Source organism: Polaribacter atrinae, from assembly GCF_038023995.1.
GTDB lineage: Bacteria > Bacteroidota > Bacteroidia > Flavobacteriales > Flavobacteriaceae > Polaribacter > Polaribacter atrinae.
The window spans coordinates 122,501-237,843 of record NZ_CP150660.1; the positions used below are offsets into that span (position 1 = coordinate 122,501).

113 protein-coding genes and 3 rRNA genes (2 of these 116 running past the window's edge) are annotated in these 115,343 nt (G+C 29.9%); 57 read left to right on the top strand and 59 right to left on the bottom strand.

All coding sequences use genetic code 11. From position 1 onward, the window contains the following. The 7 genes from WG945_RS00450 to WG945_RS00480 all read left to right on the top strand — a co-directional run. Positions 1 to 2,067, top strand: a 23S ribosomal RNA gene (locus WG945_RS00450); it begins 818 nt to the left of the window's first position. A 107-nt stretch (positions 2,068 to 2,174) separates the two neighbouring features. Beyond that, positions 2,175 to 2,284, top strand: a 5S ribosomal RNA gene (gene rrf / locus WG945_RS00455). 148 nt (positions 2,285 to 2,432) lie between these two features. Continuing rightward, positions 2,433 to 2,542: ribosomal RNA gene (gene rrf / locus WG945_RS00460) — 5S ribosomal RNA — on the top strand. A gap of 769 nt (positions 2,543 to 3,311) precedes the next feature. Continuing rightward, complete coding sequence (gene rocD, locus WG945_RS00465; RefSeq protein ID WP_068449628.1) at positions 3,312 to 4,550, top strand: ornithine--oxo-acid transaminase; 1,239 nt, start codon at positions 3,312 to 3,314, stop codon at positions 4,548 to 4,550. A 142-nt stretch (positions 4,551 to 4,692) separates the two neighbouring features. After that, the gene (locus WG945_RS00470; protein ID WP_231874632.1) at positions 4,693 to 5,133 is read left to right on the top strand and encodes a DUF5362 family protein; all 441 of its coding nucleotides are present in this window, start codon (positions 4,693 to 4,695) and stop codon (positions 5,131 to 5,133) included. A gap of 479 nt (positions 5,134 to 5,612) precedes the next feature. Then, positions 5,613 to 6,935 (top strand): dihydrolipoamide acetyltransferase family protein, encoded by a 1,323-nt coding sequence (locus tag WG945_RS00475; RefSeq protein ID WP_068449629.1) that lies wholly within the window; start codon positions 5,613 to 5,615, stop codon positions 6,933 to 6,935. Positions 6,936 to 7,038: 103 nt separating this feature from the next. Next, positions 7,039 to 7,773 (top strand): DUF6263 family protein, encoded by a 735-nt coding sequence (locus WG945_RS00480; RefSeq protein ID WP_068449630.1) that lies wholly within the window; start codon positions 7,039 to 7,041, stop codon positions 7,771 to 7,773. A gap of 71 nt (positions 7,774 to 7,844) precedes the next feature. Here the strand turns inward: WG945_RS00480 and WG945_RS00485 are convergent, their stop codons facing one another. The 5 genes from WG945_RS00485 to htpG all read right to left on the bottom strand — a co-directional run bounded on the left by WG945_RS00485 (position 7,845) and on the right by htpG (position 12,577). After that, the gene (locus WG945_RS00485; RefSeq protein WP_068449631.1) at positions 7,845 to 8,360 is read right to left on the bottom strand and encodes a GNAT family N-acetyltransferase; all 516 of its coding nucleotides are present in this window, start codon (positions 8,358 to 8,360) and stop codon (positions 7,845 to 7,847) included. 20 nt (positions 8,361 to 8,380) lie between these two features. Beyond that, on the bottom strand, positions 8,381 to 9,271 hold the full coding sequence (gene ypfJ, locus WG945_RS00490) for a KPN_02809 family neutral zinc metallopeptidase (RefSeq protein ID WP_068449632.1): 891 nt from the start codon (positions 9,269 to 9,271) through the stop codon (positions 8,381 to 8,383). Positions 9,272 to 9,309: 38 nt separating this feature from the next. After that, the gene (locus WG945_RS00495; protein WP_068449633.1) at positions 9,310 to 9,819 is read right to left on the bottom strand and encodes a DUF3124 domain-containing protein; all 510 of its coding nucleotides are present in this window, start codon (positions 9,817 to 9,819) and stop codon (positions 9,310 to 9,312) included. Positions 9,820 to 9,925: 106 nt separating this feature from the next. Beyond that, positions 9,926 to 10,453 carry a hypothetical protein gene (locus WG945_RS00500; protein ID WP_068449634.1) on the bottom strand — a complete coding sequence of 176 codons (528 nt, stop codon included), beginning with the start codon at positions 10,451 to 10,453 and terminating at the stop codon, positions 9,926 to 9,928. A 219-nt stretch (positions 10,454 to 10,672) separates the two neighbouring features. Further along, positions 10,673 to 12,577: a molecular chaperone HtpG gene (gene htpG / locus WG945_RS00505; protein ID WP_068449635.1), complete on the bottom strand. Its 1,905-nt coding sequence runs from the start codon at positions 12,575 to 12,577 to the stop codon at positions 10,673 to 10,675. A 180-nt stretch (positions 12,578 to 12,757) separates the two neighbouring features. Between htpG and WG945_RS00510 the strand changes: the two genes are divergently transcribed. Further along, positions 12,758 to 13,765: a 3-oxoacyl-ACP synthase III family protein gene (locus tag WG945_RS00510; protein WP_068449636.1), complete on the top strand. Its 1,008-nt coding sequence runs from the start codon at positions 12,758 to 12,760 to the stop codon at positions 13,763 to 13,765. A gap of 302 nt (positions 13,766 to 14,067) precedes the next feature. After that, positions 14,068 to 14,430: a CoA-binding protein gene (locus WG945_RS00515; RefSeq protein WP_068449637.1), complete on the top strand. Its 363-nt coding sequence runs from the start codon at positions 14,068 to 14,070 to the stop codon at positions 14,428 to 14,430. Between the two features lie 233 nt (positions 14,431 to 14,663). On the opposite strand, the gene WG945_RS00520 is transcribed toward WG945_RS00515, so the two are convergent. From WG945_RS00520 to pyrR, 5 genes are read right to left on the bottom strand one after another with little or no spacing between them, the layout of a single operon-like run. Further along, entirely contained in the window at positions 14,664 to 15,578 is a 915-nt protein-coding gene (locus WG945_RS00520) for a ribonuclease Z (RefSeq protein ID WP_068449638.1), read from the bottom strand. Further along, the gene (locus tag WG945_RS00525) at positions 15,575 to 15,895 is read right to left on the bottom strand and encodes a T9SS type A sorting domain-containing protein (protein WP_068449639.1); all 321 of its coding nucleotides are present in this window, start codon (positions 15,893 to 15,895) and stop codon (positions 15,575 to 15,577) included. The genes WG945_RS00520 and WG945_RS00525 overlap by 4 nt, the downstream gene beginning before the upstream one ends. Before the next feature lie 11 nt (positions 15,896 to 15,906). Next, positions 15,907 to 16,239, bottom strand: a complete 333-nt coding sequence (locus WG945_RS00530) for a hypothetical protein (RefSeq protein WP_068449640.1) — start codon at positions 16,237 to 16,239, stop codon at positions 15,907 to 15,909. A gap of 44 nt (positions 16,240 to 16,283) precedes the next feature. Then, complete coding sequence (locus WG945_RS00535; protein WP_068449641.1) at positions 16,284 to 17,213, bottom strand: aspartate carbamoyltransferase catalytic subunit; 930 nt, start codon at positions 17,211 to 17,213, stop codon at positions 16,284 to 16,286. A gap of 2 nt (positions 17,214 to 17,215) precedes the next feature. Next, positions 17,216 to 17,755: a bifunctional pyr operon transcriptional regulator/uracil phosphoribosyltransferase PyrR gene (gene pyrR / locus WG945_RS00540; protein ID WP_068449642.1), complete on the bottom strand. Its 540-nt coding sequence runs from the start codon at positions 17,753 to 17,755 to the stop codon at positions 17,216 to 17,218. A gap of 193 nt (positions 17,756 to 17,948) precedes the next feature. Between pyrR and WG945_RS00545 the strand changes: the two genes are divergently transcribed. Further along, positions 17,949 to 19,319 carry a tetratricopeptide repeat protein gene (locus tag WG945_RS00545; protein ID WP_068449643.1) on the top strand — a complete coding sequence of 457 codons (1,371 nt, stop codon included), beginning with the start codon at positions 17,949 to 17,951 and terminating at the stop codon, positions 19,317 to 19,319. A 109-nt stretch (positions 19,320 to 19,428) separates the two neighbouring features. Here the strand turns inward: WG945_RS00545 and WG945_RS00550 are convergent, their stop codons facing one another. The 4 genes from WG945_RS00550 to WG945_RS00565 all read right to left on the bottom strand — a co-directional run bounded on the left by WG945_RS00550 (position 19,429) and on the right by WG945_RS00565 (position 23,117). After that, positions 19,429 to 20,460, bottom strand: coding sequence for a M28 family metallopeptidase (locus WG945_RS00550; protein ID WP_068449644.1), 1,032 nt, complete (start codon positions 20,458 to 20,460; stop codon positions 19,429 to 19,431). 51 nt (positions 20,461 to 20,511) lie between these two features. Then, a complete protein-coding gene (locus tag WG945_RS00555; RefSeq protein ID WP_068449645.1) occupies positions 20,512 to 21,309 on the bottom strand; it encodes an ABC transporter ATP-binding protein in 798 nt (265 codons plus the stop codon). 95 nt (positions 21,310 to 21,404) lie between these two features. Then, positions 21,405 to 22,433: a FecCD family ABC transporter permease gene (locus WG945_RS00560; RefSeq protein WP_068449646.1), complete on the bottom strand. Its 1,029-nt coding sequence runs from the start codon at positions 22,431 to 22,433 to the stop codon at positions 21,405 to 21,407. 102 nt (positions 22,434 to 22,535) lie between these two features. After that, entirely contained in the window at positions 22,536 to 23,117 is a 582-nt protein-coding gene (locus WG945_RS00565) for a non-canonical purine NTP diphosphatase (protein WP_068449647.1), read from the bottom strand. 1,024 nt (positions 23,118 to 24,141) lie between these two features. On the opposite strand from WG945_RS00565, the gene WG945_RS00570 reads away from it, so the two are divergent. Together WG945_RS00570 and WG945_RS00575 are read left to right on the top strand one after the other, a co-directional pair. After that, entirely contained in the window at positions 24,142 to 24,780 is a 639-nt protein-coding gene (locus WG945_RS00570) for an AraC family transcriptional regulator (RefSeq protein WP_340866771.1), read from the top strand. A gap of 275 nt (positions 24,781 to 25,055) precedes the next feature. After that, positions 25,056 to 25,880, top strand: coding sequence for a helix-turn-helix domain-containing protein (locus tag WG945_RS00575; RefSeq protein WP_068449648.1), 825 nt, complete (start codon positions 25,056 to 25,058; stop codon positions 25,878 to 25,880). On the opposite strand, the gene rlmH is transcribed toward WG945_RS00575, so the two are convergent. After that, the gene (gene rlmH / locus WG945_RS00580; RefSeq protein WP_068449649.1) at positions 25,852 to 26,325 is read right to left on the bottom strand and encodes a 23S rRNA (pseudouridine(1915)-N(3))-methyltransferase RlmH; all 474 of its coding nucleotides are present in this window, start codon (positions 26,323 to 26,325) and stop codon (positions 25,852 to 25,854) included. The genes WG945_RS00575 and rlmH overlap by 29 nt on opposite strands. Positions 26,326 to 26,491: 166 nt before the next feature. On the opposite strand from rlmH, the gene nadC reads away from it, so the two are divergent. The 7 genes from nadC (at position 26,492) to folE (ending at position 33,788) form a co-directional block, all read left to right on the top strand. Further along, positions 26,492 to 27,349: a carboxylating nicotinate-nucleotide diphosphorylase gene (nadC, locus tag WG945_RS00585; protein ID WP_068449650.1), complete on the top strand. Its 858-nt coding sequence runs from the start codon at positions 26,492 to 26,494 to the stop codon at positions 27,347 to 27,349. Positions 27,350 to 27,445: 96 nt separating this feature from the next. Next, complete coding sequence (locus WG945_RS00590) at positions 27,446 to 29,545, top strand: M3 family metallopeptidase (RefSeq protein WP_068449651.1); 2,100 nt, start codon at positions 27,446 to 27,448, stop codon at positions 29,543 to 29,545. 8 nt (positions 29,546 to 29,553) lie between these two features. Then, positions 29,554 to 29,922, top strand: coding sequence for a copper resistance protein NlpE (locus WG945_RS00595; protein ID WP_068449652.1), 369 nt, complete (start codon positions 29,554 to 29,556; stop codon positions 29,920 to 29,922). A gap of 6 nt (positions 29,923 to 29,928) precedes the next feature. Next, complete coding sequence (locus tag WG945_RS00600) at positions 29,929 to 30,501, top strand: pentapeptide repeat-containing protein (protein WP_068449653.1); 573 nt, start codon at positions 29,929 to 29,931, stop codon at positions 30,499 to 30,501. Between the two features lie 96 nt (positions 30,502 to 30,597). After that, positions 30,598 to 31,536: a YihY/virulence factor BrkB family protein gene (locus WG945_RS00605; RefSeq protein ID WP_068449654.1), complete on the top strand. Its 939-nt coding sequence runs from the start codon at positions 30,598 to 30,600 to the stop codon at positions 31,534 to 31,536. A gap of 112 nt (positions 31,537 to 31,648) precedes the next feature. Further along, positions 31,649 to 33,022 carry a histidine--tRNA ligase gene (gene hisS, locus WG945_RS00610; protein ID WP_068449655.1) on the top strand — a complete coding sequence of 458 codons (1,374 nt, stop codon included), beginning with the start codon at positions 31,649 to 31,651 and terminating at the stop codon, positions 33,020 to 33,022. Positions 33,023 to 33,119: 97 nt separating this feature from the next. Beyond that, complete coding sequence (gene folE / locus WG945_RS00615) at positions 33,120 to 33,788, top strand: GTP cyclohydrolase I FolE (RefSeq protein WP_231874634.1); 669 nt, start codon at positions 33,120 to 33,122, stop codon at positions 33,786 to 33,788. A gap of 404 nt (positions 33,789 to 34,192) precedes the next feature. Here the strand turns inward: folE and secA are convergent, their stop codons facing one another. The 4 genes from secA to WG945_RS00635 form a co-directional block, all read right to left on the bottom strand. Continuing rightward, complete coding sequence (secA, locus tag WG945_RS00620) at positions 34,193 to 37,534, bottom strand: preprotein translocase subunit SecA (RefSeq protein WP_068449657.1); 3,342 nt, start codon at positions 37,532 to 37,534, stop codon at positions 34,193 to 34,195. Between the two features lie 143 nt (positions 37,535 to 37,677). Then, positions 37,678 to 37,899 (bottom strand): DUF2795 domain-containing protein, encoded by a 222-nt coding sequence (locus WG945_RS00625; protein WP_065318236.1) that lies wholly within the window; start codon positions 37,897 to 37,899, stop codon positions 37,678 to 37,680. Between the two features lie 170 nt (positions 37,900 to 38,069). Further along, positions 38,070 to 38,642, bottom strand: a complete 573-nt coding sequence (locus WG945_RS00630) for a cob(I)yrinic acid a,c-diamide adenosyltransferase (protein WP_068449658.1) — start codon at positions 38,640 to 38,642, stop codon at positions 38,070 to 38,072. Positions 38,643 to 38,739: 97 nt separating this feature from the next. Next, positions 38,740 to 39,393, bottom strand: a complete 654-nt coding sequence (locus tag WG945_RS00635; RefSeq protein ID WP_317039182.1) for a class I SAM-dependent methyltransferase — start codon at positions 39,391 to 39,393, stop codon at positions 38,740 to 38,742. Positions 39,394 to 39,602: 209 nt separating this feature from the next. Here WG945_RS00635 and WG945_RS00640 point away from each other — a divergent pair, with 209 nt between their 5' ends. The 3 genes from WG945_RS00640 to WG945_RS00650 all read left to right on the top strand — a co-directional run bounded on the left by WG945_RS00640 (position 39,603) and on the right by WG945_RS00650 (position 43,424). Next, positions 39,603 to 40,385 (top strand): polysaccharide biosynthesis/export family protein, encoded by a 783-nt coding sequence (locus tag WG945_RS00640; RefSeq protein WP_068449660.1) that lies wholly within the window; start codon positions 39,603 to 39,605, stop codon positions 40,383 to 40,385. Positions 40,386 to 40,391: 6 nt separating this feature from the next. Continuing rightward, positions 40,392 to 42,839 carry a GumC family protein gene (locus WG945_RS00645; protein WP_068449661.1) on the top strand — a complete coding sequence of 816 codons (2,448 nt, stop codon included), beginning with the start codon at positions 40,392 to 40,394 and terminating at the stop codon, positions 42,837 to 42,839. Positions 42,840 to 43,028: 189 nt separating this feature from the next. Beyond that, complete coding sequence (locus WG945_RS00650; protein WP_231874635.1) at positions 43,029 to 43,424, top strand: DinB family protein; 396 nt, start codon at positions 43,029 to 43,031, stop codon at positions 43,422 to 43,424. Between the two features lie 40 nt (positions 43,425 to 43,464). Here the strand turns inward: WG945_RS00650 and WG945_RS00655 are convergent, their stop codons facing one another. Both WG945_RS00655 and fumC read right to left on the bottom strand, forming a co-directional pair. Beyond that, complete coding sequence (locus tag WG945_RS00655; protein ID WP_068449824.1) at positions 43,465 to 43,938, bottom strand: nucleoside deaminase; 474 nt, start codon at positions 43,936 to 43,938, stop codon at positions 43,465 to 43,467. A 91-nt stretch (positions 43,939 to 44,029) separates the two neighbouring features. Beyond that, positions 44,030 to 45,427: a class II fumarate hydratase gene (gene fumC / locus WG945_RS00660; protein WP_068449662.1), complete on the bottom strand. Its 1,398-nt coding sequence runs from the start codon at positions 45,425 to 45,427 to the stop codon at positions 44,030 to 44,032. A 159-nt stretch (positions 45,428 to 45,586) separates the two neighbouring features. On the opposite strand from fumC, the gene WG945_RS00665 reads away from it, so the two are divergent. After that, positions 45,587 to 45,760 (top strand): hypothetical protein, encoded by a 174-nt coding sequence (locus WG945_RS00665; RefSeq protein WP_165733463.1) that lies wholly within the window; start codon positions 45,587 to 45,589, stop codon positions 45,758 to 45,760. A gap of 261 nt (positions 45,761 to 46,021) precedes the next feature. Here the strand turns inward: WG945_RS00665 and WG945_RS00670 are convergent, their stop codons facing one another. From WG945_RS00670 to prfB, 3 genes are all read right to left on the bottom strand, one after another. Next, the gene (locus WG945_RS00670; RefSeq protein WP_068449663.1) at positions 46,022 to 48,484 is read right to left on the bottom strand and encodes a TonB-dependent receptor domain-containing protein; all 2,463 of its coding nucleotides are present in this window, start codon (positions 48,482 to 48,484) and stop codon (positions 46,022 to 46,024) included. Between the two features lie 99 nt (positions 48,485 to 48,583). Further along, positions 48,584 to 48,925: an arsenate reductase (glutaredoxin) gene (gene arsC / locus WG945_RS00675; protein WP_068449664.1), complete on the bottom strand. Its 342-nt coding sequence runs from the start codon at positions 48,923 to 48,925 to the stop codon at positions 48,584 to 48,586. A gap of 143 nt (positions 48,926 to 49,068) precedes the next feature. Next, positions 49,069 to 50,163 (bottom strand): peptide chain release factor 2, encoded by a 1,095-nt coding sequence (prfB, locus tag WG945_RS00680; protein ID WP_068449665.1) that lies wholly within the window; start codon positions 50,161 to 50,163, stop codon positions 49,069 to 49,071. Positions 50,164 to 50,273: 110 nt separating this feature from the next. Here prfB and WG945_RS00685 point away from each other — a divergent pair, with 110 nt between their 5' ends. After that, complete coding sequence (locus WG945_RS00685; RefSeq protein WP_068449666.1) at positions 50,274 to 52,670, top strand: zinc-dependent metalloprotease; 2,397 nt, start codon at positions 50,274 to 50,276, stop codon at positions 52,668 to 52,670. Between the two features lie 11 nt (positions 52,671 to 52,681). Further along, positions 52,682 to 53,701, top strand: coding sequence for a threonine aldolase family protein (locus WG945_RS00690; RefSeq protein ID WP_068449667.1), 1,020 nt, complete (start codon positions 52,682 to 52,684; stop codon positions 53,699 to 53,701). Here the strand turns inward: WG945_RS00690 and WG945_RS00695 are convergent. From WG945_RS00695 to WG945_RS00705, 3 genes are read right to left on the bottom strand one after another with little or no spacing between them, the layout of a single operon-like run. Then, positions 53,698 to 54,183, bottom strand: coding sequence for a hypothetical protein (locus WG945_RS00695; protein WP_068449668.1), 486 nt, complete (start codon positions 54,181 to 54,183; stop codon positions 53,698 to 53,700). The two genes, WG945_RS00690 and WG945_RS00695, sit on opposite strands and share 4 nt — an antisense overlap. An 8-nt stretch (positions 54,184 to 54,191) precedes the next feature. Beyond that, positions 54,192 to 54,806 carry a hypothetical protein gene (locus WG945_RS00700; RefSeq protein WP_068449669.1) on the bottom strand — a complete coding sequence of 205 codons (615 nt, stop codon included), beginning with the start codon at positions 54,804 to 54,806 and terminating at the stop codon, positions 54,192 to 54,194. 4 nt (positions 54,807 to 54,810) lie between these two features. Beyond that, positions 54,811 to 55,305 (bottom strand): RNA polymerase sigma factor, encoded by a 495-nt coding sequence (locus WG945_RS00705; protein ID WP_068449670.1) that lies wholly within the window; start codon positions 55,303 to 55,305, stop codon positions 54,811 to 54,813. Between the two features lie 121 nt (positions 55,306 to 55,426). On the opposite strand from WG945_RS00705, the gene WG945_RS00710 reads away from it, so the two are divergent. The 5 genes from WG945_RS00710 to WG945_RS00730 are packed head-to-tail and all read left to right on the top strand — an operon-like array spanning position 55,427 to position 60,319. Beyond that, positions 55,427 to 56,320: a MerR family transcriptional regulator gene (locus WG945_RS00710; RefSeq protein WP_068449671.1), complete on the top strand. Its 894-nt coding sequence runs from the start codon at positions 55,427 to 55,429 to the stop codon at positions 56,318 to 56,320. A 59-nt stretch (positions 56,321 to 56,379) separates the two neighbouring features. Next, positions 56,380 to 57,846 (top strand): phytoene desaturase family protein, encoded by a 1,467-nt coding sequence (locus WG945_RS00715; RefSeq protein WP_068449672.1) that lies wholly within the window; start codon positions 56,380 to 56,382, stop codon positions 57,844 to 57,846. 1 nt (position 57,847) lies between these two features. Continuing rightward, on the top strand, positions 57,848 to 58,690 hold the full coding sequence (locus tag WG945_RS00720) for a phytoene/squalene synthase family protein (protein WP_068449673.1): 843 nt from the start codon (positions 57,848 to 57,850) through the stop codon (positions 58,688 to 58,690). Further along, positions 58,690 to 59,139: a sterol desaturase family protein gene (locus WG945_RS00725; RefSeq protein ID WP_068449674.1), complete on the top strand. Its 450-nt coding sequence runs from the start codon at positions 58,690 to 58,692 to the stop codon at positions 59,137 to 59,139. Before WG945_RS00720 ends, WG945_RS00725 begins: the two co-directional genes overlap by 1 nt. A gap of 43 nt (positions 59,140 to 59,182) precedes the next feature. Then, complete coding sequence (locus WG945_RS00730; RefSeq protein ID WP_068449675.1) at positions 59,183 to 60,319, top strand: lycopene cyclase family protein; 1,137 nt, start codon at positions 59,183 to 59,185, stop codon at positions 60,317 to 60,319. Between the two features lie 8 nt (positions 60,320 to 60,327). Here the strand turns inward: WG945_RS00730 and mqo are convergent, their stop codons facing one another. The 4 genes from mqo to WG945_RS00750 form a co-directional block, all read right to left on the bottom strand. After that, positions 60,328 to 61,686 (bottom strand): malate dehydrogenase (quinone), encoded by a 1,359-nt coding sequence (gene mqo / locus WG945_RS00735; RefSeq protein ID WP_068449676.1) that lies wholly within the window; start codon positions 61,684 to 61,686, stop codon positions 60,328 to 60,330. Between the two features lie 203 nt (positions 61,687 to 61,889). Further along, positions 61,890 to 62,774, bottom strand: a complete 885-nt coding sequence (locus tag WG945_RS00740) for an alpha/beta hydrolase (RefSeq protein WP_068449677.1) — start codon at positions 62,772 to 62,774, stop codon at positions 61,890 to 61,892. A gap of 33 nt (positions 62,775 to 62,807) precedes the next feature. Beyond that, complete coding sequence (locus WG945_RS00745; RefSeq protein ID WP_231874636.1) at positions 62,808 to 63,554, bottom strand: esterase family protein; 747 nt, start codon at positions 63,552 to 63,554, stop codon at positions 62,808 to 62,810. Positions 63,555 to 63,566: 12 nt separating this feature from the next. After that, positions 63,567 to 64,187, bottom strand: coding sequence for a GDSL-type esterase/lipase family protein (locus WG945_RS00750; RefSeq protein WP_068449679.1), 621 nt, complete (start codon positions 64,185 to 64,187; stop codon positions 63,567 to 63,569). A gap of 372 nt (positions 64,188 to 64,559) precedes the next feature. Here WG945_RS00750 and WG945_RS00755 point away from each other — a divergent pair, with 372 nt between their 5' ends. After that, entirely contained in the window at positions 64,560 to 65,345 is a 786-nt protein-coding gene (locus WG945_RS00755) for a metallophosphoesterase family protein (protein WP_068449680.1), read from the top strand. A 5-nt stretch (positions 65,346 to 65,350) separates the two neighbouring features. Then, positions 65,351 to 65,947 (top strand): hypothetical protein, encoded by a 597-nt coding sequence (locus WG945_RS00760; RefSeq protein WP_068449681.1) that lies wholly within the window; start codon positions 65,351 to 65,353, stop codon positions 65,945 to 65,947. A gap of 67 nt (positions 65,948 to 66,014) precedes the next feature. On the opposite strand, the gene WG945_RS00765 is transcribed toward WG945_RS00760, so the two are convergent. From WG945_RS00765 to WG945_RS00820, 12 genes are all read right to left on the bottom strand, one after another. Beyond that, entirely contained in the window at positions 66,015 to 66,959 is a 945-nt protein-coding gene (locus tag WG945_RS00765) for an alpha/beta hydrolase (protein ID WP_068449682.1), read from the bottom strand. 6 nt (positions 66,960 to 66,965) lie between these two features. Further along, positions 66,966 to 68,243 carry an argininosuccinate lyase gene (argH, locus tag WG945_RS00770; protein WP_068449683.1) on the bottom strand — a complete coding sequence of 426 codons (1,278 nt, stop codon included), beginning with the start codon at positions 68,241 to 68,243 and terminating at the stop codon, positions 66,966 to 66,968. 105 nt (positions 68,244 to 68,348) lie between these two features. Continuing rightward, on the bottom strand, positions 68,349 to 69,416 hold the full coding sequence (locus WG945_RS00775) for a M20 family metallo-hydrolase (RefSeq protein ID WP_068449684.1): 1,068 nt from the start codon (positions 69,414 to 69,416) through the stop codon (positions 68,349 to 68,351). A gap of 1 nt (position 69,417) precedes the next feature. Next, on the bottom strand, positions 69,418 to 70,194 hold the full coding sequence (gene argB, locus WG945_RS00780) for an acetylglutamate kinase (protein ID WP_068449825.1): 777 nt from the start codon (positions 70,192 to 70,194) through the stop codon (positions 69,418 to 69,420). 81 nt (positions 70,195 to 70,275) lie between these two features. Then, on the bottom strand, positions 70,276 to 71,214 hold the full coding sequence (locus WG945_RS00785; protein WP_068449685.1) for an acetylornithine carbamoyltransferase: 939 nt from the start codon (positions 71,212 to 71,214) through the stop codon (positions 70,276 to 70,278). A gap of 51 nt (positions 71,215 to 71,265) precedes the next feature. After that, positions 71,266 to 72,030, bottom strand: a complete 765-nt coding sequence (gene proB / locus WG945_RS00790) for a glutamate 5-kinase (protein ID WP_068449686.1) — start codon at positions 72,028 to 72,030, stop codon at positions 71,266 to 71,268. 53 nt (positions 72,031 to 72,083) lie between these two features. Then, on the bottom strand, positions 72,084 to 73,280 hold the full coding sequence (locus WG945_RS00795; RefSeq protein ID WP_068449687.1) for a glutamate-5-semialdehyde dehydrogenase: 1,197 nt from the start codon (positions 73,278 to 73,280) through the stop codon (positions 72,084 to 72,086). An 85-nt stretch (positions 73,281 to 73,365) separates the two neighbouring features. Continuing rightward, positions 73,366 to 74,496 carry an aspartate aminotransferase family protein gene (locus tag WG945_RS00800; protein WP_068449688.1) on the bottom strand — a complete coding sequence of 377 codons (1,131 nt, stop codon included), beginning with the start codon at positions 74,494 to 74,496 and terminating at the stop codon, positions 73,366 to 73,368. Positions 74,497 to 74,500: 4 nt separating this feature from the next. Further along, positions 74,501 to 75,292, bottom strand: coding sequence for a pyrroline-5-carboxylate reductase (gene proC, locus WG945_RS00805; protein ID WP_068449689.1), 792 nt, complete (start codon positions 75,290 to 75,292; stop codon positions 74,501 to 74,503). Between the two features lie 108 nt (positions 75,293 to 75,400). Continuing rightward, positions 75,401 to 76,384 (bottom strand): N-acetyl-gamma-glutamyl-phosphate reductase, encoded by a 984-nt coding sequence (gene argC, locus WG945_RS00810; RefSeq protein ID WP_068449690.1) that lies wholly within the window; start codon positions 76,382 to 76,384, stop codon positions 75,401 to 75,403. A 98-nt stretch (positions 76,385 to 76,482) separates the two neighbouring features. Next, on the bottom strand, positions 76,483 to 77,658 hold the full coding sequence (locus tag WG945_RS00815) for an argininosuccinate synthase (protein WP_068449691.1): 1,176 nt from the start codon (positions 77,656 to 77,658) through the stop codon (positions 76,483 to 76,485). Positions 77,659 to 77,662: 4 nt separating this feature from the next. After that, positions 77,663 to 78,280 carry a GNAT family N-acetyltransferase gene (locus WG945_RS00820; RefSeq protein ID WP_068449692.1) on the bottom strand — a complete coding sequence of 206 codons (618 nt, stop codon included), beginning with the start codon at positions 78,278 to 78,280 and terminating at the stop codon, positions 77,663 to 77,665. A 616-nt stretch (positions 78,281 to 78,896) separates the two neighbouring features. Between WG945_RS00820 and WG945_RS00825 the strand changes: the two genes are divergently transcribed. From WG945_RS00825 to WG945_RS00895, 15 genes are all read left to right on the top strand, one after another. After that, on the top strand, positions 78,897 to 79,310 hold the full coding sequence (locus WG945_RS00825) for a DUF2141 domain-containing protein (protein ID WP_068449693.1): 414 nt from the start codon (positions 78,897 to 78,899) through the stop codon (positions 79,308 to 79,310). Positions 79,311 to 79,341: 31 nt separating this feature from the next. Beyond that, positions 79,342 to 80,703, top strand: coding sequence for a 2TM domain-containing protein (locus tag WG945_RS00830; RefSeq protein WP_068449694.1), 1,362 nt, complete (start codon positions 79,342 to 79,344; stop codon positions 80,701 to 80,703). After that, positions 80,703 to 81,026, top strand: a complete 324-nt coding sequence (locus tag WG945_RS00835) for a 2TM domain-containing protein (protein ID WP_068449695.1) — start codon at positions 80,703 to 80,705, stop codon at positions 81,024 to 81,026. Before WG945_RS00830 ends, WG945_RS00835 begins: the two co-directional genes overlap by 1 nt. Before the next feature lie 2 nt (positions 81,027 to 81,028). Further along, the gene (locus WG945_RS00840) at positions 81,029 to 81,316 is read left to right on the top strand and encodes a 2TM domain-containing protein (RefSeq protein ID WP_068449696.1); all 288 of its coding nucleotides are present in this window, start codon (positions 81,029 to 81,031) and stop codon (positions 81,314 to 81,316) included. Between the two features lie 4 nt (positions 81,317 to 81,320). Next, positions 81,321 to 81,656: a 2TM domain-containing protein gene (locus WG945_RS00845; RefSeq protein ID WP_068449697.1), complete on the top strand. Its 336-nt coding sequence runs from the start codon at positions 81,321 to 81,323 to the stop codon at positions 81,654 to 81,656. 3 nt (positions 81,657 to 81,659) lie between these two features. Beyond that, entirely contained in the window at positions 81,660 to 81,971 is a 312-nt protein-coding gene (locus WG945_RS00850) for a 2TM domain-containing protein (RefSeq protein ID WP_068449698.1), read from the top strand. A gap of 119 nt (positions 81,972 to 82,090) precedes the next feature. Continuing rightward, positions 82,091 to 82,846, top strand: a complete 756-nt coding sequence (locus WG945_RS00855; protein ID WP_068449699.1) for a LytR/AlgR family response regulator transcription factor — start codon at positions 82,091 to 82,093, stop codon at positions 82,844 to 82,846. Between the two features lie 154 nt (positions 82,847 to 83,000). After that, entirely contained in the window at positions 83,001 to 83,258 is a 258-nt protein-coding gene (locus WG945_RS00860) for a nuclear transport factor 2 family protein (protein WP_231874637.1), read from the top strand. 393 nt (positions 83,259 to 83,651) lie between these two features. Next, entirely contained in the window at positions 83,652 to 83,867 is a 216-nt protein-coding gene (locus WG945_RS00865) for a putative signal transducing protein (RefSeq protein ID WP_068449700.1), read from the top strand. Between the two features lie 351 nt (positions 83,868 to 84,218). Continuing rightward, positions 84,219 to 85,220 carry a DHH family phosphoesterase gene (locus tag WG945_RS00870; protein WP_068449701.1) on the top strand — a complete coding sequence of 334 codons (1,002 nt, stop codon included), beginning with the start codon at positions 84,219 to 84,221 and terminating at the stop codon, positions 85,218 to 85,220. A gap of 123 nt (positions 85,221 to 85,343) precedes the next feature. Continuing rightward, positions 85,344 to 87,389, top strand: a complete 2,046-nt coding sequence (locus WG945_RS00875) for a hypothetical protein (protein ID WP_068449702.1) — start codon at positions 85,344 to 85,346, stop codon at positions 87,387 to 87,389. Positions 87,390 to 87,459: 70 nt separating this feature from the next. Further along, positions 87,460 to 89,031, top strand: a complete 1,572-nt coding sequence (locus WG945_RS00880) for a helicase HerA-like domain-containing protein (protein ID WP_068449703.1) — start codon at positions 87,460 to 87,462, stop codon at positions 89,029 to 89,031. Positions 89,032 to 89,076: 45 nt separating this feature from the next. Then, positions 89,077 to 89,643, top strand: coding sequence for a hypothetical protein (locus WG945_RS00885; protein WP_068449704.1), 567 nt, complete (start codon positions 89,077 to 89,079; stop codon positions 89,641 to 89,643). 197 nt (positions 89,644 to 89,840) lie between these two features. Next, positions 89,841 to 90,206 carry a cupin domain-containing protein gene (locus WG945_RS00890; protein ID WP_068449705.1) on the top strand — a complete coding sequence of 122 codons (366 nt, stop codon included), beginning with the start codon at positions 89,841 to 89,843 and terminating at the stop codon, positions 90,204 to 90,206. Positions 90,207 to 90,286: 80 nt separating this feature from the next. Then, positions 90,287 to 91,306: an AI-2E family transporter gene (locus WG945_RS00895; protein WP_068449706.1), complete on the top strand. Its 1,020-nt coding sequence runs from the start codon at positions 90,287 to 90,289 to the stop codon at positions 91,304 to 91,306. Between the two features lie 65 nt (positions 91,307 to 91,371). On the opposite strand, the gene folD is transcribed toward WG945_RS00895, so the two are convergent. The 9 genes from folD to msrB form a co-directional block, all read right to left on the bottom strand. Further along, a complete protein-coding gene (folD, locus tag WG945_RS00900) occupies positions 91,372 to 92,247 on the bottom strand; it encodes a bifunctional methylenetetrahydrofolate dehydrogenase/methenyltetrahydrofolate cyclohydrolase FolD (RefSeq protein ID WP_068449707.1) in 876 nt (291 codons plus the stop codon). An 85-nt stretch (positions 92,248 to 92,332) separates the two neighbouring features. Further along, entirely contained in the window at positions 92,333 to 93,661 is a 1,329-nt protein-coding gene (gene ffh, locus WG945_RS00905) for a signal recognition particle protein (protein WP_068449708.1), read from the bottom strand. Positions 93,662 to 93,924: 263 nt separating this feature from the next. Continuing rightward, the gene (locus tag WG945_RS00910) at positions 93,925 to 94,467 is read right to left on the bottom strand and encodes a DinB family protein (protein ID WP_068449709.1); all 543 of its coding nucleotides are present in this window, start codon (positions 94,465 to 94,467) and stop codon (positions 93,925 to 93,927) included. Between the two features lie 174 nt (positions 94,468 to 94,641). After that, positions 94,642 to 96,027, bottom strand: coding sequence for a hypothetical protein (locus tag WG945_RS00915; protein WP_068449710.1), 1,386 nt, complete (start codon positions 96,025 to 96,027; stop codon positions 94,642 to 94,644). Between the two features lie 131 nt (positions 96,028 to 96,158). Further along, positions 96,159 to 96,857: a hypothetical protein gene (locus WG945_RS00920; RefSeq protein ID WP_157603603.1), complete on the bottom strand. Its 699-nt coding sequence runs from the start codon at positions 96,855 to 96,857 to the stop codon at positions 96,159 to 96,161. A gap of 84 nt (positions 96,858 to 96,941) precedes the next feature. After that, entirely contained in the window at positions 96,942 to 97,787 is an 846-nt protein-coding gene (locus tag WG945_RS00925) for a hypothetical protein (protein WP_068449712.1), read from the bottom strand. Between the two features lie 7 nt (positions 97,788 to 97,794). Next, the gene (locus WG945_RS00930; RefSeq protein WP_068449713.1) at positions 97,795 to 98,475 is read right to left on the bottom strand and encodes a hypothetical protein; all 681 of its coding nucleotides are present in this window, start codon (positions 98,473 to 98,475) and stop codon (positions 97,795 to 97,797) included. 3 nt (positions 98,476 to 98,478) lie between these two features. Beyond that, a complete protein-coding gene (locus WG945_RS00935) occupies positions 98,479 to 99,006 on the bottom strand; it encodes a T9SS type A sorting domain-containing protein (protein ID WP_068449714.1) in 528 nt (175 codons plus the stop codon). A gap of 100 nt (positions 99,007 to 99,106) precedes the next feature. Further along, positions 99,107 to 99,583 carry a peptide-methionine (R)-S-oxide reductase MsrB gene (gene msrB, locus WG945_RS00940; protein ID WP_068449715.1) on the bottom strand — a complete coding sequence of 159 codons (477 nt, stop codon included), beginning with the start codon at positions 99,581 to 99,583 and terminating at the stop codon, positions 99,107 to 99,109. A 187-nt stretch (positions 99,584 to 99,770) separates the two neighbouring features. Here msrB and WG945_RS00945 point away from each other — a divergent pair, with 187 nt between their 5' ends. Together WG945_RS00945 and WG945_RS00950 are read left to right on the top strand one after the other, a co-directional pair. Then, the gene (locus WG945_RS00945) at positions 99,771 to 100,574 is read left to right on the top strand and encodes a M48 family metallopeptidase (protein ID WP_068449716.1); all 804 of its coding nucleotides are present in this window, start codon (positions 99,771 to 99,773) and stop codon (positions 100,572 to 100,574) included. Positions 100,575 to 100,668: 94 nt separating this feature from the next. After that, a complete protein-coding gene (locus WG945_RS00950) occupies positions 100,669 to 101,976 on the top strand; it encodes an MFS transporter (RefSeq protein WP_068449717.1) in 1,308 nt (435 codons plus the stop codon). Positions 101,977 to 102,028: 52 nt separating this feature from the next. Here the strand turns inward: WG945_RS00950 and WG945_RS00955 are convergent, their stop codons facing one another. The 5 genes from WG945_RS00955 to WG945_RS00975 all read right to left on the bottom strand — a co-directional run bounded on the left by WG945_RS00955 (position 102,029) and on the right by WG945_RS00975 (position 107,192). Then, positions 102,029 to 104,299 carry a TonB-dependent receptor gene (locus tag WG945_RS00955; protein ID WP_068449718.1) on the bottom strand — a complete coding sequence of 757 codons (2,271 nt, stop codon included), beginning with the start codon at positions 104,297 to 104,299 and terminating at the stop codon, positions 102,029 to 102,031. Positions 104,300 to 104,429: 130 nt separating this feature from the next. Continuing rightward, on the bottom strand, positions 104,430 to 104,705 hold the full coding sequence (locus WG945_RS00960) for a hypothetical protein (protein WP_157603605.1): 276 nt from the start codon (positions 104,703 to 104,705) through the stop codon (positions 104,430 to 104,432). A 57-nt stretch (positions 104,706 to 104,762) separates the two neighbouring features. Continuing rightward, a complete protein-coding gene (locus WG945_RS00965) occupies positions 104,763 to 105,248 on the bottom strand; it encodes a hypothetical protein (RefSeq protein ID WP_068449720.1) in 486 nt (161 codons plus the stop codon). Between the two features lie 3 nt (positions 105,249 to 105,251). After that, positions 105,252 to 106,595, bottom strand: coding sequence for an adenylosuccinate lyase (gene purB, locus WG945_RS00970; RefSeq protein WP_068449721.1), 1,344 nt, complete (start codon positions 106,593 to 106,595; stop codon positions 105,252 to 105,254). Between the two features lie 45 nt (positions 106,596 to 106,640). Further along, positions 106,641 to 107,192, bottom strand: coding sequence for a hypothetical protein (locus WG945_RS00975; RefSeq protein ID WP_068449722.1), 552 nt, complete (start codon positions 107,190 to 107,192; stop codon positions 106,641 to 106,643). A 78-nt stretch (positions 107,193 to 107,270) separates the two neighbouring features. Between WG945_RS00975 and WG945_RS00980 the strand changes: the two genes are divergently transcribed. The 8 genes from WG945_RS00980 (at position 107,271) to WG945_RS01015 (ending at position 113,804) form a co-directional block, all read left to right on the top strand. Next, on the top strand, positions 107,271 to 107,984 hold the full coding sequence (locus tag WG945_RS00980; RefSeq protein WP_068449723.1) for a toxin-antitoxin system YwqK family antitoxin: 714 nt from the start codon (positions 107,271 to 107,273) through the stop codon (positions 107,982 to 107,984). Between the two features lie 204 nt (positions 107,985 to 108,188). Continuing rightward, entirely contained in the window at positions 108,189 to 109,376 is a 1,188-nt protein-coding gene (mnmA, locus tag WG945_RS00985; protein ID WP_068449724.1) for a tRNA 2-thiouridine(34) synthase MnmA, read from the top strand. 39 nt (positions 109,377 to 109,415) lie between these two features. After that, positions 109,416 to 111,077, top strand: a complete 1,662-nt coding sequence (locus WG945_RS00990; protein WP_068449725.1) for a S8 family serine peptidase — start codon at positions 109,416 to 109,418, stop codon at positions 111,075 to 111,077. 1 nt (position 111,078) lies between these two features. Then, positions 111,079 to 111,873 carry a hypothetical protein gene (locus tag WG945_RS00995; RefSeq protein ID WP_157603607.1) on the top strand — a complete coding sequence of 265 codons (795 nt, stop codon included), beginning with the start codon at positions 111,079 to 111,081 and terminating at the stop codon, positions 111,871 to 111,873. After that, on the top strand, positions 111,870 to 112,811 hold the full coding sequence (locus WG945_RS01000; protein WP_068449727.1) for an NAD(P)H-dependent flavin oxidoreductase: 942 nt from the start codon (positions 111,870 to 111,872) through the stop codon (positions 112,809 to 112,811). Before WG945_RS00995 ends, WG945_RS01000 begins: the two co-directional genes overlap by 4 nt. Positions 112,812 to 112,924: 113 nt before the next feature. Next, positions 112,925 to 113,116 (top strand): cold-shock protein, encoded by a 192-nt coding sequence (locus WG945_RS01005; RefSeq protein WP_018943662.1) that lies wholly within the window; start codon positions 112,925 to 112,927, stop codon positions 113,114 to 113,116. Positions 113,117 to 113,326: 210 nt separating this feature from the next. Then, complete coding sequence (locus WG945_RS01010) at positions 113,327 to 113,518, top strand: cold-shock protein (protein WP_018943662.1); 192 nt, start codon at positions 113,327 to 113,329, stop codon at positions 113,516 to 113,518. An 88-nt stretch (positions 113,519 to 113,606) separates the two neighbouring features. Then, positions 113,607 to 113,804 (top strand): YwbE family protein, encoded by a 198-nt coding sequence (locus tag WG945_RS01015; RefSeq protein WP_197482078.1) that lies wholly within the window; start codon positions 113,607 to 113,609, stop codon positions 113,802 to 113,804. Positions 113,805 to 113,811: 7 nt separating this feature from the next. Here WG945_RS01015 and WG945_RS01020 read toward each other — a convergent pair whose 3' ends face one another. After that, a complete protein-coding gene (locus WG945_RS01020; protein WP_068449728.1) occupies positions 113,812 to 114,714 on the bottom strand; it encodes a lytic transglycosylase domain-containing protein in 903 nt (300 codons plus the stop codon). A gap of 44 nt (positions 114,715 to 114,758) precedes the next feature. Continuing rightward, on the bottom strand, positions 114,759 to 115,343 hold the 3' portion of the coding sequence (locus WG945_RS01025) for a lipase family alpha/beta hydrolase (RefSeq protein ID WP_068449729.1). It continues 75 nt past the right edge of the window; 585 of the gene's 660 nt are visible here — the last part of the coding sequence; its start codon lies off the right edge, out of view — the gene reads right to left on this strand; it ends in the stop codon at positions 114,759 to 114,761.

Sequence of the window (115,343 nt, forward strand, 5' to 3'; positions counted from 1 at the left end):
TCAAACTCGGAAATAGCTCGTACTCCCCGAAATGCATTTAGGTGCAGCGTTGAGTAAAAGTTTTATAGAGGTAGAGCTACTGATTGGATGCGGGGGCTTCACCGCCTACCAATTCCTGACAAACTCCGAATGCTATAAAATGTTTCTCAGCAGTGAGGGCATGGGTGCTAAGGTCCATGTCCGAGAGGGAAAGAACCCAGACCATCAGCTAAGGTCCCCAAATATATGTTAAGTTGAAAAAACGAGGTGAAATTGCTTAGACAGCTAGGATGTTGGCTTGGAAGCAGCCATTCATTTAAAGAGTGCGTAACAGCTCACTAGTCGAGCGATTTTGCATGGATAATAATCGGGCATAAACATATTACCGAAGCTATGGATTAACTTTGAAATATAAGTTAGTGGTAGGGGAGCATTGTAATCAGCGTAGAAGGTGTACTGTGAGGTATGCTGGAGTGTTTACAAAAGAAAATGTAGGCATAAGTAACGATAATGGGGGCGAGAAACCCCCACACCGAAAGACTAAGGTTTCCTCAGCGATGCTAATCAGCTGAGGGTTAGTCGGGTCCTAAGGCGAATCCGAAGGGAGTAGTCGATGGATAACAGGTTAATATTCCTGTACTTCTTATAATTGCGATGGGGTGACGGAGTAATGAAAGCAGCGCGAACTGACGGAATAGTTCGTTGAAACATGTAGCTATTAGAACTGTAGGTAAATCCGCAGATTTAGGTGAAATGTGATAGTACCAAGCGTCTTCGGACAATTGGATAGTGTGCCTAAGGGCTTCCAAGAAAAACCTCTAAGCTTCAGATTATAAGAACCCGTACCGTAAACCGACACAGGTAGTTGGGATGAGAATTCTAAGGTGCTCGAGAGATTCATGGCTAAGGAACTAGGCAAAATAGACCCGTAACTTCGGGAGAAGGGTCGCCCATCTTCGGATGGGCCGCAGTGAAAAGGTCCAGGCGACTGTTTATCAAAAACACAGGGCTTTGCTAAATTGAAAGATGATGTATAAGGCCTGACACCTGCCCGGTGCTGGAAGGTTAAGTGGAGGGTTTAGCTTCGGCGAAGATCTGAAATGAAGCCCCAGTAAACGGCGGCCGTAACTATAACGGTCCTAAGGTAGCGAAATTCCTTGTCGGGTAAGTTCCGACCTGCACGAATGGTGCAACGATCTGGACACTGTCTCAGCCATGAGCTCGGTGAAATTGTAGTATCGGTGAAGATGCCGATTACCCGCAGCGGGACGAAAAGACCCCGTGAACCTTTACTATAGCTTAGTATTGGCTTTGGATAAGTAATGTGTAGGATAGGTGGGAGACATCGAAGCAGCGTCGCTAGGCGTTGTGGAGTCGTCCTTGAAATACCACCCTTTGCTTATCTAGAGTCTAACTCAGAGATGAGGACAGTGCTTGGTGGGTAGTTTGACTGGGGTGGTCGCCTCCAAAAGAGTAACGGAGGCTTCTAAAGGTACCCTCAGTACGCTTGGTAACCGTACGTAGAGTGCAATGGCATAAGGGTGCTTGACTGAGAGACATACAGGTCGATCAGGTTGGAAACAAGAGCATAGTGATCCGGTGGTTCCGCATGGAAGGGCCATCGCTCAAAGGATAAAAGGTACTCCGGGGATAACAGGCTGATCTCCCCCAAGAGCTCATATCGACGGGGGGGTTTGGCACCTCGATGTCGGCTCGTCACATCCTGGGGCTGGAGAAGGTCCCAAGGGTTGGGCTGTTCGCCCATTAAAGTGGCACGCGAGCTGGGTTCAGAACGTCGTGAGACAGTTCGGTCTCTATCTGCTGTGGGCGTTAGAAATTTGCGTGGATCTGACTCTAGTACGAGAGGACCGAGTTGGACTGACCTCTAGTGTACCTGTTGTTTCGCCAGAAGCATAGCAGGGTAGCTACGTCGGGAAGGGATAAGCGCTGAAAGCATATAAGCGCGAAACCCACCACAAGATGAGATTTCTTTAAAGGGTCGTTGGAGATTACAACGTTGATAGGTCATAGGTGTAAAGGCAGTAATGTCATAGCCAAGTGATACTAATAACCCATAGACTTATGTACGCTTCCCGCCGAAAGGCGGGAGCATAGACTCTTTATTTATTAGACGATTTAGATATTATTTTACCATATGTTAACTTATACAGTTAAATAAATTTAGCTGAAAATTTTAGGGTGGTTATAGCATTGGGGCTCACCTCTTCCCATCTCGAACAGAGAAGTTAAGCCCAATCGCGCCGATGGTACTGCATTTATGTGGGAGAGTAGGTCGCCGCCTTTCTTTAATCTTGAGAAATCAAGATCTTAAACCTCAATTCTTATGAATTGAGTTTTTTTTTTATATCTAACTACTTTTATTTTTTTAAAATTAGAAGATTTAGATAGTAATATTTGAACTTATACGGTTAAATTCATTTAACTGAAAACTTTAGGGTGGTTATAGCATTGGGGCTCACCTCTTCCCATCTCGAACAGAGAAGTTAAGCCCAATTGCGCCGATGGTACTGCATTTATGTGGGAGAGTAGGTCGCTGCCTTTCTTTAATAAGGACTAAAGTCCCTATCTATAAACCTCAGTTCTTTTGAATTGAGGTTTTTTTTGGTCTAAATTAAATGAGGTTATAACTTTTAGAGTGATTAGCTATTGTGAAACTAGAAATACATGTATTTTAATTGTCTTTATTATGATTGTTTAAATTCATTTTAGCTTTATGTTAGTTATTAAAGATACTTTAATTCAAATATTCAGAATAAATACAAATAGTTGTCAATTGTAAGAAGATATTTTATAAGATCTTAAACAAATTTGCTATTATAAGCGTATATAATCATTATTTCAGAGTCCCTTATATAATTAATTTTATCGTTCATTCATTCAGTCAATTTTTATGTCGTAATTTGGAAATAAAATTTATGTAATTACCATTTAGTAAAATTAGGGGGGTGAATTTTATATATTATAATTAATAAGTTATTTTGTTTTTTATACTCAAAATCTTAATGTAAGCTATCCTATTTTTTGCGTTAGTGATTGAAACGACATCCTTTTTTGAAGATTGATTCAATTAAATAGGAAATATAATAATTATCTTACTTTCGTTTTTTGACACAAGAATATACAAAAAAGATATAGTGTAAAGCACGACCTTTAGGTAACGCCCAAATAATTTTTATTTGAAGATATTAATTGATTACTTTTGCTAAACTTCGGGGATGATTTCTTTCCCACGCTGAATTTTCAGTTTTTACTGAATAGATAAAGGTAGAACAGGAATGGTTATTTTATTATAAACATTTAAAACGAAAAAAATGGCTGTTTTAGACAAATTAACTTCGAAAGAAGCTATTGAATTAGAGAACAAATATGGTGCACACAACTATCACCCACTTCCAGTGGTTTTAAGTAAGGGGGAAGGTGTTTATGTTTGGGATGCAGAAGGAAAAAAATATTATGATTTTTTATCGGCATATTCTGCAGTTAATCAGGGGCATTGTCACCCTAAAATTGTAGAAGCAATGGTAAATCAAGCACAAAAATTGACATTAACTTCTCGTGCATTTTACAATGATGTGTTAGGTAAATACGAGAAATTTGCTACAGAACTTTTTGGTTTTGATAAATTATTACCGATGAATACTGGTGCAGAAGCCGTAGAAACTGCTTTAAAAATAGCACGAAAATGGGCATATGAGGTAAAAGGAATTAAAGAAAATAAGGCAGACATAATTGTTTGTGAGAATAATTTTCATGGTAGAACAACTACGATTATTTCTTTTTCTAATGATCCTGTTGCAAGAAAGAATTTTGGTCCTTATACTAAAGGTTTTATCAAAATTGAATATGATAATTTACAAGAATTACAAGAGGTTTTAGAAAGTAGTAATAATATTGCCGCTTTTTTAGTAGAACCTATACAAGGTGAAGCTGGAGTTTATGTTCCTTCTGAGGGGTATTTGGCAGCAGCGAAAAAAATGTGTGCAGATTACAACGTACTTTTTATTGCGGATGAAGTGCAAACGGGAATTGCTAGAACAGGTAAAATGTTAGCAGTTGATCATGAAAATGTACAACCAGATATTTTAATTTTAGGAAAGGCATTAAGTGGTGGAGCATATCCTGTTTCTGCTGTTTTAGCAAACAATAGCATTATGGATGTTATTGGACCTGGTAATCATGGATCTACATTTGGAGGAAACCCTGTTGCTGCAGCTGTTGCAATTGCAGCATTAGAAGTTGTTGCAGATGAAAAATTAGCTGATAATGCAGAAGCTTTAGGTGTTATTTTTAGAGCTGAATTAACTGAATTTTGTAAGAACAATTATTTAGTAGAATCGGTTAGAGGTAAAGGTCTGTTAAATGCAATTTTAATTAATGATTCTGAAGATAGTTCTACTGCTTGGGATATTTGTATGAAATTAAAAGAAAATGGTTTATTAGCAAAACCTACTCATGGAAATATTATTCGTTTTGCACCACCGTTGGTAATGAATGAAGAGCAATTGATGGATTGTATTTCTATTATTAAAAAGACAATTTCTGAATTTTAATAACTTAAAATATTCTGAGATTCCTATAAAGGAATGATTATTTTGATATAATATTAGCCACGGATGCACAAATAGATCTTTGTGAATTCGTGGCTTCTTTTTTTTGTTTATTTTTGAAAAAAGAAACCATATAATTTATCCTATGATACATAATCCTATTACACAATTAGAGCAACTGACTATAACAAATACATCTAAGAATTTTTTAAAAGAAACGGCTAAATGGGCTAAATTTCTAGCTATTATTGGTTTTATTTTAATAGCTATTATGTTAGTTTTTGCTGTTTTTGCAACTACGATATTTGATTTAGCGGGTAAAATGCAACCTGGTATGCCAGAGAGTTTAGGCTTAACAATGACGGTAACTTATTTACTACTTTCTATTATTTATTTCTTTCCTGTGTATTATTTATTGCAGTTTTCTAATAAAATGAAAAATGCATTGTCTACAAAAAATGATGAAACTTTAGCAAATGCTTTTGAAATGTTAAAATCTCACTATAAGTTCATAGGTGTATTTACTATTATAACTTTATCGTTATATGCTTTGTTGATTATTGTGGCTGCTATGGGAGCTATATAGAATGATTTTATCGGAAATAATTTTTTGATTTATATATTAACCATGTAGTTGTACTTGTTTATATCGTGTTATTTTATATATAATCATTGTATTTTTTTTTTAATCTACTTTAGAAGAATATAAGGAATACCAAAAATCATTTATATAATAAGAGTTAATTTTAATTTCGTATTAATCCACTTTATAATCTATACTTAAAAATTAAGATTATTTTATTTATCCAAAGATTTAAAGTAGCTTGTTTAAGGTGATTACCTATTTTATTCTTAGAAATAAGAAAAGTTGTTTTAGTAAATATCATTGTGTTAAATATATTAAAATTAAAATTTTGTTAAATTAAATTCATTAAACTTAATTTTTGAATTAACTTTTTTATGAATAATGTAAAGTTTGTTTTATTCTTTATTTTTTTATTAGATTAAAAACATTAAAAAATCAACGATTTTTAGTACTTTTGCATACTGAAAAATAAGATAGAAATGGCAAGATTTGAATTGAAATTACCTAAAATGGGAGAGAGTGTTGCAGAAGCAACGATAACTTCTTGGTTAAAAGAAGTTGGAGATACCATTGAATTAGATGAAGCCGTGGTAGAAATAGCTACGGATAAAGTAGACTCAGAAATTCCTTCTGAAGTTGCAGGTACTTTAATAGAAATTTTATATGAAAAGGATGATGTTGTTGCTGTTGGAGCTACAATTGCAATTATAGAGATAGAAGGAGAAGATTTTGGAAATACGCCTGTTGCAGTATCTAATAATGCAGAAAAGGCTGAAGTGGAAGAAATTGAAAAATCGATTGAAAAGGTTGTTGAAACTGTTTCTACACCAATTGCTAAGGTTTCTGATTCTGGTAAATTTTATTCTCCTTTAGTAAGAAATATAGCACAGACGGAAGGGATTTCTATGAGTGAATTAGAATCAATTTCTGGTTCTGGTAAAGATAATAGAGTTACAAAAGAGGATATTCTTTCTTACATAGAGAATAAAGGAACATTTAATAAAATAGAAGCACCTGCTGATGCTGTAAAAGTAGAAACTCCCAAAAAAGTTGAGAAAACGGTTGCTAAAGCCGCACCAATTTCTGTAAATGGAGAAGATGAAATTATAGAAATGAGCAGAATGGGGAAATTAATCTCTAAACATATGTTAGATTCTATTCAGACTTCTGCACATGTGCAGTCATTTATAGAAATAGATGTAACCAATATTGTAAACTGGAGAGGTAAAGTTAAAGATGCTTTCTTTAAAAGAGAAGGAGAGAAGTTAACATTTACACCAATCTTTATGCAAGCAATTGCTACTACAATTAAAAAATATCCTTTAATTAATATTTCTGTGAATGGTGATACCATCATTAAAAAGAAGAATATAAATTTAGGAATGGCTGCTGCATTACCAGATGGAAACTTAATTGTTCCGGTAATTAAAAACGCAGATCAATTAAGTTTGGTAGGAATAACCAAAGCAGTTAATGATTTAGCAAATAGAGCAAGAAATAATGCTTTAAAACCAGATGATATTCAAGGAGGTACATATACCGTTACTAATGTTGGTGGTTTTGGTTCTATTATGGGAACTCCAATTATCAATCAACCACAGGTTGCTATTTTGGCTTTAGGAGCTATTAGAAAAGTACCTGCAGTTATAGAAACTCCAGAAGGAGATTTTATAGGAATAAGGCAAAAAATGTTTGTTTCACACTCTTATGATCATAGGGTTGTAAATGGTGCTTTAGGTGGAATGTTTATTAAAACTTTAAAAGATATTTTAGAATCTTGGGACTTAAATCAAGATTTCTAATAACTAAATAAAATACAATTACTTTAAAAACGCTCGCAATTTGTGAGCGTTTTTTTGTTTCAAAATATTATATTCGTTGTATATAAATTTAAATTTTAAAAAAATGAAAAAATTGTTGATTTTATTTCTAGTTATCTCTGCAAACTTAAGCTTAGCGCAAGATTCAGCATTACTTAGATTAAATTATGAAAAAGGAGCCACCTATGATGTTGAGATGAATATTTCTCAAGAAATGGGTGCAGTAATGTCTATGGGAATGCTTATTAATATGGATATAAAAGTTTTAGATGTAAAAGACGGTACTTATGATAGTGAAATGAAATTTACTAAAATGACGATGGACATGTTACAAGGTGGACAAGCAATGAGCTTTGACTCTACTAAAAGTGATGATGAATTAGATGAAACTGGTAAGATGATGAAAGCTCAAATGGGGCCAATGTTAAGTGCCTTAATCTATGCTAAAGGTAATAATTTAGGTGAAATGTTAGAAGTTAAAGTAGAGCCAAGCATCCCAGGGGTAGAAGATATGGCAAAACAATCTAGTAATGTTGTATATCCTAAAGAAGCTGTAAGTGTTGGTAGTAACTGGACTATGACTAAAGAAGAAAAAGGTATGAAAATGGATTTTTTATATACTGTAAAGTCAATCTCAAGTGATAAAATTGTTTTAGACCTATCTGGTGATGTTTCTGGAATGGCAACTGGTAAGATTTCTGGAAATATGAATATTGATAAAGCTTCTGGAATTCCAAAAAACTCTACAATAGATATGAATATGTCAGTAAGTGGACAAGAATTAAAATCTAAAATTACAATGACAATGGTTAAAAAATAACCTTTTAATTTGTTAACAAAAAAAGCTTCAGATATGTATTCTGAAGCTTTTTTTATGAAGTTATTTTAACCTTAAAACTCTAAATAAAAAACATTATTAGGTCTCGTTTCTGTTTTAGAAACAGGAAAATCATAATCAGCTATTTTTTTAAAGCTTGCTTTTTTGTAAAAATCGATTGCTTTGTAGTTTTTTACCCATACATACAACCAAATACCTTTTTGATTTTGTTGTTTGGCTAGCTCCAAATTGTGTGTAAATAATTGTTTGCCTAAACCAGTACCATAAAACTCTTCCAATAAGTACAAACGTTCCATTTTTGTAACATTGGTTTCCTTTATGTTTTCATTTTTGTAATTGATAATAATCTTAGAATAACCAGCTAAAACATCATTTTTAAATATTAAATTATATTGAAACTTCTTATTTGTTATCTCTTCAATTAAGTTTTGCTCATTAAAACTAGTGCTAATATAAGCGTCCATCATTTCCTTAGAAATGGCTTCTTTATGTGGAGTCAAAAATGCTTTTTCACCAACCTTAGCTAATGCTTTTACATCTTCTAAAGCTGCTTTTTTAATTGAAATCATATTGGAGTAATAATTAAAAGTTATAAAGAACTTGTACTAAAAGTATCACCTTGGTTTACATCGCCAGTATCAAAACCTTTTTTAAACCAGCGCATTCTTTGAGCTGATGTTCCGTGGGTAAAAGAGTCTGGTACAACTCTACCAGTAGATTGTTTTTGTAAGCGATCGTCTCCAATAGCATTTGCAGCATTTAACGCTTCTTCTAAATCATTGTCATCTAAAATTAAATTATCTTTTTGAGAATGATGCGCCCAAACACCAGCGTAAAAGTCTGCTTGTAATTCTAACATTACAGAGTATTTGTTGTATTCTGTTTGACTTACTTTACCTCTTAAAGCTTGTACTTTTTTATTTATACCTGTTATGGTTTGAATGTGATGCCCAACTTCATGCGCAATTACATACGCTTGTGCAAAATCTCCAGGAGCATTTAAGTTTTTCTCCATTTCTTCAAAAAAACTTAAATCTATGTATAGTTTTTCATCACCAGGACAATAGAAAGGACCAGTTGCACTAGAAGCACTTCCGCAAGCAGAATTCACAGAGCCTGTAAAAAGAACTAAAGTAGGTTCTCTATAATCTTGTATAATTTGGTTCCATACATCTTCTGTACTTCTTAAAACTTGGTTACTAAATTCAGCTAACTCATTTTCTTTAGCTGTTCCTTTGTAAGTAGTTGAAGATTCTATTTGGTTACCAGTATTTCCTGTAATAAAGTTTAAAGGATTGTTTCCTGTAAAATACATGACAGCTAACACAATACCAACAATAATTAATCCTTTTTTAGAAGTAACTAATTTTAGTAGAAGACCAATTAACATGGGGTTTAAACCACCACCAGAACTACCGCCAGAAGAGGCGCCTCTTCTATCTTCTACATTAGAACTTTTTCTATTTCCTTTCCACTTCATAAAATATCATTTTAAAAAGATAAATTTACTGTTTATTTCTATTTAATTCTTTTAGATTGTGTAGAAAAAGAAAGCCCTTGCTGACCTTTTGTAGAGTTCATGATTCCTTCAAATAAAGGTTCTGGACAATCTTTAGGTATTTTCCATTCGAAAATAAAATTAGAACCGGTTTCTCCATTTTTTTCTACTTCATCAATGATTATTTCTGTAGTTTCTAATGGTGCCAAAAAGATTGTTTTATCAAAATAAGAATGAACGGATTTCCCCTTTGTATCATAATATTCTGCTTTTAATAAATAGATGGTATCTGTGTCACTTGTATTTCTTATACTAACCATAGCTGTTAGACTATGAGTTTTATGTTCTGATATACTATAAATTTGAGAGTACACAGAAAGGTAAGATTTACCGTATTCTAAAGAATCTTTTGTATTGATTGCTAAATGTTTTTTAGACCAATTTTTAAAATCTACAGAGCTTTCCTCTTTTTGATTATTACAGCTTAAAAGAGTTAGGCTCAGAATTATTAGTAAAGTATAGTTTTTCATTTTATTATTTTGGAGAAACAGGTGTGGTTGGTTTAATGTGCTTGTGTTATGAGAAGTTGTGTACTAATTTAACAATTTTTACTACAGGTGGCCGTAACATGTTTTGTCAGATTACTATGTTTAATACTTTATTTTTTAAAAACAGATTATCATTTTTTATTAGCTTATTCTCTTTAATAAACTGAATTTCCTTTATACATTCATTGATTATAGAATACTTTTTATTTAATAAGTATCCATTTACGAAAATGTCGTTTGATTCTTTTAATCCAAAAAAGGTATTTAAATCTTTCTGAGTTTTAATATTAAATTTAAATTCGGTTTGAATTTTTATAATTCCTCCATTTTTTAATTCAGGTTTCAAAATTTCTTGTTTCATCAATTCTGCTGAAAATAATTTTTCTGAACTTAATTTATCATCTTTTGAAAATTCAGCCGTCTGTAAATTTTCTTTAGGGATATTTTTTAAAATAGATGGATTGCCAATTGTTTCATTATTTATTAAAACAATTACTATTTTCTCTGACGTAATTAAGTTAGTTTGATTCTTTTCCGATTGTTTTTTTTCTTGGTTTTGTGCATTAATTGAAACTCCAAGCGTTATGAATAAAATAGAAATAAAAAGAGTTTTCATAATTTTTATTTTTTACAGTTATATTGATAAGCTGCGTTTCAATTCATTTTATCAGAAGTTAAACGAATTTAGCCTTTTTTCCTGACAAAATCAAACAAAAAAACCTCTCTGAATACACAGAGAGGTTTTGGTCTTATAAGTCATTGTGAGGTACTAAGCAATCTGTAAATTTAAAGAAACAGATTACTTCATTCGTTCCTCATTCGTAATGACGTTTTATTACTTGATTAACGCGTAAGAACGTTTTATAAAGTTTGTTAACTCTTCACCATGTAAAAGGTTTTGAGATAATTTAGCCAAATCAAAAGCTTGAGAAATTAAACCTTTCTGGGCAGCTTCATCTTTATTATTTAAGATTTCAGAAACTAATGGGCTGTTTGTATTTACAACTAAGTTATACATGTCTGGAAAATTACCCATTCCCATCATTCCACCACCACCAGAAGCTTGCATTTCTTTCATTCTACGCATAAATTCAGGTACAGTAATCATAAACGGAGAAGAAGCAGAATCCATAGGTTCTAATTGTACAGTGTATGTTTTAGAATTTACTGCACCTTCAATAATTGGTTTTAATGTTGCTATTTCATCATCAGATAATTTAGAAATTACGTTTTCGTCTTTCTTAATTAAATTATCTACGTGATCTGCATCTACTCTAGAGAATTTTATTTTAGCATCTCCACCTTCTAATTTCTGCATTAAATGAGAAATAATAGGAGAATCTAATAACAATACTTCATATCCTTTAGCTGTTGCATCTTGAATATAACTGTGTTGTGCTTCTTTGTTTGATGTATATAAAATAACGTGATTTCCTTCTTTATCAGTCTGAGTCTCTTTTGTTTTTTCAATTAACTCATCAAAAGTAAAGTAAGAATCTGCAACTGTTGGATACAATGCAAATTTCTTCGCTTTGTCAAAGAATTTATCTTCAGACAACATTCCGTATTCAATAATTACTTTAATATCGTTCCATTTTGTTTCAAAATCTGCTCTGTCTTTTTTGAAAAGAGACGCTAATTTATCACCTACTTTTTTAGTAATGTAACCAGAAATTTTCTTTACAGCTCCGTCTGCTTGTAAACCAGAACGAGATACGTTTAATGGAATATCTGGAGAATCGATAACACCTTTTAACATTTGTAAGAAATCAGGTACAATTCCTTCTACATTATCCGTTACAAAAACTTGGTTTTGGTATAATTGAATTTTGTCCTTTTGCATATCCATTGATGGAGATAACTTAGGGAAAAATAAAATACCTGTTAAGTTAAAAGGATAATCAACATTTAAATGAATGTGGAATAAAGACTCTTCAAATTGCATTGGATACAATTCTCTGTAAAAGTTTTCATAATCTTCATCACTTAAATCTGCAGGAGCTTTTGTCCAAGCAGGTTCTGTGTTGTTGATAATGTTATCTACAGTAATTTTTCTATGAGGCTCTGTTGTTTCTTTACCATCTGCATCTTTAGTAGTTGCTGGTGTAAACTCAGGATCGTTAATTTCTTCTGTTCCAAATTTAATTGGCACTTGGTTAAAACGGTTGTATTTGTTTAATAAACCACCAATTTTACTTTCTTCTAAAAATTCTAAAGAATCTTCTGCAACGTGTAAAACAATTTCTGTTCCTCTGTCTGCTTTATCGCTTTCTACTAATGTAAATTCTGGCGATCCATCACAAGTCCAATGTGCAGCAGGTGCATCTTTAAAAGATTTTGTAATAATTTCTACTTTTTCTGCAACCATAAAAGCAGAGTAAAAACCTAATCCGAAATGACCAATAATACCAGCTTCGTTGTCTTTATATTTATCTAAAAACTCTTCAGCTCCAGAAAATGCAATTTGGTTGATGTATTTTTCAACTTCATCTGCAGTCATTCCTAAACCTTGATCTTTAATAGTAATTGTCTTAGCATCTTTATCTATGCTAATTTCTATTTTAGCATCACCTAATTCGGTTTTTGCCTCACCAATAGCAATTAAGTGCTTTAGTTTAGAAGTTGCATCTGTTCCGTTAGAAATTAATTCACGTAAAAAGATTTCGTGATCTGAGTACAAGAATTTTTTAATTAGTGGAAAAATATTTTCTACTGATACATTAATATTTCCTTTTGCCATTTTATATTTATTTTATTAATTTATTATTCTGATAAAGGTTATTCAAAAAAAATACCAAAGAGAATTTTATGACAAGATGACATAAATATTATTTTAATGGCAACCCTTTCGTTTATTTTTATAAATTAGTACTTTTACGTATTAAGAGTTTGCAAAAAATCAAAAAAACAATATATAATTATGTATAATTCAAAAATAACGGGACTTGGCTATTATGTTCCAGAGAATGTTGTTACCAATAACGACTTAAAAGAGTTTATGGAAACTTCGGATGAATGGATTCAAGAACGAACAGGAATTGAGGAAAGACGTTGGATAGATCCTAAAACAGAAGACACAACGGCAGTTATGGGGGCAAAAGCATCTAGAATTGCAATTGAAAGAGCTGGGTTAACAAAAGATGATATCGATTTTATTGTATTTGCAACTTTAAGTCCAGATATGTATTTTCCTGGAGGTGGTGTGCAAGTACAAGAAATGTTAGATATGGGTACAATTCCTGCATTAGATGTACGTAACCAATGTTCTGGTTTTATTTATGCGATGTCTGTTGCAGACCAATTTATAAAAACAGGAATGTATAAAAATGTCTTGGTAATTGGAGCCGAAAATCATTCTGGAGGATTAGACAAATCTACAAGAGGAAGAAATATTTCGGTTATTTTTGGTGATGGAGCAGGAGCTGCTGTACTTTCTAGAAGTGAAGAAGCAGGAAAAGGAATTTTATCGACTCATTTACATTCGGAAGGAAAACATGCAAAAGAATTGGTTTTAGAAGGTCCGTCTACAGGAAATTGGGTTCCGGGAATTATTGAAAGAAATGATCCAGATGATGTTTCTTATTTTCCTTATATGAATGGTCAGTTTGTATTTAAACACGCCATTACTCGTTTTTCTGAAGCTATTGTAGAAGGTTTAGAAGCAAATAAGTTAGAGAAAGAAGATATTGATATGCTAATTCCGCATCAAGCAAATTTACGTATTGCACAGTTTATACAAAAGAAGTTTAGATTGCCAGATAATAAGGTTTATAACAATATTATGAAGTACGGAAATACTACAGCTGCTTCTGTAATTATTGCGTTAACGGAAGCATGGGAAAAGGGGAAAATAAAGGACAATGATTTAGTTGTTTTAGCTGCTTTTGGAAGTGGTTTTACCTGGGGAAGTGTCATTATTCGTTGGTAAGATTCTTTTTACTTAAATTAAGAAAGTATTCTTTTGATTTTTTAATCAAATATTTTAGATAAAGCTACTAATAAAAATTTCTATTTATTAGTAGCTTTATCTATTTTAGGTAATAAGAGTACTGCTTTTAGACAACGCATCTTTTTATGTTTTTGGGAAAGATGTTCTCTTTATATTTAGAATTATTTAAAGTGATTTTTTTTATGAAAATGAGTCATTTATTTTTCATTATTGATTTTACTTTATTCAGCTATTGTTTATATTTGTTATGATATTAAATTTGTTTAACGTAAATTAACAGAATGAAAAATGTAACTTTAGTTCTTGGCGCTTCAACAAATCCTAATAAATATTCTAATATTGCTATTAAAAGATTAGTAGATAAAGAAATACCAGTTGCTGCTTTAGGTATAAGAAAAGGAACTGTTTTAGGGGTTGTAATTGATACAGAAAAAAAAGAGTATAAAAATATAGATACGATTACTTTGTATCTTAACCCAAAAAATCAAGAAGAGTATTATAACTATATTATTGATTTAAAACCTAGAAGGGTGATTTTTAATCCTGGATCAGAAAATGAAGAATTGGTAAAACTTTTAGAAGAGAATTCTATAGAGTATGAAGTAGCTTGTACATTAGTAATGTTAAGTATAGATCAATATTAAAAAAGTAAACTGAATTGGTCTAATTAAACTTCCCCTTTTTCAAAATATTTTATTTTCTAATAAATCTTTTTTGTTTATCAGAAATAACCAATTCAGTTTACTTTATATATAAGTTTAAGACAATACTTAATATGAGTAATTAAATAAACGTGTTATGCTAAATTATTATTAAAATAGTTTACGAGTTCGTATGTAAAGCTTAAATTTAATTTTTGAAAATAAAGAATTATTTATTAAACTTTAAATATTTTGCCTGGCTCTGCTAAGTTTGTGTTTTTAAATATTTCTTGTGCTTCTTGTTTAAAAACGCTAATGTCTTTATATCTACCAGAATAATGCCCAATTATTAATTGTTTAGCGTTGGCTTGTTTTGCTATTTCTGCCGCTTGTTTGGTTGTAGCGTGTTTTGTCTTTTTAGCCAAATCTTCTCTGTCTGCTAAAAAAGTAGCTTCATGATATAATAAATCTACATCTTTTATAATAGGTACAATATCAGGTTTATAACAGGTATCACTGCAAAAGGCAAAACTTAAAGGTTTTTTTGGTGCAATTGTTAATTCTAAATTAGAAACAACTTCTCCAGAAGGTAAAACGACATCTCTACCTGCTTTAATATTTAAATAATCAGCTTTATCTATTTCTGGATACCCGCTAATATTTAACATATTTAATTTCCTTGACGTTTCTTTTTCGGCAAACAAATATCCATTTGTATATACTCTGTGATTTAAAGGAATTGTACGTACAGAAACTTTATCATCTTCAAAAATAAGTTGACTTTCCTTTGAAGTTAATTCATGAAAAATCATTTTATATTTTGCGTGAGATTGAGAAATCTTTAATTGCAATAAAGTAACTTCTTTTATTCCTTTTGGGCCATAAATATGAAGTTCCTTTTCTCTATTTAAAATACCAAAAGTAGCTAACAGACCAACCAAACCATAAAAATGATCTCCGTGTAAGTGTGTAATAAATATATGATTGATTTTAGAAAAGCCAACTTTATATTTTCTCATTTGACGCTGCGTACCTTCTCCACAATCAATTAAAAAATGACTGTTGTTAATTTCTAAATATTGGGAAGTAGGAAATGCGTTTTTTCTAGGAGTTGCAGAATGGCATCCTAAAATTGTTAGGGATATACTCATCTAATAACAAGTCGTTTAGATATGGTTTTCTTATTGTCTTGAATACTGTATATATACATACCTGTAGGTAAGTTGTCTTTATAAAAAGGAATGTTATTTTTACCAGGTTTTATTTGAATACTTTTTTTAAATACCGTTTTTCCTAAAACATTTTTAACCGTAAAATAAACGGTCTTGTTAGCATCTGATGAAAAACTGATTTTAGTAGAATTTGTAAATGGATTTGGAGCAGCAGATAAATTATCAATAGATTTTTCTTGCGAAAAACCAATTGAAATAGAACTTAAAAATAAAATTAAAAGTAGTTTTTTTACCATTTGCTTTTTGTTTAAAACCCTAGTTCCCTTTCCATAGCTTCCATTTCTATTACATCTATTGCTTCTTGTAAAGTAGGTGTAATGTTGAAGTTGTCTGGAAAATCGTCTATATTAATATTAGAATTTACTAGTACAAATGATGTGCCATTTTCCTTTTTTTGAGTCGCTACTCTCAAAAATAGTGAAAGATCTTTTACTGTAGCATCAATATTGTCTGAAATTTGTATGATAATGTGTTCTTTAGACCTTTTTTCTTCTTCTTTTAAGAAAGAATTATAAAATTCAGAGAATGAGTTTTCTTCACTTAAAATAAGTGTGTAAGCTTCTTTTTTGTCTATTTTCATTTTTACTGATTTAATAATACACGGATTGTAAATTGCGTTTAGATTTATCTCTTAACTTGTTGTGCTAGTAAATAAATAACTGCCATTCTTACAGCAACTCCGTTTTCTACTTGATTTAAAATAATAGATTGATTAGAGTCTGCAACATCACTTGTAATTTCTACACCACGGTTTATAGGTCCTGGATGCATGATTACAATTTTCTTGTCTAGGTTATCTAAAATCTCTTGATTTATACCAAAAAGTTGTGTGTATTCTCGGGTAGAAGGAAAATATTTAATATCCATTCTTTCATGCTGTACACGTAAAACGTTCGCAACATCGCACCATTCTAATGCTTTTTTAAGGTTGGTTTCTACTTCTACACCTAAACTAGATATGTATTTAGGAATAAGTGTTGTAGGTCCACAAACTTTTACTTTAGCACCTTGTAATTGTAATGCAAAAATGTTAGATAATGCAACTCTAGAATGTAAAACATCCCCAACAATAACTATTTTTTTGCCTTTTACATTTCCTAGTTTTTCTCTAATAGAGTAAGAATCTAATAAAGCTTGAGTTGGGTGTTCATGAGTTCCGTCTCCTGCATTTATAATTTTTGCATCTACATGTTTAGATAGAAAAACACCAGCACCAACACTAGCGTGTCTCATTACCACAATATCAACTTTCATAGCTAAAATATTGTTTACGGTATCAATTAATGTTTCTCCTTTTTTTACAGAAGATTGTCCTGCAGAAAAGTTAATTACATCGGCAGAAAGTCTTTTCTCTGCCAATTCAAAACTTAATTTTGTACGCGTACTATTTTCAAAAAACAAGTTAGCAATGGTAATATCTCTAAGAGAAGGTACTTTTTTTATAGGTCTGTTTATTACCTCTTTAAAATGGTCTGCAGTTCTAAAAATAAGATCAATATCAGTTTCTTTTAGATACTTTATTCCTAATAAATGTTCTACACTTAATTCTGACATAATTATTTTGATTCGATATAAACTGCGTCTTTTTTATGTGTTTCTTTCCAAGTAACCAATACCTTTTCGTGGTTAATAGCATCTACTTGACGTCCTCTGTAATTTGGCTGAATTGGTAAATGTCTACTAAAACGTCTGTCTATTAGTACTAGGAGCTCAATATTTTCTGGTCTTCCGTAGGCTTGCATTGCAGTTAATGCAGCTCTAACGCTTCTACCAGAATATAAAACATCGTCAATAATTACTACATTTTTACCTTCAATTATAAAGTCCATTTTAGTTGCAGTAGCTGCTAAAGGCGCATCTCTTCTTCTAAAATCGTCTCTGTAAAAGGTAATGTCTAATAATCCTAATTGTAAGTTTTTAACGTTGTAAGTTGTTTTTAATAAATCGGCTAATCTATTAGCCAAAAAACTACCTCTAGGTTGCAAACCAATTAATACGGTATTAGAAAAATCGTTATGATTTTCGATTAACTGACAAGCCAATCGATGTAAAATTATTTCAATATCCTTTGAGTTAAGTAAGTTTTTTTTGCTCATAAGAAAGCTATCAATTTAGCTTGATAGTTATTGAAAATCAAAATTACTGTAAATAAATGTATGTGCAAAATTTATAGCTATTAAAAACGGAATCACTTTTATGTTAACTAAATTGTTGAAAAAAAATAAAGCTATATAAATTGAGAGATAAGAGATGTAGTACCTTTAATATTCTAATTCAAAACTCATAGTTATGTCCCTATCAAAGTTTGAATCCATGCTCAAAACCAACGCAATTTATTTTTTTGATTTGGTTGAGTTTGAAGAAATAATTGTACATTATTTAGATGCAGGTAAACATGCTTTGGCCAAAAAAGCCGTAAAACTTGGGTTGCAACAACACCCTGCTTCTGTAGATTTAAAACTATTGCAAGTAGAAATTTATGTTTTTGAAGATGAGTTAGATAAAGCATCAATACTGCTGAAAATAATTGAACGTTTAGAGCCTAATAATGATGAAGTTTTTATACAAAAAGCAACAATTAGTTCTAAACAAGGAAACCATAAAGATGCCATAGAATTATTAAAAAAAGCATTGACTTTTACCGAAGATAAAGTAGATGTTTGGTCTCTTTTAGGGATGGAATATTTGTATTTAGACGACTTTAATAATGCAAGTTCTACGTTTATAAAATGCGTAGAAGTAGATTTTGAAGACTATTCTGCATTGTACAATATTCTGTATTGCTTCGATATGGAAAATAAACACGAAGAAGCAATTAGTTATTTAAATGGTTATGTAGAAATAAACCCATATTGTGAGGTTGCTTGGCATCAATTAGGAAGGCAATATTTTATTTTAGAAATGTTTGAAAAAGCATTAGCGTCTTTTGAATATGCCGTTTTAATTGATGAATCTTTTATTGGCGGTTATTTAGAAAAAGCAAAAACCTTAGAGCAATTAGGTCGTTATAAAGAAGCTATAGATAATTATTTAATTACTTTAGAGTTAGATGATGCAACGGCTTTTGTTTGTCTTAGAGTAGGTGAGTGCCATGAAAAGTTATTAAATTTAGATGAAGCTATTTTATTTTATAAAAAGGCTGTGCATGAAGACCCTTTATTAGATAAAGGCTGGGTGTTGCTTGCTAACTTATCATTTTTGGATGAAAACTATCAAAAAGCAGCATATTATATTTCTAAAGCTTTAAAAATAGAAGAAGATAATTTTTTATATTGGAGACGGTATGCTGAAATTAATTTAAGACTTAATTTCTATGAAGAAGCGGTTACAGGTTTCGAAAGATGTTTGGCTTTAAATGATGATGGATTAGAAGTTTTTATAGGTTTAACAGATGTTTTGTCTTTTTTAGGTGAGTTTAATGATGCTATGAATACTTTAATCAAAGCGCAAAAAGTGTATAAGGATGTAGCTGAAATAGAATATAGATTGGCTGGATTATTTTTTATTCTGAATAAAGAAAAATTTGGATTTGATCACTTAATTGCTGCTCTAAAAATAGATTACGAATATAGTATTGTTTTAAAAGAGTTGTATCCTATTGTCTATGACAATAAAAAATTACAACAGCTTTTAATGAATTATAAAAAAGCGATGGAATAGATTACTTTAAAGTTTGTTTTCTTTTTCTAATTTATAGAAAATATTTTTATATAAAAAAACCTCACAATTTTGTGAGGTTTTCTTGTTTTTGGAGCTTTAATAAAACATATTATTTACCAGCTTTATCAACAACTAATCTTGTTTTTCTATTAGCAACTTCCCATGCTGTGTGAAAAACCAAACGAGTTCTTTGTTCTAATAATTCATATTCAATTTTATCTGGAGTATCAGAAGGTCTATGATAATCTTCATGTGTTCCATTAAAATAAAAGATAACAGGTATATTATGTTTTGCAAAGTTATAATGGTCAGATCTGTAATAAAAACGATTAGGATCGTTCTCATCATTATATTTATAATCTAAGTTAATATTGGTGTATTTTGTGTTAACACTATCAGAAACTTGATGTAACTCAGTACTCAATTTATCTGCACCAATTAAATAAACATAGTTAGGATCTGTTTTATGGGCGTCATCAATTCTACCAATCATGTCTATATTTAAATTACAAACAGTATTTGTTAATGGAAATATTGGGTTTTCCGTATAATATTTAGAACCTAATAAACCTTTTTCTTCACCGGTAACATGTAAAAATAAGATAGATCTTTTAGGGCCTTTACCTGCTTTTTCTGCTTTTTTAAATGCTTCTGCAATTTCTAAAATAGCTACAGAACCAGAACCATCATCATCTGCACCGTTATAAATTTTACCATTTTTTATTCCTTCATGATCTAAGTGGGCAGAAATAACAACAATCTCATCTGGTTTTTCTGTTCCTTTTATAAACGCTAAAACATTTTCAGAATCTTTTAAAGTAGATCTTCTAGAGTTTTTGTTTAAAAAATCTGAAGGTACTTTTTGAAAATAGTTGTCGCCATCTAAAGGAGAAGTGATTTTTTGACTTACATAAAAATCTTTTAAATAGTTCACCGCTTTTTTTTGACCAGGTTCACCTGTATTTCTTCCTTCAAACTCATCCGAAGCAAAAATATATAAATGTGTTTTTAGGTTTTCTGCAGTAATTGTCTCTGCAAATTTTGCAGCATAATCGATATTTAAATCTTCTTGCGTGGTGGTTTGACTAGAGCTACATGCCATTAAAAAGAATAGCCCAATAGTGTAAAAGGTGTTTTTCATGAGTTTGGTTGAATAAAAATTATAAAGTTGATTGTAAAATAAACATCAAACTTAACTTTTGTTTATCACAAATTGTTGTAACGTTTTGTTAAAATTAACAATTTCTTTAGGAAAAAGGGTGTCAAAAGCATTGGTTGCTATCAGTTCTGTAGGTGTGCCAAAATGAACTGTATTTTCTGTTAAAAGCATTACTTCATCAGCTAATTGAATAGACAGATTTATTTCATGAGAAGAGATTATAATCGTTTTATTGGTATCTGCAACTAACTTTTTTAGTAATGAAAATATTTTAATGGTGTGGTGTATGTCTAAATGTGCTGTTGGCTCATCTAAAATAATTATTTCTGTGTCTTGCGCTAATGCACGTGCAATTAAAACTCTTTGTAATTGACCGTCACTTAATTCATAAAAACGACTGTTTTTAAGGTGTTCTATTTCTGTTTGTTGAATTGCTATTTCTACTTTTTCAATGTCTTTAGTAGAAAGTTTATCAATCCAATTGGTATACGGTTGTCTACCTAATGCTACCAACTCGTAAACGGTTAATTGGCTTTCTGGTAAACGTTCTGTTAAGACCAAACTTAACTGTGTAGAAAGAGCTGTTTCTGTTAAATCTTTTAAGTTTTTATCATGAATAAATACAGCTCCCAAAATAGGTTTCTGAACCTTAGAGAGTGTTCTTAATAGGGTAGATTTTCCGATGCCATTTTTACCTAAAACAGTAACTAGTTTTCCTTTTTCAATTTCTAAATTGATATTTGATGCAATAATTTTAGCGTTCTTTTTTTGCTGATAACCTATGGAGAGGTTTTCAGTTTTAAGAATGATATGTTTATTTTTTATTTTCAAAGTTTCAAAGTTTCAAAGTTTCAAAGTTTTCGAGTTTTAAAGTGAAGCTTGTTTGCTTTGTCTCTTTATGACTGTTTTTTACTTTGATACTTTTGTTAAACAAACAATCTCTTTTTTCTAATTAGTAACCAAATAACAATTGGTGCACCAAATAAAGATGTAATTGCATTTATAGGTAATGTAAATTCGCTTGTAGGCATTTGTGCAATAGCATCGCAAATTAACAAAACAATTGCACCAATAATAGCTACCGCAGGTAATAGTATTTTATGGTTAGAACTAGTAAATAACATTCTTGCAATGTGTGGAACCGCCAAACCAACAAAGGCAATTGGTCCAGAAAAAGCTGTAATTACACCTGTTAAAATACTAGTGATAAGTAAAATAATATTTCGACTTTTTTTGACATTCACACCTAAGCTTTTTGCATAATTTTCACCTAATAAAAAACTATTTAAAGGTTTTATAACGGTGATGGTTCCTAAAATTCCAATACAATAAATAATTGTAAAAACGGTAATTTCATTCCAAGTTAAATTCCCCAAACTACCAAAACTCCAAAAGAGGTATTGCTGTATTTGGGCTGCTTCACTAAAGTAAGCTAAAACACTAATAACTGCCGATGTTAAGGAACCAAACATTAAACCAATTATTAAAATAGACATGGTGTTTCTCACTTTATTTGCTGCAATTATTACTGCTGATAAAACTAAAAAAGCACCTAAACTAGCTGCAATAGGTAAAGACCAATTAGAGATAGAACTTATTAAGAAAACGCCTCCAAATACAGAAGACCCTAAAATTAAAATAGCAACGCCTAAGCTTGCACCAGAAGAAATACCCAATACAAAAGGACCCGCCAAAGGATTTCTAAATAAAGTTTGCATTAATAAGCCACAAATAGACAAACCAGACCCCACTAAAACGGCAGTTATAGCTTTTGGTACCCTAAAATTGATAATAATAGTTTCCCAACTTTCTTTGGTTACATTACCTCCAAAAAGGCTATTAAAAATATCTTTAAAAGGAATGGAAACAGACCCAAAGCTGATGTTTAAAAAAAACAAAACTACCAGTGAAATAGATAAAAAAAGGAAGTGTTTTGCGTATGATTTGTTTTCCATTGATAATTGTTTGGTCGAGTACAACCTAAACTTATTTTAAACTGTTCTAATGCAGTGCTAAAATCTTCAAGTTAAAAAATAGTATGGCGTTAGAGTATTAATTTAATATTTGTATTTTAATAAAAACCTTACTAATTTCTGAATAGCAATTCCTCTATGAGAAATGGTGTTTTTTTCTTCTGATGTCATTGCTGCAAAAGATTTTTCAAAGCTTTGTGGTTTAAAGATGGGGTCATATCCAAAACCTTTTTCTCCCTGTTTCTTTTCTAAAATGTCTCCTTTGCAAATTCCTTCAAAAATAAAATTTTCGTCATTTAAGTTTAAAGCTACTGCGGTTCTAAATTGTGCTTTTCTATTGTTTTTAGATTTTAAATCTACCAATAATTTTTGCATATTATTTTCAGAATTAGAGGGTTCACCTGCAAAACGAGCAGAATAAACTCCAGGTTTTCCATCTAAACTTTCTACTTCTAAACCTGTATCATCAGCAAAACAATTATAGCCAAATTTTTTGGTAATATAATCTGCTTTTAATTTAGCGTTTCCTTCTAAAGTTGTTTCTGTTTCTTCTATTTCATCAAAACAGTTAATGTCTTTTAAACTCAATAATTGTATTGAGTCTGGTAACATTTCTTGAACTTCAGCAAGTTTGTTTAAATTGTTGGTAGCGAAAACTAATTTCATCTGTTTCATTTTAGCAAATGTAAGAAATTAAACAGTGAAATTTTAAAGAGTCCTGCTATAGAAATTGATTAATAATAAAAATTTAAATTTAGGTATTATCGTAATTGGAAGTGCTCTAGTAAAAAGTGTAAAATAAAGTTATAGGTAACGATTTTTTTTGGTAAATATAAAAAACTTGTCAACATGTGCTTACATAAAAATCAAAAGAAACTATTTTATCATTCCCCCAAATTCATAAAAATCACTTTTTTATTTTCAATAAACACATATATATCGTTGACAAGTTTATTTACTTTTCTTCTTTTCATATGCGAACTCAAACTTATAATAAATAAATAATGTAAACTTCATTTAAAAATTTAAAGACTAGTCATTTTAATGAAATCAGTAAGAATTTTAATGAATCAGTAATAAAATTAAAAGAATATTAGTTAATTTTTTGTAGGTTTGATAAATTAAAATACCCCAAATAGTTTGATTGAAGCCTTTTTATTTTTATTTACAGGCATTATTGGGCTTGTTACACTTACCTTAATGATTAGGTCATATAGATCTAATCCATTTTGTAATTTTTTTTTAGTTTTAATTATAAGTGTAATTTCATTTCGTTATTTTTTTCATGGTAGTTATGATTTAGGTTTACAAACCATTTTAAAACCGGACAGCGGTTTATATTCTTTATTATTTTTAATTCTTGCTCCTTCTTTATATTTATATTATAAACATTTAGTAGATCAGAAAAAAGCATACAACCCTAAAGATTTTAAACATCTTTTTTTTATAATATTTCTATATCTAATCAATTCAGTTGAAGTTTTACAAAATAGCTTTATATTTTATTTTGGTACCATGACTAATTTTTATTTGATATCAATTTTTGTGCTGTTTTATATCGTTTTAATATTTAGATTGTTAAAGAATAAAGTTTGGTTCAGAAAAAAACATACTTTTAAATAAAGATCATTTTAATTTGGTTAAAAACTGGACCATTTATTTTTTTATAATTAACATACTTTGCAGTTTAATGGTTTTTATTTCTTTGTATTTAGAGTTTAAAACTGGGAGTAAGGTTTCTGGGAAAACAATGGCTGTTTTTTCAATGGTTTTTTGGTTATCCGTTTTCTTTAAAATTTTAATCTCTCCAGAAATTTTATACGGACTTCCTATTCTTAATAAAACCTTATTAAAATTTAATGAAGTATCACCTGAAGAGGAAGCGCAATTAGCTCCAGTAAGTGACATTGTAGGTAATAATTGGGTAATAGAAGTTGCTATAAAAGAAGATAGTCAAGATTATAGATTACAAGAAAATATAAGAACCAATATTGTAAGTTATATTCAAGAAGTTGATAAGTTAAGTACAGAACAATTTATTTTTAGAGGTCAAAAAGTTTCACAGAGTGATATAGCAGAAACTTTAGGAGTACCTACAAGTCATATTGTGTATTTGTTTAAATATCATTCTAAAATTTCTTTTACAGAATATAGAAAAAATAGTAGAATACAAGATGCTCTTAAACTTATTGAAGGTGGTTTTTTAAACTCAGAAACCTTTGAGTCTTTAGCCTATAAAACGGGTTTTGCGTCTTACAATCCTTTTTTTATCGCCTTTAAAAGTATTACATCGCATTCACCACAAGATTACATTAGGGGTAAAAAGTAGTAGAAAGGTATTTTTAGATACTTCTCTATCGTTTTTAATTGGTTTACCAGAAATAAGTTATATCAATCTAATAACCTCTTCCTTTTTATGAATATTATTTTTAATTTACTAAAAAAATAGAGAGAAAACATACTGTAATTATAAAAACAAAAAAAGTGTTAAAACTATTGTTATTATTGGTTTGTCGTGTAAATGTCGGGTTAAAATCTATGAATATGTTTATCAAAATAAAAAAACTAAAGTAACATTGTATGGTAAATAAAAATATACATACGATGAAGCAACCTGAACTAGGAAAAAGAATTTTTGAATTACGAAAAGGAAAAGGCTTAACTCAAGAAGAGTTAGTTGAACAATGCAATATTAATGTTAGAACAATACAAAGAATTGAAGCAGGTGAGGTAAACCCTAGAAGTTATACCATTAAGATTATTTTAGAAGCTTTAGGTGAAGATTTAAATAAGATTGATGTTATTTCTAAAAAAGAAAGTGTTGAAAGCAATTGGACAGAAGGAGAATTAAAAACATTAAATAATAGTTGGATTTTTGGTGTTTTTTATACCATTCTTAATTTAGTTGGTATTTTAGTTCTGCTTTATTTGGCAACGAGTAATGTAAGTAAAGTAGGTGTTTTAAGTTTTAAAATACCGTATGCAATTGTTTTTTTTATTTTAATAATCCCTTTTCTTAATGGTTACAAACTACTAGCTCAAAAATTTAATAATATTTTATTACTAAATGCTGTATACGTATATTTTGTAATAAGTGTGTTAATGACAATAATAATGTTCTTTACTAAAAGTTCTGGTTTTATTAGTGCTTTAGAAATAGCTTTAAGTGTAATTTCTATGGTGATTTTTGGAGTTGGAGAATTAATTATGGGGCTAGGTATTTTAAAACTAAAAGAAAATATAGGCTCAATTGCTCAGGTTACAGGAATAATAAAGATTGTAAACGGTATACTACTTGTTACGGTATTTTTATCGCCTATAGCTTTGTTTCTTATGATTGGAATACTAATATTAGAAGTGGTCCTTTTACATAATACATTTAAGAAGTTTAATAGCTTAATTACTCATGATGGTAAGGCTCATTCTTAAGAATTGTAAAACCTCTATATAATTGTTCAACAATAAAAAGACGAATCATTTGGTGAGAAAACGTCATTTTAGAAAGAGATATTTTTCCAATTGATTTTTTATAAACCGCATCAGAAAAACCATAAGGGCCGCCAATAACCAAAACTAACTGTTTTGTACCAGCATTCATTTTCTTTTGTAAGTACTTAGAAAACTCTATAGAAGTATAGTGTTTACCTTTATCATCGAACAACACTAATTGATCTGTGTTTTGTAGTTTAGATAAAATCAATTCTCCTTCTTTTTCTTTTTGTTGAATTTCGCTTAAATTCTTCACGTTTTTAATGTCGGGAATAATCTCTAATTCAAACTTTATGTAGTGTTTTAATCTATTTTGATATTCATCAATTAACTGAATCAAGTTTTTGTTGTCAGTTTTACCAATGGCTAGTAATTTAATTTTCATAATTCTTGTCAGGTCGAGCGCAGTCGAGACCTTATAAAAACCTCTCGACTGCACTCGAGGAGACAATTATTGTCGGTACAAATTTATCTGTTTTAAAACATAAATTCAACAGAAGTAACAAAAAGTTGAAAATCATTGGTTATTTTTACATCAGAATTCAATAATTATGATATCAAAAGAACAATTTCAGAACGAGTTAGATTTAATTATAAAAAATGCTATTAGAGAAGATGTAGGAGATGGAGATCATACGTCACTTTCTTGTATTCCTGCAGATGCAGAAGGAAAAGCAAAATTGTTGGTAAAAGAAGATGGAATTATAGCTGGAATAGAATTTGCAAAACAAGTTTTCTCTTATGTTGATAAGGATTTACAGGTAGAAACGTTTATAAATGATGGCGAATCGGTAAAGTATGGAGACATTGTTTTTCATGTTTCCGGTAAATCTCAGTCTATATTAATGGCAGAACGTTTGGTGTTAAATGCAATGCAAAGAATGTCTGCAATTGCAACAAAAACTGCGTTTTTTGCAAATTTATTGAAAGGAACAAAAACCAAAGTATTAGATACAAGGAAAACAACACCAGGAATTAGAGCTATAGAAAAATGGGCTGTAAAAATAGGTGGAGGAGAAAATCATCGTTTTGCTCTATATGACATGGTAATGATTAAAGACAATCATATAGATTTTGCTGGCGGAATTACAGCAGCAATTACCAAAACAAAAAAATATTTAGCAGAAAAGAATCTTGATATTAAAATTATTGTAGAAGCAAGAAGTTTAGAAGAGATTAAAGAAATTTTGTCTAACGAAGGTGTTTATAGAATTCTAATTGACAACTTTAATTATGAAGATACTAAAAAAGCAGTTGCTTTAATTGGTGATACTTGCTTAACAGAATCTTCTGGAGGAATTAACGAAGAAACGATTAGAAAATATGCAGAATGTGGTGTAGATTTTATTTCTTCCGGAGCATTAACACACTCCGTTTACAATTTAGATTTAAGTTTAAAAGCTATTTAGAGTATAAAATAAATAAAAGATTAAAGTACAGAGGCTAATTTTGAAGCTTTGAGCTACTTTTAATTTTGTCACTAAAAATAATGAAATAATTTATACATGAAAAAATACATTTTAATAGCAACTCTAGCTTTTGTAGCAAGTTGTGATACTAAAGAAGCAAATAAAGAAAACAATATGGATATCTCTAAAAATCCTTTATTAGTAAAAAGTACGTTAGAATATGGTACACCAGATTTTACTAAAATTAAAGCAAAACATTTTTTACCAGCTATTTTAGAAGGGATGAAATTGCAAAATGAAGCTATTGAAAAAATCACTCAGAATACTGATGCTCCAACTTTTGAAAATACCATTTTAGCTTTAGAAGAAAGTAGCAAAAAGTTAGATGCAGTAACAGCTGTTTTTTATGGATTGGCTGGTGCGCATACAAATGATACGATTAAAGAAAATCAAAAAGAATTAGCGCCAAAGTTTTCTAAGCACTCTGATGATATTTTGCTAAATACACAATTGTTTGCAAAAGTAAAATCGGTTTATGAGAATCTATCTGAAGTAAATTTAGATGCAGAATCTAATCATTTGGTTGGTGAGTATTTTAAAAACTTTTCTAAAGCAGGTGCAAATTTATCCGAAGAAAAAAAAGAGAAGTTAAAAGAAATTAATTCTGAAATAGCGAGTTTATCAAATGATTTCGGAAAGAAATTATTAGACGCGAGTAAAAAAGGTGGAATTGTAGTTACTAATAAAGAGGATTTAAAGGGTTTGTCTGATGAAAAAATAGCGTCTATAGAAAAAGATGGTACTTATGAAATTCAGTTAATAAACACAACGCAACAACCTTCTTTGCAAACATTAGAGAATAGAGACGTTAGAAAAAAGTTATTCGAAAAGTCGATTCACAGAACAGATGCAGGTGAATATGATACAAGTGATCTTGTTTTAAAAATGGCTTTATTAAGAGCTCAAAAAGCACAAATTTTAGGTTTTGATACTTATGCTAGTTGGAGTTTACAAGGCACAATGGCAGCAACACCAGACAAAGTTTTTAATATGTTTAAAAACTTAATTCCGGGTTCTTTAGAAAAAGCAGCTTCTGAAATAAAAGAAATTCAAACAGAAATTAATAAAGAAGGTAAGGACTTTAAATTAGCTGCTTATGATTGGAATCATTACGCAGAAAAAGTGCGTAAATCTAAGTATAACTTAAACGAAGATGATGTAAAACCTTATTTTGAAATGACAAACGTTTTAGAAAAAGGAGTTTTTTACGCTGCTACAAAATTATACGGAATCACATTTAAAAAACGTACAGATATACCAACCTATCATCCAGATGTTGTGGTGTATGAACTTTTTGAAGAAGATGGAAGTAAATTAGGTTTATTTTTTGGAGATTACTTTGCAAGAGATAGTAAACGTGGTGGTGCGTGGATGAGTAATTTTGTAAAACAATCTAAATTACGCAACCAAAAGCCCGTAATATATAATGTATGTAATTCGCCAAAACCAGCAGAAGGAGAACCTGCATTAATCAGTTTTGATGAAGTAGAAACCATGTTTCATGAGTTTGGACATGCGTTACATGGTTTTTTCGGAAACCAAAAATATGCTTCTATTTCAGGGACAAGTACGGCAAGAGATTTTGTAGAGTTTCCGTCTCAGTTTAATGAAAACTGGTCTACGCATCCAGAAATCTTAAAGAACTATGCAGTACATTATAAAACAGGAGAAGTGATTCCTGCTGAATTATTACAAAAAATAAAAGATGCTGGTACTTTTAATCAAGGGTATTCTATGATAGAAAACTTATGTTCTTCTAGTTTAGATATGAAATGGCACACAATTTCTGCAAATGATAAAATTGAAGATGTAGCAAGTTTTGAAGCAGAAGCATTAAAAAGTATGAAATTAAATCTTGATGAAATTCCACCAAGATATCGTTCAACTTATTTTGCACACATTTTTAGTGGTGGTTATGCAGCAGGTTATTATTCGTATTTATGGACAGAAATGTTGAGTCATGATGCCTATGATTGGTTTAAAGATAATGGTTTGTTAACGCGTGAAAATGGACAGAAATTCCGTGAGCAAGTTTTATCTAAAGGAAACACAATGGATTATGCAGAAATGTATAAAACATTTGCAGGGAGAGATCCTAAAGCAGCACCAATGTTAGAAGCAAGAGGTTTAAAATAAAATATAAAATGAAACATATTATAAAATTTATAGCAGTAGTTTGTATCCTTCTGTCTGCTTGTAAAAATAACGAACCACAAGATGTATCGGGTGTTTATATAGGAGAATTTCCTTGTGCAGACTGTGTAGGGATCGATAATAAAATGTCTTTAAATTCTGATGGAACTTTTGTGCTAGAAAGTACGTATAGAGGAAAAGGAGATGATACTGTTTTTACGAAAACAGGAAATTATTCCGTTGAAAACGGAAAAGTAATTTTAGAGTTGGTAGAGAGTCCTTTTAAATATAAAATTGGCGACAATTATATTGAAATGTTAGATATTGATGGAAATAAAATTGAAAGTGAATTAAACTATAAATTAACAAAGCAAGATTAAGTTTATATGACAGATACTTATTTTGATAGTGAAGAATATACGAAAATAGATTTTACAAAAAGAAAGATTGAAAAAGGTGAATATGACAATTGCACATTTACAGATTGTAATTTTGAGAATGTTCATGCATCCAATATTCAGTTTGTAGAATGTGAGTTTATAGATTGTAATTTTAGCAATGCAATTGTAAATAACACGGCTTTTAAAGAGGTTGATTTTATCAATTGTAAAATGATTGGTGTAAAATTTAATGAATGTGATTCATTTTTATTACAATTTAATTTTAAAGAATGTCAATTAAGTTTTTCATCTTTTTATCAATTAAAAATTCCGAAGACAAAATTTAGTAATTGTAATTTGCAAGAAGTAGATTTTACAGAAACTATTTTAATAAATGCTATTTTTGATAATTGTGACTTTAAAGGCGCAATTTTTGGTGAGTCTAATTTAGAAAAATCAGATTTTAGAACATCATTTAATTTTAACATCAATCCAGAAAAGAATCGTTTAAAAGGAGGGAAGTATAGTAAAGAGAATATTTTAGGTCTTTTAACTGAATATAAAATTATTGTTGAGTAAATTATCAATAGGTGTAGGCCGAATGTTACTAAGTTTTATCAGAAGAATAAAATCACAAAGGCACTTACTTTAACTTTGCCCTTTGAAATTAAATTAATGAGTAAAGAAATAGAAGACAAATTAGAGAAAATACCAATTATTAATCTCTTGGTAATATTTGGAAAGAAAATAAAAATTCCGGGTTTAGAAGGGATGTCTTTGTACGACGTAATAGAGATGTATATTATTGGTATTTTAAAAGGAGCTTTAACAACGAGAGCAGGCGGAATTGCATTCAGTTTTTTTATGGCTGTTTTTCCTTTTTTATTATTTATTTTAACCTTAATTCCATACATTCCTATAGAAGGATTTCAAGAAGGATTGTTTTCATTTATTAAAGAAATTTTACCACCACAAACATTCGATGCTGTAGATGTTGTGTTAAAAGATATCATTAATAATCAGTATGGAGGCTTGCTTTCTTTCGGTTTTTTATTGTCTATCTTTTTAATGACAAATGGCGTAAACGCTATTTTTGGAGGTTTTGAACATTCATACCATATAACCGATGTTAGAAATGTTTTTAGAGCTTATTTTATTTCTTTAGGAGTTTCTTTATTAATGTCTTTATTTTTAATTGTAACTATTACTACGCTTATCCTATATCAAGTAGCATTGTCTAAAATAGATGAAACAGGTTGGTTAGATACGGGTGATTTAGATCTGTTTCTTTTAGGTAAAAATGTCGTTTTCTTAGTGATGATATTCACAATTGTATCTTTACTTTTTAGATACGGAACAAAGCAAGGTAAAGAAACAAAATTCTTTTCTGCAGGTGCAATTTTAACTACAGTTGTATCTTTGTGTACGTTTTATTTATTCGGTATTTATGTGGTTAAATTTGCCCAATACAATCAATTATATGGTTCTATTGGTACCCTTTTAATATTGATGTTATTTGTTTGGCTAAATGCAATTATCTTATTGTTAGGGTTTGAGTTAAATGCTGCTATTTATGCTTTAAGATTCCGAAATAAAATCGATTCAATTTTATAACATTTCTAAGTTTTTCACGATATTTGTGCACGCTAAAAGCAATTATCATTTAACAATTATCAGTAATCTGGTTTATTGATAAGTGATAAATGAACATTGATAACTGATTTATATGAAACCAAGCATACCAAAAGGAACCAGAGATTTTTCGCCAACAGAAGTAGCGAATAGAACGTATATAATGAATACGATTAAAACTGCTTTTGAAACATTCGGATTTCAGCCTATAGAAACACCAAGTTTTGAAAATTCATCAACCTTAATGGGGAAATATGGTGAAGAAGGAGATCGTTTGATTTTTAAGATTTTAAATTCTGGAGACTTTTTAAAGAAGGCTGATGAAACCCTTTTATCAGAAAAAAATAGTTTAAAGGTAACTTCTCAAATTTCAGAGAAAGCGTTGCGTTATGATTTAACAGTACCTTTTGCTCGTTACGTAGTACAACATCAAAATGATATTACGTTTCCTTTTAAACGCTATCAAGTTCAACCTGTTTGGAGAGCAGATAGGCCACAAAAAGGACGTTTTAGAGAGTTTTTTCAGTGTGATGCAGATGTTGTTGGCAGTAAATCTTTATGGCAAGAAGTAGAATTTGTACAATTATATGATACCGTTTTTAGTAAACTTGGTTTAGCAGGAACGAATATTAAAATTAATAATAGGAAAATACTTTCTGGTATTGCAGAGGTTATTGGTGCGCAAGACAAATTAATCGATTTTACGGTAGCTTTAGATAAGTTAGATAAAATTGGTAAAGAAGGTGTTGTTAAAGAAATGCTATCTAAAGGAATTACAGAAGACGCTATAGAAAAAGTACAACCTTTATTCGATTTTTCTGGGTCTAATTTAGATAAATTAGCTTCATTAGAAAGCATGTTATCAACTTCTGAAGAAGGAACAAATGGAGTAGAAGAGTTACGTTTTGTAATTAATGCTGTTGAAGAATTAGGTTTAGAAACAGCAACATTAGAAGTAGATGTAACTTTAGCAAGAGGATTAAATTATTACACAGGAGCAATTTTTGAAGTTGCTGCGCCAAAAGGTGTAAAAATGGGTTCTATTGGTGGTGGTGGAAGATATGATGATTTAACAGGGATCTTTGGTTTAAAGGATGTTTCTGGAGTTGGAATTTCTTTCGGATTAGACAGAATTTATCTAGTTTTAGAAGAATTAGGTTTGTTTAAAGCAGTAGATCTACCAAAACCAAAGGTTATTTTCTTGAATTTTGAGTCTGATACTGATGTTTTAAAAATGAAAGCGATTAAAGTTTTAAGAGAAAATTCTATAAAAAGTGAATTTTATCCTGATTTAGCAGAAAGTAATAAAGCGCAAAAACGACAATGGAAGTATGTTAATTCTAGAGAGATAGAATTTGTAGTTTCTAAAGTAGATAACGATGTTTTTACATTAAAGAATATGGTTTCTGGAGAACAAACAGATTGTAATTTATCGGAGTTAGTAGCATTATTAAAAGCAAAATTATAGTTTTATAATTTTTATTGATTCGTAAACTAAAATAATACGTTGCAAACACGTAAATTTGCACTATAATAAGAATGAAATGTTTGAATTTAGCAGCAAAATGAATGACGAAAGAATTGAAGAAATAGGAGAGAATCACGTTGGTACATCAGCCAAAACTCCATTAAGAGCAGATGCTTTTGATATTACTGATGAAGAAAAAATTGAAAGAATTCAAGAAAGTGTAAAGGATATTTTAACCACTTTAGGTTTGGATTTAACAGACGATAGTTTACAAGGAACTCCTAAAAGAGTTGCTAAATCTTTTGTTAATGAGCTTTTTATGGGGTTAAATCCTAAAAATATGCCAAAAGCTTCTACGTTTGACAACAATTACAATTATGGTGAAATGTTAGTTGAAAGAAATATCGTTGTATATTCTACTTGCGAGCATCATTTATTACCTATTATTGGTAGAGCGCATGTCGCATATATTTCTGATGGAAAAGTAATCGGACTTTCTAAAATGAATCGAATTGTAGAGTATTTCTCTAAGAGACCTCAAGTACAAGAACGTTTAACTATGCAAGTTGTACAAGCAATGCAAGAAGCTCTAGGAGTACAAGATGTTGCTTGTGTTATTGATGCAAAACATTTATGTGTTAATTCTAGAGGTATTAAAGATATAGAAAGTTCTACTGTTACTGCAGAGTTTGGTGGTAAGTTTAAAGAAAAGGAAACTAAAAGAGAATTTTTAGAATATTTAAAAATGAATACAAGTTTTGAATAAAATTTAATCATTTTTATATAATATTTAAACCGTTTAGAATTACATCTAAATGGTTTTTTTATGCTTATTTTTTAATAAATGAGTATTATTAATTCGTTAAATGATGGCTTTTACTTCAGTAGGTGTGCAGCATTGTAATAAACGACTTAATCTTGATAAGTATAGTAAGCCAGACTATTTTAAATGAGATTATGTGTAAAGAAAGAAAATAATAAATATTGATATTTATAAATCCAATTCTTAAACAGACTGACTGCTTGGTTTTAATTAATAATTGAGATTAACAAAAAAAACGTTTAGAAATTTCTAAACGTTTTTTTGAATTGTCTATTATTAAAAAAAAATGATTAATTAACCAGATTTTCTCAACCTTATTAAAAAATACTTATTTTCTAAATGGTAGATTATTTATTAACTACAACCCATTCTCCTTTTTCTATTAAAGGAATTGCTTGTTTAAATTTAACTTCTTTTTCTTGACCACTCATTACGTTTTTAATAGTAACACGTTCGTTTCTACCAACTTTTGGTTGCTCACGTACTATGGTTTCAACAGGTTCAGATGGTTTCTGACGAGAACTCTGAATAGCTTGTTCTGTAGAGTTTTGAACATCTGCTTTAGATGTATTTAAACTTTCTCTTTTTTGTTGACGTGCTTCAGAAATTTGATTCGCATCTTGACTTGGAAGCTCTCCTTTAAATAAGAAAGATAATACTTCTCTATTTATTTGATCAACGGTAGTTTTAAATAATTCAAAAGCTTCAAACTTATAGATTAATAAAGGATCTTTTTGTTCATAAGACGCATTTTGAACAGATTGTTTTAAATCATCCATTTTACGTAAATGATCTTTCCAGTTTTCATCTATAATTGCTAGTGTAATGTTTTTCTCGAAATCTGTAATTAAACTTTTTCCTTCACTTTCATAAGCTTCTTTTAAGTTGGTTACAACCTGTAAAGATTTAGTACCGTCTGTAAAAGGAACTACAATTCGCTCATATCTATCACCTTCATTTTCAAAAACATCTTTAATTACAGGAAAAGCTAAAACGGCATTTCTTTCAATTTTGTTTTTGTAATGTTCGGTAACAAGATCATATAATTTGTCTGTAATTTCTTTTTCTGAAAGTTTATCAAATTCTGCTTCTGTAAAAGGAGAAGTCATTGATGAAAATTTAATCAATTCAAATTCGAAATTATGGAAATTCTTGGCAGCTTTATTTGTACGAGTAATAGATTCACAAGTGTCATAAATCATGTTTGCAATATCTACCTGCAAATGTTTACCATCTAATGCATGACGTCTTCTTTTATAAACAAACTCACGTTGAGCGTTCATAATATCATCATACTCAAGTAAACGTTTACGAATACCAAAGTTATTTTCTTCTACTTTCTTTTGTGCTCTTTCTATAGACTTGGTAATCATAGAATGCTGAATTACTTCACCTTCTTTTAATCCCATTCTGTCCATCATTTTGGCAATTCTATCAGAACCAAAAAGACGCATTAAATTGTCATCTAGTGCAACGTAAAATTGAGTTGACCCAACATCACCCTGTCTTCCTGCACGTCCACGTAATTGTCTGTCTACACGTCTAGAATCATGACGTTCTGTTCCGATAATTGCTAAACCACCAGATTTTTTTACTTCATCAGATAATTTAATATCTGTACCACGACCTGCCATGTTTGTTGCAATGGTTACGATACCTGGTTTACCTGCTTGAGCAACAACATCTGCCTCTCTTTTATGTAGTTTTGCATTTAAAATATTATGTGGAATTTTACGCATTTGTAACATTCTACCTAATAATTCGGATATTTCTACAGAAGTTGTACCTACTAAAACAGGTCTATTTTGTTCAACTAGTTTTACGATATCTTCTATAACTGCATTGTATTTTTCACGAGCAGTTTTGTAGATTAAATCTTCTTTATCATCTCTTTGAATAGGTCTGTTTGTAGGGATTTCTACAACATCTAATTTGTATATTTCCCATAACTCACCAGCTTCTGTAATTGCAGTACCTGTCATACCAGACAGTTTTCTGTACATTCTAAAGTAATTCTGTAAAGTTACAGTAGCAAAAGTTTGAGTAGCATCTTCAATTTTTACATTTTCTTTTGCTTCAATTGCTTGGTGTAATCCGTCTGAATAACGACGACCGTCCATAATACGACCTGTTTGTTCATCAACAATCATTACCTTGTTATCCATAACAACATACTCAACATCTTTTTCAAAAACAGTGTATGCTTTTAAAAGTTGATTCATTGTATGAATACGTTCACTTTTGATGCTAAAGTCTTTATATAGTTCTTCTTTTTGAGCAGTTTTTTCTTCTTTACTACTTTCAGAATTATCTATTTCACCAATTTTAACTCCAATATCTGGTAATACAAAGAAGTTGTCATTTGCAGTTTTTTCTGATAAATCTGCAATTCCTTTGTCTGTTAAATCAATTTGATTATTTTTTTCTTCAACAACAAACCATAAGTCTTCATCTACTTGTGGCATTAACTTGTTGTTATCTTGCATGTAGTAGTTTTCTGTTTTCTGCAAGATTTGTTTATTTCCTTCTTGAGATAAAAACTTGATTAATGCTTTATTTTTAGGTAAACCTCTGTAAACTCTTAATAATAAGAATCCACCATCTTTATCATTACCTTCTGCAATTAATTTTTTAGCTTCTGCAAAGACACTTACTAAATGGTTTTTTTGTTTAGAAACTAATTCTGATACTAAAGGTTTTAATTCGTTAAACTCATGTCTGTCTCCTTGTGGTACTGGTCCAGAAATAATTAAAGGAGTTCTAGCATCATCAATTAAAACAGAATCTACTTCATCAATAATAGCATAGTTAGGGGCTCTTTGAACTAAATCATCTTTAGAGCTAGCCATATTATCACGTAAATAATCGAAACCAAACTCGTTATTTGTTCCGTATGTAATGTCTGCGTTATAAGCTTTTCTACGTGCATCAGAATTTGGTTGATGGTAATCTATACAATCTGTTGTAAAACCATGAAACTCAAAAAGAGGTCCCATCCACGCTTTATCACGTTTTGCTAAATAATCATTTACAGTTACTAAATGAACTCCATTTCCGGTAAGTGCATTTAAGTAAACGGGTAGGGTAGAAACTAATGTTTTTCCCTCACCTGTCATCATTTCTGCAACTTTACCTTGATGTAAAACAGAACCACCAATTAATTGTACATCGTAATGAACCATGTCCCAAGTAACAGGTTTACCAGAGGCATCCCAAGAATTAGCCCAAAATGCCTTATCTCCTTCTAAAGTAACATTGTCTCTTTCTGCAGATAATTCTCTATCAAAAGGAGAAGCTGTAACTTCTACCTTTTCATTTTCTACAAAACGTTTTGCGGTTTCTTTTACTATAGCAAATGCTTCTGGCATAATCTTAAGTAAAGTATCTTCAGAAACTTTATATGCTTCATCTTTTAAAGTATCTATTTCTGTATAAATATCTTCTTGACGATCTATATTTGCCGTCTTAGCTTCTTCTTCTAATTCAGTAATTTTAGTATCAAACTCTTTTGTAGCAGTTTTTATCCTTTGCTTAAACTCTATGGTTTTGGCCCTTAAACCATCATTAGAAAGTTTAGAAAATTCTATTTCGAATTTTTTTACATTTTCAACAACTGGTTGTAAAATTTTTAAATCTTTTTCTTGTTTATCACCAACAAAAAGTTTGATTACTGAATTTAAAATATTCATTTATTATGTTATTTTCAGTTAAATTAATAACTGTATTATAGTTCCGTATCAGGTTTTTTAAAAGCCTGAAAAACAGTTTTCTAGGTTAAAAGAAAACAAAAAAAAAAGCCTCTTTAGAGACTTTTTATATTTAATTATTATGTTTAGTATTCATCCTCATTCCAAAGATAATCATCTTCGGTTGGATAATCTGGCCAAATTTCAACAATTGAATCGTACGCATCACCTTCATCTTCTATATCTTGTAGGTTTTCTACTACTTCTAAAGGAGATCCAGTTCTAATAGCGTAATCTATTAATTCGTCTTTGGTTGCTGGCCAAGGCGCATCTGCTAAATAAGATGCTAATTCTAATGTCCAATACATTTCTTAATGTTTAATTTTGTGCAAAAATAATTTTTTTACTGAATTATACAAGTCTTTTTTAAGAAATATATATAGAAGTTATTTAATGATTTTGTTAATAACTTAAAGTTAGTGCTTTAAGTGATAAATAAAATTAAAAAACTTCTTTAAATCGATAAAAAAAGAACGTGTTAATTTTTTGTAGGAATCCATTTAATTTCGGCTACTGATAAGTCTTTAGACAACTTTCGTGCCAACGTAAAAAGGTAGTCAGAAAGTCGGTTTAAGTATTTTAGTATGTCAATATTAATGTTTTCTTGATCATTTAATTCAACAACCAAGCGCTCGGCCCTTCTGCATATGCATCTTGCAATATGACAGAATGACACAGATTGATGTCCGCCAGGGAGAATAAAATGGGTCATTTGAGGAAGCTCTAAATCCATTTTATCAATTTCTTCTTCTAAAAATAAAATAGAAGCATCGTCAATTTTTGGAATGTTAAGTCTCTCTTTTCCATTTTTTAAAGTTTCTTTTTCTGGAGGTGTTGCTAACATGGCACCTAAAGTAAATAATTCATTTTGAATTTTTAATAAAGATTCTTTAATAGGTATACTTATGTCTTGATCTTTTATTAATCCAATATAAGAGTTTAATTCATCTACATTACCATAACTCTCTATACGTAGATTGTACTTTTTAACTCGTGTACCACCAAAAAGAGCGGTTGTACCAGCATCACCTGTTTTTGTATATATTTTCATAATATTACTTGCCGTTTATTATTAAATCAAAGTTACAAAGTTTAAAAAGAGTGTTGTTTAAAATTAACACGATTTAACATTTTAAAAGATATACTCTTTATACTCTTATTTTAAAATGTTCTTTTTCTTGTTCTTTTCTAAAGAAAACAATTCCCCAGTAAAAAATATCAACCGTAACTTTTACTTTTTTATGATTTTTAATTTCTGTCCAAGCTTCTTTCATGTCATCATTCCAATAAATATCATCAAAAATCCAAACAGAATTATTATTAATAGTATCTATACAGGTATTGAAATAATGTAAGGTGTCTTTTCTTGTGTGATTTCCATCAAAATAAATACAATCGAATTGTTGGTTTTTGATGGCTTTTGGAATCGTGTCTTTAAAATCACCCGTAATTACTTGAATATTTTTATAATTATTTTTAGTAAATAACTGATTAGCAACATTACTTGTTTCAGGGCACCCTTCTAAAGTTATAATGTTAGATTCTTTGTTTGCTATTTTAATTGCTGTAGTACCTAAACCTAAAGACGTGCCAATTTCTAAAACGTTTTTAGGTTTAAAATATTGAATTAAACGAATTAGTAATTTTGCTTTTTTATTTGATACACCTGCAATTTTAGCGATTTTAAAAATTTGACGATTATTGTTTTTAAAAACTTTAGATCCTGCACCAAAATCTGTGACTTTTATAAAACTTTTGTTGTCTAATAATTGTTGCTTTGTTTTAGAAAATAAATTGATCAAAATTGGATCCGTTTTTTTGTAAAAACATTTGGTTATTAAATCATACACAAACGGGGAGTGAACCCCATGTTGATTGGATGATTTTACGAGGAATTTTAAATATTCTGTTATCAAATAAATCATTTTTATATAAAAAACGAAAGTAAAATAAAATTATAGTAAACCACTTTTAAAAAGTATATTTGTGTATATTTATGATTAAAATTACAATGAGAAACCACTTTTTACTACTCTTATTTATCCCTTTTCTTTTTTCGTGTATACCAGCTAAGGATATAATTTATCTACAGGGAGAGCCAATTGCAAAAAAAGAGATTAAAAGAATTAATAACATTCCTTACAAGTTACAGGTTGATGATATCTTAAATATAGATATAAAATCTAATGACGAAACCTTAGTATCTGTTTTTAAGAAACAATCTAGTAATTCTAAGAATACAACTATAGATGAATCTCAAATGTTTTTTAATGGTTATAGTATAGATAGTTATGGGAATATAAGAATGCCTACTTTAGGAGAAGTTAATGTTTTAGGGTATACTGAGCTAGAGGTTCGGAAAAAAATAGAAAATGAATTAAAAAAGTTCATTAAAACTCAAGAAGAACTTTTTGTTTCAGTAAAATTGGCAGGTATTAAATATACAGCTATTGGAGAAATAGGAAGTCCAGGTCCTAATATTATTTATCAAAATAAGCTTTCTATTATAGATGCTATTTCTAGTTCTGGAGATATTACTGCTGTCGGTAATAGAAAGAAAGTTGAAATTATTAGAAACTCGATTACGGGGACAGAAAAATTCACAATTGATTTAACACAAATAAGCGCTTTTGATTCGGATGTTTTTTATATCAAACCAAATGATATTATAAATGTTATTCCACTGAAACAAAAGACATGGGGGACAGGTACTACTGGTCTTGGAGCACTTACAACAATTGTTTCTTTATTTACATTAATAAGCACTACTTTTATTTTAGCAAGAAACTTATAAGAATTTATGGATAATTTAAGTAACAGTACTATTCAGGCTAATATAGATGTTAAAGGTTATTTTTTTAAGGTTTTATCTTATTGGAAACTTTTTTTTGTAACTATTATTATTGCATTAATTGTTGCTAAATTTATGAATGACTATAAACCCAAAATTTATAGTCTTAACACAATTATTTCTGTAAAAGAAGAAAATAATCCATTATTTTCTACAGGGACAAACATTGCTTTTAATTGGGGGGGGGCTAGTGATGCTGTGGAAACTATTAAAGTAGTTTTAACATCTAGAACACACAATGAAAAGGTTGTTAAAAAATTAAATTTCTTTATAAATTATTTAAAAGAAGGAAGGTATAGGTTAGAAGATGTGTATGGTTATACACCTTTTATAGTTAATCTTAATACGAGCAAGCCTCAATTATATAATAAGCTTTTACAAGTCGAAATTACTGGAGAGAATACTTATAATTTGTCTTTTGATTTTAATGAATTAGGTTCTAACCAATTAATTACATATGATACTAATGTAATAAGTAATTATAATTCTAATAAGACATCTTTTTCTAAAGAGTTTAAAATTGATGAAGAAGTAAATACTTCATTTTTAAATTTTTCACTTAAAAAAAATAGTAAATTTAATATAGGAGAAAAATATTTTATTCAGTTTGTAAGTTTTGATGGTACCGTTGGGGCTAATAGATCAATAAGTGTATCTGATATTACAAATGGGTCTTCTATGCTTCAGTTGTCTAAAGATGGTACAAATAAGAATAGAATTGTAGATTATTTAAACACAACCGTTTTTATTTTAGATAAAGATAAACAAGAGCAAAAGATTCTTTATGCGAAAAGAACAAAAGAATATATTGAAGTTTTATTTACAAAAGTAGAAGATAGTTTAAAGAGAATTGAGGAAGAATTAGGAGTTTACAAAGAAAAAAATAATATTTATGATCTATCTGAAGAAGGGAGTGTTATTTTTGAACAAACAATTGACTTAGAAAAAGAAAAGAAAGGGATATTAGAATTTAATGACTATTTAAATAACTTAAGAAGTTATATAAGCTCACATGATTCTTTTGGAGAAAACGTACCTGTACCTGCTTTAATATCTATTCAAGATGTGAAAATTGCAGAAGAAATATCTATCCTTATACAAAAATCTAGCTTAAGAGAAAGGTTAAGAGGTTCTGTAACAGATAATCACCCAAGTATTGTAGTATTAAGTAATGAAATTAAGATTTCTAAAAATAATCTATTAGAAAATATTTCAACATTAAAAGTAGTTAATAATAATAAGCTTAATCAGTTAAGGTCTAATTTATCTAGTTATAAAAGTAAGTTAAAAAGATTACCTAAAACTGAACAAGGTTTATTGAAATTTGAGAAAAACTATGAAATTTCAGAAGCAAATTATAATTATTTAAAACAAAAAAGTTATGAAGCTGGTACAGCGATAGCTGCAAATGTATCTGATGTTAAAATTATAGACACGGCTAAAGATTTAGGTAATAGCCCTGTATATCCAATACCTAGTTTTAATTATTTAGTAGGTTTAATGTTAGGTGTTGTTTTTCCTTTGTTTTACATAATAACAAAGGAAGTTTTAGATAATAAAATTCATACAGCAGAAGACATTCAAAATAACTATGCAATACCTGTTTTAGGTGTTGTTGGTAAAAATCATGGAAATAATAACTTAGCTGTTTTTGATAAACCAAAATCTTCTGTGTCTGAGTCTTTTAGGGCATTAAGATCAAATATTAAATTCTTATTTAAGAATACGGATGCCGATAAATCAAAAACATTAGTTTTAACTTCGTCTGTAAGTGGTGAGGGGAAAACAATGATTTCTATAAATATGGCAACTGTCTTTGCTTTAAGTGGAAAGAAAACAGTGTTAGTAGGTTTAGATTTAAGAAAGCCTAAAATTTATGATGATTTTGATTTAACAAATGATGTTGGTGTTGTGAATCACTTAATAAATCAAAAGACATTAGATGAAATTATAATTAATACAAAAATACCAAATTTAGACCTTATCTTATCAGGACCAATACCGCCAAATCCTTCTGAGTTATTATTGAATGAAACGGCAGATAAGATGATTAAAAGTCTTCAAGAAAGATACGATTATGTTATTATTGATACACCTCCTGTAGGTTTAGTTTCGGATGCATTAGAATTGTTTAAATATGGAGATGCTATTATTTACGTTATTCGCCAGAATTATTCTGAAAAAGGAATGATGAGAATGATAGATGATAAATATAAAAATAAGGAGGTAACCAATATTAGTTATGTTTTAAATGACTTTTCTATAAAAAACAAATACGGCTATGGTTATGGCTACGGTTACGGCTATGGTTACGGAAAATACGGTAATGGATATCATGAGAATGAAGATAATAAAAGTTTCTTCTCTAGAATATCTAGTATATTCAAAAAGAATTAAAATAGAAAAAGCATCGTTAATTCGATGCTTTTTTATTTTAGTTCAGATTCCACAAACTAATTAAACACTATATTATTATTCGGACAGAAGAATATAGTGCCTATTTTAGAGGATACATGAACTTGGCAAATAACGAGTACAAAATCTATTGTTGAAAGTCTTATAGATTCTCAAAAAGACTTTGAAATCTTGTTAAGAAAACTTCCAAAAGAAAAACAAAGTTTTACATATGCAAAAGGAAAGTGGACAATGAAAGAATTGATACAGCATGTTATAGATACAGAACGGATTTTCAGTTATAGAGCACTGTGTTTTGCTAGAAATGATAAAACATCTTTACCTGATTTTGATCAAGATTTATTTGTAAATAATGATAATGATAACAAAAGAGATTATGAAGATTTATTAGATGAGATGTCAACTTTAAGAAAATCTACCATTCAATTATACAAAAGTTTTTCTGAAGAAGCATTGTTACGAATTGGTGTTGCATCAGAAAATAAAATATCTGTAAGAGCTTTAGGATATTTGTTTTCTGGACATCAGATTCATCATTTAAATATTATAAAAGAAAGGTACTTATAATAAAAAAACCAAAGTTTTAACTTCGGTTTTTTTTTTGAATTTAATATTCAGTTTTATCTTGCTTTTCAGCCCATTTATTAAATGGTTCTAAGGCAATTTCTCTTCCTATTTGCTCAAAAGGAATACTTCTTTTCTCATATGGTAATGGAATTTCTTTATAGATAAATTCATCATCAAAACCAATATTTGCAGCATCTTTCTGGTTACTACCATAAAAAACTTTGTCTGGTCTAGCCCAATAAATTGCACCTAAACACATCGGGCAAGGTTCGCAAGAAGTATAAATAATACAACCATCTAACTGAAAAGAACCAATATTTTTACAAGCATCTCTAATTGCAGTAACTTCTGCATGCGCAGTTGGGTCGTTTGTAGAAGTAACTTTATTATTACCTTTACCAATTATTTCTCCATCTTTTACAACAATACAACCAAAAGGTCCACCTTCGTTATTATTCATTCCTTTTAAAGCTGCTTTTACAGCTTCGCTCATAAATTCTTCGTGTTTATTCATCTTCATTTTCTTTTATTATGATGTTTATTCTTTTTGCCAAAAAAAAGCTGCATTTGATATGCAGCTTTTATAGAATGTAAAATTAATATTTTTATTTTAAACTACCAGTCATTTCTTCTGGTTTTACCCATTCGTCATATTGTTCTGGTGTAACATAACCTAAACGTACAGCTTCTTCTTTTAAAGTTGTTCCGTTAGCATGTGCAGTATTTGCTATTTCTGCAGATTTGTAATACCCAATTTTAGTATTTAAAGCAGTAACTAACATTAATGAGTTATTTACTAATTCTGTAATTCTATCATGATTTGGCTCTATACCAGCAGCACAATGTTCATCAAAAGATTTACAAACATCACCAATTAATTGAGCAGAGTGTAAAACGTTTGCAGCCATTACAGGTTTAAAAACGTTTAATTCATAATGTCCTTGAGCACCTCCAATTGTTACTGCAACATCGTTACCCATAACTTGAGCGGCAACCATTGTCATAGCTTCACATTGTGTAGGATTTACTTTACCTGGCATAATAGAAGAACCTGGTTCGTTTGCAGGAATAATAATTTCTCCAATACCAGATCTTGGCCCAGAAGCCATCATTCTAATATCGTTAGCAATTTTGTTTAAAGAAACAGCAATTTGTTTTAAAGCTCCATGTGTTTCTACTAACGCATCGTGTGCAGCTAAAGCTTCAAATTTATTTTCTGCAGTAATAAAAGGCATTCCTGTAAATTCTGCAATATATTTAGCAACTAAAACATCGTAACCAGCAGGTGTGTTTAAACCTGTACCAACTGCAGTACCACCTAAAGCTAATTGAGATAAATGTTCTAAAGTATTATTTAATGCTTTTAAACCAAAGTTTAATTGTGCTACATAGCCAGAAAATTCTTGACCTAATGTAAGTGGAGTAGCATCCATTAAATGTGTACGTCCTATTTTTACAACATCTTTAAATGCTTCTGATTTTGCTTTTAAAGTATCTCTCAATTGTGTAATACCTGGTATTGTTGTTTCTATAATTTTCTTGTAAGCAGCAATGTGCATTCCTGTTGGAAATGTATCGTTAGATGACTGCGATTTATTTACATCATCATTTGGTTGAATTGTTTTTTCTCCTTCACCAATTACTTTACCAGCAATTTCGTGCGCTCTATTGGCAATTACTTCGTTCACATTCATGTTAGACTGCGTACCAGAACCAGTTTGCCAAATTACTAAAGGAAACTGATCATCTAATTTACCTTCTAAAATCTCATCACAAACTTGTGCAATTAAATCTCTCTTTTCTTCTGTTAATACACCTAATTCTGCATTTGTATATGCTGCAGCTTTTTTTAGATATGCAAAACCATAGACAATTTCTAAAGGCATAGAAGCCGGAGCACCAATTTTAAAATTGTTTCTAGAGCGTTCTGTTTGTGCACCCCAATATTTGTCAGCAGGAACTTCTACGTTCCCCATAGTGTCTTTTTCGATTCTATATTTCATAATTATAATGTAAATTTTAGATAAAACAAATTTACAAAAACTATGTTTACTTAAAGTTGATAATTGTCATTTTTAGATAACTAAAAAAAATATTTTTTTGATGCGTTTCTTTTAAAAATAAATATTATTTTTGCATTAATAATTTTACAAAATATACAAATGTTAGATTTTTCAGAATTTTCAGGATTGGTTTTATTTATGTTTATTTTTACAGCTGGTTTTTGGTTGTTAATATTCTTATTAACATTTGTAGTTCCTTACTGGATTGGTGGAACTATCTGGGAAAACATGAAGTTAAAGAAAGAAGCTAAAAAAGCTGCTGAAGGAAAGTAGTCTTTTAAAAACATATTCATTAAAAAACTCGTTCATTTATTTGAACGAGTTTTTTTTGGTTATTATCACAAGTGGAGGTTTTCTTTATTGCAATTACAAACGCCGACATACTTGCAAAACTTGTTTTTTAAACAAATTATTAGCAAATATGCCCGCGCTTGGTTTGATGTGTTTATTGAGTCTTTTTACTTTTCTATAAAAGAGACTGTAAAAGGCTCACTAGAGTAACCTATTATAAATAGACGTCTAGATTAAAAACTTTTAAAATTCTTCTCCGCCACCATCATCATTACCATTTCCACCAGTCTTTCTCTCTTTTTGGTTTTTATTTTGGTTAAACCTGTAAGTGAACGTTAAAGAAACTTGACGCATTCTTCTTTGAAAAATTTGATCTGTAATATTTGTAGGGTTTTCTCTACTTGGTGCGTAGCTTGTAACTTCGTATTTTCTAGAGTTAAAAAGGTCGCTAACGTTAAGTACAAGCGTTCCTTTGTCTTTTAAAATATCTTTACTAAGTGCTATGTTTGTAGATAAGATACCTTCTCTCTCGCTTTGTGCATCGTTTTTTGGACCGTAATAAAAAACTCTTGTTTGAGATTGAACACCCCAAGGAAGTGTTATTTTAGCATCGAAACGTGTAAACCAAGAATTATTTTTTGTATTGAAATTTTGAGTAATTGGTGTAAGAATACCTGTGCTTGGTTCTGTTACGTTATAGGTATATTCTCCTTCTGTTTCAAACTGATAAAAGTTAAAACTACCAGAAAAACGTACTTTATTACTTGCATTATAGTTTGCTGTAAACTCAAACCCAGCTCTATCTTCTGAAGATAAATTGATAGGTTGTCTTACCAAAACATTTGTTTCTTTACCGTTTACAATTCTTATATCCTGACTGTTAACTCTTGCAATGTTGTTTGTAGAGTGTTGGTAATAAATAGAAGAGTTTAAGGTTATTTTTCCCCAAGTATTTAGATATCCTAAATCGAAAGAGTTGGTATATGTAGGATCTAAATCTACATTTCCTTTAGAGAAAATCACTTCACTTTCTCTACTTTCAAATGGGTTTAAATACCTAGAATGTGGTCTTCTTAATCTTTTACTATACCCTAAAGTAAAACTTTGATCGTCTGTTAACTCATAACCAAAATTTACTGTTGGAAAAAAATCTGTGTAATTTTTATTATAATTTTCATTGGTATTCTTTAGTTTAATATCAATGTTGGTTAGCTCTGCACGTACACCTAATAAGAAAGAGAATTTGTTAATTTTACTTCCAAATTGAGTGTAAAAAGCATTTACATTTTGATTAAATTCTAAGTTATTAGAAGGATTGTAGGCTGGATCTAAATTAGGTGCAACAACTACATAATCTGATGCTAAATCTTGAAAACTTCCTCGGTAACCAGCTTCAAATTGTGAGTTTTTACCGATTGGTAAAACGTAATCTGCCTGTAGTAAGTTGTCTATAGATAACTCGTTTGTAGCGTTTGTTTCTGGGTTTATATCTGTAATAATCGCAGATTCATTTTCTTTACTAGCACTATGCTGTAAGTCTACAGTTAATTTATGACCGTTTTCATTAAAATTATTTACATAATTTAAAGAAAATTGTAATGTTTGATCTTCTTCTCTTTCATCTTGAATACGAGTAGAATTGTATAAATTGTTATCTAAAGCATCAAAAGAGCTAATGTTATTCTTAGAAATATCATTACCATCAGAATCTCTTACAAATATAGTACCTGTAATAGAACTTTTTTTGTTTAAATAATATTCTAAACCAAAATTAGCATTAAAGCCTTTTCTACCTCTTTCATTATCTCTATTTTCTACCCTAATACTATCAATAGTTCCGTTAGATAAGTATGTTACATCAGAATTATATACTCCTGGTCCTGAATTATCGCTATAACCTAAATTAGAAAATACATTTATTTTTTCTGTACGTAAATTTAAATTTACACCACCTTGGTAGTTTTTAGGATCTCCAACAGTAACGTTTACAGAACCATTTAAACCAGAAGATTTTCCTTTTCTTAAAATAATATTTAAAATACCTGCAGTTCCTTCAGAATCGTATCTTGCAGATGGAGATGTAATTACTTCTACTCTTTCAATAGCATCAGATGGTAATTGTTTTAAGGCATCTGCACCAGATAAACCAACTAAAGCAGATGGTTTTCCGTCTATTAAAATACGTACATTTTCACTTCCTCTTAAACTAACAACTCCTTCTGGATCTACATCTACAGAAGGCACATTGTCTAAAACATCAGACGCAGTTCCACCTTTAACAGTCATGTCTTTACCAACATTATAGATTTTTTTATCTAAACGAATGTCTACGGTAGATTTTTCTGCAATCACAACCACTTCATCTAAACTACTAGAATCTTCATATAGTTTTATAGTTCCTAAATTTTTGTTTGATGAAATTTCTTGAACAGGATACTTAATAGTTTTAAAAGAAATAAACTCTACACTTATTTCGTAAGTTCCTATTGGGTTTTTAATATTGAAACTACCTGTTTGATCGGTAATTCCTCCCGACACTGTTTGTGTTTTAGTGTTTTTTAAAACGACAGTTGCATATTCTAATGGTTGATTGGTATTTGCATCTACAACCTTTCCTGTAATAGAAATGGATTCATTACTAGGCTTTTGGGCCAGTAAATAGGTTGATGTTAATAGGCAAAATAATAAAAGCGTAATTTTCTTCATAGTTGTCTTTGAGTCTTGTTTTATTAAGACAGCAAAGTTCTCTTTAAGTTTAAAGATGGGTAGTTAAAGAAAAGTTAAAGAAAGCATAAAAAAATAAGGTTATATTATGGATATGATATTTTCTGGGGGTCTACCAATCACGGCTTTATTATTATTGATAATAATTGGGCGTTCTATTAATTTAGGATTTGCTACCATGGCTTTAATGATCTCAGAATCAGATAGCTCTTTTCCTTTGTAGTTTTCTTTCCATATTTTTTCTGTTTTTCTAACTAATTGAAAAGGAGTGATGTCTAATAACTTAATAATTTCTGTGAGTTCTTTTTCTGTTGGAATTTCTTCTAAATATTTTACAATTTCGAATTCTTTTTTAGAATTTTCTAAAATTTCTAAGCCTTGTCTAGATTTAGAACAGCGTGGATTGTGGTATATTTTTATCATCTGTATGTTTTTTAGTTTTCTATTTGTTAACAAAGAAGTTTAGCCCTGATTGAAATGGCATCCTTTTTTTATTTTTCTTAAAAAAAGATATAATGGAAAGCAGGAAATAGCTTCTGATAATTATAATCTAAATATGTTAAAATTTAATCACTTTTTTGTCCATTTAACATTAAATAAGACTTTAAAAATGGGTTTATATCACCGTTCATTACGTTATCTACATTACCTGTTTCGTGACCGGTTCTTACATCTTTTACCAATTTATAAGGATGCATTACGTAGTTTCTAATTTGGCTTCCCCATTCTGTTTTTAGTTTTCCAGATTCAATCTCGTCTCTTGTTGCTTGTTGCTTTTGTAACTCAATTTCGTACAATTGAGATTTTAACATTTTTAAAGCTGTTGCTCTATTATCGTGCTGAGAACGTGAGTTTGAACAAGAAATCTGAATTCCGGTTGGTTTGTGTGTTAACTGAACTTTAGTTTCTACCTTGTTTACATTTTGCCCACCTGCACCACTAGAACGCGCGGTTACAATTTCTATATCTGCCGGATTAATTTCTATTTCTATAGAATCATCTGCCACCGGAAAAACATAGACAGAGCCAAAGGTTGTGTGACGTTTTCCGTTAGAATCGAAAGGTGAAATACGCACCAAACGATGTACTCCATTTTCTCCTTTTAACCAACCAAAAGCGTAATCTCCTTCAATTTCTATGGTTATGGTTTTTATACCAACCACATCGCCTGCTTGGTAGTTTAATGTTTTTAATTTAAAACCTTGTTTTTCTGCCCACATGGTATACATTCTAGAAAGCATTTCTACCCAATCGCAACTTTCTGTTCCGCCTGCACCGGCATTAATTTGAATGGTTGCAGATAATACATCTCCTTCGTCGGATAACATATTTTTAAACTCTAAATCTTCTAGAAATGTACTTGCTTTTTCAAATTGCTCTATAACTTCTGCTTCTTCAACTTCCCCTTCTTTGTAAAATTCATACAAGACATTTACATCTTCATTTAAAGTGATGGTTTTATGGTAATCGTCTACCCATTTTTTCTTTAAACGAAGCTCTTTCATAAAAAGTTCTGCTTCTTTAGGATTGTTCCAAAAATCTGGGTTTACCGTTTTTTCTTCTTCATTGGCAACTTCAATCAGTTTTTTATCAATCTCTAAATAAGATTTTAACTTTTCTATTCTTTCGGCAATATCTTTAAGTTGTTCTTGTGTAATCATAGGTTCAACAAAAATAAATGAAATTTTAAGATTTCTTGTTTTAAAAGGTGATAGTTATTTTATAGTTTTATAGAAATTATACCAAACATGAAAAAAACACTACTTATTTTATTTTTATTACACTTTCTGTTGATGGCTTTTCGCAGTTTTTTACTGAAAAATCAGAAAATAAATTACAAAAAGGAATTACTAAATACGAGGGTTATTTTACCTTTTACTATAATGATAATTCTGATAAAATATTTCTAGAAATAGATTCTTTAGATAAAGAGTTTCTTTATGTAAGTTCTCTTTCTGAAGGGATAGGTTCTAATGATATTGGTTTAGATAGAGGCCAATTAGGAGGTGGAGTAGTGGTTTATTTTAAAAAAGCTGGTAATAAATTATTGTTAATACAGCCTAATTTAAATTACAGAGCAATTACAGATAATAAGGAAGAAAAAGAATCTGTAAAAGAAGCATTTGCAAAATCTGTTTTGCATGGTTTTAAAATTAAAGAAACTAAAAAAGGCGTGTATTTAGTAGATGCAACAGATTTTTTTATAAGAGATGCTCATGGAGTTTCTGCAAAATTAGTAAGAACAAAACAAGGAAGTTATAGTTTAGATAAAAGCAAATCTGCTTTTAATATTAAAAGAACAAAAGCGTTTCCTAAAAATGTTGAATTTGATGTTTTGTTAACTTTTAAAGGTACTGCCAAAGGTGGTAACATAAGAAGTGTAAGTCCTAATTCTAGTTTAGTAACTGTACACCAACATCATTCTTTTGTAGAATTACCAGATAATAAGTACAAACCAAGAAAGTTTGATCCACGTTCTGGTGGTTACCCAATGTCTTATTTAGATTATGCAACTCCGGTAAACGAGCCTATAAAAAAGCAATTTATTCAGCGTCATAGATTAGAAAAGAAAAACCCAGAAGCAGCAATTTCTGAAGCTAAAGAACCAATTATTTATTATTTAGATAGAGGGACTCCAGAACCTGTGCGTTCTGCTTTGTTAGAAGGCGGACGTTGGTGGAACCAAGCTTTTGAAGCCATTGGGTATAAAGATGCTTTTCAGATGAAAATGTTGCCAGAAGGAGCAGATCCGTTAGATATCCGTTATAATATGGTACAATGGGTACACCGTTCTACGCGTGGTTGGAGTTATGGTGCTAGTATTTCTGACCCAAGAACAGGAGAAATTATTAAAGGACACGTTAGTTTAGGAAGTTTAAGAATTCGTCAAGATTTTTTAATAGCACAAGCTTTGCAAGCTCCGTATGCAAATAATAATGCTGATGATAATTTTGCTTTAGAAATGGCAGTTGCAAGAATTAGACAATTATCTGCACATGAAATAGGACATACATTAGGCTTTGCTCATAATTTTGCTGCTAGTACAAATAATAGAGCTTCTGTAATGGATTATCCACATCCAAAGTTTACTTTAAAAGGAGATAAAATTGATTTTTCTAATGCTTATGATAATAAAATAGGAGATTGGGATAAAGTAATTGTCTCTTATTTTTATCAAGATTTTAAAACGGATGAAGAGAATGAATTAAATAAAATTATTGAAAATGCTACTGCAAAAGGATTTAAGTATTTATCTGATGCAGATTCTAGATCTCAAGGAAGCGCCAGTGCATCTTCTCATTTATGGGATAATGGCGGTACTATTTATGAAGAATTATATAATTTACTTGAAATTAGAAAAAAGGCAATTGCTAATTTTTCTGCGGATAATATAAAAACCAACCAACCTTATTCTGTTTTAGAAGATGTATTTGTTCCGTTGTATTTTTTCCACAGATTTCAAACAGAAGCAACCGTAAAATTAATTGGTGGTTTAGAGTATTCTTATGCGGTAAAAGGAGGTAAAGAAACTGTTGTAAAAAGAGTTGCTGGATCTTTAGAAAAAATAGCATTACAAGCAGTCTTAAAAACAATAGCTGTTGATGAAATTGCAATTCCTAAAGAAAAATTGTCTTTGTTTCCGCCAAGGGCGATGGGTTTTGGTAGAACTAGAGAATCTTTTAAAAGTAATTTAGGTGTAGAATTTGATGCTTTTGGAGCCGTAGAAACTGCTTCTGAAATGACTTTAAACTTGTTGTTAAACCCACAAAGAGCATCAAGATTAATTGCACACAAAAGTTTAGATGAAAATCAATTAGGTTTAGATGAACTAATAGATAAATTAATCTCTAAATCAATAAAAAAAACACATAAAGATTCTTATTATCAAGAGTTACAAAACGTAATTAATACCACTGTTTTAGAGCAGTTGTTTTATTTAGCATCTTATAAAAATCAGTACAAACAAGTTAATGCAATTGTGTTTTTTAAATTAGATGAAATAAAATCAATTTTAGAAAACAAAAAATCAAAAGGAGTTCAGGAAATATATGATATTGCAATGATAAAAATGATTGATGATTTTAAGAAAAAGCCAACATCATTTAAGAAAACAAAAGCACTACAAATTCCTGATGGCTCTCCAATAGGAACTGATTATAAATATTAAAAAAAGACGTAATGATAATTGATTTAATTTCTGATACAGTTACCAAACCATCAAAAGAAATGTTAGCTGCTATGATGCATGCAAAAGTAGGTGATGATGTTTTTAAAATGGACCCAACCACCAATGCTTTGCAAGAAAAAATAGCTAAATTATTTGGAATGGAAGATGCTTTGTTTTTTCCTTCCGGAACGATGGCAAATCAGACAGCTATAAAATTACATACCCAACCAGGAGATAAATTAATTTGTGATAAATATGCACACGTTTATAATTATGAAGGTGGTGGTGCAGCTTTTAACTCTGGGGTAACTTGTAAGTTAATGGATGGTAACCGTGGTATGTTTACAGCAGCACAGTTGCAAGATGCAATTGCAGAAGGGTTTGGTATTCATACTCCATTTGCTAGTTTGGTTTGTATAGAGAATACAACTAACAAAGGAGGAGGAGCGTGTTGGGATTTTTCTGAATTAGAGAAATTACAGAAAATTTCTAAAGAAAATAATTTAGCTTTTCATTTAGACGGAGCTCGTTTATTTAATGCTTTGGTTGCAAAAAATGAAAGTCCAAAACAATATGGAGAATTATTTGATACAATTTCTATTTGCTTGTCTAAAGGATTAGGTGCACCGATTGGTTCTGTTTTATTAGGTTCTAAAGCACATATTGCAAAAGCATTACGCATTCGAAAATTATTAGGTGGGGCCATGAGACAAGTAGGATTCTTAGCTGCAGCCGGAATTTATGCTTTAGATAACCATATAGATAGATTGGCAGAAGATCATAAAAAAGCAAAAGAAATAGGCGCTGTTTTAGAGTCTGTTTCTTATGTTACAAAAGTAGAACCAATAGAAACAAATATTGTAATTTTTTATGTTGATGCTAAAATAGGTTCAGACAAATTTATCCATAAAATGGAAGCAAAAAATATCTTATTAACGCCAATGGGCGAAGGAAAAATAAGAATTGTTACGCATTTAGATTATACAGATGAAATGCATGATATTCTTTTAAAGGAGTTGAAGGATTTCTAAAAATAAAAACGAACAATTGGTGATATGGCAGAAGAATAAACGCTTCTGTCATCATACAAAACATCATATCTTATACCAACAGCAAAACGCCCAGTATTATAAGCAGCACCTAAATATAATGCAGGGAAGCTAGTATTTTCACTGTCGTTTGGGAAAGTTCGTTTAGCGTAAGATTGTTCAAATTCTCCAGAAAGTTGAATGCCTATGTTGGGTATTTGATATAAAGAAATAATACTAGCGCCATAAACATTTGTCTTTGTATCATCAAACTTACTATAAACATAGGTTAAACCAGTACCTAATGCAAAACCATTGTCAAAATTATAAATAACACTTGGAGAGATACCAATAGTGGTTTGTGAACCAAAACTCATACTTAATCCACCACCAAACTGTACGTGATCCCAAAAGTCAACTTTTTTTTCTTGAGAAATCATGGTAAAAGAAGTGCTTAAAAACAAAAGAAGGAAATACTTTTTCATAATAGAAATTAATTAGTCTCGTCTAATTTAGCTAATTCTTTATAATTTCTATTCAATTTTTTTAATAATATTCCGTAAAGTAATTGATAAAAGAGCCATAAGACACCTAATAATACCAATGTAACAACAAGAGTTAAAAGAATTATTAAAAATATTTGTTTCGTTTCTAAGTCTTCAAACTTAAAGTTTATTTCTGCTACTGTAACAATAAACATCGTTAGTGCCATAAAACTTAAGTTGAATATGACATAATTTCTTACTGTTTTTCTAGTTTTAATAATTTTTTTCATCAATTTTTTAGTTGAATCAATAGTTGAAATACTTTTGTAATTTCTATAAAACATTGCTAAGAAATAGAACAAAATTAAATAAGCTAAAGCCTGTGAATAATAAACAAAGTTCATTAATCCAATTTTTTTATATTCTGCGTAAGCCTCTTCCATATCAAGGAAAAAGTATAAAGAATTAAAGACTACAAATTCTATGATACCAATAATAAAGATCCATTTTACAATAGATGATGATTTAGACTTTGCCATTTTGTAGATATCAACAGAAGAAAATTTGTTTTCTTCTTCGGGTTGATTCTCCCAAGTTTTTTTATATTTATCTAATAAATCCATGCTGTTATGGGTTTAAAATGTTTTTTAATTTCTCTTTTGCTCTATTCATTTTTACTCTTGCATTTACAGATGAGATTCCTAATGTCTCAGAAATTTCTTTGTAAGGTTTGTCTTCAAGATATAAAAATATCAACGCCTTATCAATATCATTCAATTTGTGAATTGCCTTATATAAAGCTTTTAGCTGAATTTCTTCTGTATCATCATAATCAGTCGCTTTTATTTTATAAGAAAAATCACTAATATCTTGTGTTTTTACTCTTCTTGTAGATTTTCTGTACAGCGAAATTGCTGTATTTAAAGCTACTCTATACATCCAGGTGCTAAATTTAGAGTCTCCTCTAAACTTTGGATAGTTTTTCCAAAGCTGAATGGTTATCTCTTGAAACAAATCTTTATGTGCACTTTGATTTGTAGTATAAATCTTACAAATTTTATGAGCAATATTTTGATTTTCTTCAAAGTCCAATAAAAAATTTTTCTCTAAATCTTTTTGCACTTGTGTAAATTAGTTAGTTATCTATAAGTAGTACAAAAGTATAAAATGTTACAATTTTATATAAAAAATATTTTATTCTTTATTTTTTCCTTTAACTTTGTTGAACTAAAAATAAAATAAATTGAACAATATTAAGCTGGATTTTACAATTAAAGACCTTGAAAATATTTCAGGAATAAAAGCACATACAATTCGTATTTGGGAAAAGAGGTATAATCTTTTAGAGCCAAAAAGAACTGAAACTAATATTCGTTTTTATTCTAATGAGAATTTACAGAAACTTTTAAATATTGTTTTACTAAATAATAATGATTTTAAGATTTCTAAGATTGCAAAAATGTCTGATGAAGAATTAATTTTGCAAACGAGAGCATTGGCTTTTGCAGCATCCTTAAATGACGAGGCTATTAATTCTCTAAAATTATCGATGTTTCAGTTTGATAAAATTATGTTTAACAATGTCTATCATAAACTTTTAGAAGAAAAAACATTTCAAGAAATTTTTAAAGATGTGTTTGTTCCTTTTTTAAATGATGTTGGTTTGTTGTGGCAAACAGATACTTTAAAACCAGCACATGAGCATTTTATCTCTAATTTAATAGTGCAAAAAATTCTTATAAATACAGAAAAACTTCAGTTTAATATTAGGAATACCACTAAAACATATGTTTTATTTTTACCTGAAAATGAAATTCATGAAATTGGACTTTTATATTTAAATTACGAACTTGTTTTAAGAGGCTTTCATACCGTTTATTTAGGGCAAAGTTTACCTTTAAATAATTTGGATTATTTTTTAGAAAGCAATAATGAAATTTGTTTCATTACGTCTTTAACAATTAAACCTTATGATGATAAAGTAGAAGAATATTTTAGAGAAATAGAGGCTATGTTAGGTAAGTCTGATAAAACTTTTATAGCAACAGGTAGAAAAGTGAGTCTAATAAAAGACGTTAAACTAAGTTCTAAAATTCAATTATATGACTCTATAATAGACTTGTTAAAAGTAATATAATTTTATGTTTTTCAATTTTATGTTTAATAAAATTGTATATTTGTTAAACAAAATTAAAAATGAATAAGAAAATTTATATAATAGGATCAGGTTTTTCTGCTTTATCAGCTTCTTGTTATCTAGCAAAAGCGGGGTATGAAGTTATTGTTTTAGAAAAAAATGATAGTTTAGGAGGAAGAGCAAGACAGTATAAAAAAGACGGTTTTACTTTTGATATTGGTCCGTCTTGGTATTGGATGCCCGATGTATTTGAACGTTTTTTTGCAGATTTTGGTAAAAAACCATCTGATTATTATACGCTAGATAAATTAAACCCTGGTTACGAAGTTTATTTTGGAGAAAACTCTTCACTTAAAATAGCGAGTGACTTAAAAGAAATTTATCAACTTTTTGAAGAAGAGGAAACAGGAAGCGCTAAGCATTTAAAAACTTTTTTAGATTCAGCAAAATCTAATTATGATACAGCCATTAAAGATTTAGTGTATCAACCAGGAGTATCTCCTTTAGAATTAGTAAACACAACAACTGTTGCAAGGGTTTCTCAGTTCTTTTCTACCATCAGAAAACAAGTTAGGAAGAATATAAAAAGTGAGAAATTAATAAAAATTTTAGAATTTCCGGTGTTGTTTTTAGGTGCAAAACCAAACAATACACCTGCATTTTATAATTTTATGAATTATGCAGATTTTGGATTAGGAACATGGCACCCAAGAGGAGGAATGTATACCGTTATAGAAGGTATGGTTTCTTTGGCAAAAAGTTTAGGTGTAACATTTAAAACGAATTGCAATGTTGAAAAAATTATAACCGATACATCAAAAAATGTAACAGGTTTGTTAGTTAATGGAAAAGAAATTAAAACGAATTTAGTTTTAAGTGGTGCAGATTATCATCACACAGAAACCTTATTAGATAAAAGTGCAAGACAATATTCCGAGACGTATTGGGATAAAAAAACGTTTGCGCCATCTTCATTATTATTCTATGTTGGTTTTGATAAAAAAATTGAGAATGTAAGTCATCATACATTATTTTTTGATACAGATTTTGATGCACATGCAAAAGAAATTTATGATGAACCACAATGGCCTACAGATCCTTTGTTTTATGCAAACTTTACTTCTATTACAGATAAAACTTCTGCACCAGCAGGTAAAGAAGCTGGTTTTTTCTTAGTTCCTTTGGCTCCTGGAATAGAAGATACAGAAGCACTTAGAGAAGCATATTTCCATAAAATTATGGATAGGTTTGAGGCGTTAACAAATCAAAAAGTAAAAAAACATGTGTTGTTTAAAAAGTCATTTTGTGTAAATGATTTTAAAAGCGAATACAACTCTTATAAAGGAAATGCATACGGTATGGCAAATACACTTTTACAAACTGCTTTTTTAAGACCAAAAATAAAAAGTAGTAAAATAAAAAATTTGTATTTTACAGGACAATTAACGGTTCCTGGCCCTGGAGTTCCCCCTGCTTTAATATCAGGAAAAATAGCTTCAGAATTAATCTTTAAAAATCAACTATAATATGAAAGAATTATTTGATAGCGTTTCTAGTGAATGCAGTAAGTTGGTTACAAAAAAATACAGCACTTCTTTTTCTTTGGCTGTAAATATGTTGTCTCCAAAAATAAGAACAGATATTTATAATATTTATGGTTTTGTGCGTTTTGCAGATGAAATTGTAGATTCTTTTCATGAGTATAATAAGGAGCTTTTAATGGAACATTTTGAAAGAGATTATTATCTAGCTAGAGAACATGGCATTAGTTTAAACCCTATTTTAAATTCTTTTCAGCAAACGGTTCATAAATACAAAATACCAGATGAAATGGTGCAAGCCTTTTTAAAAAGTATGAAAGCAGATTTGTTTAAAACAGAATATCAAACGAAAGAAGAATATGAAGCATATATATATGGTTCTGCAGATGTTGTGGGGTTAATGTGTTTAAAGGTTTTTGTTGATGGTGATGATAAAAGATTTGAAGAATTAAAGGATGCAGCAATGCGTTTAGGTTCTGCTTTTCAGAAAGTGAATTTTTTACGCGACTTAAAAGATGATTTTGAAGTGTTAAATCGCTCTTATTTTCCGAATATAAATTTAGGAGAATTAGACACTTCTTCTAAACAGTTGATTATTGATGAAATAGAAGCAGATTTTGAATTTGCTTATCAAAACGGAATTCTTAAATTGCCTGTTGAAGCAAAGTTTGGTGTTTATATGGCATATAGGTATTACAAAAGATTGCTAAAAAAATTAAAAGGAGTTCCATCAGAAAAAATTATGGACACTAGAATTCGTATTTCGAATCCGATGAAAATAAATTTATTAGCTAGAAGTTACGTAAAATATAAATTAAACATTATTTAATGATTTTTGCTCTAATTACTTTAGGTGTTTTCCTTTTTATGGAATGTGTTACTTGGTGTACGCATAAATTTGTAATGCATGGTTTTGGGTGGTTTTTGCATGCAGATCATCATCAACCAAAATACCAAGGTGTTTTTGAAAAAAACGATGCTTATTTTATTGTTTTTGCAATACCCAGTATTTTACTTTTTTACTTTGGTACGTATACAGAGTATACTTTCTTGTTTTTTATTGGATTAGGTATTCTGTTTTATGGAATAGCCTATTTTTTAGTACATGATGTTTTAATTCATCAGCGTTTTAAGTGGTTTAAACACACTAATAATCGCTATTTAAGAGGATTGAGAAAAGCACATAAAATGCACCATAAACATTTAGGTAAAGAAGAAGGTGAGTGTTTTGGTATGTTGTTTGTCCCTTTTAAATATTTTAAAAAGCCTAAAATTTAATCTCTTTTTCATTTACTATTAAATAAAGACTTATATATCTATTTTGAATTATTACGACTACATAATTGTTGGAGGTGGAGCATCTGGTCTAATGATGGCTTACAGAATGTCTAAAGATGCTTTTTTTGATGACAAGTCAATATTGATTATAGATAAAGAGAAAAAACAATTTAATGATAGAACTTGGTGTTATTGGGAAGAGCAAGATGGTGAGTGGGATGATATCTTAAGTACTTCTTGGAACCATATTGTTTTTAGGAGTGATATTTATAGTGAGGTAGAAAGTATAGCTCCGTACCAATATAAAATGATTCGTAGCAAGGATTTTTATCAAAAAATATGGAATCAAATAGCATCAAAAACAAATATTTATTTTCTTGAAGAAAGTGTGATTAACATTAATCAACTATCCTCTGAAGCAGAAGTAATTACAGAGCATCAAATTTTAAAAACACCAACAGTACTTAATAGTATTCTAACTGATGAGTATAAAAATCAGTCTAAGTATCCTATTTTAAGACAGCATTTTCTAGGTTTTTTTATAAAAACAGAAGAAGATGTTTTTGATGATAGTGCAGCAACTTTTATGGATTTTACGGTTGCTCAAAACGGAAATACACGTTTTATGTATATACTTCCTTATAGTAAAAATGAAGCTTTGTTTGAATATACTTTGTTTTCTAAAGACTTATTGGCATACAATACTTATAAAACGGAAATAGAAAATTACTTGGAAAGTAAAAATATCACCAATTATAAAATTATTGAAAAAGAACAAGGTTTAATACCAATGACGTGTTATAAATTTTGGAGTAAAAATTCAAAAAATATTGTCCATATTGGTACAGCAGGTGGCTGGTCTAAAGCAAGTACAGGTTTTACTTTTAAAAATATCAATAAAAAAACAATTCATTTAATCAATTATTTAAAGGAAGGTAAACCTTTATCTAAATTTCATAAAATAAATAAGTTTTGGTTTTATGATTTATTGTTACTTGATATTTTAAATGAAAAAAATCACTTAGGATCTTTTCTTTTTTCAAATTTATTTAAACGTTCTTCACCTAAAAAAATATTAAAATTTTTAGATGAAGAAACTTCTATTATTGAAGATTTACAAGTGATTCTTAAAATGCCTCCAAAACACTTTATTATCGCTCTTTTTAAAAGAATTTTATAATTTAAGACCTATTTAAAACTTTTGTCGAACACTTCTTTCATTACAGAGTAAGAAGTAGATGCTCCTGGTGAAGCGCCTAAAAGAGCAGCAATTGTTTTATCTTCAGAAATTATTATTTCTGTTCCAAATTCTAATTTACCAAACCCTTTTTTATTTCTTTTTATAATTTGAACACGTTGTCCAGCAATTACAGTTTTCCAATCGTCATTATTTGCTTCAGGATAAAAAGCCCTTAATTCTTCCATTCTATCTTTAAAGGATAATCTTACTTGTTTTATTAAGTATTTTACAAGTGGTAAATTTTGATAACCTGCACCTAATAAACTCATAATATTATCAAACTCTACAGACCTTGGTAAATCAAACACAGAACCGTGTTTTAAGAATCTAGTTGTAAAGCCCGCAAAAGGACCAAATAACAATTCTTTTCTACCGTTAATCATTCTAGAATCCATATGAGGAACAGACATTGGTGGTGCACCGCGTCCTGCTTTACCGTATGCTTTTGCGTTATGCTTTTCTATAATTTCTGGATTGGTACAACGTAACCATAGACCACTTATAGGGAAACCTCCATAACCTCTTGCTTCTTTTATATTTGCTTTTTCTAATAAAGGCAATGTACCTCCACCAGCTCCAATAAAAAGATATTTAGAGGCAAGCATCCAACTTTTAACAACGTTTTGCCCTTTTATTGTTACTACCCAATTGCCTCTTTTAGACTTTTGTATGTTGTTAACGTTGCTATGATTTAATAATTCTACGTTGTCTTGTTTTTTTAAGAAACGAAATATTTGTTCTGCAATTTCACCAAAGTTAACATCATACCCTTTTTCAAAAAAGGTAGCAGCAATTTCTTCTTTATCGGCTCTTCCTTCCATCATTAAAGGGAGCCATTTTTTTACTTGTTCTTTATCTTTAGAGAAAAGCATTCCTTTAAATTGAGGATTGTCTTTTATAACCTCATAGCGCTTTTCTAAAAAAGTAACGTCTTTTTTACCTCTAACAAAACTTAAATGCGGAACTTCACTGATACATTTTGATAAATTATTGATATATCCTTTTTCAGCGCAGTCTTTCCAAAAATTATAAGTTTCTGTAAATTGCTCAGAAATATTGATGGCTTTTGTAATATCTACAACTCCTTTCTTTTCTGGCGTATAGTTCAGTTCACAGTTTCCAGCGTGTCCAGTACCTGCATTATTCCAAGCTTCAGAACTTTCTTGAGCTATTGTAGGCAATTTTTCTATAATGGTAATTTTCTTTCCAGGAAATTTTTCAAAAAGTAAGATGGCTAATGTTGCAGACATGATACCTCCTCCAATAAGTACAAATTCGGAATGTTTTACAGATGAAATTTTTGGCATTTTTATAATTTTAAGAGGACAAAGATACTTGTTTCTTGAGGGATTTAAAACCGATTTTTATTGATATTTTAGTAATTTTTATACAGTTAAATTATATAATATGTAAATAAACTGCTCATATAAAAAATATGTAAAAGTTTTAGGTATCGTATTCACAATACAAACGATTAAGAGTCGTAAATCTTTTAAAACAAATTACAAGACTATATCGTTTTCAACCAGTCATCTAATCGATCTAACCAAGTATGTAGATATCCTTCTTGATTTATGGCTAAAGAAAATCCGTGTCCGCCATATGGGTAAATATGCATTTCTACTTTTACCTTTTTATCATTTAAAGATTTATAAAATTGCAAACTATTTTCTACCGGTACTGTACTATCATTCGAAGCGTGTACTAAAAAAGTAGGAGGTGTATTTATTGTAACTTGTAATTCATTAGAATATTGTTCAATTAATGCTTGTGTAGGTTTTTTACCTAATAATTGATTTCGAGATCCTATGTGTGTGTAATTATTCTTCATAGTAATTACAGGATAAATTAAAGCCATAAAATCTGGTCTTGCAGAGATAGAATCTAAAGGTTCTTCCTTAAAGTTATTTTTAGAATTATATTGAGTTCCTAATGTAGCAGCCAAATGTCCGCCAGCAGAAAAACCAATTACTCCAATTTTTGCAGGATTAATTCCAAATTTATCAGCGTTAAAACGAACCCATCTAATAGCTCTTTGAGTATCTTGCAAAGGTGCTTTATGGGGTGTTTTTAAAGATTTAGAATTAGGCAATCTGTATTTTAGAACAAAAGCTGTAATTCCTTTACTATTAAACCATTTGGCAATTTCAGTTCCTTCCCAGTCATAGGCTAATGTGGTATAACCTCCACCAGGACATATTAGAATGGCTTTGTCTGTTGCATTCCGTTTTGATGGAGCATAAATTTCTAATGTTGGTTTTTTAATTTTAGAGATTTTAAGAATATCACCCTGTTCTATAGATTGTTCTTCAAAGGTTTCTATGTTATTGGGTATGGTTGTCCAAAGTGGGATAACTTCACTTTGTGCTCGTAATTTATTAAAGGATATAGTCATTAAGAAAAATGTCTTGGTATCATAAATTTAATTTTAAAAATAAATATCTACCATTGTTCGCCAATAACATGCTTTATGCGCTTCTTCTTGCCATTGAAATAAGTGGTGTAGAATCCCTTTTTCTTGTAAAATGTTAGATAATTTATAATTGCTTTCTAAAAAAGAATCATCTTTTCCGATGGCCAATATAATATCCATTTTACTCAATTGCTCAATTAAATTCGTGTCATCTAAATTTTTTAGATATTGATTAGGCATATTAAAATACACAAATTCATTATGAAATCCGCTTAACAAATCATTAAAGCAACCATTAGACTTTGTTAAATCATAACGACCACTCATACCTACAACTTTAGTAAACAAGATTGGATGGCGCATGGCTATATTTACAGCGTGATATGCACCTAAACTACAACCTGCAGAAGTAACATTTTTACTTGAGTTAATTGAGTTGGCAAGTGGTAATACTTCTTCAATAACATAATTTTCATACTGAATGTGTCTATAGATTCGATACCCTGGATCTTTAAAACTATTATAAAAAGATTCTAAGTCTACACTATCTACACAAAATATTTGTAATTTTCCTTTTAAGATTTTTTGTTCTAAAGCAGCAATAATTTTCCAATTTTCATAATCGAAAAAGCGCCCCATTCTCGGAGGAAAAAATAACACTTTTGTGCCCGCATGTCCAAATACAAGAAGTTCCATTTCTTTTTCAAGATTCGGACTATACCATTTATGATATTCTCTTTTCATGAAAAATAAATTTTCCATTAAGATACTCTTTTAATATATTTTTTGGAGTATTTTTTGAGGAAAAATTTTAGGATTTTTCTGAAGTGTTTTTTCTAATAAACTGTAGCCCTTAGTATTAAAATGCAATCCGTCTTCTTCAAAGTACTTGCTATTTGGTTTTCCTTTTTTATCTAACAATGCATCGTAAATATTTATAAAATGAAAATTATCGTCTTTAGACATTAATTTTTGAATGTTTTTATTTGTATAATTGATGCTTTCTTGTAAATGATTACGTGCAATACTGGGTTTTATAGAAATACAAGTACAGTTTATATTACCGTATTTTGTTTTAATTTTAAGGAGTAAGTTTTCTAAAAACAAAAGAACTTCTTCCGGATGTCTACCTTCTCCTAAATCGTTATCTCCAGCATAAATAACAATAGCGTCTATGTGTTTTATGTTTTTAAAAATACGATCAAAATACCACGTACATGCGGCTAGTGTAGAACCTCCAAACCCTAAATTTATTGGGTAGTGTTCTTTAAAGGTGGTGGCTAAATTTTTCCATAAAGTTATTGTAGAACTTCCGTAAAAAATCGTTTTTGGATCATATTCTAATTCTTGAATTTGATTTTCTAATCGTTCTAAATCTGGGTGAAACCAAAACATGAATGAATATTTTTTTTAGGGTTAAAGTCTAAATATAAAATTTATAAATTAAATAACGATAAGATAGCTAGTAATTTAAGTGATTCTAAGTTGTTTTTAAGGGATATTCTTAGTAAAATAGGTAAAGTACTACTGTTGTTTACTATTTTTTCGTCTCCAAGTGTCTATTAATAATTTCTTGTTTTGGGGTATAAAAAGGTTATTAAAATATTTTTATGTTTTTTCTTTTCTGTTAAATCATAGGCATATAGATGGTTACAAATAGCTTGGTAGTTAATATTTATTTACGCTCTATTTAAAGTAAGTTTATGTTTTTTTATCGTCTACATAAAGGATAAATTTGCACAAATATATAAATAGAATTAAAAAATAATGAAGTATTTAAGAATAGCAATACTAAGTCTCGTGGTGTTTTTCACATCTTGTGACCACCCTTTTGAATTTAGTGTTTATGAAGCCAATGTAAAATCTAGCCAAAAAAACACGACTGAAATAAATTTAAAATTATTAGAAAATGTAACCGTAAATTCTAATGAATTTAAGTTTGCGTTTATTTCAGATGTACATTATTTCTATGATGAACTTGCTACTGTAATTGATGATATAAATAAAAGAGATGATATTTTATTTGTCATTTTTGGAGGTGATATTGCAGATCAAGCCTTATTAAGAGAGTATGAGATTTTTCATGATATCATGGCAAAATTAAAGAAACCTTATGTAACGGTTATTGGTAACCATGATTATAATAATAATGGAGGTATCATTTATAAAAATATGTTTGGGGATTATAATTATTCTTTTGAATTTAATAATAACAAATTTGTTCTTTTTGATGATACTGTTTGGGAAAGTGAAAAGGAGTTAGATTTTGATTGGTTGTCATCAGAATTAAAAGAGAATACCAATTTTAATCAAGTATTTGTTATTGCTCATATTCCTTATTATGGAGATCAATTTAATGATGAATTAGCAGAGAAGTATAAATCTATAATGATAGAAAATAATGTGCCATTATCTTTACATGGGCATACACATAGTTTCAATTATGAAGAAGGAGATGTAAGTTATTTAACTGCACCAGCTGTTAAGGAGAAAGCTTACAATATAGTTACGGTTAAGGAAAAAGATTTTAGTGTAGAATTGATAGAATTATAAAAAAGATGAAAATTAAAAACATATTAATACTACCAATAATGTTGTTATTATTTAATAATATTATTGCTCAAGAAGGTCCCATTATTAAAGAAAAATCTTGGTACGTACCAGACTATGTAAAAACACAATTTGCAGGAAATATAGGTCTTTTCTCTGTTGGTGCAGGTTATCAGTTGTTTGATAAAGTTTTATATTCTGAGTTGTTATATGGTTTTGTGCCAAAATCGGCCTCTAAAGCAGAGAATATACATTTAATAACTATAAAGAATACGTTTCCTATTTATAGGAAAAAAATTGGAGAAAACTTAACCATTACCCCAATCGCAGGTGTTGCAACAACTTTAGATATTGGTACTACAACTTTTACAACGCTTCCTAGTTTATATCCCGATGGATATTATGTTCCTACTGCATTTCACTTTACGTTTTTTGGAGGAGTTATGGTTCATAAGGATTTTAAGAAATCAAAAACTTTTAAAGGTGTAGATTTTTATGCCGAATTAGGTACAGTAGAAACTTACCTTTGGTATGCAATAGCAACTAAAGAGGTTAATTTAATTGATGTTTTTAGTACATCTATTGGAGTAAACTTTTACTTTTAATTGACGAAGTAGAACAGACATAAAGTAAAAAAGCCCAAATTCATTATGAATTTGGGCTTTTTGTTCTCTATTTTTTAGGTTGTTTTTCAGCTGTTTTATCCAAAGATAAATTGTCTAACCAATCATATAGTAGATTTGGCCATTTTTGTAAATACCCTTTATTAAGGGCTAAAGAATAACCATGTTTTCCATACGGATAAAGATGCATTTCTACATTAATACTGTTATCTTTAAGAGCTTTGTAAAAGTTTAAACTGTTTTCTATAGGTACAGCAGAATCATCGGCAGAATGCACTAAAAATGTAGGAGGAGTATTTTGGGTTACATGTAGTTCATTAGAATATGTATCCTTTAATAGAATAGTAGGGTTTTTGCCTAATAATTTATTTCTAGATCCCTTATGCGTGTAATTATCTTGCATGGTAATTACAGGATAAATTAAAGCCATAAAATTTGGTCTTGCAGAAATGGTGTCTACAGCTTGTTCTTTAAAATTATTAGGTGTATTATACTGAGTGCCTAAAGTAGCTGCTAAATGTCCGCCTGCAGAAAAACCAATTATACCAATTTTATTAGGACTAATATTCCATTTTTCAGCATTTAATCGTACCCATCTTATTGCTCTTTGTGCATCTTGTAAAGGCGCATTGTGTTGTGTTATTTGCAATTCTGGATTTGGTAATCTGTATTTTAATATAAATGCTGTTATCCCTTTACTATTAAACCATTTGGCAATATCAGACCCTTCCCAATCATATGCTAAAGAACTATAACCACCTCCAGGAAAAATAATGACAGATTTGTCTCGCCTGTTTTTTTTTGATGGTAGGTATATTTCTAAAGTAGGTGTTTTTACTAAAGATATTTTTTTGATAGGGTCTAAGGTAATCACCTCTTGTTCTTCGGTCGTTTTACTATTGGGAACAACATCCCAAATTTCTACAATTTCACTTTGTGAAAAAGAATTATAGACAGCAAATAGGACTAAAAAAAATAAGAGGTGCTTTTTCATTTATAGTTATTGTTTAGGATATTTTTCGGCAATTTTATCCAAAGATAAATTATGAATACTTCCAACATGAGAATGTTGCTTTCCTAAATCTGGCTTGTAAGTACCTTCTTGTACTTGTCCTCCAATTTTTTGATAAGCTTCTCTAAAAGACATGCCTTCTACCACTAAATTATTAATACTATCAACCGTAAATAAGTATTGATATTTTTCATCATTTAAATCGATATCTTTAACAATTACTTGCTGAATAGAGTAGTTAAAGATGTCTAAAATATCTTTTACGTCTTCAAAAGCATTGATGATATTTTCTTTTAATAATTGAAAATCTCTGTGATAACCCGTTGGTAAATTATTGGTGATCATTACCATTTCTGTGTGTAAAGCCTGTATTTTATTACATTTTCCACGAATTAATTCAAAAACATCTGGGTTTTTCTTGTGTGGCATAATGCTACTTCCTGTTGTTAATTCATCAGGAAAAGTAATAAAATTAAAATTTTGACTCATATACAAACAAACATCCATTGCAAAGCGAGACATAGTGTTACATAAACCACCTAAAGCAGAAGCTATAGAACGTTCGCTTTTTCCTCTACCTAATTGTGCAGCAACTACATTGTATTTTAAGGTTGCAAATTTTAATTCTTTAGTTGTTAATTCTCTGTCTATAGGGAATGAACTTCCGTAACCTGCAGCAGAACCTAAAGGATTTTGATCTACAACTTTAGAAACAGCATTTAACATATATACATCGTCAATTAACAATTCTGCGTATGCAGAAAACCACAACCCAAAAGATGATGGCATTGCCACTTGTAAATGCGTATAACCTGGTAAAAGGCTTTGTTTATGCGTTTCTGCTAAACCTAAAAGTGTATCAAAAAGTGTTTTTGTTTTATCATTTATAACTGATAAATTTTCTTTGTAATATAATTGAAGTGCTACTAAAACCTGATCGTTTCTAGAGCGAGCAGTATGAATTTTCTTACCAACTTCACCTAATTTGTTTGTTAATTCCCATTCAATTTTAGAATGTACATCTTCAAATGATGCTTCAATAACAAAAGTTCCGTTTTCAATATCAGCCGCTAATTCGTTTAATCCTCTTTTTAAGTCTTTTAATTCATCAGCACTGATAATACCAATAGACTCTAACATTATGGCGTGAGCTAAAGAAGCCTGAACATCATATTTTGCAATATGCATATCAATCTCTCTATCATTACCTACTGTAAACTTTTCTATTTGTTGATCTATTGAAAATCCTTTATCCCACAACTTCATAATTTCTATATTTTGTTGTCATTGCGAGGTACGAAGCAATCTCTTTATTAATTGAGAGATAACTTCGTCATACTTTCTCGTTATGACGTTTTGTTATATTACTTTTTATACTATTACATGATTCAACAATTCTACATATATTTTAATTCCTTCTTCAATTTCAGACAAATATATAAATTCGTTAGCAGAATGAGAACGTGTGCTATCTCCAGGGCCTAATTTTAAAGATTGGCAAGTTAAACAAGCTTGGTCTGATAGTGTTGGAGAACCATAAGTTTCTCTTCCCATAGCAATACCTGCTTTTACTAAATCGTGCTCTGTAGAAATAGAAGAGGAGTTTAAGCGTAAACCTCTTGGAGTAATTTTTGTACAAGGAGATTTTTCTTGTAAAATAGTTGCAATTTCTTGATTAGAATATGCGTCATTTACACGAACATCCACAACTAAATCTACATGCGCAGGCACAACATTGTGTTGTGAACCAGCAGAAATTTGAGTAACTGTCATTTTTACATCACCTAAAGCAACAGAAGGTTTGTCGAATTTAAAATCTTTAAACCACTGTAAAACTTCAATAGTATTGTAAATAGAGTTGTTGTTATTTGGGTGTGCAGCATGACTTGGAGTTCCTTCTACAACGGCATCAAAAACTACCAACCCTTTTTCTGCAACCGCTAAATTCATTAGAGTAGGTTCGCCAACAATTGCTACATCAATATGCGGAATAATTGCTAACATACTATTCAACCCATCTGGTCCACTGTTTTCTTCTTCTGCAGAAGCTACAATAACCAAGTTGTATTTTAAGTTTTCTTGTGCGTAAAAATTAGTAAAAGTTGCTATCAATGAAACCAAGCATCCACCGGCATCATTAGAACCTAAACCGTATAATTTACCATCTTCTACAATCGCTTTTAAAGGATCTTTTGTATACGCAGAGTTTGGATGAACCGTATCATGATGAGAGTTTAGCAATAAAGTAGGTTTGCTTTCATCAAAATGTTTGTTGGTTGCCCAAATATTATTTTTTGTTCTTTTAAACGGAATTTCATTTTCTATAAACCATCCTTCTATAAGTTTGGCTGTATTGTGCTCTTCTGTAGAAAAAGATTGAGTTTCAATCAGATTTTTTAAGAGAGAAATTGCGTTTTCTGTTAATTTTTCGATCATCATTTTATAAGGTAATGGTTGTAAAATTATCGTTTTCTTTTGTCAACATAGAAGTATTCCCGATGTTTACTCTTGCTACTCCGTTGTTTAAAGCATCGAAGCAATTGTCTATTTTAGGAATCATTCCGTCAGTAATAATTTTATCAGCTAACAATTCTTTATATGTTTTAGAATTGATCACTTTTACTACTGAATTTTTATCATTAAAATCTTTTAAAACACCATTCAATTCAAAACAATAATAAATGGATGTTTCGTAGATCTTACTCATTCCAACTGCAATTGTACTTGCAATTGTATCTGCATTTGTATTTAGTAACTGACCGTTACCATCGTGCGTAATAGCGCAAAATACTGGTGTAAATTTTGCTTTTATTAATTTATCAATAGAATTAGAAGCTACTTTTTTTACATCACCCACAAAACCAAAATCTACTTCTTTTACAGGTCGTTTTTCTGATTGTATGCTGTTAATATCTGCACCTGTTAAACCAATAGCATCTATTTGTAAAGCCTGTAATTTAGCAACTATATTCTTGTTTACCAAACCACCATAAACCATGGTAATTACTTCTAAAGTTTCTGCATCAGTAATACGTCTACCATTTACCATTTTAGATTCGATACCTAATTTAGAAGCAATATGAGTAGCGCGTTTTCCGCCTCCGTGAACTAAAATTTTATTCCCTTCTAAATTAGAAAATAATTTTAGAAAAGCATGTAAAGAAGTTTCATCTTCTATAATGTTTCCTCCAATTTTTATGATTGATAGTTTTTCCATTTTTTGTGTTTCTGTCATTGCGAGGAAGAATGATGAAGTAATCTCTTAAATAGGTAGATTGCTTATTACCTCGCAATGACGTTAGTTATTTTCTAATATCTTCTTTAAAACCAATTGAGCAGCGTATGTTCTATTATTTGCTTGTTCAATTACTAATGAACTGTCTGAGTCTAAAACGGCATCTTCTACCACAACATTTCTTCTTACAGGCAAACAGTGCATAAACTTAGCGTCACCAATTTTATCTTTGGTAATCATCCAATCTAAATCTGTTTTTAATACTTTTCCGTAATCGTCATAAGAACTCCAGTTTTTAGTATATACAAAATCGGCATCTTTTAAGGCTTCTTCTTGATCGTGATAAATAGGCGTATCTTTTGTAATTTCTGGATTCAAATTATATCCTTCCGGATTTGCAATTACAAATTCAACATCCATTTTTTGCATTGCCTGTACAAAACTATTTCCAACAGCATGTGGTAAAGCCTTTACATGTGGCGCCCAACTTAAAACTACTTTTGGTTTCTTTTTTGTAGCGTTTTCAGAAATAGTAATAGCATCTGTTAGTCCTTGTAACGGATGACCGGTTGCACTTTCCATACTTACAATTGGCACAGAAGCAAATTGAACAAACGATTTTAAAACGTGTTCTGATTGATCTAGTTCTTTGTCTGTTAACGTAGGAAAAGCTCTAACAGCAATAATATCGCAGTATTGAGATACTACAGCAGCAGCTTCTTTAATATGTTCTGCAGTGTTTCCATTCATTACAGTTCCATCTCCAAATTCAATTCCCCAAGCATCACCAGAAACATTCATCACAATAGGATCCATACCTAAGTTTAATGCTGCTTTTTGAGTGCTTAAACGTGTACGTAAACTAGAATTAAAGAATAACAATCCTAATGTTTTGTTTTTTCCTAATTGGATGTTTTTTAAAGGGTTTGCTTTAATTTCTTTGGCTTCTTCAATCCAAGAATTGATGTTGTCAATGTCGTTAATGGAGGTGTAATTTGTCATTTTTTTAATCTTTATTTTGATACTGAAATTCATTCAGCATAACCTTTTGGGTTATTTTATTTTTGTAAACGCAACCTTATTATCAAAAGCATTGGTAATAAAATCGTCTTCTAAACCGTTTACAATCCAAGTTTCTATGTTTGCGTTTTTTGCAAGTTCTGCAGCTTCAATTTTAGAAGCCATTCCGCCACTTCCGTGGGATGATTTAGAATTTACAACTTCATCTTTTAAATGATCAAAATCTTCAACCACCAAAATAGTTTCTGGCGAGTTGTTTTTAAATGACTCTTTGGTGTAAATTCCATTGGTGTTTGTGGCAATAATTAGCAAATCTACATGTAACAAAGTAGCCGTTAAAGCTGCTAGTTTATCATTATCACCAAACTGAATTTCATCGGTTGCAACCGTATCATTTTCGTTAATAATAGGAATGTAATTATTGTTTACTAACACATTAATAGTGTTTACAATATTGGTTTTACTTTGTTGTTTTTCAAAATCTGAATAGGAGAGAAGGCATTGAGAACTCAATAAACCGTATTCTCTAAAAATTTCTTGATAGATTCTAATTAAATGTGGCTGACCAATAGAAGCCAAAGCCTGTTTTACAAAAACTTCCTCTTGCTTGCTTTCTAATTTTACAAACTGTTTTGCAACAGCAATAGCGCCAGAACTCACAATAATAAACTCGCAAGTATCTTGTAATTTTGCAATCTGACTTGCAATATCTTCAATTTTACCTCTAGAAATATTATCTGTTTCTTTGGTAAGCGTGTTAGAACCTATTTTTAGTAAAATTCGTTTCTTTTTTTGCATTGTGTTTATTTTTTCAACTGCTTACTATAATTGTAAACTGCCAACTAAAATTTTTAACTTCTCACTTGTCCGTTTCCATGAACGTACCATTTGTTGGTAACCAAGTGTTGTAAACCAATTGGACCACGTTGGTGTAATTTGTCTGTACTAATCGCTAATTCGCCACCCAAACCTAACTGACCACCATCTGTAAAACGAGTAGAAGCATTATGATAAACTACAGCAGTATCTACGTTTTCCATAAATACTTTAGCAACTTCAATTTCTTTGGTAATAATTGCTGATGAATGTCCGCCAGCATATTTGTTAATCATTGCAATAGCATCAGAATTAGAAGCTATTTCTCCAACTACAATTTTATAATCTAAAAACTCTTCATACCAAACTTCATTTGATGAAATTTGTTCTAAGTTATGATTCTTAGCAATAGTTGCATCGCCTAAAACCTGAATTTTAGTAGTATTCAATTTAGAAATTAACTTATTGATAAATGCTTCTTTATCCTGAAGATTTTCATCAATTAAAACTTTGTCAACTGCATTACAAGCAGATATTTTAGATTTTCCGTTGATAATTACATCAATAGCAATATCTAAATCGGCTTCTTTTTCTACATAGACAAAGTTGTTTCCTCGTCCGCTAATAATAACAGGGCAAGTAGCATGTTCTTTCACAAAAGCAATTAAACGTTCTCCACCTCTTGGTACAATTAAATCTACTTTTTGAGTTGGTTTTTCTAAAAATGCTTGTGTTTCTGTTCTGTTAAATTGTAAATATTCTACCCAATCTGTAGAAGCATTGTGTTGTTTTAAAGCCTGGTGCCATAATTCAACAATTTTTAAGTTAGAATTTAAAGATTCTTTACCGCCTTTTAATAATATTTTATTTCCAGATTTAAATGCAATACCGGCTGCTTCTACAGTAACATCTGGTCTCGATTCATAAATAATAAGAATTGTACCAAAAGAAGCCGTTTTATTATACACCTGCATTCCGTTATCATGCTTAAAACTAAAACGCTCTACACCCACAGGATCTCCTTGCGAAGCCAAATGTTTAGCAGCAGCAATCATTTCATCAACCTTTTTATCATCTGCCTTTAAACGATCAAACATAGAAATGTCATCCCCTTTATAAGCTTCTAAATCTTTTTTGTTGATGCTAACAATAGCAGCTCTTTCTTTATCTAAAAGTGTTGCCATTGTATGTAGAACGGCATTTCTAGTTTCTATGGATAATAATGTGTTCATATTCTTTTAGTATTCAGTTTACAGTTGCAGTTCTCAGTATCAATTCTAAAAAAAAAACTTTGCGAACTCTGTGTTTAATAATTATTTATTCTTCCAAGGCTTCAACCAAAGCTTCAAAAAACTGATTGATGTGCCCTTTATTAATGGTTAGTGGAGGTAAAATTCTTAACAAATTTTTATTCATGGCGCCACCAGTAAATATTTGATAATCGTAAATTAATTTCTTGCGTAAATCTCCAACTTCAAAGTCGAATTCTAAACCAAGCATTAATCCTCTTCCTTTAATATTTTTTATCTGCGGAATTGTCTTTGCAATTTTCATAAAATAGCAAGACATTTCATTTACGTTGTCAATTAAGTTTTCTTCTTCAATAACATTTAAAACAGCTAAACCAGCAGCACAAGCCAAATGATTTCCTCCAAAAGTAGTACCTAACATTCCGAATTTAGATTCGATGCTTGGGTGAATTAAAATTCCTCCAATAGGAAAACCATTTCCCATTCCTTTTGCAATAGAAATAACATCTGGAGTTACATTATAATGCTGAAAAGCAAAAAACTTACCAGATCTACCATAACCAGACTGTACTTCATCCGCAATAAAAAAAGTATTATTTGCTTTACAAAGAACATCTACTTGTTCAAAAAAATCTGCGGTAGCTTCATCTAAACCACCAACTCCTTGTATAAATTCTACAATTACAGCACAAACATCTCCTTTTTCAAGTTCTGTTTTTACGCTATCAATATCATTTAAATCTAAAATAGTAACTTTTTGTTGTGCGTTAATTGGTGCAATAATATTTTTATTATCAGTTGCAGCAACCGCAGCAGAAGTTCTACCATGAAAACCATTTTTAAAAGCAATAACTCTAGACTTGTTCGTTTTAAAAGAAGCTAGTTTTAATGCGTTTTCGTTTGCTTCTGCACCAGAATTACATAAAAATAATTCGTAGTCTTTACAACCAGAAAGTACTTCTAATTTATCTGCTAATTGAACTTGTAAAGGATTCTGAATAGCATTGGAATAAAAACCTAGTTTTGAAACTTGCTTGGTAATAGCTTCTACATATTTAGGGTGTGCGTGCCCAATAGAAATTACAGCATGACCACCATATAAATCTAAATATTCCGTTTTTTTTTCGTCATAAACATAAAGCCCTTTAGCTTTTACAGGTGTAACATCGTACAGTGGATAAACGTTAAATAATGGCATGATCTTAGTTTTTTATTTGGTTGATTTTATCAAATGATTTGTTGATTCCTTTAATTAAAGAAGAGCTTAAACCTTGGTGTTCCATTTCGTTTAAACCTTCTATGGTACAACCTCCAGGAGTAGTTACTCTGTCTATTTCTGCTTCCGGATGATTGCCAGATTCTTTTAATAAACTAGCAGCACCAAAACAAGTTTGCATTGCCAATTTATGTGCTTCATCGGCCTCGAAACCTAACTGAATTGCACCTTGTGTTGTTGCACGAATTAAACGCATCCAAAAAGCAATTCCGCTTGCACAAATAACCGTTGCAGCTTGTAATTGATCTTCCGGAATTTCTAAAGATTGCCCTAAACTATTAAAAATAGTTTTAGCTAATGCTATCTTTTCTTTCCCTTTTGTATTCGGAGAAAGACACGTCATAGATTGCCCAACTGCAGCAGCTGTATTTGGCATAGAACGAATAATAAATCGATCAACTCCAATAATAGCTTCAATTTTTTCGATAGAAAAACCAGTAATAACTGTAATTATCACATGGTTTTCATTTAAAAGAGGTTTTAAATTTTTTAAAATTTGTTCTAAATGTCTCGGTTGAACAGCAAATATTAAAATATCAGAATTTTTTACAGCTTCTTCGTTATCCGAAGTTAAAACCACTTCATCATAAGCGTTAAAATCTGCTATTGAGTTTGTATTACGTTTTGTTAAATACAAAGAACTTACCACCTTGTTTTTTAATAAACCTTTGGCGATAGATTGTCCTAAACTTCCTGCTCCAATAATTGCTGCTTTCATACTTTATTTTTTTGGGCGTTCCCTAAAGGTCGCGCTTTACACTATATCTTTTTTATCGTTCCTCAAAAAAAGGATGCCGTTTCAATCGCTAACGCTAGTTCGTTACTACTAGAAATAATTCGCTTTTAAATTTAAACCTAATGATTCTTCAAAACCATACATTAAATTTAGATTCTGAATTGCTGCTCCAGAAGCTCCTTTTAAAAGATTATCTATAGTACTTGTAATTAGTAATTTATTACCGTGTTTTTCTAAACCAATGATACATTTGTTTGTGTTTACAACCTGTTTCATGTGCACATCCGTATCAGAAACAAATGTAAAAGCAGCATCTTTATAATACTCTTTGTACATTTTTGTAGCTTCTTCTATAGAACCCTCAAACTTTGTGTAAGTGGTTGCAAAAATCCCTCTAGAAAAATTACCTCTATTTGGCATAAAGTTAATTTCTGAATTAAAATCACTTTGTAAACGATTTACAGACTGATTAATCTCCCCCAAATGTTGATGATTAAATGCTTTATAATGAGAAAAATTATTATCTCTATAGGTAAAATGTGTTGTTGTAGAAAGCGAAGTTCCTGCACCAGTTGCACCTGTTACTGCATTAATATGAATATCATTTTGTAACAAACCATTTGCTGCCAAAGGCAAAATAGCCAATTGTAAAGCAGTTGCAAAACAACCAGGGTTTGCAATATATTTTGCTGTTTTTATGCTTTCTTTGTCTAGCTCTGGTAAACCGTAGATAAATTCTTTTCCTTCAAAGTTTTTATCAGCAAGTAATCTAAAATCATTACTTAAATCAATAATTTTTGTGTTGTCAGAAAAAGTAGTTTTCTCTAAAAAAGCAGTTGAATTTCCATGTCCTAAACATAAAAATAAAACATCAACATCTGTATTTATCTCGCTGGTAAAATCTATTTCTGTATCACCAATTAAATCTTGATGTACTTTGTACAATTTATTGCCAGCATTAGAAGTACTGTACACAAAATTGATATTTGTTTCTGGGTGGTTCAATAATAATCTGATTAATTCACCAGCTGTATAACCTGCTCCACCTATAATTCCTACTTCTAATTTTTTCATTTCTTAAAAATGTTTAACCGTGTAATTGTTTAATCGTGTAATTGTTTGGTTGCGTAATAAACAGTTATACAATTACACGATTACACCTATTTTCAACACTATTGATTTACTTGTCTATATATTTTATTCTGATTTCCTAAGATTTTAATAAATCCTTTCGCATCATCAGCTGTCCAAGCTTTATTTTCTTCACCATACGTACTAAATGCACTAGACATTAAATCGTGGTCAGAAATTATTCCGTCTAAAGAAAAATGATACGGTTTTAAAGAAACCACTACATTACCAGAAACCATTTTTTGAGAACTTTGTAAAAAAGCTTCCGTATCTCTCATTACAGGATCTAAATATTGACCTTCATGTAAATGCATTCCGTAGAAACTAGATAAATACTCTTTGTGTTGTAATTGCCATTTTGTTAAGGTATGTTTCTCTAACAAGTGGTGTGCTTTTACGGTGATTAAAGCAGCAGCAGCTTCAAAACCAACTCTTCCTTTTGTACCCACAATAGTATCTCCAACATGAATATCTCTACCAATTGCAAATTTTGATGCAATATTATTTAGGTTTTCAATATTTACTTCTGGATTGTTTTCTTGTCCGTTTAAAGCAACAAATTCACCATTTTTAAAAGTTAAGGTAACTTTTTCTTCACCTTCTTTTTCTAATTGAGAAGGGTATGCTTCACTAGGTAAAGGAAGTTCAGATTTTAATGTTTCAACTCCACCAACACTCGTTCCCCAAAGGCCTTTGTTTACAGAATATTTAGATTTTTCCCAAGGCATATCAATTCCTTCAGACTTTAAATAATCTATTTCTTCTTGTCTTGTTAATTTTTGGTCTCTAATTGGCGTAATAATTTTAATACCAGGAGCTAAGGTTTGAAAAATCATATCAAAACGAACTTGGTCATTTCCTGCACCTGTACTTCCGTGTGCAATATATTCTGCACCAATACTCTTAGCGTATTCTACAATTTCAATTGCCTGAATAATTCTTTCTGCACTAACAGAAAGCGGGTAGGTACTATTTTTTAATACGTTTCCAAAAATTAAATACTTTACTACTTTATTGTAAAAAGTAGCAACGGCATCAATATTTTTATAAGTAGTAACTCCCATTTTGTAGGCGTTACTCTCAATATGTTTAATTTCTTCTGTTGTAAAACCACCAGTGTTAACACTTACGGCATGTACATCATATTCTTTTGATAAACTTACGGCACAATACGAAGTATCTAATCCACCACTATACGCAATAACTAATTTTTTCATAATATTATTCTTTATTTTTTTTTAGAAACAATGCTTCTTTAATTCTTTTTAATCTTTTGAATGTTTTTTCTTTAAATGCTATTTTCTCGTCTTTTTTTATTTTTGTAGGATCGAAAAGCATTCCTGTACACAAACACATTTTTCTATCTGTTCTTGTTAAAACATCATAGTTTCTACACGTTTGGCAACCATCCCAAAAAGACTGATCGTCTGTTAATTCAGAGAAAGGTACAGGTTTATAGCCTAAATCGCTATTTAATTTCATAACAGCAAACCCCGTTGTAATACTAAACACTTTGGCATCTGGAAATTTTGTTCTAGAGTGCTCAAATATCTTTTGTTTAATTTTTTTAGATAACCCTATATTTCTGTAATCAGGATGTACAATTAAACCAGAGTTGGCAACAAATTTACCATGTCCCCATTGTTCTATATAACAGAAACCCGCAAACTTACCATTGTCTAATGCTATAACAGCATTACCGTTTTCCATTTTTGTGGCAACGTATTCTGGTTTTCTTTTTGCGATACCTGTTCCTCTAACTTGAGCAGCATCTTCTATCGTTTTGCAAATAATATCTGCGTAAACAGTATGTGATTTGTTAGCAATTACAATTTCCATTGCATTGTGTTTTTAATTTTATTAAAGTTGTTGTTTGTACTTTTTTGAATGTAGAACCGGACTCACCTAAATTCCATAATAGTTTAAACACCCAAAGGGCGAATAGAGAAACTACGTCGTAAATTTATAGGGCTATTGTTTAAAATAACGAGCGTCTGAAAGTAAGTTTTGTTGGTGATGTTCACGATAAAAAAATAAATGGATAAATACTGTAATAAGTTGACTTGTTGCTAAAGTAGAATATTAGCGACGGCGGTTGCGCAAGCGCAAGCTGGGACTTATTGTAGTACATAAATTATTTTCTCTTGTAGTAATCATACTGCTAAAGTATATATATTTTTAAAAGTATTATCAAAAGTGCAGCGATTTTTTATAAGTTTTATCAAATTTAAACAAATTTGAAGTTTGCGTTAAAAATAAATCAGTAGATATCTTAAATAATCTTTTTTTCGTAATTTTTTTTGTTAAAAAGAGAAGTGTATTTTATAATTACTACCTCATTTTATGTGAAAACTACAATTCATCCTTAAAAAGTTACAACTCGGTATTCTTTAATTTAAAGAACAAGACTTCAGTTGCATCTTTGTATCATCATTAACCATTAAAACAACAACTTATGAAACTTATTTTCGCAATTTTAGTAACTGTAATGCTATTCATTACAAACACAGTAACAGCTCAGAACAACACAATTACAGCAACTGTTGTAAATATTACTTCAGATACTGGTAAAGTAGCCTTTGCTTTATATGACAAAACAAATTTTAGATTAAAACCTTTACAATCTAATAATGTGATTATTGATAAAGGAAAAAGTACAGTAACTTTTAAAGACATAGAAGCTGGTGAATATGCTATTATTTGTTTTCATGATAAAAACGAGAATAGTAAAATGGATTTTAAAACGAATGGAATGCCTTTAGAGGATTATGGAGCTTCTAATAATAATATGTCTTTTGGCCCTCCTAAATTTGAAGATGCAAAATTTAGCGTTACTGATAAAAATGTATCTTTAGAAATTAAATTTTAATAAGTTTCTTTTACAATATCAATTCCTGAAGATGAAAACATCAAACACAAATATCTATAAAAAAATAAAAACTGATTTTATAGTTTGTACAAAACTAACCGTCGTTTTTGGAGTTATTTTTATAGTTATTAATCAACAATTTGGTTTAAAAGGAATTGGTTTTACTTTTTTAATTTCGGGAATGTATTCTTTTACCTTAGGATTAGGAAATGGAATTATTAATGAATATTTAAATACAAAATGGGATTGGGTTAAAGAAACCAATAAAAGGGTTTGGTCCGGAATAATTGCTACCGTTATATATACTGTTATTGCTGTTTTAATAATTCACTACATTCAATATATACTTCTTTATGGGAATTCGGTTGAAAATTTTTTTAAAGGATATTTAGTTTGGGTACATTTATTTGCTATTATATTTTCATTAGGTGTAGCTGCTTTTTTACATGCCAAAGGCTTTATGGTCAATTGGAAATCTGCCATGACGCAAGAAAGCACACAGCAGCAGATTGTAGCAAAAACAGAAATGGCAAAGTTTGAGTCTTTAAAAAATCAATTAGATCCACATTTTTTATTTAATAGTTTAAATGTGTTAACCAGTTTGATTGGCGAAAATCCTGCGCAAGCAGAAAAATTTACCACAAAATTATCTAAAGTATATAGATATGTTTTAGAACAAAGAAATAAAGATTTAGTACCCATTGATGAAGAATTGAAATTTGCAAAAACTTATATGCAATTGTTAGAGATGCGTTTTGAAGATGCTGTAAAATTTAATATTCCAGATAGTATAAGTACTAATGAATTAAAAATTGTGCCACTTTCTTTACAACTATTGTTAGAAAATGCAGTAAAACACAATGTAGTTTCTTCTTCTAAACCTTTAACAATATCAATTTACGAAGAAGACGGTTATTTAATTATAGAAAACAACGTAAATCCTAAAGAAGCAATAGGAAAAAGCACCAAAGTTGGGTTGCAGAATATTGCAGATAGATATGGGTTGATCACTCAAAAAGGAGTGAAAATAGAAAACAACAACAAAATTTTTAAGGTGAGTTTACCTCTCTTATATAAAATGAACGATATTATGTACACAGACGATTTAGAAAATAGCAAATATGTAAAAGCAGTAGAAAGAGTAGAAAAATTAAAGGAGTTTTATCAGAATTTAGCCTCTTACTGTATTGTAATTCCTTTTTTAATTTTTATTAATTTAAGATTCTCTCCGGGGTTTCATTGGTTTTGGTTTCCAATTTTTGGATGGGGAATGGGATTAGCATTTCACTTTTTAGAAGTAAATAATTATAATATTTTCTTAGGGAGTAATTGGGAAGATAGAAAGATTAAAGAAATGATGGATAAAGAGAACCAACATAAAAATAGAAGATAATGGAACGAGAATTTACACAAGAACAGAAATATATATTAGCTAAAAATAGAGTCGAAAAAATTGCTAAGTTTTATAAGCACATGGCAACGTATGTGGTTGTAAATATTTTTTTAAGTGCAATTTTTATTGTTGGAGATGTAAATGACGGAGACACTTTTAACGAGGCGTTGTTTAATTATCATAATTATAAAATTTGGTTTTATTGGGGAATTGGGATTGTTTTTCAGGCTTTAAATACTTTTGGGTTGTCGTTATTTCTAGACAAAGATTGGGAACAAAAGAAGATTGAGAAATATATGAACGAACAACATAAAAGAAGATAGAAATGGAATCTAATTTTACAGAACAACAGCGTTTTTATAAAGCTCAGAAAAGAGTGAAAAAGATAAAAGGATTTTATACACATTTAAGTGTTTATTGTATTATAATTCCCGTAATCATTTTTACAAACTTAAAATTCGAACCTCATTTTCATTGGTTTTGGTTTTCTGTTTGTGGTTGGGGAACAGGACTTTTCTTTCACTGGTTATCCGTTTTTGGATTTAACTTATTAGGGTTAGGGAAAGACTGGGAAGAAAAGAAGATTCAAGAATTTATGAACGATAAAAATTAAGGTTATGCAACAAGATTTTACGCAAGAAGTGAGTTACATAAGAGCGAAAAAGAGAGTAAAAGCTATTAAAGGTTTTTACGTGCATTTAATAGTGTACGTTTTGGTAAACATTTTTATAAGCGGAGTTATTATTTTTGGCTTAACACAAAGTGGTTACAATCTTGTAGATACATTTTCTAATTTTGGGGTGTATTCTACGTGGCTTTTCTGGGGAATCGGAATGTTTTTTCATTGGATGGGAGTTTTCGGGTTTCAATCTTTAGGTTTTGGTAAAGATTGGGAAGAAAAGAAAATAAAAGAATTGATGGATCAGGAAGATGAGTACAGTAAAAAAAGATAATAGATGGAGGATTTAACGGATAAAAAATTAATGAAAGCAAAACTAAAAATTGAAGAAATTAAAAAATTCTACAAGCATCTAGTAACATATCTTTTAGTCAATCTATTTTTAACCTTTGTGTGGAAGTTTTCTTTTAAATTATTTGGAAATTTTATAATAAGTAATCAAATTGATGAAGAAGGTTTTATACATATTCCTATTTGGTTTATTTGGGGAATTTTCCTTGCTCTTCATGCTTTAAAAACGTTTGGTTTTCTTAATATATTTGGTAGAGATTGGGAAGAAAGAAAAATGAAGGAATTTATGAAAGAGTAAAAAAAGGCTCAAAGTTCGTTTATGTCATTGAGAAATAAGCTTTTTAAGCGATGGAGGAATCTAAATAGTTGAATAATAACAGATACAAATATCAGAAGAAGTCTAAAATTTAATAAAAAATGAATGTATTAATAATTGAAGATGAAAAACCTGCAGCAAGAAGGTTAAACCGAATGTTAGCAGCATTAAATTTAGAAGTTCAGCAGATGTTACATTCTGTAGAAGAGTCTTTAAATTGGTTGCAAAACAATGAACATCCAGATTTAATATTTTTAGACATTCAACTTTCTGATGGTTTGTCTTTTGAGATTTTTGAAGAAATTGAAGTAAAATCTGCCATTATTTTTACGACTGCTTATGATGAATATGCATTAAAAGCCTTTAAGCTAAATAGCATCGACTATTTATTAAAACCTTTAGATGAAGACGAACTAAAAGTTGCGGTAGATAAGTTTAAAGAACATCAACCAAAACAAACAGATGTTCAAGTAAACTTAGATGATATTCGTAGATTATTGGTAAACCCAGTAGATAGAAAATTTAAGAAAAGACTGACAATTAAAGTAGGACAGCATATAAAAATTATAAATATAGATGAGGTAGAGTGTTTTTACAGCGAAAATAAATCGACCTATATTCATACCAAGGAAAATAGAAATCATCTGTTAGATCATTCTTTAGAGTGTTGGCAAGAACAATTAAATCCGGAACATTTTTTTAGAGTAAACCGTACTTTTATAGTAAACATAAATGCGATAAAAGACATTATTGCCTTTTCTAATTCTCGTTTAAAATTGATTTTACATTCGTATACCGAAACAGAAATTATTGTAAGTAGAGAACGTGTAAAAGATTTTAAAAATTGGATTGACTGAAACCGTTAATTTACTCTTAAAGGAAACCTTAGGTTTGTTGTTAAATTTGTCTGCATGCGTATTTTCTTATAACTTCGCTAAGCTCTGATAATTGGACTTTGAAACGATGTGATATCATCGTTAACATTAAACTCAATTAAAAAACAGCAACTAAATGGATAATAAAGAAATAATAAAGAAGTTTTACACGTCATTTTCTAATGGAAATGTAACAGGAATGCTAGAATGTTATCATAAGGATATTGTCTTTAAAGATGCTGTATTCGGAAAACTAGAAGGCGATAGAGCTTTTAAAATGTGGGAAATGCTACTATCTCAGAAAAAGCAAGACACTATTATTAACTTTAGTAATATAGAAACAACTGCAGAAAGCAGAATATCTTTACGGAGACAAAAAAAGAAAAGTTGTTAATAAAGTTTCTGCGGATTTTAAATTTAAGGATGGTAAAATTATACAACATTTTGAAACTTTTGATTTATGGTCTTGGACAAAGCAAGCAATGGGACTTCCTGGTTATTTATTGGGATGGACCTCTTTTATGAGAAATAAAATTCAGCAAACGACCAACAATCGATTAGATATTTTTATAAATAAATAAGAACGCCTAATTAAGATAAGATTTAATCATTTTAATGATGTTCATTTATCATAATATAAATGAACGTATCAATGCTAAAATTCCCGAAATTAGAATTGATCAGATTCAACCCAAAATTTAAGAGAAGTTAGATAGTAATACTAAGATTAAATTGTAAGTATTATGATTTAGTAAAACAATATTATTATATTCACTAAAAAAATACTATGAGCTTAATAACAATTCAAAAATCACATAACGTTTCCGATTTATTTATACTAAAAAGTAGTTTAGAGCATGATGGAATTAAATGTTTTTTACTAAATGAATTTACAACTCAAATAATGTCACATATGGGATCATTTGAAGTTGAGCTACAAGTTCATGCTGCAGATATAGATAGGGTGAAAGAAATTTTAGCAGAAGTTAATCAAATTGAGTAGAATTAACATCAGAAATAAAACGGATAGATTACTTTAATACTGAAAACATAAAAAAAAATGTAATTGTTTACTCAAATGCTTTTTTAAATATTACTGAACGAACAAAAATAATTGTGGATTAAAACTAAAATAAAAGTTGTTCTGTAAAGACTACTTTTGTTTTTAGGTAGAAAATATTTTCATTTAAAGGCTCAACTACTTATGGGGTTAAAATTAGTGAACTTATTTTTAAATAATTTCTTGGCAATTAAATAATAAGAACTCACTACTTCACTTCAATAATAAACCTAACTTCGCATCCTCATAAAAAAAATACAATTGCTAGGTATTTGCAATTGAAAAACATACTACATGAATATTTACCAACAAATAGAAGCAGAAATTAAAGCTGCATCAAACATCGTTATTACAGCACACAAATCTGCAGATGGAGACTCTATAGGTTCTTCTTTAGGTTTGCTTTATTTTATAGAAAAACTAAGGAAGAAAGCAGTTGTTTGTCATCCAGATAAAGCACCCGATTTTTTAAATTGGTTAGATACTTCGTCGATTCTTTTAATGGAAGAAAATCCGGAGGAAGTTACAACACAAATGCAAAAAGCAGATTTAATTTTTTGTTTAGACTATAATGCAACCAATAGAGTAGGGCCAGAAATGCAAGCATTGTTAGAAGCAGCAACTTGTAAGAAAATAATGATAGATCATCATTTAAATCCAGAAGAATTTCCTACAATCACGGTTTCTGAAACAACAGCATCTTCAACATCACAATTAATTGTAGATTTAATAGAAGAGTCTGGTCATTTAGAATTGTTAGACGAAAAAATAGGAACCCCTTTATATTTAGGGATCTTAACAGATACAGGTAGTTTTAGATTCAATTCTGTAAAACCAAGAACACACGAGGTTTTAGGGAAGATTTTAGCAGCAGGAGTAGAACATCATTTAATTCACGAAAAATTAAGTGACAATAATACAGAAACTCGTTTGCGTCTGCAAGGATATGCAATGAGTGAGAAATTAGAAATTTTATACGATTATAATGTGGCAATTATTTCTTTATCTAAAGAAGAATTGGCAAAATATCAATATAAAAAAGGAGATACTGATAGTTTAGCAAACTTGGTTTTATCAATAAAAGGAATGAAAGCTGCTATTGTATTTACAGAAAGAGATGGAATAATGAAGATTTCTTTTAGATCTAAAGGAGCAGAAAACCCAGTAAATGTTTTAGCAAAAGAGCATTTTAATGGAGGTGGACATGCAAATGCTTCTGGAGGTATGAGTGATTTAACTGTTGATGAAACTTTAGAAAAATTGAAAGGATTGATTCCTGAATATTTTACAAAATAAGACCAATTGTCTTTTAAAATTTAAGAAGGTTCTAGCTTTATAAAAAGTTAGAACCTTTTTTATTTGGTCGGTTTAATTTTTCTAGAGTAAAACTTTCTTTATTTTTATCAAAATTTAACTTTTATGATGCTGCGTTCTAATGTTCTTAATTTAATAGTGTTAGCTTTATTTTCTTTCTTTTTTTCTTGTAGTAGTGAAGATGATAACCTGTTTAACGAAAATAAAATACAAACGGAAGTTAAAAAGGCAGACTTGCTTGGGGTTTGGTCTATTTATAAAGTAGAAGTTAACGGTGTTGAGGTAGCGGTGAATGCAAATTTAGAAGAGTGTGGTAGAGATTTTTTTATCTATAATGCTACAGGTTCTTATGAAGAGTTTGTATATCAAGAATCTTATACGTGCACACCTACGCAAAATATTTTAAATTGGACTTTAAATAACGGCATAATTACACTAAGCTCTAATGATAGTAACGATTCTGGTGTGATGAAAATTAAAAATTTAAGCAACGATAATTTTGTTTTTATAGCTAATATAGACATTGATGGAGATGCAGTTAATGAGGAATATACCTTTACTGCTTATCGATATTTACCACCAAATGAAGTAGATCTGTATTCTGCAACTTTTCAAAAAAAGGAAGAAACGCCATTTGAAAATCACATAGAGTTTGGTTGGGATGCATACAAAGGCTACAATACGTTTGAAAAATACGAAATTTATAGAAGTGGTAAAGCGTGTAATTTAAACGGAGCTACATTATTAAAAACAATTACAGATGTTAATTTAAATACATTTATAGACGAAGACCCTTTACCTAACAGTGAAGCGTGTTATTTTTTTAAAATTTATACAGATAAAGGTCTTTTGGGAGAAAGTGATCCGAGGTATATAAATACGGAATTCATATTTCCAGAAAATGTATATTTTAAAAATGCAGCAGTAGCAGATAATAAGATAACACTGTCTTGGGAAAAGTATGATGGTTATTATTTTTCTCATTATGAGATTAGAGTTCAAGATCAAAATGAGAATTCTAGCCCTAATATAGAAAGTGTAAAAATAATTACAGATATCAATACGACTTCTTTTATAGACGAGAATCCTCCGTATATAAATAATCCTATTTATACCATTTACGCTCATAATATATTTGGTAATATTAGTAATTTAAATGATGATAGGTCTATGATAGAAACCAACTTTATTAGACCCGAAATATTAGATTTAAGAGATATACAGTTTTTAAGTTTTGATGCAAAAGAGCAATCATTCTTTTTTTATGGGAAAACAGAAAATAATTATTATCGATTACTGAAATATAATTACTTAACAAATAAAGTTACTGCAGAGGCCTTTAAACTACCAACAACTTCTAACGATGTAGAGATGAGGTTGGTTGATTCTGGTTATGGAAAAGAACTTCTTTTTCAGCAATCTGGAGATTTATGGGTGTATAATGCTGAGACTTTAAATTTTAAATATTCTTTAAAGCCAGATTATGTATCAATAAATAGTTTTAATTATTTAGATAATGATATCTGGATTTTATCAGATAACGATGATGTTTTTACTTACAAAAGAAATGGAGAAGAATTTGTAAAAATTGATGAGAAACCACATTTTTCAGAACATCAAGGAAGTTGGAATTATGAAATAACAAAAATAGATAAGAACAACATCCTTTTAAGTCATAATAATGAAGGTAGAGCGATCCATTATTCAGTTACTTCCAATGGAGAAATTACAAATAAAGGTATCAAAGAAATCCCTTTAAAATTTGATTATAATAGTGATGTTACCGTAAATAATAATTTAATTCTGAATAAAAAGAGAAATACAATGTATTCTTCAGTTGATTATTCTCAGGTTTTAAATTATTCAATACCAAAAACAACCTTAAATTTTAATTTATCAGGAACAGAAATTTATGGAACAAATAATGTTGTTAGCCTAACAGGTCAAGGTGAAGATTATAAAAAAGAATTGATTATTTATAATCTTCAAGATAAAACGACTACGACTTTAACTACAAAAGGATATCCAAATTTTGTAATGGAAGATGATTTGGGGAATATAATTAGTGTGTCTACTAGTTTTCCTAGTAGAAGTTCTTATGGCTTTTCTATCTACGATTCTCCAGGTATTTTTGTAGAAATTATTAAATAAGTAAAACAAACTCTTTAAATAATTTCACAACAATCAAACTTTGATTATTTTTATCAAAATTTAGTTTTAAATGAGTCAGAAAGAAGAGTTTTTTGAATATATCAACAATGGTTACAAAACCAAAGGCGATTTTATAGCATTAGGTGCAGCAATGTTAGGGGAAGAAACCATGACAGATGCTATTGTAAAAATACCACTTAAAACTCTAAATAGGCATGGTTTAATTGCTGGAGCAACCGGAACAGGAAAAACAAAAACACTACAAGTTTTAGCTGAGAATTTATCAGAAAAAGGAATTCCTGTTTTGTTAATGGATATTAAAGGAGATCTTTCTGGTTTAGCACAAGCAAGTCCTGGACACGCAAAAATAGACGAACGTCATGCAAAAATTGGTTTTCCATTTACAGCACAGAAATTTCCAATAGAAGTGCTTACTATTTCTGAGCAAGACGGAACAAGAATGCGTGCAACGGTATCAGAATTCGGACCAGTTTTATTATCAAGAATTTTAGATTTAACAGAAACACAAAGCGGAATTGTTGCCATCATTTTTAAATATTGTGATGATAATCAATTTGCACTTTTAGATATTAAAGATTTTAAAAAAGTATTGCAGTATGTAACCAATGAAGGGAAAGAAGAAATTCAAGCAGAATATGGGCGAATTTCATCTTCTTCTACAGGAGCAATATTGCGTAAAATTGTAGAAATAGAACAACAAGGTGGCGATTTATTCTTCGGGGAAAAATCTTTTGAAGTAGAAGATTTAACACGAGTAGACCAAGACGGAAAAGGAATTATTTCTGTTTTACGTTTAACAGATATACAAGACAAGCCAAAGTTGTTTTCTACCTTTATGTTGCAATTATTAGCTGAGGTGTATGAAACTTTCCCGGAACAAGGAGATAGTGGAAGACCAGAGTTGGTAATCTTTATTGACGAAGCACATTTGGTATTCGAAGAAGCTTCTAAAGCTTTGTTAAATCAAATAGAAAGTATTGTAAAATTAATTCGTTCTAAAGGAATCGGACTTTATTTTGTAACTCAAAACCCTAAAGATGTGCCAGAAGATATTTTAGCACAATTAGGCTTAAAAATTCAGCATGCATTAAGAGCTTTTACTGCTAAGGATAGAAAAGCAATTAAGTTGGCGGCAGAGAATTATCCGAGTTCAGAATATTATGACACCAAAGAGGTGTTAACACAATTAGGTATTGGAGAAGCATTTGTATCCGTTTTAAACGAAAAAGGAATTCCAACTCCGTTGGCAAGAACCATGTTACGTGCTCCAATGAGTAGAATGGATGTTTTAACTGACAAAGAGTTGAAAAATGTAATTAACAATTCGCGTCTTTTTTATAAGTATAACGAAAACTTAGATAGAGAAAGTGCTTACGAATTATTAAATAAAAAGATAGAACAAGTAAACATTGCAGAAGCAAAAGCCATACAGGCAGCAGCCGATGAAAAAGAACGAGAAAAAATAGCCAAAGAAAAAGAGAAAGAAAGACAAAGAGAAGAAAGAGCTGCAAGAACAACTACAAGAAGAAGAAGTACTGCACAGAATCCGTTGATAAAAGTATTAACAAGTGCCACTTTTATTAGAGCCGCTTTTGGTATCTTAAAAAAAGTAATGAAGTAACAAAACCGTAAAAAGAACGTTTAAACAAAGAATAAAAACAAAGAAATGATTAAAAAAAGTATTTTACCAATTATAGCAATTGCATTTTCACTATTTATAATTAGTTGTGATAGTAATAGTAAATTTAAAATAGAAAAAGGAAAAGTTGGCGCCCTTACAACTACCACTACAATTAAAGAATTAAGTACTATTTTTAAAAATGATTCTATTGTAAAGAGTTTAAGTGAAGGAGCACAAGGAGAAAATTATTTTCAGGATGATGATGAGTATTTCATTTTTGAAAAAGGAGGGAAGCTGTTGCTTACCATTTTACCAAAGGAACAATTAGATTCTACATCAACTATAAAAAGTATCGAAATTAATGATGTGCGTTATACAACTGCATCTGGTATTAATTTAAAATCTAGTTTTTCAGAAATAAATGCCAACAATAATATTAATAGAATAGAAACAACTTTAACCTCTGCAACACTTTTTTTAAACGACTTAAATGCAACAATTGCTATCGATAAAGAAGAGTTAGGTTTAAAAGAACTAATTACTAAAAAGGTAACTAAAGAGCAAATTCCAGATTTAGCAAAAATGAAATCATTTATCGTTTGGTTTAATTAAATTTAAGGGCAAATTTTGTCGTTTTATTTTTTTAACAAAACCGCGCTTTCCGCTATATCTTTTTATGCTAAAATAAATTGATATTTTAAAAACACCTATTTAATAAATAATATTTTGGTATATTTATTATATAGGTGTTTTTACATAAAAAGGATGCCGCTACAATCCCTTTCGCAAAATAATTTATAATATTGATTATGAAAAAATATACCATACAAAAATCGCCATTTGTGGTTCCAACAACAGACGGTAAAGTAATAGAAGAGCATTTTGGAAATGCCACCAATGGAAATTCTCAAATAAGCATTGCGCACATGATTGCGCCTTCTGGTTGGAGTGAACCTTTTCAAACACCAGCATTTGAGGAATATACTTATATTATAAAAGGAAAAAAACAATTTATAATAGATGGAGAAACGATTGTTTTATCTGCAGGTGAATCTATTAAAATAGAAAAAAATACTAGAGTTCAATATTCCAATCCTTTTACAGAGTCATGTGAATATATGGCAATTTGTATGCCTGCCTTTTCTATAGATTTGGTAAATAGGGAAGACGAGTAAATACCATTTGTGGTAATTTATAAATTGATAGTGATCATTTTAACTTTATATTCTTTTTAAATTGCAACAAAATATTACATATGAAAGATACTATTGCACCAAGAATGATAAGACAAGTATTTGTCTTAGTTCTTATTTTGTTTATTTTAATTCTAATTTTTAGGGAGTTAATTCCGTATTTATCCGGTGTTTTAGGAGCTGTAACCATTTTCGTTTTATTAAGAAAAGGAATGGTTTATCTGGTAAATAAAAAATGGAAACCAAATTTAGCAGCGGCTTTTTTAATCTTAGTTTCTTTTATAGGGATACTTTTACCAATTTCTGGTATTTTACTAATGTTAGCAAATAAGGTAAGTGATGTAGTAGGGAATTCAGAAGAAGTTGTAAAAGAATTTAAAACACAATTAACTTCTTTAGAAAGTAAAGTAGGATATAGTTTTGCGGACAGTATAGATGCAGCAGAGGTTTCTAGTTGGATAACAGATAGCTTACAAGGTTTTGTAGGTAGTACTTTTAATATATTTATATCCGTAGGTTTAATGTATTTCTTGCTTTATTTTATGTTAGTTAATGAAACCATATTAAGAAAATCTCTTTATAAATACGTGCCAATAAACGAAGTTAATTTAAAGATAATAGGTTCAGAAGCGCAATCTATGGTACGTTCTAACACCATAGGAATTCCTTTAGTAGCTATTGCACAAGGTATAATTGCGTTAATAGGTTTTTTAATTTTCGATATAAATAATCCTTTCTTTTGGTTTACCATTGTTACTGTAGGTTCTATGATTCCTTTTATAGGAACCTTTGTTGGTATTTTGCCTGTTTTTATGCTAACGCTAGCCTCTGGAGATAGTTTTGCTGCTTGGGGAATTTTAATTTATGGGATTGTTGTAGTTGGGTCTACAGATAATATTATAAGGCTATTGGTTTTAAAAAAGTTAGATGACGTTCATCCATTGATTACTTTGATAGGTGTTATTGTTGGTGTGCCTTTATTTGGGTTTATCGGTTTGATTTTTGGGCCACTCTTAATCAGTCTATTTTTAGTAATTGTAAAAATTTATAGAAAAGAATTTGTTGAAAACGATGTTCAATAAATTCTTTATAACATAAAAAAAGCGATGAATATAATTCATCGCTTTTTTTATGCTTTATGTAAAAACTAGCTTTTTCTTTGGCAAGCTAATAATGTATTTTTTAATAACATGGCAATAGTCATTGGTCCAACGCCACCAGGAACAGGTGTAATAAAATCAGATTTTTTAGCAACTTCATCAAAAGCAACATCTCCTACTAATCTAAATCCACTTTTTTTACTAGCATCCTCTAAACGAGTAATACCAACATCAATTACAGTAACATGGTCTTTTACCATATCTGCTTTTAAAAACTCAGGAATACCAATTGCAGCAATAATAATATCTGCCTGTAAGGTAATTTCTTTTAAGTTTTTAGTTCTACTATGGCACATTGTTACCGTTGCATTACCAACCTTTCTTTTTTGTGATAATAAAATACTCATTGGGCTACCAACAATATGGCTTCTACCTAGAACAACTACGTGTTTACCAGAAGTTTCAACTTTATATCTTTCTAATAATTCTAAAATTCCAAAAGGAGTTGCAGAAATAAAAGTAGGTAAATTTAAAGCCATTTTTCCAACATTTGTTGGGTGAAATCCGTCTACATCCTTATCTGGATCTATAGCCATTAATATTTTTTGCTCATCTATATGTTTTGGTAACGGAAGTTGAACAATAAAACCATCAATATCTTTATCAATATTTAAAATTGCAATTTCATTTAATAAATCTTCTTCGGTAGTATCTTTTGGTAATCTAATTAAAGTAGATTCGAAACCAACAAGCTCGCAGGCTTTTACTTTTGCATTCACATAAGTAATACTTGCACCGTCGTCTCCAACGATTATTGCAGCTAAATGTGGAGTATCAGCTCCTTTATTTTTTAAATCTCTTACTTCTAAAGCTATTTCTTCTTTAATGTCTGCAGATGTTTTTTTTCCGTCTAATAAAATCATTTCTAGTTTGTTGTGTTGTTGTCTAGTTGTTGTGTATTATGTAAATAAAAAAAAGATAAACGTGCGTTTATCTTTTTTAATATTTTTATTTCATTCCTTGCATCATTTGCATCATCTTTTTGCCGCCGCCACCTTGCATCATCTTCATCATTTTACTCATTTGGTTAAATTGCTTCATTAGCTGGTTTACTTCGTTAACAGAAGTTCCAGAACCTTTTGCAATTCTCTTTTTTCTACTGGCATTTATAGTTGTTGGTGTACTTCTTTCTTCTGGTGTCATAGAATGAATAATTGCTTCAATACCTTTAAAAGCATCATCATCAATATCTACATCTTTCATTGCTTTACCAGCTCCAGGAATCATACCCACTAAATCTTTCATGCTACCCATTTTTTTGATTTGTTGAATCTGACTTAAAAAGTCATCAAAACCAAACTGATTTTTAGCAATCTTTTTCTGTAATTTTCTAGCTTCTTCTTCGTCGTATTGGTCTTGTGCTCTTTCTACTAAAGACACAACATCTCCCATTCCTAAAATACGATCTGCCATTCTATCTGGATGGAATACATCTATTGCATCCATTTTTTCTCCAGTACCAATAAACTTAATAGGTTTATCAACAACAGATTTAATAGACAATGCAGCTCCACCACGAGTATCTCCATCTAATTTTGTAAGAACAACTCCATCAAAATTTAAGATATCATTAAATGCTTTTGCAGTATTTACAGCATCTTGTCCAGTCATAGAATCTACCACAAATAAAGTTTCTTGTGGGGTTACAGCTTTATGAATGTTAGAAATTTCATTCATCATTTCTGTATCTACAGCTAAACGACCGGCAGTATCAATAATAACTACATTTTTACCGTTTGCTTTTGCATGCTTTATAGCATTTTGAGAAATTTCTACAGGATTGTTGTTTCCTACTTCTGCATAAACTTCAACACCAATTTGTTCTCCAACAACTTGTAATTGATTTATTGCCGCAGGTCTATAAACATCACACCCAACTAATAAAACTTGTTTAGATTTTTTGTCTTTTAGAAAGTTCGCTAATTTTCCTGAAAAAGTAGTTTTACCAGAACCCTGTAACCCAGACATTAAAATTACAGTTGGTGAACCACCTAAATTAACACCTACAGTTTCTCCACCCATTAATTCTGTTAGCTCATCTTTAACTAACTTTACCATTAATTGCCCTGGGTTTAACGTAGTTAATACGTCTTGACCTAATGCTTTGGTTTGAACTCTTTTGGTAAATTCTTTAGCAATTTTAAAGTTTACATCGGCATCTAACAATGCTCTTCTAACTTCTTTTAATGTTTCTGCAACATTTACCTCTGTAATTTTACCATGACCTTTTAAGGTGTGTAAAGCTTTATCTAATTTATCGCTTAAATTATTAAACATAATTTGTCTTCTTTTTTAGGAAACACAAATATATGAATTAGAGACGATTTGTCTACTTAATAGGAACAGTTTTTTACTTATTTTGTCTTTAGTATTAAGCGTATAAAGAAGCTTGTGAAATAAATAAAAGGAAAATTAAATGAGTTATGCTATTCTACTCTTAATAATGTTAGTAAAAAATAGTTGTAAGTTAAAGTGGAATTGGACTATTTTATTTCGAATTTATAAAATGGATAAGATAGGTGAGTGGTAATAAGATGAGGTTAGCAATAAGATTCTTCATTATACTTCTTTTTTAAAATTGTTGTATGATGTTCTGTATGATGCGCTGTCCACATAATAATTTCTCTAATGGTCATTTTACCCATTAATGGATGTGGAATTACTAAGGAGTCTAAATTGATATCACTAATTTTTTTGATTTTATATTGCAATTTTTTACTCTGTATTTGCAGCTTTGTTAATAAGCGTTCTCTATCTTTTTGTAAAGGTTTTTTTAATTTTTGATTATACTTTTTTGTTTTATCTTTATGATCTACTAATTTTTGTTGGTACTTATTTACAATTGTTTTATAATCTCTAGGTTCTCTATTACACAAACCAAATTTATATTTTAGAAAAAACCGAGGGTAACTTAATGCATTATTTAGCATTTGTAAACTGTTCACCAAATGAAGTATTTGTTGTCCAACAGTCCATTTCCCTTCGGGACCTTTTTCCCAATTATCAATAGGCTCTTTTTTTAACCATTCAAATAATTCCCTGTGTTTTTCTTCTAACAAATCGGCAATTGCTTCTTTTTCCATCAAAAATAAATTAAGAAAGTAAGATACAAAAAAAAAGAGATATGGATGTAACTATGAAATGTGCTTTTTTAAAAGCATTTAATTCTAAATGATTGTTTATTTCTGTTGATGATAACAGGAGTCTCTAATAAAATTAGTTTTTTAGTTAATGACGGAATATGTATAGCAGACAACTTAATTAATTTTTTCAATAGTTAACATGCTGCCTTCTGGTATAATGGTTAAACTATCCGGAGTTAAATTTTCGCTTTCGTAGACTCTACCTTGAACACCAATTTTATCATTTGTAGCTAAATCTAAAATTTTCATCATGGTTACGGTACTTTTATTGACCAAAGTACTTGTTTGGTGACTATAAGCTTTGGTGTTATTTACTGGTGTTGTATTTTTTGTTAGTTGAAATTCACCTCCAACACGAGTACCATTTATTATTTCAGAAGTTATTCTATAGGTAATTTTATAACGTCCAGATTTAAGTACGATAATTCCGTCTGAAGTATTTGTGTAATCTGTTGCAGTTGGTGCAAAATCTTGAGATTGAAAGTTGATTGTTGTAAACGTTGCTAATTCTGCAATCGTTTGTGTGGTATTTGGATACCTTTCGCTTACAGTAGGTGTAAAAATTGTTTTAGGTATATATTTAGAAGCTGAATTATCATAAACTAATGTTTGTCCGTTTGTTGGATTTATGTTAGAAATATTGATGTTTTGTATTCTTTCTACGGTTGATGCAGCTAATGTTCCTGAAACATCGCCAGCAATTTTTAATGCGGATAAATCTGTTTGCAGTTTTGTTTCTGCATCATTTTCTAGTGAGATGTCTAAATTTTTACCATCAGCATTTAAAGCGTATACATCAATTTTTTGGTTGTCAGAATTTATTGTTGAAGCATCGATCCAATTTGTACCAGTAGCAGTTGTAGATAAAATTTGTCCAGTAATTCCGGCAGAGTTATTTTCATCTAAAACAAGACCATCTAACTTTAGGGTTTCTTTTATAGTTACAGTTGTAGTGTTTGCTATTTCATCTATATTGAGAGCTTCTATACCACCAACAGAAAATCTAATTTCATCAGCGACAGGGCTATACATTCCTGTATCTATATCATCTCTAAATCTGTATGAAGGTTCTCCAACAGTACCTTTAGAATTTAAAACTCCTTCTGATCTAATTGCTCCTGTAACGTGGAGTTTATGGGATGGATTGTTTGTACCTATGCCGAATCTATTATTTGTGGTGTCCCAAAATAACTGAGAGTTATTTTCTGTAGGTACGCCAATGGAACTTGCATAAAATAAAGATCCTTCTATACCCGATGATGATAACTTTTCCCAAGTAGTACCATCATAAATTTTAATAATAGTGGATAAAGAAGAAGTATCAAACCAAATATCATTTTCTACTGGATTTATAGGAGGAGCATTTGAATTTGTTACATTATTATTTCTTACGTTAAGTATGGTTCCTTTATTATTTATAACGCTAATTTCTTGTGCATAAATATTTGTTATTACTAGTAGTAACAAATAGATAATATGTAGCTTTAAAAAGTTATACATTTTGCTTATAAAAATTAGTTATATAGTATAAAAATGGAGGGAGATAATTATTGAAAATAATTTTAGAATTCTTTTGAGAAAAGTAAAATTATGGCTTGTAATCTTACAAACCATAATTTTAAAAATGTTATTTATTTAATAAAATGAACTTCAAATACATCTCCTGTATAAGCCGCTCCACCTAAACCAGCAACTGCAATATTAACTACATCTGCAGTTGTAATAGTATAATCTGTACCAGATCTTAATTTAGCGCCATTTCTATAAACAGATACACGATTTACGTTTGTTGTTGCTAAAATGCCAACAGCATCAACGGTAAAATCGGCTGTTACATCTGCTGTTAGTTCTGTTTCATCCCATAGAACATCAATGAAATTAGTCATTAAAAGCTTTTTTGTTTCACCTGTAGCTTCATCTCTAACTAATAATGAGTATCCTGAAGTATCAAAAGTTGTGGCTGCAGAATTTTCGGCACCTCCAGCAGCAGAATCAATACCACTAATTCCTGTAATCGCAAAAATGGCTCCAGATGCATCTATATAAGTGTCGTCAGTTAAAGTACCACCTAATTGCCAAGTTGTAATTATTCCTCCATCTGGTGCGGTGTCGGTAAACATGGTTACACCGTTACTAGATTGTAAATATTTAATTGTTCCTTTATTATCAATCACTTTAATAGAGCCTCCAGCTTCCCCTAACACTGTATTTGCTTGTTTTGTAAAATCTGTAGCAGCATTTGTAGATGTATCGGTTCTTTGTGCGTTTATTGTAGTGCCTATCATTATCATAAGGCATAGTACAGTTAATTTTAAATTATCTTTTTTCATAGTTTTAATTTTTAATTGATTTAACTTTTACTTTTTCATTTCTTTTTTATTCATAGGCATTTTAGTTTATGTGTTAGTATTGTTTTAATACAATTGTATTATTTTAATTTTATCATCTTGATAGCATTTTGCATCTAGTTCTAATTTTATGGTAGAATTGTTAATTGCTGTAAAATTGATATTTACACCATTTCTATAGACCTCTATTTTATGTATGCTTGTAATGTTTAGCGGAGTAGTAAATTCTAATTGACCCTCTCTTGCATTTATTATTACTTGTGTTTTTTGAAGGATAGTAGAAGTAGATTTTTGCCTTAAAATACCTGTACTTTTATCTATAACAACTATTTTATCTTCAGTATTTGTGCTTTCTTGTAATCCTATAAAAGCCAATGTATTTGTCTCGTTTGTGGTAATTGTTGTTGGTTCAATTAAAATACCACCTAACTTCATCGAGTTGTCATTCATATAAAGTCCATTTAGTGCTTTTATGTTTCCATTTCCGTTTCTACTTTCTGATTGAGGTATGTAGAGTATTTTTTGGCTATCTAAAAAGACAAAACCATCAGTATTGTTCAAGATATTTAGTTCAACATTTAAGTACTTTAGTTTTCCATCCCAATAAATATTATTGAAAGTCTCTTTAATAGGAATTCCTTCTCCTACAATAACGGAAACCATTCCGTTTTCATCTGTATTAATCAGGTGTTCTTCTATGTATTCTATACCAGCTTCATTAGTTATAGTAAAGCGTAAAGCAATATCTTCTAAACCTAAAGGCACTTTATTTTCTGATACATTTGTACCAGGAATCTGAATTTCTTCATTATTTAAAATTAACGCCTGATAATTAAAACCAGGTGTTTGACCAAACACAAAGGTGTTGGTTATTAAAAATAAAAGGAATGCTATTTTATGTAAAAACCTCATACTATTTTTAAAATCTTCTGTTGTTTAATCTTAAAATATAGAATAGCAAGCCAAAGGAAAATGCCTTGGTGTGAAATGAATATTTTTCTTCAGTATTGCTATCTTTATTTTTATCCTTAAAGCTATCAGCTACATTATATTTTATATAGGTAGATAGATTATCGTGGATAACATATTCTACACTTATTCCTCTATGAAACCTGAGTAAGGTTTTATCAAAAGTATTTTCTTTATATAGGTTTACTGTATTGTCTTTATACTTTCTTTTTCCCTCAATAAGCCAATCGTGAGAGGCATGAGTGTGTATTTGTACTTTTAATCGCCTTTCATTAACAATAGCAAAATTCACACCTGCTTTTAAGGTTACATAGCTTAAATTATAGGTAGTTGGTATGCTAATATTACCAGCGTAAAAACCAGTGTTGATTTTATATTTGTTGTATCCAGCACCTATATCCCACGTAAATCTTTCTTCATATAATTTAAATCTAAAACCACTTTCTATAAAAACCTCTTGTGCTTTTGAATAACTTAAGTCTAAAGTGTTATTTCCTAAATTATTTATATAATCTTTAAAATAGGCATTTTCAAAACCAGTTTCTATATATACCTGTTGTGCTATTGTTATATAATTTGTTAAAACAAATACAACAGTTAGAAATATATGATTTGATATATTTTTCAGCATCACTTATTCCGTTTTTAGTAGCTTTTCTATAAACTCATTATTACCACTTTGTATGTGTATAATATAAGTTCCGATGCTATAATTTTTTAGGGGGATAAGTAAATTGTCTGTAGGGGAGTATTTTTTAGTAAAGATAATTTTACTATTGATGTCATAAATTCGAATGTGAATTTTATGTTTAGTTTCTTTAGAAAAACTAAGTGTAATGTATTCTATGAAGGGATTTGGAGAAATAACAAGGTTTAGAGATGCATCAATAATGTCTATGTTAGAATTATTGATGTTAAATACTTTATTTTGATTTAAAAAACCTTGTTGTGCTATTGTTTTACCAGTACTTTTTGTGCCAATAATACTAGATTGGCCGATACTTTGTTTAATTTTATAGCTTATTTCACTGTTAGAAATAGCGCATAAAGAAGTACCACCTACTGTAGTTATTGTAGATTTTAAAAGAGTTCGTTTTATTTGTTGAGAATGTGTTTCAATAACAAATAAAACAAGTATTATGTAAAATGATTTTTGAATCATTTAAAATTTCTTTTTAATTATAATGCATCTTTTTTTATAAATATATGCATTTTTAATAAGAAATTAACGAAAAACAAGGTGTTTTATTTGTCTTGATTCATTATTGGGTTACGAATTTTAATGCATCTCCATTAATACAATGACGTTCTCCTGTAGTGTTTTTAGGTCCATCATCAAAAGAATGTCCTAAATGACTTCCGCATGTATTGCACTTTAATTCTGTTCTTTTGTACCCAATTTTATAATCTACATCTAATTCAATATTATCCTTTATCGCTCTATCAAAAGAAGGCCAACCAGAACCAGAATCATATTTGTATTCAGATTTATATAGTGGTGTTTCACAAGCAGCACACACATAAGTCCCTTTTTCTTTATTTGTATTAAAAGAGCTAGAAAAAGGTTTTTCTGTTCCAGCTTCTCGTAATATATAATATTGTTTAGGAGTCAATACTTTTTTCCATTCAGCATTTGTTTTTTCAATACGATATGTTTTTTTTTCTTTTGAAGGAGTCTGTGCTCTACTATTACAACTAATCATTAAAAGTACAACTAGCAAAGAGAAAATGTTTTTCATAAATTTAAATGTTTCTATTTTAGACGAGAACTTTAAGTGATAATTACAGATTTTAGTTTCAGTAATAAATTATTTTTTTGATAAAGATAGAATATGTAATTTTATAAATTGTAAAGAACCATCTTGTAGTGACAATTTATAAAAAGATGTGTCTTATTAATTAGTGATCATAAAAAAAAATAAACAGATGAAAAGAATAATTTTTTTAGCTTTAACAGTTTTACTATTTGTTGAGTGTAGTACCGTGCCAATTACAGGTAGAAGTCGTGTAAACTTTGTTAGTGATGCACAAGTGTTACCTACTAGTTTTGCACAATACAGTACTTTTTTAGAAGAAAATAAATTATCTACAAATACTGCAATGTCTAACCAAATTAAAAATGTTGGTAAAAATATTTCTGCAGCGGTAGATCGTTTTATGAGAGCAAACAATATGAGCTCAGAAGCAGATTCTTATAGATGGGAATTTAATTTAGTAGATGATGAAACCGTAAATGCTTGGTGTATGCCAGGAGGGAAAGTTGTTTTTTATACTGGTATTATGCCAATTTGTGCTAATGAAAATGGAGTTGCCGCAGTAATGGGACATGAAGTTGCACATGCATTTGCAAAACACGGACAAGAAAGAATGTCTCAAGGACAATTACAACAATTAGGTGGTGTTGCAGTAGCATTGGGTACTTCTGGTAAAAGTGAAGAATCTCAACAATTATGGAATACTGCATTTGGTGTTACTACTGGTTTAGGAATGTTGAAATTTAGTAGAGTTCATGAGCAGGAAGCAGACAGGTTAGGTTTGGTTTTTATGATTATGGCTGGTTATGATGGAAGAGAAGCTGCTGAAGTTTGGGTAAGAATGAGTAATTTATCTAACGGTAGTTCTCAACCAGAAATCTTAAGTACACACCCTTCTAATGAATCTAGAATACAAGATTTAAAAAATTATTTACCAACGGCTCAAAAATATGCAGCACAGTATAATGCCAAGTAAAACATATAAATAAAAAATAAGAAAACAAATAGATTGCCTATATTGTAGCCGTTCAAATTAAAATTTGAACGGCTTTTTTTATAAAAAATATTCTATGTTAAAAATTGGAGATAAAAAATTAATTAATGCTTGGGCTTTTTATGATTGGGCAAACTCAGTTTATTCTTTAGTAATAAGTACGGCTATTTTTCCTATTTATTATGCAGGTTTAACTTCGTCTGAAGGTTTTGCCAATGCCGAAGGAAAAATTTCCTTTTTAGGAACACTATGGACGCCAACGACCTTGTATAATTATGCTTTGGCTTTTTCTTTTTTAGTAGTTGCATTTATTTCTCCAATGCTTTCTGGTATTGCAGATTATTCAGGAAATAAAAAGAAATTTTTAAAAGGATTTTGTCTTTTAGGTTCGTTATCTGTAATGTGTTTGTTCTTTTTTACAGGCAAAGAAACTCTTTGGGTTGGAATTGTTTTTACCATTTTGGCAAGTATTGGTTTTTGGGGTAGTATTGTTTTTTACAATGCCTATTTGCCAGAAGTAGCACATCCAGAACAACAAGACAATGTTAGTGCAAAAGGTTTTATGTTGGGCTATGCAGGGGCAATTTTGTTATTACTTTTATGTTTGGTAATTATAGAAACAGAAGTGTTTGGTTTTTATGATAAACAATTTGGTTCCCAATTATCGTTTGTTTTAGTAGGGTTGTGGTGGTTAGGTTTTGCACAAGTTACGTATGCCAAGTTACCAGACTCTGAAAAAAGCAAATTACCAAAAGATAATTATTTTGTAAAAGGGATAAAAGAGTTTAAGAAAGTAGCCAAAGAGTTATTTGCGTATCAAGAATTAAAATTATTTCTGATTTCTTTTTTTTTATTGAGTATTGGTGTACAAACAATTATCTTAATGGCTGGTATTTTTGGAACTATTTTAGGGTTAGAAACGCTAAATTTAATTGCAACAATTTTATTAGTACAGTTTGTAGGTATACTTGGTGCTTTTTTGTTTTCTAGATTATCAAACAAAATTGGGAATATAAAAACATTAAAAATTACAATCGCTATTTGGGGACTCGTCTGTTTTATAGGATTTAATTTAACTAAAGATACTCCAAATATAGAAATGTATTTTTATATTTTAGGTGCATTAATAGGTTTGGTAATGGGAGCGATACAATCTTTAGCAAGATCTACCTATTCTAAAATGTTGCCAAAAACAGAAGACAATGCATCTTATTTTAGCTTTTTTGATGTAACAGAAAAAATAGCTTTAGTTGTAGGTATGGTAACTTTTGGAGTCTTAAACTCTATGATTTCTATACAGTCTAGTGTGTTGGCATTGGCGGTGTTCTTTTTAGCTTCTTTTATTACCATAAGCCGTATTAAGAAAACGAAATATGTAAAATAAAAAAAGAGCTAAATTTTTAAAATTCAGCTCTTTTTTTATTTTTAAGATTCTTCTAAATATTAAAATTAATTCCTAATATAATATTTCGTCCTTGATTTAAAATTTCATCAGATTTTAATCGAGATAAATGATCTACATATTTTGTGTCTAATAAATTGTTTACAGACAAACTTGTAGAAAACTTTAGGTTACTTAAATTGATGTCTCCACCAAAACCAAAATTTACTAGATTGTAACTAGGTGAATACGTTTCAAATGGTCCGATATTATTTTGAGAAAATGTACTTTTTAAAGTTAAAGAAGCATAACCTTGTTGCATCCATTTTTTGATATCAAATTCAGTTCTTAATGTATTTTTCAAAGAGTTTGCAGGAATTAAAGGTAAGTAATCTCCATTATCTTGTTCTCCAATTACGGTTTCAAAAGAACTCTCTAAATGTAACCAATCTAATGGATGTGGATGTAAGTGAAAACCAAATTCACCACCATATAATTTTGCGTCTTCTTGCAGATAGCTATAAACAGGCTCTCCATCTTCAACCTCTCCTGTAGGAGAAATAAAAATATAATCGTTTAATAAATTATAGAATCCGTTAGCAAATAACTCAAAATGTTCTGTTTTGTACTCTAAAGAAAGGTCGAATTGAGTGTTTTTTTCATTTGTAAGATTACTGTTTCCTTTTTCAAACCTATTGGTACCATGATGCACTCCGTTAGAAGATAGTTCTGCTAAAGTAGGTGCTCTAAATCCAGTAGCTATATTTATTCTTGCTACAAGATTATCCGTTAATGAGGTTTTAAATCCTAAAGAAGATGTAAAACTATTAAATGTTTTATCGATTGCTTCAAAAACATGAATTTCATCTTCGTGGGCAACTTCATGTTGTTGAGTGTCTATATTTCTGTTGTCATAACGTATTCCGGCTTGTATTGTATTTTTATTCCAAGAATAGTAAGCGGTTGTAAAAACACCAAAATCATTTATAGTTGCATCCGGAATTAATATTTCTTCACCAAAGTTGGTGTTTGTTTGATGCAGACCTTGAACTCCAGATAAAATTTCTACATTTCCCATTTTAGGAAAATGATATTTTGCATTATAGCTAAAAGTTTTTAACTTCATTCTTAAAGCAGCTTCTTCGTGCTCCTCTTCTTCATGTTCATGATCGTGTTCATCTTCATCTTCGTGATCGTCGTGATGCTCTTCAAACTCTTGTCTATCATTAAAAGTATATCCTAAATCTAAATCTATTTTAGAGTCACCCAAAAAGAAATGATTATGAGAGCTTATAATATGATTGTCTATTGCTTGGTAAGGTTCTAAAAGTGTTCTGCTTGTAGACTGTTCAGCTATTCCTTCTTCTGGTAATCCTAATAGAGATCTGTTAAAATTATATCTAATTTCTGAAGTAAATTTATTTTTAGAGTAAGCAATTCCTGTTTTAAAATCTTTTTCATTAAAACGGTTATTGGTAACTCTTTCATCCGTAGGGATTTTATAATCAACATGATCGGCATACGTTCCTCTTGCTAAAAATTTCCAGCTTTCTGAAGATAGTTTTGCGCCAACAGATGTATTTGTTCCTAAGGTATTACCAAAAAAACGATGACTAAAATTAAGTTCCTTAGAGTTTTCTGCTGCAAATTTTTCTGGGATCAAATATAAAACACCACCCAAGGCATCTGATCCATAAAGTAAAGATGCAGGACCTTTTATAACTTCAATATTACTTATTCCGGCATCATTAATCCCCAAACCGTGCTCACCACCAAATTGCTGATTTTCTAAACGGATACCTTGTGTATAAACTAAAACTCTATTTCCGCTCAATCCTCTAATTACAGGTTTACCTATAGAAGCTCCGGTAGATATTTGTGATACTCCAGGGATATTTGTAATTCCTTCTACAAGCGAAGTTCCACCAGTTTTAAGAATAGATTTAGCAGAAATACTTTCTATTTTCATTACATTTTCTGACTGTAATTTATTAAAAGGTGCAGATATTACAACTTCATCCATGTTAAAAGGAGTTTCTTGTAATTGAATATCTAAAACGATGTTTTCTTTGTTAAAATCAATTATTTTATAAACTGTTTTATACCCTAAGTAGCTAAAAGTTATTTTTATTTTTCCCTTCGGAATATTTCTTAGAACATAACTTCCGCCTTCTTTAGTTGTAGTTCCTTTATGCAATTCTTGTGCGTAAATTTGTACCTCTTCTAATGGATTATTGTTGTTGTCTGTAATTGTTCCTGAAATGCTATTTTGTGCATTCACAGAAAACCCTACTACTAAAAGTAGTAATTTTATAAATGTTTTCATTGATGTTATTTTACTATTAAAATAGGTTTAGATCCTTACGTTTTTTAACGAAAAGGCTTTTAAAAAAATGCACTACGATAGGGCAACAGATTGTTTCAATCGTTTCTCTTTCGTAATGATAATTAAATATTTAAATAGTAAAATAGGGAGGGCCTCTAGGAGGCTTCATAGAGCGATAAACCTTTTTAATTCTTTGTGGTTTATCAATAAAAATAGAAGTGTAATAATGTTTAGGAATTACATCATAATTAGATGTAAAATCCATAGAAAATACGGTTAATTGTTTATGAAACTCAGCACAATCTAAATGTTGTATATGAACGTGGTGGTCAGTCTTAGAAGTACAAACAGCATGCTCATGATTTTCTAAATCATGTATTATTTCTATAGATGTAGGTATCATCAATAGTAAAAGAAAAAAAATGCTGAGTATTCTTTTAAACAAGAGTTTGTTTTTTCTAATTTATTTTACTTTATAAATGGTACCGTCTGTGGCAAATTTACTAAAACCAATCTTTGCAGAAAAACTAAAAGAACTGTCTGTAACTTTTGTAATCTGAACATAAATAGGCTCCTTATCTATCTCCTTTTTAGGAGATTTCATTTTTAATGTGTAAAAGAAATTATTTTTCCATTTGATATATAAAGTATCAATATGTTTTATATTTTTTTCAGTAACAGTACTATCGTTAGAGATACTTATAATTTTATCATATTCTTCAATTTGAAGGCTATCTTTTCTAATAATCGTAGTTTTACTATAGCCATCACCAGCAGGAATTTCAAAAACTCCTTCTTTAAAGCGATCAGAATTGTCTTTTAAATCTGATTGACAAGAGGAAAGTATAATACTGAATAAAACCAAGAAACAAGATAAAAGAGGGTACCGTTTTTTAGCATCCTTTTGTCTTGATTCTTGATTCTTGTTTCTTGGTTCTATTTTAAACATAACTTATATCCCTGTATAATTACTTGGTGTAATTGCTTTTAATTCTTCTTTAATTTCTGATGAAACTTCTAAAGTATCAATAAAATCTGCAATTGATTTCTGATTAATTTTTGCATTCGTTCTTGTTAATCCTTTTAAGGCTTCATAAGGATTTGGATATGCTTCACGTCTTAAGATTGTCTGAATTGCTTCTGCAACAACAGCCCAATTGTTTTCTAAATCTTGTTCAAACTTTTCTTTGTTTAACAATAATTTATTCAATCCTTTTAGGGTTGATGTAAATGCAATAATTGTATGACCAAATGGTACACCAACATTACGTAAAACCGTACTGTCTGTTAAATCTCGTTGTAAACGAGATACAGGTAATTTAGCAGAAAGATGTTCGAAAATTGCATTTGCCAAACCTAAGTTTCCTTCAGAATTTTCAAAATCTATAGGGTTTACTTTATGAGGCATTGCAGAAGAACCAACTTCACCAGCTTTAATTTTTTGTTTAAAATAATCTGTAGAAACATAGGTCCAGAAATCTCTATCTAAATCTAAAATAATAGTGTTTATACGTTTTAAATTATCAAAAAGAGCTGCTAAATGATCATAGTGTTCTATTTGTGTTGTTGGAAAAGAGTGGTGTAAACCTAATTTTTCTTGTACAAAAGTACTTCCAAATTCTTTCCAATCTATACTTGGGTATGCAACTTTATGTGCATTATAATTACCTGTTGCACCACCAAATTTTGCAGCACTTGGTATGTCGTTTAATAAGTTGAATTGTGCTTTTAAACGTACAACAAAAACGTCTATTTCTTTACCTAGTCTTGTTGGAGATGCTGGCTGACCATGTGTTCTTGCCAACATAGAAATGTCTTTCCACTCAATAACTAATTCTTGTAATTTTTCTAAAAGTTCTAAATAATGAGGAACATAAACATCATTCATAGCCTCTTTAATAGAAAGCGGAACAGCAGTGTTATTAATGTCTTGAGAAGTCAATCCAAAATGGATAAATTCTTTATGTGCCTGAAAACCTAATGCATCAAACTTTTCTTTGATAAAATATTCAACAGCTTTTACATCATGGTTTGTAATGCTTTCTATATCTTTTATTTTCTGAGCATCTTCTGTAGTAAAATCAATATAAATTTTACGTAAATCATCAAATAAATCGTTGTTGAAATCTGCTAATTGTGGTAAAGGAATTTCACATAAAGCAATAAAATATTCAATTTCTACACGAACTCTGTATTTTATTAAAGCTTCTTCCGAAAAATAATCTGCTAATTTTGATATTTTATCTCTATAACGACCATCAATAGGAGAGATGGCATTTAATTTTGTTAAGTTCATCTTTTAGTTCTGTTGTTAAATGCAAAAATAGTGAATTTAACAGATTTATAAAGTAGATTTTCCATGTTTTTCTATCAATTCTAAAATGAATCTTCCACGAGCTTTACACCCCTTACTTTCATGTATAATTTTAGTTTGAATTAAGTGTTTTAATTCAGGATGAATCCACTCTTTTTCCAATCCGAAATAGTACAAAGTAGTCATTGTATAAGCTCTTACTGCAATTTTTTGTGGTGTAATTAACCAATCGAAACCTGTTTCGACGATACTGTTTATATAATTTTTTGTCAGTTTCTTTTGTACATCATTTGCTGTTTTAGAATAATAAGCAGTAGCCAAGTGTTCACAAATTTTAGCACATGGTCTAATGGCTCTATCAAATTTTAAGGTTTTAATTTTTAGAGTGAATTCATCTAAATGAGGTAAAATCCATTCTAAATGATGATGTGTACAAATCCACTCTAAAATCCAAGCCGCTTTTATAGAAACTTTATTTTCAACATCAAAAGTAATAGCAACCAATTCTTTAAATAATTTTTGATTTTCTAATACAATATTTGCCACTCTTTGTCGGTTTTCCCTTTTAGGGTTTTCCATATCATGGAGTTGTTCGGTTATAAAAAAGAGATTTGTTTTTGGCACTATTAATGTATCTTTGTTTTAAAATTATATTTAATGATAAAGATAAAAAGACTGTTTTTTATTTTACTCTTTTTCGCTTGTTTTTTTACAAGTGAAAATTTTAATGGGCAAAAAATTAATCAATTAGATGCTAATAATCAAAGAGTAGGTGTTTGGAAAAAATATTATTCAAATAAACGAATACGCTATGTTGGTCAATTTAAAAACGGTAAAGAAGTAGGTGTTTTTAAGTTTTATGATATTACAAGTTCTGTGCATCCAGTAATTATTAAAACATTTTATGAAAACTCAGATTCGTTATATGTCAAATTTTTCACTTTAAAAGGTAAAATTGAAACTGAAGGAGTTATGAAGGGGAGAGAACGTGTTGGTAATTGGAAATATTTTTATCCTGATGGCATCATCATGTCAGAAGAAAATTATAAAAACGGAAAATTACATGGACCACAAATAATTTATTATCAAGATGGTCAGGTTACTGAATTTTCTAATTATAAAAACGGTTTGTTAGATGCTACAAGTAGTAAATATGCTAGTAATGGAGTACTTATTCAAGAGCTAACTTATGAAAATGGGGAGTTAAACGGATTGGCAAAATTCTTTGAATTAGACGGACAGTTATTAGAAACGGGGAATTATAAAAACGGATTAAGAGTTGGTAATTGGGAGTACTATATGGACGGAGAAGTTGCCACAGAAAAAGAAGTTAGAAAAAAAAGTACGTTTACTCGTAAAAAAGAAGATTAATTTCAAAATAACAAAGTTGTACAATCTAAAGGTTTATGGTTTAAAGATTGATACGTTTTAACGTTTATAGTACTGAGCTTATAGATGTCTTTTTAACCTTGTTAACTACTTACTTCAATATAAAGTAAAACAATTGTTACATCAATTCTTTCAATCTATAAAAACCATTTCTAATTTGTACCTTTGCTGCCTCAAAACATAAAAATGAAACGAGTAGTTGTTGGTCTTTCTGGTGGTGTAGATAGTAGTGTTACTGCACATTTATTAAAAGAACAAGGGTATGAAGTAATTGGGCTTTTTATGAAAAATTGGCATGATGATTCTGTCACTATTTCTAATGAATGCCCTTGGTTAGAGGATTCTAATGATGCAATGATTGTTGCAGAAAAATTAGGAATTCCTTTTCAGGTTGTAGATTTAAGTGAACAATACAAAGAACGTATTGTAGATTATATGTTCGATGAATACTCTAAAGGTAGAACTCCAAACCCAGATGTACTTTGTAACCGAGAAATTAAGTTTGATGTCTTTATGGACATCGCTTTAAAATTAGGTGCAGATTATGTAGCTACAGGTCATTACTGTAGAAAAGGTGAAGAGATTATTGACGGTAAACCTGTTTATAAATTATTAGCAGGTAAAGACAATAACAAAGATCAGTCTTATTTTTTATGTCAATTATCTCAAGAGCAATTAACAAAAGCCTTATTTCCAATTGGTGAATTAACAAAACCAGAAGTAAGAGCAATTGCTAAAGAAGCAGATTTAATTACAGCAGAAAAGAAAGATTCTCAAGGTTTATGCTTTATTGGTAAAGTGCGTTTGCCAGAATTTTTACAACAAAAATTACAACCTAAAGATGGAGTAATTGTTACACTTCCTTTAGATTTTGAACAGTACACAAAACAAGTACCTTCTTTTGAAAGTAAAGAAGATGAGTTAAAATATTTTGCAACCAAGTTTACTTATAAAAAAGATGATGGTAAAGTAGTTGGTAAACATCAAGGAGCACATTATTTTACAAAAGGGCAACGTAAAGGCTTAAATGTTGGTGGTACAAAAGAGGGTTTATATGTGATAGAAACAGATGTTGTAGAAAATGTAATTTATACAGGAGAAGGTAAAAATCACCCAGGATTATACAGAAACGTATTGTTTGTTTCTAATGAAGAAATGCATTGGATTCGTGAAGATTTAACTTTAAAAGTTGGAGAAACCATGCAAGTTGATGCAAGAATTAGATACAGACAACCTTTAGAAAATGCTACTTTACACAAAGTAGAATCTGGCTTGTATGTAGAATTCGAAAACAAACAATCTGCCATACAAGAAGGACAATTTGTAGCTTGGTATAGAGATGAAGAATTATTAGGCTCAGGAGTTATCTCTTAAAATATTTATAAAATCATAAAAAAGTAGTAATTTCGGAATATGAAGAAATTACTACTTTTTTTATGTCTAATAGTTTTTTTTAAAGTTTCAGCACAAGAAGATGCTTGGCTTTTTTTGAAAGATAAACCTCAGGAAACTAATTTTTTAGAGAACCCTACATTAATGCTTACTCAAAGAGCATTAGATAGAAGAGCTAAACTAAATATTTCTTTAGACACTAAAGATGTTCCGGTTGATAAGGCATATTACGATCAACTTAAAAGTGATAATACGATTACTGTTTTAGGGAAATCTAAGTGGTTAAACGCAGTTCATATTCAGGGAGAAATTGTAAATATTAATAATTTAATTACGAATTATAGTTTTATAGCATCTGTAGAATTTGCCAACAAATCCTTGAATCTAAATGGCAAATCGAATGGAAAAACGATCACTGCTAATCATTATAATAAGTTTAAAGAAAACCTTACCGATTTTAATTATGGAGCTGCAGATAATCAAATTAAAATGCTAAAAGGAGATTATTTACATCAACAAGAATTAACAGGAGAAGGTCAAATAATAGCAATTATAGATGCCGGTTTTCCTAATGTAAATACCTTAGATGCTTTTAGTAGAATTAGAGATAATAATCAAATTTTAGGAGGTTATAATTTTGCCGATAGAAACGATAATTTCTATACAAGAAATAATCATGGAACACATGTTTTGTCTTCCATTGCTGGCTATATTAAAGATGCATATGTTGGTACAGCTCCAGATGCAAAATTTTATTTATTTATATCAGAAATTTCAGAAACAGAAACTGTTTTAGAAGAGACGCTTTGGGTAGAAGCTGCGGAAAGAGCAGATAGTTTAGGAGTTGATGTTATAAATACATCTTTAGGTTATACTACGTATGATAATCCAAATCACAATCATACTTACGCAGATATGGATGGCAAAACTACTTTTATTTCTAGAGGGGCAGAAATTGGAGCTTCGAGAGGTATGCTTTTAGTTAATGCAGTAGGTAATGATGGAAATAATTCTTGGAAATATATGGGAGCGCCAGCAGACGCACCTTCTGTAATTTCTGTTGGTGCTGTAAACTCTTTAGGAAACATTGCAAGCTTTAGTTCTTTTGGACCAACATCAGACGGAAGAATAAAACCAGAAATTTTAGGTCAAGGTCAAAACCCAGCATTGATACATTATCTTTCTGGAGAAATAACAACTTTATCTAGCGGAACCTCTTTTTCATCGCCAATTATGGCTGGTTTAATTGCTTGTTTAAATCAAAACGATGGATTTCTTTTAAAATCGTCCTTAAAAAACGCTAATGAAAATTTTAATGATTATTTAAAAAAAGCTATTTATGAATCTGCGGATAAATTTAAGAACCCAACAGACCAACATGGTTATGGAATTCCGAATTTTGAAACAGCACTAAATAAATATATTGCTAGTTTATCTTTATTAAATGATGAAAGCATCAATTTTAAGATATATCCAAACCCTGTTCAAGATCGTTTTAAAATTTCTATTGATAATTTTGAGAATATGTCAATTCAAATTTATAACATTTTAGGTAAAAAAGTGTTTGAAAAAGCAGCACTAACTTCCACAAATATTGATATTTCGTTTTTAAATACAGGTATTTATTTGGTAAATATTTCTTCTGATGATCAATATAAAACAATAAAATTAATTAAAGAATAAGATGAAATTTAAAATATCATTTATTTTATTTTTAACCTGTTTTCAAGTGTTTTCTCAAAAAGATTCTATTGTCAATTTTTTTGATTCCAACAAAAAAGTTATTAATGATAAAACCAAAGCTACAACTTTTGAAATTTTAACAAAACAAAACGATTCTCTTTGGTTAAGTAGAAAATACAAAAGAAACGGTAAACTTTATTATTACCAACATTATAGAACAAGTGATAAAAAAATAAAAATTGGAGAGGGGATCGTTTATAATAAACATGGTAAAATGATTGAACTATGTTTTTATAATGAGGGATTAAAACATGGTAGATATAAATCTTGGTTTGATAATGGAAACTTAAATACTGAAGGAAGATTTTACAAAGGTAAAAAAGAAGGTCTTTTTAAAATATACCACTATAATGGTATTTTAGCAGGTAAAGCTATTTTTAAAAAAGATACCATAACGCAAGATATATATTATGATATTAATGAAGATATTACAAATAAAGACTGTGTAATATGTAAAAAGAAACCCACTTTTAAAGGTGGAATTTCTGAATATAGAAAGGAATTTGCTAAGTTGGAAAAGGCTATTAATTATAAGATTGATGGAGGTATTTATATTCATTTTGTGATTGACGTTCTTGGGGACGTTACCGATGTAACTATAGATGAAGATATTCCTGAAAAACTTTATGATGAATTAGTTCATTTTTTTGAATCTCTCAAAGGTTGGTCTGTTGCAATTGATGGTAATAGAAAAGTGCCTTTTAATTATACTCAAAAAATAAACTTTAAATTATGATAAATAAAATAACAACTCTTTTCAATATAAAACACCCGATTGTACAAGGAGGAATGATTTGGGTTTCTGGATGGAGATTAGCTTCGGCAGTTTCTAATGCAGGTGGTTTAGGTTTAATTGGTGCAGGTTCTATGTATCCAGATGTATTAAGAGAACACATTATAAAATGTAAAAAAGCAACTTCTAAACCTTTTGGTGTAAACGTACCAATGCTGTACCCAGATATCAATAAAATAATGGATATAATTGTAGAAGAAGGTGTAAAGATTGTTTTTACTTCTGCAGGAAATCCAAAAACTTGGACTTCTTTTTTAAAGGATAAAGGAATTGCAGTTGTACATGTAGTTAGTTCTGTAAAGTTTGCTTTAAAAGCAGAAGCTGCTGGTGTAGACGCTGTTGTTTGTGAAGGTTTTGAGGCAGGCGGACATAATGGGAGGGAAGAAACAACCACTTTTGCATTAATACCAATGGTAAAAGAACATGTTAAAATTCCGGTAATTGCTGCTGGTGGAATTGGAACCGGACGAGGAATGTTGGCAGCTATGGTTTTAGGGGCAGATGGTGTTCAAATAGGAAGCAGATTTGCAGCATCAGAAGAGTCATCTGCTCACATTAATTTTAAAAATAGAATTATTGATGTAAAAGACGGTGATACACATTTAACATTAAAAGAATTAGCACCAGTAAGATTGGTTAAGAATAAATTTTATAATGATGTACAAGAATTGTATCAACAAAACCCAACAATGGCAGATTTAAAAGAATTGTTAGGTAGAGCAAGATCTAAAAAAGGAATGTTTGAAGGAGATCTGGAAGAAGGAGAGTTAGAAATTGGGCAAATTGCAGGTTTAATACACGAAATAAAATCTGCTAAAGCGATTTTAGAAGAAATAATAACAGAGTTTAATAATGCTAAAGCCTCTATGCATACGCTTTAAGTGGGTATTGTAAAGAAAATCAATATTTTATGCATTTATACAATAAATGGCATTACATTTGCAATTCAATAAATGTTGTTAGGAATTAATTTAACAACTCAATATTTTTTATTATGAATAAAGGTACCGTAAAATTTTTCAATGAATCTAAAGGATTTGGATTTATCACTGAAGAAGGATCAAACAAAGAACATTTTGTACATGTTTCAGGATTAATCGATGAAATTCGTGAAAACGATGAAGTTGAATTTGACTTACAAGATGGAAAAAAAGGATTAAACGCAGTAAATGTAAGAGTATTATAATATATATTTATTACTAGTTAATTTTTTAACTAAAAGCCTATCAAATTTGATAGGCTTTTTTTTATGAAAAAAAAATGAGATTATTAATTTATAATTTATGAAAATTAAAGTAAAATAAAGTTTTTACCTTGTAATTCAATTTTTGGCACTACATTTGCAATTCAATAAATGTTGTTAGGAATTAATTTAACAACTCAATATTTTTTTATTATGAATAAAGGTACCGTAAAATTTTTCAACGAATCTAAAGGATTTGGATTTATCACTGAAGAAGGATCAAACAAAGAACATTTTGTACATGTTTCAGGATTAATCGACGAAATTCGTGAAAACGATGAAGTTGAATTTGACTTACAAGATGGAAAAAAAGGATTAAACGCAGTAAACGTAAGAGTATTATAATATATATTTATTACTAGTTAATTTTTTATCTAAAAGCCTATCAAAATTTGATAGGCTTTTTTTATTTTAGTGTTTTAAAACTTTATTTATGATTGACGGAAGGCAAAGAAAAAATGTAGAGATTGGTTTATTTGTAGAAATTGTTCAAAAACCACATCAACGAAGTGGTGAACTAACAAAAGGTGTAATAGCAAAAATTCTAACTAATTCTCAAAACCATCCTTATGGTATTAAAGTTCAGTTAGAATCTGGTTTGGTTGGTAGAATTAAAAATATTATTGAATAAGAATATTTTAGTTAACAGGAATTTTAATTTCGTATACTTTTCTACTTTTATTGTTTAGCTTGTTTTCTCTTAACCAAGGATTAAGAATTTTAAACTCTTTATAATTCATTCCGAATTTCTTAGCAAAATGGGTAATATTAGAAATTGCGGTATCTACTTTTATCGTTTTTGTTTTGGCTAAGGTGTAAAGGTCTTCGTTTTCAAACACAAAACCATATTTTTTAGGATTGCTAATTACTTCTTTTAAAGCTATAATTCTTAATACATATCTTTCGGTTTCATCTGGCAATTTAGCATCGTAATAATTAGTTACTTCTTGCTCATCTAACCTTTTGCTAACGCCATAGTTTCCTGCATTATATGCAGCGGCAGCTAAAGTCCAAGAATTAAAACGTTTTTGAGATTTTTTTAAATACTCAGCAGCTACTTTTGTAGATTTTTCAATGTCGTAACGTTCATCTACATTGCTGTTTATTTCTAATCCATATTCTTTTCCTGTTGCTTTCATAAAATGCCACATACCTGCCGCACCTACATTAGATGTTTCATCTATAAAAGCACTTTCTGCCAAGGCTAAAAATTTAAAATCGTCTGGTAAACCATACTTTTTTAATAACGGCTCTAAAATAGGGAAGTATTTATTTGCTCTTTTTATAAGTAACAATCCATTAGATTGCCAATAAGTATTAACCAACAACTCTCTTTCCATTCTTTCTTTAACATCTGGTATTTCTAAAGGAACTCTTTCTCCAGCAAGATTTAAATTGTTTGGTAGTTTTAATGCTTTTATTTTATAAGTTTCATGTGTACTCGTTTGAGGATCAATTTCATTTTTATGAATGCCATTATAAAATAAAAAAGTAACTATTAAGATGCTAAGTAATGAAAGGAAACGGAATGATTTATTCATGAGATTGCAATTTTTTAGGTATTAAATATAAGGAAACGGATATTTTAACTAGTTAAAACAGCGTTAATAATTTTAGTTAATTTCTTTGCTTTGGTGATAATCATAATATGGGTACCACCTTCAATTTCAATACAATTTTCTATATTTTTTATAGGAAATACATGGTCAGCTGTTCCATGGATATGCGTTATATTTTGTTTTTTTTCTGTTTGTTTCCATCTGATAATAGTACCAATAGACCAATTTAAATATAATTCAGTTCTAACAGAAAGGTACTTTTTATATATATCTGCTCTCTTTTTTAAGGATTTGCCTAAAAAATATTGCGCATAATCTTCAAAATTAGAAACAACTTTTGTTGGGAAAAATTTATAAGCTTTTGTAAATTTTACAAATTGAAACTTCTTTGGTAATTCTTTATGGTGCTTTACACTAGAAATGATAATTACTTTTCTAACATCTAGGTATTTACTCATTTCTTGTACCATAATCCCGCCAAAAGAAACACCTACTAAAACAGGGTTTTCTTCTTTTATTTCTTCACTTAATCTCATAGCATAATTAGCGATAGACTCTTCTTGTGCTACAGGTGTTATCCAATTTAAATAATGAATGTCATACCTATCTTT

What these genes read in the sequence shown, in the direction of transcription:
- rocD (WP_068449628.1), top strand. Translation starts at nt 3,312, where the DNA reads ATGGCTGTTTTAGACAAATTAACTTCGAAAGAAGCTATTGAATTAGAG.
- WG945_RS00470 (WP_231874632.1), top strand. Translation starts at nt 4,693, where the DNA reads ATGATACATAATCCTATTACACAATTAGAGCAACTGACTATAACAAAT.
- WG945_RS00475 (WP_068449629.1), top strand. Translation starts at nt 5,613, where the DNA reads ATGGCAAGATTTGAATTGAAATTACCTAAAATGGGAGAGAGTGTTGCA.
- WG945_RS00480 (WP_068449630.1), top strand. Translation starts at nt 7,039, where the DNA reads ATGAAAAAATTGTTGATTTTATTTCTAGTTATCTCTGCAAACTTAAGC.
- WG945_RS00485 (WP_068449631.1), bottom strand. Translation starts at nt 8,360, where the DNA reads ATGATTTCAATTAAAAAAGCAGCTTTAGAAGATGTAAAAGCATTAGCT.
- ypfJ (WP_068449632.1), bottom strand. Translation starts at nt 9,271, where the DNA reads ATGAAGTGGAAAGGAAATAGAAAAAGTTCTAATGTAGAAGATAGAAGA.
- WG945_RS00495 (WP_068449633.1), bottom strand. Translation starts at nt 9,819, where the DNA reads ATGAAAAACTATACTTTACTAATAATTCTGAGCCTAACTCTTTTAAGC.
- WG945_RS00500 (WP_068449634.1), bottom strand. Translation starts at nt 10,453, where the DNA reads ATGAAAACTCTTTTTATTTCTATTTTATTCATAACGCTTGGAGTTTCA.
- htpG (WP_068449635.1), bottom strand. Translation starts at nt 12,577, where the DNA reads ATGGCAAAAGGAAATATTAATGTATCAGTAGAAAATATTTTTCCACTA.
- WG945_RS00510 (WP_068449636.1), top strand. Translation starts at nt 12,758, where the DNA reads ATGTATAATTCAAAAATAACGGGACTTGGCTATTATGTTCCAGAGAAT.
- WG945_RS00515 (WP_068449637.1), top strand. Translation starts at nt 14,068, where the DNA reads ATGAAAAATGTAACTTTAGTTCTTGGCGCTTCAACAAATCCTAATAAA.
- WG945_RS00520 (WP_068449638.1), bottom strand. Translation starts at nt 15,578, where the DNA reads ATGAGTATATCCCTAACAATTTTAGGATGCCATTCTGCAACTCCTAGA.
- WG945_RS00525 (WP_068449639.1), bottom strand. Translation starts at nt 15,895, where the DNA reads ATGGTAAAAAAACTACTTTTAATTTTATTTTTAAGTTCTATTTCAATT.
- WG945_RS00530 (WP_068449640.1), bottom strand. Translation starts at nt 16,239, where the DNA reads ATGAAAATAGACAAAAAAGAAGCTTACACACTTATTTTAAGTGAAGAA.
- WG945_RS00535 (WP_068449641.1), bottom strand. Translation starts at nt 17,213, where the DNA reads ATGTCAGAATTAAGTGTAGAACATTTATTAGGAATAAAGTATCTAAAA.
- pyrR (WP_068449642.1), bottom strand. Translation starts at nt 17,755, where the DNA reads ATGAGCAAAAAAAACTTACTTAACTCAAAGGATATTGAAATAATTTTA.
- WG945_RS00545 (WP_068449643.1), top strand. Translation starts at nt 17,949, where the DNA reads ATGTCCCTATCAAAGTTTGAATCCATGCTCAAAACCAACGCAATTTAT.
- WG945_RS00550 (WP_068449644.1), bottom strand. Translation starts at nt 20,460, where the DNA reads ATGAAAAACACCTTTTACACTATTGGGCTATTCTTTTTAATGGCATGT.
- WG945_RS00560 (WP_068449646.1), bottom strand. Translation starts at nt 22,433, where the DNA reads ATGGAAAACAAATCATACGCAAAACACTTCCTTTTTTTATCTATTTCA.
- WG945_RS00565 (WP_068449647.1), bottom strand. Translation starts at nt 23,117, where the DNA reads ATGAAATTAGTTTTCGCTACCAACAATTTAAACAAACTTGCTGAAGTT.
- WG945_RS00570 (WP_340866771.1), top strand. Translation starts at nt 24,142, where the DNA reads ATGGTTTTTATTTCTTTGTATTTAGAGTTTAAAACTGGGAGTAAGGTT.
- WG945_RS00575 (WP_068449648.1), top strand. Translation starts at nt 25,056, where the DNA reads ATGAAGCAACCTGAACTAGGAAAAAGAATTTTTGAATTACGAAAAGGA.
- rlmH (WP_068449649.1), bottom strand. Translation starts at nt 26,325, where the DNA reads ATGAAAATTAAATTACTAGCCATTGGTAAAACTGACAACAAAAACTTG.
- nadC (WP_068449650.1), top strand. Translation starts at nt 26,492, where the DNA reads ATGATATCAAAAGAACAATTTCAGAACGAGTTAGATTTAATTATAAAA.
- WG945_RS00590 (WP_068449651.1), top strand. Translation starts at nt 27,446, where the DNA reads ATGAAAAAATACATTTTAATAGCAACTCTAGCTTTTGTAGCAAGTTGT.
- WG945_RS00595 (WP_068449652.1), top strand. Translation starts at nt 29,554, where the DNA reads ATGAAACATATTATAAAATTTATAGCAGTAGTTTGTATCCTTCTGTCT.
- WG945_RS00600 (WP_068449653.1), top strand. Translation starts at nt 29,929, where the DNA reads ATGACAGATACTTATTTTGATAGTGAAGAATATACGAAAATAGATTTT.
- WG945_RS00605 (WP_068449654.1), top strand. Translation starts at nt 30,598, where the DNA reads ATGAGTAAAGAAATAGAAGACAAATTAGAGAAAATACCAATTATTAAT.
- hisS (WP_068449655.1), top strand. Translation starts at nt 31,649, where the DNA reads ATGAAACCAAGCATACCAAAAGGAACCAGAGATTTTTCGCCAACAGAA.
- folE (WP_231874634.1), top strand. Translation starts at nt 33,120, where the DNA reads ATGAATGACGAAAGAATTGAAGAAATAGGAGAGAATCACGTTGGTACA.
- secA (WP_068449657.1), bottom strand. Translation starts at nt 37,534, where the DNA reads ATGAATATTTTAAATTCAGTAATCAAACTTTTTGTTGGTGATAAACAA.
- WG945_RS00625 (WP_065318236.1), bottom strand. Translation starts at nt 37,899, where the DNA reads ATGTATTGGACATTAGAATTAGCATCTTATTTAGCAGATGCGCCTTGG.
- WG945_RS00630 (WP_068449658.1), bottom strand. Translation starts at nt 38,642, where the DNA reads ATGAAAATATATACAAAAACAGGTGATGCTGGTACAACCGCTCTTTTT.
- WG945_RS00640 (WP_068449660.1), top strand. Translation starts at nt 39,603, where the DNA reads ATGAGAAACCACTTTTTACTACTCTTATTTATCCCTTTTCTTTTTTCG.
- WG945_RS00645 (WP_068449661.1), top strand. Translation starts at nt 40,392, where the DNA reads ATGGATAATTTAAGTAACAGTACTATTCAGGCTAATATAGATGTTAAA.
- WG945_RS00655 (WP_068449824.1), bottom strand. Translation starts at nt 43,938, where the DNA reads ATGAATAAACACGAAGAATTTATGAGCGAAGCTGTAAAAGCAGCTTTA.
- fumC (WP_068449662.1), bottom strand. Translation starts at nt 45,427, where the DNA reads ATGAAATATAGAATCGAAAAAGACACTATGGGGAACGTAGAAGTTCCT.
- WG945_RS00665 (WP_165733463.1), top strand. Translation starts at nt 45,587, where the DNA reads ATGTTAGATTTTTCAGAATTTTCAGGATTGGTTTTATTTATGTTTATT.
- WG945_RS00670 (WP_068449663.1), bottom strand. Translation starts at nt 48,484, where the DNA reads ATGAAGAAAATTACGCTTTTATTATTTTGCCTATTAACATCAACCTAT.
- arsC (WP_068449664.1), bottom strand. Translation starts at nt 48,925, where the DNA reads ATGATAAAAATATACCACAATCCACGCTGTTCTAAATCTAGACAAGGC.
- prfB (WP_068449665.1), bottom strand. Translation starts at nt 50,163, where the DNA reads ATGATTACACAAGAACAACTTAAAGATATTGCCGAAAGAATAGAAAAG.
- WG945_RS00690 (WP_068449667.1), top strand. Translation starts at nt 52,682, where the DNA reads ATGATAATTGATTTAATTTCTGATACAGTTACCAAACCATCAAAAGAA.
- WG945_RS00695 (WP_068449668.1), bottom strand. Translation starts at nt 54,183, where the DNA reads ATGAAAAAGTATTTCCTTCTTTTGTTTTTAAGCACTTCTTTTACCATG.
- WG945_RS00700 (WP_068449669.1), bottom strand. Translation starts at nt 54,806, where the DNA reads ATGGATTTATTAGATAAATATAAAAAAACTTGGGAGAATCAACCCGAA.
- WG945_RS00715 (WP_068449672.1), top strand. Translation starts at nt 56,380, where the DNA reads ATGAATAAGAAAATTTATATAATAGGATCAGGTTTTTCTGCTTTATCA.
- WG945_RS00720 (WP_068449673.1), top strand. Translation starts at nt 57,848, where the DNA reads ATGAAAGAATTATTTGATAGCGTTTCTAGTGAATGCAGTAAGTTGGTT.
- WG945_RS00725 (WP_068449674.1), top strand. Translation starts at nt 58,690, where the DNA reads ATGATTTTTGCTCTAATTACTTTAGGTGTTTTCCTTTTTATGGAATGT.
- mqo (WP_068449676.1), bottom strand. Translation starts at nt 61,686, where the DNA reads ATGCCAAAAATTTCATCTGTAAAACATTCCGAATTTGTACTTATTGGA.
- WG945_RS00740 (WP_068449677.1), bottom strand. Translation starts at nt 62,774, where the DNA reads ATGACTATATCCTTTAATAAATTACGAGCACAAAGTGAAGTTATCCCA.
- WG945_RS00745 (WP_231874636.1), bottom strand. Translation starts at nt 63,554, where the DNA reads ATGGAAAATTTATTTTTCATGAAAAGAGAATATCATAAATGGTATAGT.
- WG945_RS00750 (WP_068449679.1), bottom strand. Translation starts at nt 64,187, where the DNA reads ATGTTTTGGTTTCACCCAGATTTAGAACGATTAGAAAATCAAATTCAA.
- WG945_RS00755 (WP_068449680.1), top strand. Translation starts at nt 64,560, where the DNA reads ATGAAGTATTTAAGAATAGCAATACTAAGTCTCGTGGTGTTTTTCACA.
- WG945_RS00760 (WP_068449681.1), top strand. Translation starts at nt 65,351, where the DNA reads ATGAAAATTAAAAACATATTAATACTACCAATAATGTTGTTATTATTT.
- WG945_RS00765 (WP_068449682.1), bottom strand. Translation starts at nt 66,959, where the DNA reads ATGAAAAAGCACCTCTTATTTTTTTTAGTCCTATTTGCTGTCTATAAT.
- argH (WP_068449683.1), bottom strand. Translation starts at nt 68,243, where the DNA reads ATGAAGTTGTGGGATAAAGGATTTTCAATAGATCAACAAATAGAAAAG.
- WG945_RS00775 (WP_068449684.1), bottom strand. Translation starts at nt 69,416, where the DNA reads ATGATGATCGAAAAATTAACAGAAAACGCAATTTCTCTCTTAAAAAAT.
- argB (WP_068449825.1), bottom strand. Translation starts at nt 70,194, where the DNA reads ATGGAAAAACTATCAATCATAAAAATTGGAGGAAACATTATAGAAGAT.
- WG945_RS00785 (WP_068449685.1), bottom strand. Translation starts at nt 71,214, where the DNA reads ATGACAAATTACACCTCCATTAACGACATTGACAACATCAATTCTTGG.
- proB (WP_068449686.1), bottom strand. Translation starts at nt 72,030, where the DNA reads ATGCAAAAAAAGAAACGAATTTTACTAAAAATAGGTTCTAACACGCTT.
- WG945_RS00795 (WP_068449687.1), bottom strand. Translation starts at nt 73,280, where the DNA reads ATGAACACATTATTATCCATAGAAACTAGAAATGCCGTTCTACATACA.
- WG945_RS00800 (WP_068449688.1), bottom strand. Translation starts at nt 74,496, where the DNA reads ATGCCATTATTTAACGTTTATCCACTGTACGATGTTACACCTGTAAAA.
- proC (WP_068449689.1), bottom strand. Translation starts at nt 75,292, where the DNA reads ATGAAAGCAGCAATTATTGGAGCAGGAAGTTTAGGACAATCTATCGCC.
- argC (WP_068449690.1), bottom strand. Translation starts at nt 76,384, where the DNA reads ATGAAAAAATTAGAAGTAGGAATTATAGGTGGAGCAGGTTATACAGCT.
- WG945_RS00815 (WP_068449691.1), bottom strand. Translation starts at nt 77,658, where the DNA reads ATGAAAAAATTAGTTATTGCGTATAGTGGTGGATTAGATACTTCGTAT.
- WG945_RS00820 (WP_068449692.1), bottom strand. Translation starts at nt 78,280, where the DNA reads ATGGAAATTGTAATTGCTAACAAATCACATACTGTTTACGCAGATATT.
- WG945_RS00825 (WP_068449693.1), top strand. Translation starts at nt 78,897, where the DNA reads ATGAAACTTATTTTCGCAATTTTAGTAACTGTAATGCTATTCATTACA.
- WG945_RS00830 (WP_068449694.1), top strand. Translation starts at nt 79,342, where the DNA reads ATGAAAACATCAAACACAAATATCTATAAAAAAATAAAAACTGATTTT.
- WG945_RS00835 (WP_068449695.1), top strand. Translation starts at nt 80,703, where the DNA reads ATGGAACGAGAATTTACACAAGAACAGAAATATATATTAGCTAAAAAT.
- WG945_RS00840 (WP_068449696.1), top strand. Translation starts at nt 81,029, where the DNA reads ATGGAATCTAATTTTACAGAACAACAGCGTTTTTATAAAGCTCAGAAA.
- WG945_RS00845 (WP_068449697.1), top strand. Translation starts at nt 81,321, where the DNA reads ATGCAACAAGATTTTACGCAAGAAGTGAGTTACATAAGAGCGAAAAAG.
- WG945_RS00850 (WP_068449698.1), top strand. Translation starts at nt 81,660, where the DNA reads ATGGAGGATTTAACGGATAAAAAATTAATGAAAGCAAAACTAAAAATT.
- WG945_RS00855 (WP_068449699.1), top strand. Translation starts at nt 82,091, where the DNA reads ATGAATGTATTAATAATTGAAGATGAAAAACCTGCAGCAAGAAGGTTA.
- WG945_RS00860 (WP_231874637.1), top strand. Translation starts at nt 83,001, where the DNA reads ATGGATAATAAAGAAATAATAAAGAAGTTTTACACGTCATTTTCTAAT.
- WG945_RS00865 (WP_068449700.1), top strand. Translation starts at nt 83,652, where the DNA reads ATGAGCTTAATAACAATTCAAAAATCACATAACGTTTCCGATTTATTT.
- WG945_RS00870 (WP_068449701.1), top strand. Translation starts at nt 84,219, where the DNA reads ATGAATATTTACCAACAAATAGAAGCAGAAATTAAAGCTGCATCAAAC.
- WG945_RS00875 (WP_068449702.1), top strand. Translation starts at nt 85,344, where the DNA reads ATGATGCTGCGTTCTAATGTTCTTAATTTAATAGTGTTAGCTTTATTT.
- WG945_RS00880 (WP_068449703.1), top strand. Translation starts at nt 87,460, where the DNA reads ATGAGTCAGAAAGAAGAGTTTTTTGAATATATCAACAATGGTTACAAA.
- WG945_RS00885 (WP_068449704.1), top strand. Translation starts at nt 89,077, where the DNA reads ATGATTAAAAAAAGTATTTTACCAATTATAGCAATTGCATTTTCACTA.
- WG945_RS00890 (WP_068449705.1), top strand. Translation starts at nt 89,841, where the DNA reads ATGAAAAAATATACCATACAAAAATCGCCATTTGTGGTTCCAACAACA.
- WG945_RS00895 (WP_068449706.1), top strand. Translation starts at nt 90,287, where the DNA reads ATGAAAGATACTATTGCACCAAGAATGATAAGACAAGTATTTGTCTTA.
- folD (WP_068449707.1), bottom strand. Translation starts at nt 92,247, where the DNA reads ATGATTTTATTAGACGGAAAAAAAACATCTGCAGACATTAAAGAAGAA.
- ffh (WP_068449708.1), bottom strand. Translation starts at nt 93,661, where the DNA reads ATGTTTAATAATTTAAGCGATAAATTAGATAAAGCTTTACACACCTTA.
- WG945_RS00910 (WP_068449709.1), bottom strand. Translation starts at nt 94,467, where the DNA reads ATGGAAAAAGAAGCAATTGCCGATTTGTTAGAAGAAAAACACAGGGAA.
- WG945_RS00915 (WP_068449710.1), bottom strand. Translation starts at nt 96,027, where the DNA reads ATGTATAACTTTTTAAAGCTACATATTATCTATTTGTTACTACTAGTA.
- WG945_RS00920 (WP_157603603.1), bottom strand. Translation starts at nt 96,857, where the DNA reads ATGAAAAAAGATAATTTAAAATTAACTGTACTATGCCTTATGATAATG.
- WG945_RS00925 (WP_068449712.1), bottom strand. Translation starts at nt 97,787, where the DNA reads ATGAGGTTTTTACATAAAATAGCATTCCTTTTATTTTTAATAACCAAC.
- WG945_RS00930 (WP_068449713.1), bottom strand. Translation starts at nt 98,475, where the DNA reads ATGCTGAAAAATATATCAAATCATATATTTCTAACTGTTGTATTTGTT.
- WG945_RS00935 (WP_068449714.1), bottom strand. Translation starts at nt 99,006, where the DNA reads ATGATTCAAAAATCATTTTACATAATACTTGTTTTATTTGTTATTGAA.
- msrB (WP_068449715.1), bottom strand. Translation starts at nt 99,583, where the DNA reads ATGAAAAACATTTTCTCTTTGCTAGTTGTACTTTTAATGATTAGTTGT.
- WG945_RS00945 (WP_068449716.1), top strand. Translation starts at nt 99,771, where the DNA reads ATGAAAAGAATAATTTTTTTAGCTTTAACAGTTTTACTATTTGTTGAG.
- WG945_RS00950 (WP_068449717.1), top strand. Translation starts at nt 100,669, where the DNA reads ATGTTAAAAATTGGAGATAAAAAATTAATTAATGCTTGGGCTTTTTAT.
- WG945_RS00955 (WP_068449718.1), bottom strand. Translation starts at nt 104,299, where the DNA reads ATGAAAACATTTATAAAATTACTACTTTTAGTAGTAGGGTTTTCTGTG.
- WG945_RS00965 (WP_068449720.1), bottom strand. Translation starts at nt 105,248, where the DNA reads ATGTTTAAAATAGAACCAAGAAACAAGAATCAAGAATCAAGACAAAAG.
- purB (WP_068449721.1), bottom strand. Translation starts at nt 106,595, where the DNA reads ATGAACTTAACAAAATTAAATGCCATCTCTCCTATTGATGGTCGTTAT.
- WG945_RS00975 (WP_068449722.1), bottom strand. Translation starts at nt 107,192, where the DNA reads ATGGAAAACCCTAAAAGGGAAAACCGACAAAGAGTGGCAAATATTGTA.
- WG945_RS00980 (WP_068449723.1), top strand. Translation starts at nt 107,271, where the DNA reads ATGATAAAGATAAAAAGACTGTTTTTTATTTTACTCTTTTTCGCTTGT.
- mnmA (WP_068449724.1), top strand. Translation starts at nt 108,189, where the DNA reads ATGAAACGAGTAGTTGTTGGTCTTTCTGGTGGTGTAGATAGTAGTGTT.
- WG945_RS00990 (WP_068449725.1), top strand. Translation starts at nt 109,416, where the DNA reads ATGAAGAAATTACTACTTTTTTTATGTCTAATAGTTTTTTTTAAAGTT.
- WG945_RS00995 (WP_157603607.1), top strand. Translation starts at nt 111,079, where the DNA reads ATGAAATTTAAAATATCATTTATTTTATTTTTAACCTGTTTTCAAGTG.
- WG945_RS01000 (WP_068449727.1), top strand. Translation starts at nt 111,870, where the DNA reads ATGATAAATAAAATAACAACTCTTTTCAATATAAAACACCCGATTGTA.
- WG945_RS01005 (WP_018943662.1), top strand. Translation starts at nt 112,925, where the DNA reads ATGAATAAAGGTACCGTAAAATTTTTCAATGAATCTAAAGGATTTGGA.
- WG945_RS01010 (WP_018943662.1), top strand. Translation starts at nt 113,327, where the DNA reads ATGAATAAAGGTACCGTAAAATTTTTCAACGAATCTAAAGGATTTGGA.
- WG945_RS01015 (WP_197482078.1), top strand. Translation starts at nt 113,607, where the DNA reads ATGATTGACGGAAGGCAAAGAAAAAATGTAGAGATTGGTTTATTTGTA.
- WG945_RS01020 (WP_068449728.1), bottom strand. Translation starts at nt 114,714, where the DNA reads ATGAATAAATCATTCCGTTTCCTTTCATTACTTAGCATCTTAATAGTT.